114 protein-coding genes and 2 riboswitches (2 of these 116 cut by a window edge) are annotated in these 112,579 nt (G+C 68.6%); of the genes, 40 read left to right on the top strand and 74 right to left on the bottom strand.

The window, feature by feature from the left end; translation table 11 throughout:
* On the bottom strand, positions 1-506 hold the beginning of the coding sequence (locus tag HP445_RS17445; protein ID WP_128781212.1) for a hypothetical protein. 739 nt of this gene lie to the left of the window's left edge; 506 of the gene's 1,245 nt are visible here — the first part of the coding sequence; it begins with the start codon at positions 504-506; the stop codon falls past the left edge of the window.
* On the bottom strand, positions 491-1,573 hold the full coding sequence (gene dapE / locus HP445_RS17450; protein WP_071404160.1) for a succinyl-diaminopimelate desuccinylase: 1,083 nt from the start codon (positions 1,571-1,573) through the stop codon (positions 491-493). The genes HP445_RS17445 and dapE overlap by 16 nt, the downstream gene beginning before the upstream one ends.
* Positions 1,574-1,725: 152 nt before the next feature.
* On the opposite strand from dapE, the gene dapD reads away from it, so the two are divergent.
* Complete coding sequence (gene dapD, locus HP445_RS17455; RefSeq protein WP_128781211.1) at positions 1,726-2,691, top strand: 2,3,4,5-tetrahydropyridine-2,6-dicarboxylate N-succinyltransferase; 966 nt, start codon at positions 1,726-1,728, stop codon at positions 2,689-2,691.
* Between the two features lie 612 nt (positions 2,692-3,303).
* Here dapD and HP445_RS17460 read toward each other — a convergent pair.
* The 7 genes from HP445_RS17460 to typA all read right to left on the bottom strand — a co-directional run bounded on the left by HP445_RS17460 (position 3,304) and on the right by typA (position 11,338).
* The gene (locus HP445_RS17460) at positions 3,304-4,602 is read right to left on the bottom strand and encodes a citrate synthase (protein ID WP_128781409.1); all 1,299 of its coding nucleotides are present in this window, start codon (positions 4,600-4,602) and stop codon (positions 3,304-3,306) included.
* Positions 4,603-4,766: 164 nt separating this feature from the next.
* Entirely contained in the window at positions 4,767-5,885 is a 1,119-nt protein-coding gene (gene dapC / locus HP445_RS17465) for a succinyldiaminopimelate transaminase (RefSeq protein WP_128781210.1), read from the bottom strand.
* Between the two features lie 13 nt (positions 5,886-5,898).
* Positions 5,899-6,216 carry a ferredoxin gene (gene fdxA / locus HP445_RS17470; protein ID WP_017887060.1) on the bottom strand — a complete coding sequence of 106 codons (318 nt, stop codon included), beginning with the start codon at positions 6,214-6,216 and terminating at the stop codon, positions 5,899-5,901.
* Positions 6,217-6,251: 35 nt separating this feature from the next.
* A complete protein-coding gene (locus tag HP445_RS17475; RefSeq protein ID WP_128781209.1) occupies positions 6,252-7,436 on the bottom strand; it encodes a PIG-L deacetylase family protein in 1,185 nt (394 codons plus the stop codon).
* 19 nt (positions 7,437-7,455) lie between these two features.
* Entirely contained in the window at positions 7,456-8,004 is a 549-nt protein-coding gene (locus HP445_RS17480; protein WP_071404165.1) for a hypothetical protein, read from the bottom strand.
* Positions 8,005-8,121: 117 nt separating this feature from the next.
* Complete coding sequence (locus HP445_RS17485; RefSeq protein ID WP_164941235.1) at positions 8,122-9,315, bottom strand: amidohydrolase; 1,194 nt, start codon at positions 9,313-9,315, stop codon at positions 8,122-8,124.
* A gap of 100 nt (positions 9,316-9,415) precedes the next feature.
* A complete protein-coding gene (gene typA / locus HP445_RS17490) occupies positions 9,416-11,338 on the bottom strand; it encodes a translational GTPase TypA (protein ID WP_027464562.1) in 1,923 nt (640 codons plus the stop codon).
* A gap of 121 nt (positions 11,339-11,459) precedes the next feature.
* On the opposite strand from typA, the gene HP445_RS17495 reads away from it, so the two are divergent.
* From HP445_RS17495 to HP445_RS17505, 3 genes are all read left to right on the top strand, one after another.
* On the top strand, positions 11,460-12,209 hold the full coding sequence (locus HP445_RS17495; protein ID WP_071404166.1) for a CPBP family intramembrane glutamic endopeptidase: 750 nt from the start codon (positions 11,460-11,462) through the stop codon (positions 12,207-12,209).
* Positions 12,210-12,285: 76 nt separating this feature from the next.
* The gene (locus HP445_RS17500; RefSeq protein ID WP_071404167.1) at positions 12,286-12,765 is read left to right on the top strand and encodes a peroxiredoxin; all 480 of its coding nucleotides are present in this window, start codon (positions 12,286-12,288) and stop codon (positions 12,763-12,765) included.
* Between the two features lie 193 nt (positions 12,766-12,958).
* Positions 12,959-13,510: a PH domain-containing protein gene (locus HP445_RS17505; RefSeq protein ID WP_128781207.1), complete on the top strand. Its 552-nt coding sequence runs from the start codon at positions 12,959-12,961 to the stop codon at positions 13,508-13,510.
* An 87-nt stretch (positions 13,511-13,597) separates the two neighbouring features.
* Here the strand turns inward: HP445_RS17505 and HP445_RS17510 are convergent, their stop codons facing one another.
* A complete protein-coding gene (locus HP445_RS17510) occupies positions 13,598-15,316 on the bottom strand; it encodes an ABC transporter family substrate-binding protein (RefSeq protein WP_128781206.1) in 1,719 nt (572 codons plus the stop codon).
* Between the two features lie 255 nt (positions 15,317-15,571).
* Between HP445_RS17510 and HP445_RS17515 the strand changes: the two genes are divergently transcribed.
* Genes HP445_RS17515 through HP445_RS17525 form a run of 3 tightly spaced genes read left to right on the top strand, consistent with a single transcriptional unit; the run spans position 15,572 to position 19,631 of the window.
* On the top strand, positions 15,572-16,552 hold the full coding sequence (locus tag HP445_RS17515) for an ABC transporter permease (protein ID WP_110864437.1): 981 nt from the start codon (positions 15,572-15,574) through the stop codon (positions 16,550-16,552).
* A gap of 3 nt (positions 16,553-16,555) precedes the next feature.
* Positions 16,556-17,494 carry an ABC transporter permease gene (locus HP445_RS17520; protein WP_071404170.1) on the top strand — a complete coding sequence of 313 codons (939 nt, stop codon included), beginning with the start codon at positions 16,556-16,558 and terminating at the stop codon, positions 17,492-17,494.
* Positions 17,487-19,631: a dipeptide ABC transporter ATP-binding protein gene (locus tag HP445_RS17525; RefSeq protein ID WP_128781205.1), complete on the top strand. Its 2,145-nt coding sequence runs from the start codon at positions 17,487-17,489 to the stop codon at positions 19,629-19,631. Before HP445_RS17520 ends, HP445_RS17525 begins: the two co-directional genes overlap by 8 nt.
* Positions 19,632-19,735: 104 nt before the next feature.
* Here the strand turns inward: HP445_RS17525 and HP445_RS17530 are convergent, their stop codons facing one another.
* The 8 genes from HP445_RS17530 to gcvT form a co-directional block, all read right to left on the bottom strand.
* Positions 19,736-20,242, bottom strand: coding sequence for a PH domain-containing protein (locus HP445_RS17530; RefSeq protein WP_128781204.1), 507 nt, complete (start codon positions 20,240-20,242; stop codon positions 19,736-19,738).
* Between the two features lie 62 nt (positions 20,243-20,304).
* A complete protein-coding gene (locus HP445_RS17535; protein WP_071404173.1) occupies positions 20,305-22,047 on the bottom strand; it encodes a dipeptide ABC transporter ATP-binding protein in 1,743 nt (580 codons plus the stop codon).
* A complete protein-coding gene (locus HP445_RS17540) occupies positions 22,044-22,994 on the bottom strand; it encodes an ABC transporter permease (RefSeq protein ID WP_071404174.1) in 951 nt (316 codons plus the stop codon). Before HP445_RS17540 ends, HP445_RS17535 begins: the two co-directional genes overlap by 4 nt.
* Entirely contained in the window at positions 22,984-23,913 is a 930-nt protein-coding gene (locus tag HP445_RS17545) for an ABC transporter permease (RefSeq protein ID WP_110864435.1), read from the bottom strand. Before HP445_RS17545 ends, HP445_RS17540 begins: the two co-directional genes overlap by 11 nt.
* A 221-nt stretch (positions 23,914-24,134) precedes the next feature.
* Positions 24,135-25,760, bottom strand: coding sequence for a peptide ABC transporter substrate-binding protein (locus tag HP445_RS17550; RefSeq protein ID WP_110864434.1), 1,626 nt, complete (start codon positions 25,758-25,760; stop codon positions 24,135-24,137).
* A 510-nt stretch (positions 25,761-26,270) separates the two neighbouring features.
* Entirely contained in the window at positions 26,271-29,192 is a 2,922-nt protein-coding gene (gene gcvP / locus HP445_RS17555; protein WP_128781203.1) for an aminomethyl-transferring glycine dehydrogenase, read from the bottom strand.
* On the bottom strand, positions 29,189-29,566 hold the full coding sequence (gene gcvH / locus HP445_RS17560) for a glycine cleavage system protein GcvH (RefSeq protein ID WP_128781202.1): 378 nt from the start codon (positions 29,564-29,566) through the stop codon (positions 29,189-29,191). Before gcvH ends, gcvP begins: the two co-directional genes overlap by 4 nt.
* A gap of 4 nt (positions 29,567-29,570) precedes the next feature.
* On the bottom strand, positions 29,571-30,716 hold the full coding sequence (gcvT, locus tag HP445_RS17565) for a glycine cleavage system aminomethyltransferase GcvT (RefSeq protein WP_128781201.1): 1,146 nt from the start codon (positions 30,714-30,716) through the stop codon (positions 29,571-29,573).
* Between the two features lie 49 nt (positions 30,717-30,765).
* A riboswitch (glycine riboswitch) is annotated at positions 30,766-30,867 on the bottom strand.
* Positions 30,868-31,039, bottom strand: a riboswitch (glycine riboswitch).
* 96 nt (positions 31,040-31,135) lie between these two features.
* Between gcvT and HP445_RS17570 the strand changes: the two genes are divergently transcribed.
* The 4 genes from HP445_RS17570 to HP445_RS17585 are packed head-to-tail and all read left to right on the top strand — an operon-like array spanning position 31,136 to position 33,035.
* Positions 31,136-31,510: a BlaI/MecI/CopY family transcriptional regulator gene (locus tag HP445_RS17570; protein ID WP_027464548.1), complete on the top strand. Its 375-nt coding sequence runs from the start codon at positions 31,136-31,138 to the stop codon at positions 31,508-31,510.
* Between the two features lie 13 nt (positions 31,511-31,523).
* Entirely contained in the window at positions 31,524-32,261 is a 738-nt protein-coding gene (locus tag HP445_RS19240; protein WP_111033247.1) for a M48 family metalloprotease, read from the top strand.
* Positions 32,262-32,301: 40 nt separating this feature from the next.
* Positions 32,302-32,784, top strand: a complete 483-nt coding sequence (locus HP445_RS17580; RefSeq protein ID WP_027464546.1) for an FBP domain-containing protein — start codon at positions 32,302-32,304, stop codon at positions 32,782-32,784.
* Entirely contained in the window at positions 32,781-33,035 is a 255-nt protein-coding gene (locus HP445_RS17585) for a hypothetical protein (protein ID WP_128781199.1), read from the top strand. Before HP445_RS17580 ends, HP445_RS17585 begins: the two co-directional genes overlap by 4 nt.
* 54 nt (positions 33,036-33,089) lie before the next feature.
* On the opposite strand, the gene HP445_RS17590 is transcribed toward HP445_RS17585, so the two are convergent.
* Positions 33,090-33,974 (bottom strand): LysR substrate-binding domain-containing protein, encoded by an 885-nt coding sequence (locus HP445_RS17590; protein ID WP_128781198.1) that lies wholly within the window; start codon positions 33,972-33,974, stop codon positions 33,090-33,092.
* Positions 33,975-34,042: 68 nt separating this feature from the next.
* On the opposite strand from HP445_RS17590, the gene HP445_RS17595 reads away from it, so the two are divergent.
* Both HP445_RS17595 and HP445_RS17600 read left to right on the top strand, forming a co-directional pair.
* Positions 34,043-34,531, top strand: a complete 489-nt coding sequence (locus HP445_RS17595) for a GNAT family N-acetyltransferase (protein WP_128781197.1) — start codon at positions 34,043-34,045, stop codon at positions 34,529-34,531.
* A gap of 63 nt (positions 34,532-34,594) precedes the next feature.
* A complete protein-coding gene (locus tag HP445_RS17600; RefSeq protein ID WP_017887087.1) occupies positions 34,595-34,780 on the top strand; it encodes a hypothetical protein in 186 nt (61 codons plus the stop codon).
* Between the two features lie 28 nt (positions 34,781-34,808).
* On the opposite strand, the gene HP445_RS17605 is transcribed toward HP445_RS17600, so the two are convergent.
* Both HP445_RS17605 and HP445_RS17610 read right to left on the bottom strand, forming a co-directional pair.
* The gene (locus HP445_RS17605) at positions 34,809-35,189 is read right to left on the bottom strand and encodes a hypothetical protein (protein WP_111033251.1); all 381 of its coding nucleotides are present in this window, start codon (positions 35,187-35,189) and stop codon (positions 34,809-34,811) included.
* A gap of 393 nt (positions 35,190-35,582) precedes the next feature.
* The gene (locus HP445_RS17610) at positions 35,583-36,770 is read right to left on the bottom strand and encodes a MalY/PatB family protein (RefSeq protein WP_241660455.1); all 1,188 of its coding nucleotides are present in this window, start codon (positions 36,768-36,770) and stop codon (positions 35,583-35,585) included.
* Between the two features lie 161 nt (positions 36,771-36,931).
* Here HP445_RS17610 and HP445_RS17615 point away from each other — a divergent pair, with 161 nt between their 5' ends.
* Entirely contained in the window at positions 36,932-37,897 is a 966-nt protein-coding gene (locus tag HP445_RS17615; RefSeq protein WP_128781195.1) for a hypothetical protein, read from the top strand.
* Positions 37,898-37,916: 19 nt separating this feature from the next.
* On the top strand, positions 37,917-38,693 hold the full coding sequence (locus HP445_RS17620; RefSeq protein ID WP_128781194.1) for an isocitrate lyase/PEP mutase family protein: 777 nt from the start codon (positions 37,917-37,919) through the stop codon (positions 38,691-38,693).
* A gap of 82 nt (positions 38,694-38,775) precedes the next feature.
* Here HP445_RS17620 and HP445_RS17625 read toward each other — a convergent pair whose 3' ends face one another.
* Positions 38,776-40,662, bottom strand: a complete 1,887-nt coding sequence (locus HP445_RS17625; protein WP_128781193.1) for an amidase family protein — start codon at positions 40,660-40,662, stop codon at positions 38,776-38,778.
* Complete coding sequence (locus tag HP445_RS17630) at positions 40,659-41,468, bottom strand: hypothetical protein (protein WP_128781192.1); 810 nt, start codon at positions 41,466-41,468, stop codon at positions 40,659-40,661. The genes HP445_RS17625 and HP445_RS17630 overlap by 4 nt, the downstream gene beginning before the upstream one ends.
* Before the next feature lie 139 nt (positions 41,469-41,607).
* Here HP445_RS17630 and HP445_RS17635 point away from each other — a divergent pair, with 139 nt between their 5' ends.
* Both HP445_RS17635 and HP445_RS17640 read left to right on the top strand, forming a co-directional pair.
* A complete protein-coding gene (locus tag HP445_RS17635; RefSeq protein ID WP_128781191.1) occupies positions 41,608-42,219 on the top strand; it encodes an HD domain-containing protein in 612 nt (203 codons plus the stop codon).
* Positions 42,220-42,491: 272 nt separating this feature from the next.
* On the top strand, positions 42,492-42,779 hold the full coding sequence (locus tag HP445_RS17640) for a hypothetical protein (protein WP_017887091.1): 288 nt from the start codon (positions 42,492-42,494) through the stop codon (positions 42,777-42,779).
* Between the two features lie 78 nt (positions 42,780-42,857).
* Here the strand turns inward: HP445_RS17640 and HP445_RS17645 are convergent, their stop codons facing one another.
* Together HP445_RS17645 and HP445_RS17650 are read right to left on the bottom strand one after the other, a co-directional pair.
* A complete protein-coding gene (locus tag HP445_RS17645; protein WP_128781190.1) occupies positions 42,858-43,100 on the bottom strand; it encodes a hypothetical protein in 243 nt (80 codons plus the stop codon).
* A gap of 353 nt (positions 43,101-43,453) precedes the next feature.
* Entirely contained in the window at positions 43,454-43,918 is a 465-nt protein-coding gene (locus tag HP445_RS17650; protein ID WP_128781189.1) for a phage tail protein, read from the bottom strand.
* 86 nt (positions 43,919-44,004) lie between these two features.
* Between HP445_RS17650 and HP445_RS17655 the strand changes: the two genes are divergently transcribed.
* The gene (locus tag HP445_RS17655; protein WP_241660454.1) at positions 44,005-44,484 is read left to right on the top strand and encodes an XRE family transcriptional regulator; all 480 of its coding nucleotides are present in this window, start codon (positions 44,005-44,007) and stop codon (positions 44,482-44,484) included.
* A 30-nt stretch (positions 44,485-44,514) separates the two neighbouring features.
* Here HP445_RS17655 and HP445_RS17660 read toward each other — a convergent pair whose 3' ends face one another.
* From HP445_RS17660 to HP445_RS17670, 3 genes are all read right to left on the bottom strand, one after another.
* Positions 44,515-45,081 carry a DUF2510 domain-containing protein gene (locus HP445_RS17660; protein WP_241660453.1) on the bottom strand — a complete coding sequence of 189 codons (567 nt, stop codon included), beginning with the start codon at positions 45,079-45,081 and terminating at the stop codon, positions 44,515-44,517.
* 39 nt (positions 45,082-45,120) lie between these two features.
* Entirely contained in the window at positions 45,121-45,591 is a 471-nt protein-coding gene (locus tag HP445_RS17665; protein WP_128781188.1) for a hypothetical protein, read from the bottom strand.
* Between the two features lie 625 nt (positions 45,592-46,216).
* Complete coding sequence (locus HP445_RS17670; RefSeq protein ID WP_128781187.1) at positions 46,217-46,492, bottom strand: hypothetical protein; 276 nt, start codon at positions 46,490-46,492, stop codon at positions 46,217-46,219.
* Positions 46,493-46,607: 115 nt separating this feature from the next.
* Here HP445_RS17670 and HP445_RS17675 point away from each other — a divergent pair, with 115 nt between their 5' ends.
* Entirely contained in the window at positions 46,608-47,336 is a 729-nt protein-coding gene (locus HP445_RS17675) for a hypothetical protein (RefSeq protein WP_128781186.1), read from the top strand.
* Here the strand turns inward: HP445_RS17675 and HP445_RS17680 are convergent.
* Entirely contained in the window at positions 47,333-47,623 is a 291-nt protein-coding gene (locus HP445_RS17680; RefSeq protein WP_128781185.1) for a hypothetical protein, read from the bottom strand. The two genes, HP445_RS17675 and HP445_RS17680, sit on opposite strands and share 4 nt — an antisense overlap.
* 421 nt (positions 47,624-48,044) lie before the next feature.
* On the opposite strand from HP445_RS17680, the gene HP445_RS18780 reads away from it, so the two are divergent.
* Both HP445_RS18780 and HP445_RS17695 read left to right on the top strand, forming a co-directional pair.
* On the top strand, positions 48,045-48,365 hold the full coding sequence (locus HP445_RS18780; protein WP_241660470.1) for a tyrosine-type recombinase/integrase: 321 nt from the start codon (positions 48,045-48,047) through the stop codon (positions 48,363-48,365).
* Between the two features lie 615 nt (positions 48,366-48,980).
* Complete coding sequence (locus tag HP445_RS17695; RefSeq protein WP_128781183.1) at positions 48,981-49,202, top strand: MerR family transcriptional regulator; 222 nt, start codon at positions 48,981-48,983, stop codon at positions 49,200-49,202.
* 206 nt (positions 49,203-49,408) lie between these two features.
* On the opposite strand, the gene HP445_RS17700 is transcribed toward HP445_RS17695, so the two are convergent.
* Positions 49,409-50,185 carry a DUF3800 domain-containing protein gene (locus HP445_RS17700; RefSeq protein WP_128781182.1) on the bottom strand — a complete coding sequence of 259 codons (777 nt, stop codon included), beginning with the start codon at positions 50,183-50,185 and terminating at the stop codon, positions 49,409-49,411.
* A gap of 126 nt (positions 50,186-50,311) precedes the next feature.
* Between HP445_RS17700 and HP445_RS17705 the strand changes: the two genes are divergently transcribed.
* Positions 50,312-50,599: a hypothetical protein gene (locus HP445_RS17705; protein WP_128781181.1), complete on the top strand. Its 288-nt coding sequence runs from the start codon at positions 50,312-50,314 to the stop codon at positions 50,597-50,599.
* Positions 50,600-50,897: 298 nt separating this feature from the next.
* Entirely contained in the window at positions 50,898-51,506 is a 609-nt protein-coding gene (locus HP445_RS17710) for a hypothetical protein (RefSeq protein ID WP_128781180.1), read from the top strand.
* Positions 51,507-51,560: 54 nt separating this feature from the next.
* Here HP445_RS17710 and HP445_RS17715 read toward each other — a convergent pair whose 3' ends face one another.
* From HP445_RS17715 to HP445_RS17770, 12 genes are all read right to left on the bottom strand, one after another.
* Positions 51,561-52,706: an SGNH/GDSL hydrolase family protein gene (locus tag HP445_RS17715; protein ID WP_128781179.1), complete on the bottom strand. Its 1,146-nt coding sequence runs from the start codon at positions 52,704-52,706 to the stop codon at positions 51,561-51,563.
* Between the two features lie 118 nt (positions 52,707-52,824).
* Positions 52,825-56,664, bottom strand: a complete 3,840-nt coding sequence (locus HP445_RS17720) for a phage tail tape measure protein (protein ID WP_164941234.1) — start codon at positions 56,662-56,664, stop codon at positions 52,825-52,827.
* A 437-nt stretch (positions 56,665-57,101) separates the two neighbouring features.
* Positions 57,102-58,244: a hypothetical protein gene (locus HP445_RS17725; protein ID WP_128781177.1), complete on the bottom strand. Its 1,143-nt coding sequence runs from the start codon at positions 58,242-58,244 to the stop codon at positions 57,102-57,104.
* Complete coding sequence (locus tag HP445_RS17730) at positions 58,241-58,804, bottom strand: DUF4365 domain-containing protein (protein ID WP_128781176.1); 564 nt, start codon at positions 58,802-58,804, stop codon at positions 58,241-58,243. The genes HP445_RS17725 and HP445_RS17730 overlap by 4 nt, the downstream gene beginning before the upstream one ends.
* A gap of 57 nt (positions 58,805-58,861) precedes the next feature.
* Positions 58,862-59,686, bottom strand: coding sequence for an OmpH/Skp family outer membrane protein (locus HP445_RS17735; protein WP_128781175.1), 825 nt, complete (start codon positions 59,684-59,686; stop codon positions 58,862-58,864).
* 16 nt (positions 59,687-59,702) lie between these two features.
* A complete protein-coding gene (locus tag HP445_RS17740) occupies positions 59,703-59,840 on the bottom strand; it encodes a hypothetical protein (protein WP_164941233.1) in 138 nt (45 codons plus the stop codon).
* Positions 59,837-60,256 (bottom strand): hypothetical protein, encoded by a 420-nt coding sequence (locus HP445_RS17745; RefSeq protein WP_128781174.1) that lies wholly within the window; start codon positions 60,254-60,256, stop codon positions 59,837-59,839. The genes HP445_RS17740 and HP445_RS17745 overlap by 4 nt, the downstream gene beginning before the upstream one ends.
* Before the next feature lie 156 nt (positions 60,257-60,412).
* Entirely contained in the window at positions 60,413-61,471 is a 1,059-nt protein-coding gene (locus tag HP445_RS17750) for an AAA family ATPase (protein WP_128781173.1), read from the bottom strand.
* Positions 61,468-61,770, bottom strand: a complete 303-nt coding sequence (locus tag HP445_RS17755; protein ID WP_128781172.1) for a hypothetical protein — start codon at positions 61,768-61,770, stop codon at positions 61,468-61,470. Before HP445_RS17755 ends, HP445_RS17750 begins: the two co-directional genes overlap by 4 nt.
* Positions 61,771-62,050: 280 nt before the next feature.
* On the bottom strand, positions 62,051-62,275 hold the full coding sequence (locus tag HP445_RS17760) for a hypothetical protein (protein ID WP_128781171.1): 225 nt from the start codon (positions 62,273-62,275) through the stop codon (positions 62,051-62,053).
* Complete coding sequence (locus HP445_RS17765; protein ID WP_128781170.1) at positions 62,275-62,652, bottom strand: hypothetical protein; 378 nt, start codon at positions 62,650-62,652, stop codon at positions 62,275-62,277. The genes HP445_RS17760 and HP445_RS17765 overlap by 1 nt, the downstream gene beginning before the upstream one ends.
* 403 nt (positions 62,653-63,055) lie before the next feature.
* Complete coding sequence (locus HP445_RS17770; RefSeq protein WP_164941232.1) at positions 63,056-63,250, bottom strand: helix-turn-helix domain-containing protein; 195 nt, start codon at positions 63,248-63,250, stop codon at positions 63,056-63,058.
* A 108-nt stretch (positions 63,251-63,358) separates the two neighbouring features.
* On the opposite strand from HP445_RS17770, the gene HP445_RS17775 reads away from it, so the two are divergent.
* Both HP445_RS17775 and HP445_RS17780 read left to right on the top strand, forming a co-directional pair.
* The gene (locus tag HP445_RS17775; protein ID WP_128781168.1) at positions 63,359-64,000 is read left to right on the top strand and encodes a hypothetical protein; all 642 of its coding nucleotides are present in this window, start codon (positions 63,359-63,361) and stop codon (positions 63,998-64,000) included.
* Complete coding sequence (locus tag HP445_RS17780) at positions 63,993-65,117, top strand: tyrosine-type recombinase/integrase (protein WP_128781167.1); 1,125 nt, start codon at positions 63,993-63,995, stop codon at positions 65,115-65,117. The genes HP445_RS17775 and HP445_RS17780 overlap by 8 nt, the downstream gene beginning before the upstream one ends.
* A gap of 21 nt (positions 65,118-65,138) precedes the next feature.
* On the opposite strand, the gene ychF is transcribed toward HP445_RS17780, so the two are convergent.
* Complete coding sequence (gene ychF, locus HP445_RS17785; protein ID WP_111088238.1) at positions 65,139-66,212, bottom strand: redox-regulated ATPase YchF; 1,074 nt, start codon at positions 66,210-66,212, stop codon at positions 65,139-65,141.
* A 59-nt stretch (positions 66,213-66,271) separates the two neighbouring features.
* Positions 66,272-66,841 (bottom strand): hypothetical protein, encoded by a 570-nt coding sequence (locus HP445_RS17790; RefSeq protein WP_128781166.1) that lies wholly within the window; start codon positions 66,839-66,841, stop codon positions 66,272-66,274.
* A gap of 44 nt (positions 66,842-66,885) precedes the next feature.
* On the opposite strand from HP445_RS17790, the gene HP445_RS17795 reads away from it, so the two are divergent.
* Complete coding sequence (locus HP445_RS17795; protein WP_027464531.1) at positions 66,886-67,551, top strand: exonuclease domain-containing protein; 666 nt, start codon at positions 66,886-66,888, stop codon at positions 67,549-67,551.
* Positions 67,552-67,707: 156 nt separating this feature from the next.
* The gene (locus tag HP445_RS17800) at positions 67,708-68,466 is read left to right on the top strand and encodes a GntR family transcriptional regulator (protein ID WP_071405736.1); all 759 of its coding nucleotides are present in this window, start codon (positions 67,708-67,710) and stop codon (positions 68,464-68,466) included.
* Between the two features lie 149 nt (positions 68,467-68,615).
* Here HP445_RS17800 and HP445_RS17805 read toward each other — a convergent pair whose 3' ends face one another.
* The 11 genes from HP445_RS17805 to iolC all read right to left on the bottom strand — a co-directional run bounded on the left by HP445_RS17805 (position 68,616) and on the right by iolC (position 80,955).
* Entirely contained in the window at positions 68,616-69,023 is a 408-nt protein-coding gene (locus HP445_RS17805; RefSeq protein ID WP_128781165.1) for a tautomerase family protein, read from the bottom strand.
* A gap of 61 nt (positions 69,024-69,084) precedes the next feature.
* Positions 69,085-70,278, bottom strand: a complete 1,194-nt coding sequence (locus tag HP445_RS17810) for a Gfo/Idh/MocA family protein (protein WP_128781164.1) — start codon at positions 70,276-70,278, stop codon at positions 69,085-69,087.
* A gap of 220 nt (positions 70,279-70,498) precedes the next feature.
* A complete protein-coding gene (locus HP445_RS17815) occupies positions 70,499-71,611 on the bottom strand; it encodes a transaldolase family protein (RefSeq protein ID WP_128781163.1) in 1,113 nt (370 codons plus the stop codon).
* A complete protein-coding gene (locus tag HP445_RS17820; RefSeq protein ID WP_027464526.1) occupies positions 71,608-72,477 on the bottom strand; it encodes a sugar phosphate isomerase/epimerase family protein in 870 nt (289 codons plus the stop codon). Before HP445_RS17820 ends, HP445_RS17815 begins: the two co-directional genes overlap by 4 nt.
* 3 nt (positions 72,478-72,480) lie before the next feature.
* On the bottom strand, positions 72,481-73,554 hold the full coding sequence (locus tag HP445_RS17825; protein WP_017887102.1) for a Gfo/Idh/MocA family protein: 1,074 nt from the start codon (positions 73,552-73,554) through the stop codon (positions 72,481-72,483).
* 44 nt (positions 73,555-73,598) lie between these two features.
* On the bottom strand, positions 73,599-74,552 hold the full coding sequence (locus HP445_RS17830; RefSeq protein ID WP_042539399.1) for a sugar phosphate isomerase/epimerase family protein: 954 nt from the start codon (positions 74,550-74,552) through the stop codon (positions 73,599-73,601).
* Between the two features lie 33 nt (positions 74,553-74,585).
* Positions 74,586-76,475, bottom strand: coding sequence for a 3D-(3,5/4)-trihydroxycyclohexane-1,2-dione acylhydrolase (decyclizing) (gene iolD, locus HP445_RS17835; protein ID WP_128781406.1), 1,890 nt, complete (start codon positions 76,473-76,475; stop codon positions 74,586-74,588).
* 17 nt (positions 76,476-76,492) lie between these two features.
* The gene (iolB, locus tag HP445_RS17840; protein ID WP_128781162.1) at positions 76,493-77,416 is read right to left on the bottom strand and encodes a 5-deoxy-glucuronate isomerase; all 924 of its coding nucleotides are present in this window, start codon (positions 77,414-77,416) and stop codon (positions 76,493-76,495) included.
* Between the two features lie 8 nt (positions 77,417-77,424).
* Positions 77,425-78,936 carry a CoA-acylating methylmalonate-semialdehyde dehydrogenase gene (locus HP445_RS17845; protein WP_027464521.1) on the bottom strand — a complete coding sequence of 504 codons (1,512 nt, stop codon included), beginning with the start codon at positions 78,934-78,936 and terminating at the stop codon, positions 77,425-77,427.
* Complete coding sequence (locus HP445_RS17850; RefSeq protein WP_035807563.1) at positions 78,933-79,922, bottom strand: class I fructose-bisphosphate aldolase; 990 nt, start codon at positions 79,920-79,922, stop codon at positions 78,933-78,935. Before HP445_RS17850 ends, HP445_RS17845 begins: the two co-directional genes overlap by 4 nt.
* Complete coding sequence (gene iolC, locus HP445_RS17855) at positions 79,915-80,955, bottom strand: 5-dehydro-2-deoxygluconokinase (RefSeq protein ID WP_128781161.1); 1,041 nt, start codon at positions 80,953-80,955, stop codon at positions 79,915-79,917. Before iolC ends, HP445_RS17850 begins: the two co-directional genes overlap by 8 nt.
* Before the next feature lie 190 nt (positions 80,956-81,145).
* Between iolC and HP445_RS17860 the strand changes: the two genes are divergently transcribed.
* Both HP445_RS17860 and HP445_RS17865 read left to right on the top strand, forming a co-directional pair.
* Complete coding sequence (locus HP445_RS17860; protein ID WP_111029583.1) at positions 81,146-82,408, top strand: DNA recombination protein RmuC; 1,263 nt, start codon at positions 81,146-81,148, stop codon at positions 82,406-82,408.
* 23 nt (positions 82,409-82,431) lie between these two features.
* Positions 82,432-83,532 (top strand): DUF1266 domain-containing protein, encoded by a 1,101-nt coding sequence (locus tag HP445_RS17865; RefSeq protein WP_128781160.1) that lies wholly within the window; start codon positions 82,432-82,434, stop codon positions 83,530-83,532.
* Between the two features lie 306 nt (positions 83,533-83,838).
* Here HP445_RS17865 and HP445_RS17870 read toward each other — a convergent pair whose 3' ends face one another.
* The 10 genes from HP445_RS17870 to glpX form a co-directional block, all read right to left on the bottom strand.
* A complete protein-coding gene (locus HP445_RS17870; protein ID WP_338142455.1) occupies positions 83,839-84,405 on the bottom strand; it encodes a PoNe immunity protein domain-containing protein in 567 nt (188 codons plus the stop codon).
* A gap of 194 nt (positions 84,406-84,599) precedes the next feature.
* Positions 84,600-85,151, bottom strand: a complete 552-nt coding sequence (locus HP445_RS17875) for an RNA 2'-phosphotransferase (RefSeq protein WP_128781158.1) — start codon at positions 85,149-85,151, stop codon at positions 84,600-84,602.
* A gap of 3 nt (positions 85,152-85,154) precedes the next feature.
* Positions 85,155-85,610 (bottom strand): SMI1/KNR4 family protein, encoded by a 456-nt coding sequence (locus tag HP445_RS17880; RefSeq protein ID WP_128781157.1) that lies wholly within the window; start codon positions 85,608-85,610, stop codon positions 85,155-85,157.
* A gap of 344 nt (positions 85,611-85,954) precedes the next feature.
* Complete coding sequence (locus HP445_RS19325) at positions 85,955-86,236, bottom strand: YrhB domain-containing protein (protein WP_128781156.1); 282 nt, start codon at positions 86,234-86,236, stop codon at positions 85,955-85,957.
* A 161-nt stretch (positions 86,237-86,397) separates the two neighbouring features.
* Complete coding sequence (locus tag HP445_RS17890) at positions 86,398-87,129, bottom strand: PoNe immunity protein domain-containing protein (RefSeq protein ID WP_164941231.1); 732 nt, start codon at positions 87,127-87,129, stop codon at positions 86,398-86,400.
* Between the two features lie 104 nt (positions 87,130-87,233).
* Entirely contained in the window at positions 87,234-87,872 is a 639-nt protein-coding gene (locus HP445_RS17895) for a hypothetical protein (protein ID WP_128781154.1), read from the bottom strand.
* A complete protein-coding gene (locus HP445_RS17900; protein WP_128781153.1) occupies positions 87,829-88,404 on the bottom strand; it encodes a hypothetical protein in 576 nt (191 codons plus the stop codon). The genes HP445_RS17895 and HP445_RS17900 overlap by 44 nt, the downstream gene beginning before the upstream one ends.
* An 8-nt stretch (positions 88,405-88,412) precedes the next feature.
* Positions 88,413-89,921 carry a putative T7SS-secreted protein gene (locus HP445_RS19245; protein ID WP_128781152.1) on the bottom strand — a complete coding sequence of 503 codons (1,509 nt, stop codon included), beginning with the start codon at positions 89,919-89,921 and terminating at the stop codon, positions 88,413-88,415.
* Between the two features lie 62 nt (positions 89,922-89,983).
* Positions 89,984-90,880, bottom strand: coding sequence for a hypothetical protein (locus HP445_RS17910; protein WP_056072859.1), 897 nt, complete (start codon positions 90,878-90,880; stop codon positions 89,984-89,986).
* Between the two features lie 83 nt (positions 90,881-90,963).
* Positions 90,964-91,953 carry a class II fructose-bisphosphatase gene (gene glpX / locus HP445_RS17915; protein WP_017886722.1) on the bottom strand — a complete coding sequence of 330 codons (990 nt, stop codon included), beginning with the start codon at positions 91,951-91,953 and terminating at the stop codon, positions 90,964-90,966.
* 159 nt (positions 91,954-92,112) lie between these two features.
* Here glpX and fbaA point away from each other — a divergent pair, with 159 nt between their 5' ends.
* Positions 92,113-93,141: a class II fructose-bisphosphate aldolase gene (fbaA, locus tag HP445_RS17920; RefSeq protein WP_017886723.1), complete on the top strand. Its 1,029-nt coding sequence runs from the start codon at positions 92,113-92,115 to the stop codon at positions 93,139-93,141.
* 105 nt (positions 93,142-93,246) lie between these two features.
* Positions 93,247-94,506: a M18 family aminopeptidase gene (locus HP445_RS17925; protein ID WP_128781151.1), complete on the top strand. Its 1,260-nt coding sequence runs from the start codon at positions 93,247-93,249 to the stop codon at positions 94,504-94,506.
* Between the two features lie 401 nt (positions 94,507-94,907).
* On the opposite strand, the gene HP445_RS17930 is transcribed toward HP445_RS17925, so the two are convergent.
* On the bottom strand, positions 94,908-95,654 hold the full coding sequence (locus tag HP445_RS17930; protein WP_128781150.1) for a DUF6264 family protein: 747 nt from the start codon (positions 95,652-95,654) through the stop codon (positions 94,908-94,910).
* Positions 95,651-96,715 carry a 4-hydroxy-3-methylbut-2-enyl diphosphate reductase gene (locus tag HP445_RS17935; RefSeq protein WP_081827167.1) on the bottom strand — a complete coding sequence of 355 codons (1,065 nt, stop codon included), beginning with the start codon at positions 96,713-96,715 and terminating at the stop codon, positions 95,651-95,653. Before HP445_RS17935 ends, HP445_RS17930 begins: the two co-directional genes overlap by 4 nt.
* Before the next feature lie 127 nt (positions 96,716-96,842).
* On the opposite strand from HP445_RS17935, the gene xseA reads away from it, so the two are divergent.
* The 5 genes from xseA (at position 96,843) to HP445_RS17960 (ending at position 101,204) form a co-directional block, all read left to right on the top strand.
* Complete coding sequence (gene xseA, locus HP445_RS17940; protein WP_071405753.1) at positions 96,843-98,078, top strand: exodeoxyribonuclease VII large subunit; 1,236 nt, start codon at positions 96,843-96,845, stop codon at positions 98,076-98,078.
* 71 nt (positions 98,079-98,149) lie between these two features.
* Positions 98,150-98,395: an exodeoxyribonuclease VII small subunit gene (locus HP445_RS17945; protein WP_017886728.1), complete on the top strand. Its 246-nt coding sequence runs from the start codon at positions 98,150-98,152 to the stop codon at positions 98,393-98,395.
* On the top strand, positions 98,392-99,027 hold the full coding sequence (locus HP445_RS17950) for a DUF4245 domain-containing protein (protein ID WP_128781149.1): 636 nt from the start codon (positions 98,392-98,394) through the stop codon (positions 99,025-99,027). Before HP445_RS17945 ends, HP445_RS17950 begins: the two co-directional genes overlap by 4 nt.
* A gap of 59 nt (positions 99,028-99,086) precedes the next feature.
* Positions 99,087-99,701 carry a carbonic anhydrase gene (locus HP445_RS17955; RefSeq protein WP_027464510.1) on the top strand — a complete coding sequence of 205 codons (615 nt, stop codon included), beginning with the start codon at positions 99,087-99,089 and terminating at the stop codon, positions 99,699-99,701.
* Between the two features lie 99 nt (positions 99,702-99,800).
* Complete coding sequence (locus HP445_RS17960; protein WP_111034001.1) at positions 99,801-101,204, top strand: class II fumarate hydratase; 1,404 nt, start codon at positions 99,801-99,803, stop codon at positions 101,202-101,204.
* Between the two features lie 93 nt (positions 101,205-101,297).
* Here the strand turns inward: HP445_RS17960 and phoH2 are convergent, their stop codons facing one another.
* From phoH2 to HP445_RS17975, 3 genes are all read right to left on the bottom strand, one after another.
* The gene (gene phoH2, locus HP445_RS17965) at positions 101,298-102,659 is read right to left on the bottom strand and encodes an RNA 5'-3' helicase PhoH2 (RefSeq protein WP_175330838.1); all 1,362 of its coding nucleotides are present in this window, start codon (positions 102,657-102,659) and stop codon (positions 101,298-101,300) included.
* A gap of 521 nt (positions 102,660-103,180) precedes the next feature.
* On the bottom strand, positions 103,181-104,290 hold the full coding sequence (locus HP445_RS17970) for an aminotransferase class V-fold PLP-dependent enzyme (protein WP_110860697.1): 1,110 nt from the start codon (positions 104,288-104,290) through the stop codon (positions 103,181-103,183).
* 85 nt (positions 104,291-104,375) lie between these two features.
* The gene (locus HP445_RS17975) at positions 104,376-105,161 is read right to left on the bottom strand and encodes an isoprenyl transferase (protein ID WP_110864496.1); all 786 of its coding nucleotides are present in this window, start codon (positions 105,159-105,161) and stop codon (positions 104,376-104,378) included.
* A 96-nt stretch (positions 105,162-105,257) separates the two neighbouring features.
* Here HP445_RS17975 and trhA point away from each other — a divergent pair, with 96 nt between their 5' ends.
* A complete protein-coding gene (trhA, locus tag HP445_RS17980; protein WP_071406128.1) occupies positions 105,258-105,971 on the top strand; it encodes a PAQR family membrane homeostasis protein TrhA in 714 nt (237 codons plus the stop codon).
* 202 nt (positions 105,972-106,173) lie between these two features.
* Here trhA and HP445_RS17985 read toward each other — a convergent pair whose 3' ends face one another.
* Both HP445_RS17985 and mca read right to left on the bottom strand, forming a co-directional pair.
* Entirely contained in the window at positions 106,174-106,479 is a 306-nt protein-coding gene (locus HP445_RS17985) for a hypothetical protein (protein ID WP_017886736.1), read from the bottom strand.
* On the bottom strand, positions 106,476-107,366 hold the full coding sequence (gene mca / locus HP445_RS17990; protein ID WP_027464504.1) for a mycothiol conjugate amidase Mca: 891 nt from the start codon (positions 107,364-107,366) through the stop codon (positions 106,476-106,478). Before mca ends, HP445_RS17985 begins: the two co-directional genes overlap by 4 nt.
* Positions 107,367-107,385: 19 nt before the next feature.
* Here mca and HP445_RS17995 point away from each other — a divergent pair, with 19 nt between their 5' ends.
* Positions 107,386-107,877 (top strand): DUF4307 domain-containing protein, encoded by a 492-nt coding sequence (locus HP445_RS17995; protein WP_017886738.1) that lies wholly within the window; start codon positions 107,386-107,388, stop codon positions 107,875-107,877.
* A 71-nt stretch (positions 107,878-107,948) separates the two neighbouring features.
* Entirely contained in the window at positions 107,949-108,437 is a 489-nt protein-coding gene (gene greA / locus HP445_RS18000) for a transcription elongation factor GreA (protein ID WP_017886739.1), read from the top strand.
* 445 nt (positions 108,438-108,882) lie between these two features.
* Here greA and ilvA read toward each other — a convergent pair whose 3' ends face one another.
* Together ilvA and HP445_RS18010 are read right to left on the bottom strand one after the other, a co-directional pair.
* Positions 108,883-110,142, bottom strand: coding sequence for a threonine ammonia-lyase (gene ilvA, locus HP445_RS18005; RefSeq protein ID WP_128781148.1), 1,260 nt, complete (start codon positions 110,140-110,142; stop codon positions 108,883-108,885).
* A 48-nt stretch (positions 110,143-110,190) separates the two neighbouring features.
* On the bottom strand, positions 110,191-111,450 hold the full coding sequence (locus tag HP445_RS18010) for an AI-2E family transporter (protein WP_051596497.1): 1,260 nt from the start codon (positions 111,448-111,450) through the stop codon (positions 110,191-110,193).
* Between the two features lie 92 nt (positions 111,451-111,542).
* Between HP445_RS18010 and HP445_RS18015 the strand changes: the two genes are divergently transcribed.
* Positions 111,543-112,579, top strand: partial view of a winged helix-turn-helix domain-containing protein gene (locus tag HP445_RS18015; RefSeq protein ID WP_128781147.1) — the 5' portion only. It continues 247 nt past the right edge of the window; only the first 1,037 of its 1,284 coding nucleotides appear in the window; its start codon is at positions 111,543-111,545; its stop codon lies beyond the right edge, outside the window.

Raw genomic sequence — 112,579 nt, forward strand, 5'->3', positions numbered from 1 at the left:
ACCGGTGCAACGCAGAACAGGACCGTGGCGAACGTCGCTCGTGCGGGATCGAGGAACCGTCCCATGAGCCGGCGGAACACCAGCGCGGCCCCGAGTCCGGCGAGCAACGACACCGAGACCGCGACGAACTCGAACGACGCTCCGGTGAGCAGCGTGAGCGCGCGCACCAGGAACGGGTACGCGGGCATGAACGCCCACGCGTTCTCGGTCACGTGCCCGGCGGCGTCGACGGGCAGCGTCGACGGGTACCCGCCCGTGGCGATCACGCGGTACCAGGCGCCGTCCCAGATCGACGCGAACGACAGGTAGCCCGGGCTCTGCACGGTGAACGAGTTCGCCGCCTGCACGCGGGCGAAGGCGAGCATCATGGCGCCCGTGACGAGCCGCGCCAGCACGTAGACGACCGTGATGCGCACCCACCACGGGATGACCCGGTACCGGGCCCGCCAGCGGTTCCGAGCAGGGGTCCTCCGGGTGGCCCCCGCCGTCGTCAGGCCGTCAGCCACCGACGCAGCCCGGCCTCGACCGCGGTGATCTGCGCGACCGGGACCTGCTCGTCGTCGTGGTGGGCGAAGACCGGCTCGCCGGGGCCGTAGTTGACCGCGGGGACCCCGAGCGCCGAGAAGCGTGCGACGTCGGTCCAGCCGTACTTCGGACGGGGCTCCGGTCCGCCGACGGCCGCGACGAAGTCCTGCGCGAGCGGGGCGTCGAGACCGGGGCGGGCACCGGCGGCGAGGTCGACGATCGTGACCTCGTACCCGTCGAACAGCTCGCGGATGTGGGCGACGGCTTCGTCGGCCGAGCGCGAGGGGGCGAACCGGTAGTTCACGTGCACCATCGCCTCGTCGGGGATGATGTTGCCCGCGATGCCGCCGCTGATGCCGACCGCGTTCAGGCCCTCGCGGTACTCGAGCCCGTCGACCGTCACGGTCCGCGGTTCGTACGCGGCCAGGGTGGCCAGGATCGGGGCGGTCTTGTGGATCGCGTTGTCGCCGATCCAGCTCCGGGCGCTGTGCGAACGCTTGCCGAACGTACGGATCTCGGCGCGGAGGTTGCCGTTGCACCCGCCTTCGATCTGCGCCCCGGACGGCTCGCCCAGGATCGCGAAGTCGGCGGTGAGGAGTTCGGGTCGCGTCCGGGCCAGGCGGCCGAGGCCGTTCAGGGCGTCGCTGACCTCCTCGTGGTCGTACCAGACCCACGTGACGTCGACCGAGGGGTCGACGAGGTCGTACGCGAGCTTGAGCTGCACCGCGCAGCCGGCCTTCATGTCGACGGTGCCGCGGCCCCAGAGGATCTCGGTGCCGTCCTCGGTGGTCCGGAACTCGGTCGGCAGGTTGTCGTTGAGCGGCACCGTGTCGATGTGACCGGCGATGACGACGCGGCGGTCGCGGCCCAGGTTCGTCCGCGCCACGATCGCGTCGCCGTCGCGGATCACCTCGAGGTGCGGCAGCGGTGCGAGCACGGCCTCGATCGCGTCGGCGAGGGCCTGCTCGTTCCCGGACACCGACTCGATGTCGCAGATGGCACGGGTGATGTCGATGGACGAGGCGGTGAGGTCGAGGTGCTCCGGCATGCGGGCAGCCTACCGGCCGCCCCTCGCACCGCCCCGGCAGTCCGGACGGTCGGGAAGCCCACCGACCGGGCAGTCGGGACGGTCGGCGACCCCACCGCCCAGGCCGTCCGGCCGGACGGTGCCCGCAGACCGGCGCTCGGTACCCTGGAGCCGTGACCGACACGACTGCCTCCGACCGCCCGACCCACGCCTGGGGCCACGGCCTCGCGACGATCGCCGCCGACGGCACGACGCTCGACACCTGGTACCCGGAGACGCACCTCGGCGCGCTGCCCGCCGACGCCGTGTTCCCCGCCGAGCTGCAGGCGCACGTCGGTGACGACCCCCGCCGCGAGGTCCGGATCGAGGCCGTCACCACCGAGATCACGATCGACGCCGGCCCGACGAGCACCCCGGACGCGTACCTCCGCCTGCACCTGCTGAGCCACCTGCACGTCCGCCCGAACGAGGTCTCCCTCGACGGCGTCTTCGGCCACCTGCCGATCGTCGCGTGGACGAACGCCGGCCCGGTGCACCCCGAGTCCCTGACGCGCCTGCGACCGTCCCTGCAGCGCGCCGGCATCGCCGTGCACGCCATCGACAAGTTCCCGCGCCTGCTCGACTACGTCGTGCCGGACCGCGTCCGCATCGGTGACGCCAACCGCGTCCGCCTCGGCGCACACCTGGCGCCGGGCACCACCGTCATGCACGAGGGCTTCGTCAACTTCAACGCCGGCACCCTCGGTGACGCCATGATCGAGGGCCGCGTCTCGCAGGGCGTCGTCGTCGGCAACGGCACCGACATCGGCGGCGGCGCCTCGATCATGGGCACGCTGTCCGGCGGCGGCACGCGCCGCGTCTCGCTCGGGGAACGCGCGCTGCTCGGCGCGAACGCGGGGCTCGGCATCTCGCTCGGCGACGACTCGGTCATCGAGGCCGGGCTCTACGTCACGGCCGGCACGAAGGTGGTGCTGGTCGGCGCGGCACCGAACCCCGACGGCACCCCGAAGACCGTCAAGGCCGCGGAGCTCTCCGGCACCCCGAACATCCTGTTCCGCCGCAACAGCATCAGCGGCGCCGTCGAGGCACTGCAGCGCAAGGGCGAGGGCATCCAGCTGAACACCGCGCTGCACGCGTAGCGCTCGGCCAGCGGTCACGGCGCGCCGCCTGCGCGCGCCGAGGGCGCACGAACTGTCGCCCCGGCACCTGCCGGACGACAGTTCGCGACCGCTCGGCGAAAGTAAGCGGCGCGTCCCACGATCACGCACCGACAGACGCACCCGCCTGGAGACCCGGTACCGGCCCACGAGACCGGCACCGGGCCTCCAGGCCATCGCGTCCAGAGCCGCAACCCACCCCGCGAGTGGTCACAACACACCGTCCGCGGACGCCGAGGGCGCACGAACTGTCGGTTCGACGCCCTTCGGACGACAGTTCGCGACCACTCGGCGGAGGTGAGCGGCGCGTCCCACGATCGCGCACCCACCGACGCACCCGGCTGGAGGCCCGGTGCCGGTCCCCGAGACCGGCACCGGGCCTCCAGGCCGTCGTGTCCAGTGCCCCACTCCGCCCCGCGAGTGGTCACAACACACCGTCCGAGGGCGCACGAACCGTCGTTTCGACACCCGCCGGACGACCGTTCGCGACCACTCGGCGGAGGTGAGCGGCGCGTCCCGCCCGACGGCGGCACGCGGCGCACACGCACGAGCGCCCCGCGCCACGGAACCGTGGGGCGGGGCGCTCGGAGTCGATCAGCGCTCGGGGACGTCGCGCTCGGGTGCACCCACGTAGAGCTGCTGGGGGCGACCGATCTTGTTGAGCGGGTCGTTGTTCAGCTCGCGCCACTGGGCGATCCAGCCCGGCAGGCGACCGATGGCGAACAGGACGGTGAACATCCGCGGCGGGAAGCCCATCGCCTTGTAGATGATGCCGGTGTAGAAGTCGACGTTCGGGTAGAGCTTGCGGCTGACGAAGTACTCGTCCTCGAGCGCGATCTGCTCGAGTTCCATCGCGATGTCGAGCAGGTCGTCCTGCACGCCGAGGGACTCGAGGACCTCGTGCGCGGACTCCTTGACGAGCTTCGCGCGAGGGTCGTAGTTCTTGTAGACGCGGTGTCCGAAGCCCATGAGCTTGACGCCCTGCTCCTTGTTCTTCACCCGCTCGACGAAGCGCGTGACGGGCTCGCCCGAGTCCTTGATCTGCTGGAGCATCTCGAGCACGGCCTCGTTCGCACCGCCGTGCAGCGGACCGTACAGAGCGTTGATGCCGGCCGAGATCGAGGCGAACATGTTCGCCTTCGTCGAGCCGACCATGCGCACCGTCGAGGTCGAGGCGTTCTGCTCGTGGTCCTCGTGCAGGATGAGGAGCCGTTCGAGCGCCTTCGAGAGCACCGGGTTGGGCTTGTAGGTCTCGGCCATGGTGCCGAAGTTCAGCCGCAGGAAGTTGTCGACGAACGACAGCGAGTTGTCCGGGTACAGGAACGCCTGCCCGATGGCCTTCTTGTGGGCGTACGCCGCGATGACCGGGAGCTTGGCGAGGAGCCGGACGGTCTGCAGCTCGACCTTCTCGGGGTCGTCCACGTCCATGTCGTCCTCGTAGTACGTGGACAGGGCGCTCACGGCGCTCGACAGGACGGACATCGGGTGCGCCGAGTGCGGCAGGGCGTCGAACAGGCGGCGGAGGTCTTCGTGCAGCAGGGTGTGCCGACGGATGCGGGCGTCGAACTGCTTGAGCTCGGTGGGGGTCGGCAGCTCGCCGTAGATCAGGAGCCACGCGACCTCGAGGAAGGTGCAGTTGCCGGCGATCTGGTCGATCGGGTACCCGCGGTAGCGCAGGATGCCCTGGTCGCCGTCGATGTAGGTGATCGCGCTCTTCGTCGCACCGGTGTTCACGAACCCGTAGTCGAGCGTGTTCATCCCGGTCTGCTTCTTGAAGGTCGAGATGTCGATCGCGGACGCGCCGTCGACGCTCTGCAGGATCGGGAACTCCGCCGTGCCACCCGGGAACGTCAGCGTCGCGGTCGCGCCCTGCTGTTCGGCGGCGGGACTCACGGGGACGGGCGTGGTGGGCGGTGTGGCCGTCTTCTGAGCGTCATTGGCAGTGTCAGTCACGAGGACAGCCTAATCGCGGCACCTGTCGGTCGTGCACACATCCCAGGTGACGATTTGGTGGTTCCCACGGATTGCGGGCACCACCGGAACCACTCGGGTCCGTGCTACGCGGTGCCGAGGCGACGGCTGCTCGCCAGTCGCTGCGACGCTGCGGCGATGCGTTCGTCGGTCGCCGTGAGGGCCACGCGGACGTGCTCGCCCCCCGCTGCGCCGTAGAACGTGCCCGGTGCGACGAGGATCCCGCGGTCGGCGAGCCAGGCCACGGTGTCGAGTGCGGGTTCGCCACGGCTGGCCCAGAGGTACAGCCCGGCCTCGCTGTGGTCGATCCGGAACCCGGCATCCTCGAGTGCTCGCCGGAGCATGTTCCGGCGCGCCCGGTAGCGGGCCTTCTGCTGCTGCACGTGGGTCTCGTCCTGGAGCGCGACGACCATGGCCTGCTGCACGGGCAGCGGCGGCATGAGCCCGGCGTGCTTCCGGACGGCCAGGACATCGGCCAGGATCGCGGCGTCACCGGCGACGAAGGCCGCACGGTAGCCGGCGAGGTTCGACTGCTTCGACAGCGAGTACACGCTGAGCACGCCGTCGAGCGAGTCACCGACCACACGGGGGTCCAGGATCGTGGGCGTCGGGGTGGTGGCGTACTCCGGGTCCCACCCGAGCTCGGCGTAGCACTCGTCGCCGACGATGACGGCCCCCAGCTCGCGGGCGCGCACCACGGCGGCACGGAGCTCGTCGATCGTCAGCACGCGGCCGTCCGGGTTGCCCGGGGAGTTCAGCCACACGAGCTTCGTGGTGGACGGCCACGCCGCCGGGTCGTCCGACGCGAGGGCCTCGGCGCGGACCAGTGCGGCGCCGAGCTCGTACGTCGGGTACGCGGCGGCCGGGAACACCACGGTGTCACCGGGCCCGACGCCGAGCCAGAGCGCGAGGCCCGCGATGAACTCCTTCGAGCCGATCGTCGGCAGCGCGTTCGCCTCGGTCAGGGCGACGCCGTGCCGGCGGCCGTACCAGTCGGCGATGGCCTGCCGCAGCGCCGGGGTGCCGGCGACCTGCGGGTAGGCGTGCGCGTCGGTCGCGGTGGCCAGGGCGGTGCGGACGACCTCGGGCGTGGGGTCGACGGGCGATCCGACGCTGAGGTCGACGATGCCGCCCTCGTACGCCGCGGCGCGCTGCTTGAACGGGACGAGCTGGTCCCAGGGGAAGTCGGGGAGGTCGAGCGCCACGAGGGGGGTCCGGTCAGCCGCGGACGGGCTCGGCCGCGACGACAGGGTGGTCCTTGTGGATCACGCCGACCTTCGCAGCGCCGCCGGGCGACCCGACCTCGTCGAAGAACTCGACGTTGGCCTTGTAGTAGTCGGCCCACTGGTCGGGCAGGTCGTCCTCGTAGTAGATGGCCTCGACGGGGCAGACCGGCTCACACGCACCGCAGTCGACGCACTCGTCGGGGTGGATGTAGAGCGAGCGGTCACCCTCGTAGATGCAGTCGACCGGGCATTCGTCGATGCAGGCACGGTCCTTGACGTCGACACAGGGCTGGGCGATCACGTAGGTCACGGTTCGGGTGCTCCCTTCGACGAGCGGGTTCGAGTCTACTCGCGGCCCGGAGCCGTCCGGGACCGCAGCCCCGACAGGTCCGGCCACGCGAGGACCAGGGCGGCGATGACCGCGGGGGCGAAGGTCCACACGTACCCGGCCGCGTTGGCGAGGACGAGCGGCGAGCTCTCCCCGCCGACCGACACGAGCACCTGCGTCGCGACGAGGATCCCGATGCCGATCGCGGCGACCATCGCCCGCGAGCGGTAGACGAGCCGCACGCCCACGGTCAGGCCGAGCACGATGAGGGTGGTGACGACGAGTCCGACCGGGAACGCGCCGAGCGTCTGCTGGTGCGTGACCGTCCCGAGCCCGCCGGCGAGCAGCCCGAGCAGCAGCGAGACCACGACCGCCGCGGCCTTGCCCTGGCCGGACATCTCGGCGTAGGTCTGCGGGGCCGCCGGCTGCGGGGCTGCGTCGTGCCGGAACGCCTCGACCGCCGGGGCGTGGTGCCGGACGCCGTGCGGCATCACCCACGACAGAGCGCTCGGGTCGGCGGGGTCCACGGGGTCGACGTCGACCTGGGAGCGGTACTGCTCGACGGCCGCGCGCACCTTGGCGCGGACCGGCAGGACGTCGACCGTGACGTCGGCCTGACCGCTGGCGGGGTCGACGATCATCGAGAACGGGACCTCTTCGGCACGGGCCGCGTACTGCGCCGCGTGGTGCATCCGCACGTGGTCGGGGTGCCCGTAGCCGCCGTCGTCGGCGTAGCTGATCACGGCGTCGGCACCGGTGGAGCGGATCGCGGCGCGGACGTCGTCGACGACCTCGCCCAGATCCGCCGCCGTCAGCGAGTCGGCCGGGGCGTCGTCCGCGGCGGTCGCCCGCCCGTCCGGGCCCCACTGCATGCCGGAGTCGACGTAGCGACGTTCCGGCAGGTCGGTCGGTCGGGCACCGCGCCCGCCGAGCCACAGGTGCTGCGGCCCGCCGAGGGCGGCGAGGGCTGCGGCGATCTCGGTCTCCCGGTGCCGCGCCACCCGAGCGGGGTCGCCAGCCAGCGGGGCCAACTGGTCCGTGAGCATCTCGCCGCGCTCGCCCCGGGTCGCGGTGAGCACGGTCACCTCGGCGCCGCGCTCGAGCAGGGTCGCGATGGTCCCGCCCGACGAGAGCGTCTCGTCGTCGGGGTGGGCGTGCACGATCAGGACGCGCTCGGGGCGCGTGGCAGGGGCCTTCGACATCGTCCCCAAGGGTACGGGACTAGCGGGGCGTGACGATGTAGGTCGCCGTGACGCCGCCGCTGTCCTTGGTCTCCGAGAAGGTCAGGACGACGCGGTAGGCGTCGCTCCGGAACATGCCGAACGCGCTCGACGAGTCCGCACGCTTGGCCGACTCGGTGTACCCGGCGTCGGTGAGCTGCTGCACGGCGGCCTGGAAGTCGTCCACCGAGGCCGCCCGGACCTGCGCGACCCACCCGGAGCCGTTCGGTCCGGCTCCCCCGCCGAGCACGGTGCCGTCGACGAGCGGGACGTCGGCCGACGGGAACCCGTCCGGCACCTTGCCGTCGGAGGTCACGTCGGCACCCTTGAGCGCCGTGTCGAGCGCGCCGTCGATGCCGCCGGCGACCGAGGACATACCGTCCTGGATCGCCTTGCCGTCGATCCCCGCGACCCCGTCGGCGACGTTCGACGCGACGGAGGACCCGAGGTCGGTGGCCTGCTGCACGGCCTGGGTCGAGCAGCCGGTGAGTCCGGCCAGGGCGATGCCGGCAGCGACGGCGGCGATCAGCGGGGTACGGAGGGAACGCATGGCGCGACCGTAACGGACGAGCCGGGAGGCCCGGCGCGAGTTGGCTGTGAACGTGCCGTCCCCGGGGCGGTCACGTGCGCGGCGGGGCCGCCCCGGGCCTCCTTCCCGAAGAACGTGTCAGGCGACGTAGGCGCGCGTCGCCGCGACCAGGGCGTCGACGCCGACCGGGATCGCGGTCTCGGCCTGCGGCGCGTAGAACGGCGAGTGGTTGCTCGGGATCTCCTCGCCGCGGCGGAAGCGCTCCGGGTCGGTGATGCCCGTGAACCAGTACACGAGCGGCGCTCCGGCGGCGGTGGCGAGCTGGCCGACGTCCTCCGACGCCATGGCGAGCCCGATCTCCAGGTCGCGGGCTCCCGGCACCTCGGCGCGGATCGCGTCGAGCACGGTGGCGGCTGCCTCGGCGTCGTTCACGGTGACCTCGGCGCCCGGTGCACGCACGATCGTCGGCTCGGACAGGCCACCGGCCGTGCTCTCGGCACGGACGATGCGCTCGATCGAGGCGATGATGCGCTGGCGGGTCTCCTCGTTGCGGGCCCGGGTCGAGATCTCGATCACGGCCTCGTCGGGGATGATGTTCGCCCGCGTGCCGGCGTGGAAGCTGCCGACGGTGACGACCCCCGCGTCGCTCGGCGAGACCTCGCGGGCGACGACGGTCTGCAGCCGCACGACGGCCGAGGCCGCGGTGACGACCGGGTCGAGCGAGGCCTGCGGCGCCGAACCGTGCGCCCCACGGCCGTTGAAGGTCACCGTCAGCCGGTCGCTCGACGCCATCACGGGGCCGGTGCCCACCGCGACGATGCCGACCGGTGCGGGTGCGGAGTGCTGCCCGAGCACGACGTCCGGCTTCGGGAACCGCTCGACCAGGCCGTCCTCGACCATCGCGCGGGCGCCGGAGATGACCTCTTCAGCGGGCTGGAAGACGGCGACGACCGTGCCGCGCCAGTCACCCGTGGTCGCGACCAGACGCTCGAGCGTGCCGAGCAGCCACGTGACGTGGATGTCGTGGCCGCAGGCGTGCATGGTCGGGACCTCGCGGCCCTCGTCGTCGGTACCGACGTGCTCGCTGGCGTAGGACAGCCCGGTGCGTTCCTGCACGGGCAAGCCGTCCATGTCGGCGCGGAGCCAGACCACGGGGCCCTCGCCGTTCGACACGACACCGACGACGCCGGTGCCGCCGACGCCCGTCGTCACCTCGATCCCGCCGATCTCGGCGAGCTTCGCAGTGATGACACCGGCGGTGCGGTGCTCCTGGAAGCCGAGCTCCGGGTGGGCGTGCAGGTCCTGGTAGATCGAGAGCAGGTCGAGAGTCACGCTGACCACGGTACAACCGCGAACGGCCCGGCCACCTGTTGCAGGTGACCGGGCCGTCGGACGGAGGACGGGCCTCCGCGCGTGTTGCTCGTGCTGGTGCTTACGCGTCCTGGCGCTTGAGACGCGCGTAGGAGCGCTGGCGAGCCGACGCGTCCAGCTCGACCTTGCGGATGCGCACGGCGGCGGGGGTGACCTCGACGCACTCGTCCTCACGGGCGAACTCGAGGCACTCCTCCAACGAGAGCTGACGCGACGGCGTCATCGACTCGAACGTGTCGGCGTTGGCCGACCGCATGTTGGTGAGCTTCTTCTCCTTGGTGATGTTCACGTCCATGTCGTCGGCGCGCGAGTTCTCGCCGATGACCATGCCCTCGTAGACCTCTTCGGTCGGGTTGACGAAGAACGACATCCGCTCCTGGAGGTTCGTGATGGCGAACGGCGTCACCACACCGGAGCGGTCGGAGACGATCGAGCCGTTGATGCGGGTCTGGATCGCGCCGGCCCACTCGTCGTAGCCGTGGAAGATCGCGTTGGCGATGCCGGTGCCGCGGGTCTCCGTGAGGAACGACGTGCGGAAGCCGATCAGGCCGCGCGACGGGACGATGAACTCCATGCGCACCCAGCCGGTGCCGTGGTTCGTCATGTTCTCCATGCGGCCCTTGCGAGCGGCCATGAGCTGCGTGATCGCGCCGAGGTACTCCTCCGGCGTGTCGATCGTCATGTGCTCGTACGGCTCCTGCAGCTTGCCGTTCTCGTCACGCTTCGTGACCACCTGCGGCTTGCCGACGGTGAGCTCGAAGCCCTCGCGACGCATCTGCTCGACCAGGATGGCGAGTGCGAGCTCACCACGACCCTGGACCTCCCACGCGTCGGGGCGGCCGATGTCGAGGACCTTGAGCGAGACGTTGCCGACGAGCTCGCGGTCGAGGCGCTCCTTGACCATGCGCGCGGTCAGCTTGTGGCCCTTGACCTTGCCGACGAGCGGGCTGGTGTTCGTGCCGATCGTCATCGAGATCGCCGGGTCGTCGACCGTGATGGTCGGCAGCGGGCGGACGTCCTCGGGGTCGGTCAGGGTCTCGCCGATGGTGATCGTGTCGAAGCCGGCGACGGCGACGATGTCACCGGGGCCAGCCGACTCGGCCGGGTAGCGGTCGAGCGCCTTCGTGATGAGGAGCTCGGTGATGCGGGCGTTGACGACGGTGCCGTCGTGCTTGACCCACGCGACCGTCTGACCCTTCTTCATGGTGCCGTGGAAGATGCGCAGGAGCGCCAGGCGACCGAGGAACGGGGAGGCGTCGAGGTTCGTGACGTGCGCCTGCAGCGGGTGCTCGTCGTCGTACTTCGGGGCCGGGACGTGCTGGAGGATCGCTTCGAACAGCGGCTCGAGGTCGTCGTTGTCGGGCAGCTCGCCGTCGTTCGGCTTGTTGCGCGACGCGGCGCCGTTGCGACCCGAGGCGTAGACCACCGGGACGTCGAGGATCGCGTCGAGGTCGAGGTCGTCGACCTCGTCGGACAGGTCGGAGGCGAGGCCGAGGAGCAGGTCCTGGGACTCGGAGACGACCTCGTCGATGCGGGAGTCGGGCCGGTCCGTCTTGTTGACGAGCAGGATCACCGGGAGCTTCGCGGCGAGCGCCTTGCGCAGCACGAAGCGGGTCTGGGGCAGGGGACCTTCGGAAGCGTCGACGAGCAGCACGACACCGTCGACCATGGAGAGGCCGCGCTCGACCTCACCACCGAAGTCGGCGTGGCCGGGCGTGTCGATCACGTTGATGGTGATGGGGCCGTCCGCGCCGAACTCGGTCGCGTGCTTGCCGTTGTAGAGCACCGACGTGTTCTTCGCGAGGATCGTGATGCCCTTCTCGCGCTCGAGGTCGTTCGAGTCCATCATGCGGTCTTCGCCCTCGAAGTGGGCGTCGAACGAGTTGGTCTGCGTGAGCATCGCGTCGACGAGGGTGGTCTTGCCGTGGTCGACGTGTGCCACGATGGCGACGTTGCGCAGGTCGGACCGGGTGGCGAGCGCCATACAGGACATCCTTCAATTTCTGGGAGAGTGTCGGGCCAGTGTTTTCACAGCACCGCACCCGTGGGCAGAACGCCCGACACGCCAGTCTACCGGTAGTTCGCAAGCGACAGGAGTACAGCGCATGAGCCGTCGGCGAACGTGGGTCGAGATCACCATCGTCCTGCTGCTCTCGCTCGGCGCCAGCGCCCTCTACTCGATCCTGCAGATCATCGACGACCTGTCGCAGACGACCCCGCTCGGCGAGCAGTCGACGGCGCTGAACACCTCGTCGACGACGGTGCAGTACGTCGACCTCGCCCGGCAGCTCCTCGGCATCGCGGTGGACCTGGCCCCGGTGGCGCTCGTCTGTTACCTGCTGTGGAGCACGTCGCGACCGCACCTGGGCCGGCTCGGGATCGACCGGTTCCGGGCGAAGCCGGACCTGGGCGGCCCGGCGCTCATCGCCCTGTGCATCGGGATCCCAGGGCTCGCGCTGTACTTCGCGGGGCGGGCGCTCGGCATCACGGTCGCGGTCGACCCCGCCGCGCTGAACTCGTACTGGTGGACGGTCCCGGTCCTGCTGCTGTCCGCGATCCGCTCGGGCCTGCAGGAAGAGGTGATCGTGATCGGGTACCTCTACGCCCGTCTCGGCGACCTCGGGTGGGGCCGCTGGCAGATGATCCTGTCGACCGCTCTGCTGCGCGGCAGCTACCACCTGTACCAGGGGTTCGGGGCGTTCATCGGCAACGCGGTGATGGGCATCGTGTTCGGCTGGATCTACACGAGGTGGGGCCGGCTCCTGCCGCTCGTCATCACGCACGCCCTGCTCGACGCGGTGGTCTTCGTCGGGTACCCCTGGGTGGCGCACGCGTTCCCGCAGTTGTTCTCGTAGGCCGCGGAGCGCATCCACAGCCCCCGCTCAGCGCGCCGAGGGGCAACCACCGCCGGGCCGCCCTACCGTGAGACCCATGAGCATCCCCGCGATCGGCGAGTCCGCCCCGTCGTTCACCCTGCCGGGGATGGTCGTGCGCGGCGGCGTCCGCTCCGACGACGAGTACGACCTGTCCGCCGAGATCGGCCGGACCGTCGTGCTGGCCTTCTACCCGGGCGACGCGACGGCGGTCTGCACGGCCCAGCTCTGCAGCTACCAGGCCGAACTCGACGAGTTCACCGACCTCGGCGCGACCGTGTGGGGCATCAGCCCGCAGGCACTCGACTCGCACGAGGGGTTCGCCCGCGGGTCCTCGCTCGCGTTCCCGCTGCTCAGTGACACCGCCGGCTCGGTGATCCGCGCGTACGGGGTGCAGGCCCCGGGCATCGGCCTGCGTCGGTCGGTCTTCGTGATCGGCCCCGACGGCGTGGTCCGGTGGCGGCACGTCGGCCTGGTCGGTCTGCGGTTCCCGAAGGCCGAGACCATCCGCGAACAGATCGAACTGCTCGTTTCGTAGTCCTCGGCGTGGGATTCCCCTGAATGCGTCGCGATGGGGTATTGACACTCCAACTGGGGGCGACGACCATTGACGGCACGAGGGTCCGTCCAGGATCTGCCTCCCCGGGGAATCGGGTCGTCCGGAGATACGCGCCGGTGTGTCACACCCGCTCCCCGGGCGTCTCCGGGGAGGCATCTCGTACCCTCGTCCGGTGCCCACCACCATCGTCGCCCCCGGCCTGCGCGCCCTCGCCGTCGTCCTCTGGGTCGTGGCCGTCGTGCTCGTCCCACTGGCCCTGCTCGGCGGCGGCGCCCCCTGGCTCGTGCCGATCCCGAGCATCGCCGTCGCGTTCGTCGCCTGGGCAGCGCTCTGGCGTCCGCGGATCGAGCTGACGCCGGAGCACCTGCGCATCGTGGACGTCCGGCGGACCAGCACCTACACCTGGTCCCGCATCAGCGAGGTGCGTACGAAGTACGGCATCGAGGTGGTCACCAGCGAGGGCGTCCGCCGCGTCTGGATCGCGACCCGCCCGACGGCGCGTCTCGCCGCGCACAGCGGTGACCAGCCGGGAGGCCCGGATCGCCTGGACGTCGACGCTGCAGCCGCGCGGATGCTGGCCCACGTGCCCGCCCCGGCCGAGCAGGACGGCCCGCCCCCGTCGACCGTGACGGCTGCGCCGATCACGCACCGCACCCACGGCTGGACGATCCTGGCGATGGTCGTCCTCGGGGTCGCGGCGTCGCTGGCGGCGGCACGGTTCTGACGGTCACGACGCAGAACGACACCCCCGACGTCGTGCGACGTCGGGGGTGTCGTTCGTGAACGCGGTCGTTCGTGAACGAGGTCGCGACTACTTCGTGTAGCCGACGTCCTGCCACTTGACCGAGGACTGCTGGAACTGCGCCGGACCGTAGTTCACCAGGTCCTTGCGCACACCCCAGGCGTACGGCTCGGCGAACAGCGGGATGGTGCCTGCGACCGCGACGATCTTCTTGTCGATGGCCTGCGCGTCCTTGATGCGGGCATCCGGGTCGAGCTCGCCGTTCGCCTTGTCCCACGCGGCACCGAGCGAGTCGTCCGTCACGCCGGAGTAGTTCTGGCCGGCGTCGGCGGGGTAGTAGATCGACTTCAGCGATGAGATCGGGAACGGCGTGCCCTGCCACGCGAAGTACGTGGCGTCGAAGTCACGCGTCGTCGTGGTGATGTACTTCGTGAAGAAGTCGTCGGTGGGCACGGTGTCGATGGTCACCTTGAAGCCGGCGAGCTTGGTCTGCTGCTGCACGAGCTGCGCGACGTTCGCCGAGTTCGGGTTGTCCGACGGGATCACGAAGCGGACGTCGAGTTCCTTGCCGCCCTTGGTCGCGTAGCCGTCCGAGCCGATCTTCCAGCCGGCGTCCTCGAGCTTCGACTTCGCCTTGTCGGTGCTGTAGCCGTAGACGCTCGACGCGTCGTCCTCGTAGCCCTGCTGTCCGGGCAGGTAGACGAGGTTGTTGAGCACGTCGCCCGGGCTCTTCACCGGCGACAGGATCGCCTGGGCCACGACCTTGCGGTTGATGGCCTGCGCGAACGCCTGGCGCACGTCCTGGTCCTTGAAGACGTCCGAGGTGCCGTTCAGCGTGATCTGGCGCTGCGTGGTGCCGAGCGAGCGCTCGATCTTCGAGTCGGAGCGCGAGTTCGCCGTCTTGAGGTTGTCGGCGCTGCCGTTCAGGTTGAAGGCGTCGAGCTCCTTGTTGCCGTACGCCTGGGCGACGCCGTCACGCGAGACCGTCTTGAAGACGATCGTGTCGAGCTTGCCCGGGTCACCCCACCACTTGGAGTTCTTCTCGAAGGTCACGACGCCGCCGTTGGTGTCGAAGGACTTCAGGATGTACGGACCACCGGAGACGTAGGTCTTGCCGTCGGCGGCGTACGGCGCCTTGGCCCAGGCCTTGTTGAAGTGGTCCGGGGTGTCGACGGCCCAGTACGGGTAGATGGCGGTGAGGACGCTCGCCCAGTCGGCGTTGGTCTTCGAGAACGTCATGATGACGTCACGCTCGTCGGAGCCCTGCTTGACCGAGTCCACGTCCTCCCACACGTTGGTGGCGAGGGGCGCGAAGGCCTTGTTCGTGCCGTTCAGCGCCTTCCAGTTCGCGATGACGTCCTTCGCGCTGATCGGGGTGCCGTCCGACCACACGGCCTTCGGGTTGATCTTGATCTCGACGGTCTGGGGCGAGTCCTTGGTCAGCTCGACGGACGTCGCGTAGTCCTTGTTCGCCTCCCACTCGCCGTTCTCCTTGAACTGGATGAAGCTCGGCAGGTAGGTCTGCGAGATCGTCGTGTCGTCGACGGTCCCCGAGTCCAGGTTGAGCAGCTGCCAGTTCGCCGGAGCTGTGTCGATCGGCAGGGTGATCGACCCGCCGTCCTTGACGTCGGCGCGGTCCGCGACGGTCCAGCCGGTCGACTTCAGCGACGACTCGGCGACCGCGGAGTTGTCGCCGCCCGCTTCTCCGCCGCCGGAGCAGCCTGCCAGCACGACGGCAGCTGCCGCAGCGGTGGCCAGGACGGCGATGCCCTTGATCCTCTTTCGCATGGCGAGGATTCCCTTTCGTTGTGGTTCGCGCAGATCGCGCTGGACCGCGGCGGCCCCCGCCGTCGCGCCTGTTGGTTGAGAACCCTAGCCACATCCGAAGGCGGCACAAGGGTCTGTGCGATGAATCGAAACACGCTCGTAACGAATGTTGCATAGCGTCACTTCCGTTGTCCCACCCAGTCGCTCGAACGGCTAGCCTGTCGCCACCGACAACGCCGTCCGGTCGGACGGCCGCACCCAGAGGTCACGAACCACATGCTCGCCTTCATCGCAAAGCGGATCGTCAACTACATCGTCCTGACGATCGTGGCGACCACGCTCGGGTACATCCTCGCCAGCACGACGCTCAACCCGGCAGCCCGGTTCCTGGGGCGCAACCCGGCCGTGCCGCCGGGCACCATCCAGGCGTCGCTCCGCAAGCTCGGCGCCGATCCGGACACCCCGCTCCTCGTCCGCACCTGGGACTGGTGGGTCGGGCTGGTGACGCACGGCTCGCTGGGCATGAGCACCCGCGGCACCGAGGTGACGGCCGACATCATCGCCCGCTCCGGGACGAGCCTGCGGCTGCTCGTGATCGGCACACTGCTCGGCGCGATCCTCGGGGTGCTCCTCGGCGTCTGGAACGCGGTCCGGCAGTACCGCACCTCCGACCAGGTGTCGACGTACCTGTCGTTCGCGGTGCTCGCCACCCCGACCTTCGTCATCGCGGTCGTGCTGATGATCCTCGCGACCACGCTCAACCAGGGCGTCGGGACGCAGGTGATCCGGTTCACCGGCGAGTACACGCCGGGGGTGACCGGGTTCTTCCCGGTGCTCGGCGACCGGCTCGTGCACCTGTTGTTACCGACGATCTCGCTGACCATCGGCGCCGTCGCCACCTACTCGCGCTACCAGCGCTCGGCGATGCTCGACGTGCTGTCGAACGACTTCATCCGGACCGCACGGTCGAAGGGCCGCACCCGCGGCTCGGCGATCATGCGCCACGGTGTGCGGGTCGCCCTCATCCCGATGTCGACCTTCTTCGCGTACTCGTTCGGACTCATCCTGACCGGCGCGAGCATCACCGAGCTGGTCTTCAGCTGGCACGGCATGGGCGAGTACTTCGTCCAGAGCATCAGCAACAACGACATCAACGCGGCGTCGGGCACGATCCTCTTCACGGCGATCCTCGTGCTCATCGCAGGGACCCTCGCGGACCTGCTGTACGCCGCGCTCGACCCGCGAGTGAGGGTGTGACCCGTGTCTGTTCTCGACCCCACGACCACGACCACCGCCGGTGACCCCGGCGACGGCAACGCCGGGACGCCGGCGCACGTCATCGAGGTGAAGGGCGGCCGCACCCCGCTCTGGCGCAAGGTGTTCGGCACCTGGCGCGCACGCATCGGCGGCAGCGCCCTGCTCCTCATCATCCTCTGGGCGTTCCTCGGCCCGTACCTGTACCACTGGAACGCCGTCGACTCCGACGGGCTGGCGTTCGGCATGCCGCCGAGCGCTGCGCACTGGTTCGGCACGAACGACATCGGCCAGGACATCTACGCGCAGACCCTGGTCGGCCTGCAGAAGTCGCTGCTCATCGGCCTGATCGCCGGCCCGGCAGCGACCCTGATCGCCGGCATCGTCGGCGCGATCGCCGGGTACTTCGGCGGCCTCACCGACCGGCTGCTCGTGTGGGTCATCGACCTGCTGCTCGTGATCCCGTCGTTCTACGCGCTCGTGCTGCTCAGCCCGGTGTTCAAGAACCTGACATGGGTTGCCCTCATCGTCGGCCTCGCGGTGTTCAGCTGGATGGTGATGGCCAGGGTGATCCGCGGTCAGACGATGTCGCTCCGCGAACGCGACTACGTCAAGGCCGCCCGGTTCATGGGCGTCCCGGCGTTCACGATCATCCGTCGGCACATCCTGCCGAACGTGGCGTCGCTGCTCATCATCGACGCCACGCTCGGCGTCGGCGCCGCGATCCTGGCGGAGAGCTCGCTGAGCTTCTTCGGCTTCGGCATCCAGATCCCCGACGTGTCGCTCGGCACCCTGCTCGCCGCCGGCAGCCAGTCCGCCGTCACCCGCCCGTGGCTGTTCGTCCTGCCCGCCGCGACCCTCGTCGCGACCGTGCTCTCGACCAGCCTGCTCGGCGACGCCCTGCGCGACGCCATCGACCCCACCTCCGGAGCCAACCGTGACTGAGCCGCTGCTCACCGTGTCCGACCTGTCGGTCACGTTCAACCCGAAGACCAAGCCCGTCTACGCGGTCCGGGGTGTCGACTACTCGGTGGCCCCCGGTGAGTTCCTCGGCATCGTGGGCGAGTCGGGTTCCGGCAAGTCGGTGTCCTCGATGGCCGTGATGGGCCTGCTGCCGTCCTCCGCTCAGGTGCAGGGCAGCATCCGGTTCGACGGGCAGGAGCTCGTCGGCAGGAACGATCGCGAGATGTCGGCGCTGCGCGGCCGGGACATCGCGATGGTGTTCCAGGACCCGCTGTCCGCATTGACGCCGGTGTACACGATCGGCCAGCAGATCATCGAGGGCCTGCGCCTGCACGACCGCTCCCTCACCCAGCACGCCGCACGCACCCGCGCCGAGGAACTCCTGCGCATCGTCGGCATCCCGAACCCGGCGCGACGACTCGACGCGTTCCCGCACGAGTTCTCCGGCGGCATGCGCCAGCGCGCGATGATCGCCATCGCCATCGCGAACGACCCGAAGCTGATCATCGCGGACGAGCCGACCACGGCGCTCGACGTGACGATCCAGGCGCAGATCCTCGACGTGCTGCAGACCGCCAAGGACATGACCGGTGCGGCCGTCGTGCTCATCACGCACGACCTCGGCGTCGTCGCCGGCAACGCCGACCGTGTCGCCGTGATGTACGCCGGCCGGATCGTCGAGACGGCGCCGGTGCTCCCCCTGTTCCGTGAACCGGTGATGCCGTACACGATCGGGCTGCTCCGCTCGATGCCGAACATGACGTCCGCCCGCACCGAGCGGCTCGTCCCGCTCGACGGCCGCCCGCCCCTGCTCACGCAGAAGCCGACCGGCTGCCCGTTCGCCGACCGCTGCCCCGCCGTCATCGACGCGTGCCGCGACGGCGAACCCGCCCTCGTCGCACCGACGGTGCCGCAGAGCGCCGACAACCCGGTCCTGACCGGTGCCGTCCAGACGATCGGCAACGGCACCCTGCTCGACGACCACACCGCCGCGTGCATCCGTCGCGACGAGATCGCCGCGGGCACCCTCGAGCGCTCGGAGATCTTCCCCCGCCCCGAGGACGTCCCCGAGGCAGCGGTCGACCACGGCGACGAGGTCGTGCTCGAGCTGCAGGACGTCGTCAAGACGTTCCCGCTCACCAAGGGCGCGCTCTTCCGCCGGCAGATCGGCGAGGTGCACGCGGTGGACGGCATCTCCCTGACGCTCAAGCGCGGCCAGGTGCTCGGTCTGGTCGGCGAGTCCGGCTGCGGCAAGACGACCACCATCATGGAGATCCTCGAGCTCGCCGGGGCCCAGCACGGCACCATCCGGGTGAACGGCGTCGACACCGCCTCGCTGTCCAAGAAGGACCGTCTGGCACTGCGCCGCGACATCCAGGTCGTGTTCCAGGACCCGATGGCGTCGATCGACCCGCGCCTCGACATCGGCTCGGTGATCGGTGAACCCCTCACCGTGCACGGCGTCGCGAAGGACGAGATCCGCCGGCGGGTGCGCGAGGTCCTCGAGCTGGTCGGGCTCGAGCCGAGCTACATCGACCGGTACCCGCACGAGTTCTCCGGCGGCCAGCGGCAGCGCATCGGCATCGCCCGTGCGCTCGTCGTCGAGCCGAAGATCCTGGTGCTCGACGAGCCGGTCTCCGCGCTCGACGTCTCGGTGCAGGCCGGTGTGATCAACCTGCTCGAGGACCTCAAGCACCGCCTCGGGCTGTCCTACCTGTTCGTGGCGCACGACCTGTCCGTCGTCCGGCACATCGCCGACGACGTCGCGGTCATGTACCTCGGCCGCATCGTCGAGTACGGCGACGGCGACGCGGTGTTCTCGGACCCCCAGCACCCGTACACCCGGGCACTGCTGTCGGCCGTGCCGGTGCCGGACCCCATGGCCGAGGCCGCCCGCGGGCGCATCCTGCTCGACGGCGACCTGCCCTCCCCCACGGAGCGCATCGACGGCTGCCGGTTCCGCACGCGCTGCCCGCTCTACCAGCTCCTCGACGAGGGCCGGCAGGAGCAGTGCCGCACGATCGACCCGGGCCTCGAGCCCGTGCACGGCCGCGGTGTCGCCTGCATCCAGACCGACCAGGAGCACCTGCTCACCGAGCGGGTCGGCGCGGTCGTCTGACGACGCCGGTCACGCCGTGGACGTGACCAGCAGATGGACGGGAGGCCCGGTACCAGCTGGTACCGGGCCTCCCGTCCGTCGTGTGGTCGCGATCGCGAGCCGCGTCAGGCTCCCAGCCACAGGCTGAGCAGCGAAGCGGCGAGGAGCGCCAGCGCGGCTGCGCCGACCGCCAGGGCCGGCACGTCCCAGCCACGCACGGCGTCGCCGGCGGCCGTGCCGTCTCGGTGCTCGGACCAGCGGTCGAGCAGCACCGTCATCTCGTCGGGCTGTCGCAGGACGGCCCGCTCACCGCGCCGGGCCGGCTTCGGCCGCGGCAGCGACGGCCCGCCCCAGCACTGGACCTTCCGGCCGGCGACCGTCTCGATCACGATCTGCCAGCGGAGCCGGACGTCGGCGACGGCCCGCCACGGCACCACGGTGCGGCGGAGCGGGTTGAGCACGATGACCGCGCGCTCGTCGATGACGATGCACGGGCGGTAGGTCAGGACCCAGAGCGCCCAGACGAGCACGGCGATCGGGCCGGCGGCACGGAGGACGACGTCCCAGCTCCCCCGGAACGCCGCATCGCCGAGCAGGAACAGGCCCAGGACGGCGACGAGGCCGGACGCCACCGCGCCCCCGCGACCAGCGCGGAGGACGACGGGGCGTCCGGCCTCGTTCGTGTCCAGGTGGATCAGCGTCCGAACTCGAACCCGGCGCCGGGGATGGCGGCCAGGAGGTCCTTCGTGTACTGCTCCTTCGGGGCGGCGAAGACCTCGTCGGTCGTCGCCTTCTCGACGATCTGCCCACGGCGCATGACGCACACGTTGTCCGCGACGAGGCGGACGACCGCGAGGTCGTGCGTGATGAACAGGTACGTCAGGCCGAGCTCGGTCTGCAGCTCGGTGAGCAGGTCGAGGATCTGCCCCTGCACGAGCACATCGAGCGCGGAGACGGCCTCGTCGAGGACGATGACCTCCGGCTTGAGCGCCAGCGCGCGAGCGACGGCGATGCGCTGTCGCTGGCCACCGGACAGCTCGTTCGGGTAGCGGTTCACCATCGACTTCGGCAGCGCGACCTGGTCGAGCAGCTCGAGCACCCGGGCGCGACGCGATGCCTTGTCGCCCACCTTGTGCGTGGCGAGCGGCTCGGCGATCGTGTTCCCGACGTTGTACATCGGGTCCAGGGAGCCGTACGGGTCCTGGAACACCGGCTGCACGCGACGGCGGAAGTCGAAGAGGTCCTTGCCCTTCAGCGCGCCGATGTCGATGCCGTCGAACTGCACTGTGCCGCTCGTGATGCTCTCGAGCTGCAGGACGAGCTTCGCGACGGTCGACTTGCCCGAACCGGACTCGCCGACGAGCGCCGTGGTGGTGCCCTTCTGGATCGAGAACGACACGTCGTCGACGGCCTTGAGCTCGCGGGTGGCGAGGCTCTTGCCGCGCAGCTTGTAGACCTTCTCGAGGTTCTTCACCACGATGAGGTCCTCGGCCGGACGGTGTTCGCGCTCCTGGGCCCGGGCGATCAGCTCGGCGTCGTCGTTGCCGGCGTCGGCGATGTCGACGCGTGCGTGCTGCACCTTCGACTGGATGCGACGGCTGGCCAGCGACGGGGCCGCCGCGACGAGCCGCTGCGTGTACGGGTGCTGCGGGTTGGCGAGGATCTCCTTCGAGGGACCGGCCTCGACGACCTGGCCCTTGTACATCACGACGAGCTTCTCGGCGCGCTCGGCGGCGAGGCCGAGGTCGTGCGTGATGAACAGCACTGAGGTGCCGAAGTCGCGGGTCAGGCTCTCGAGGTGGTCGAGGATGACGCGCTGGACGGTCACGTCGAGCGCGCTCGTCGGCTCGTCGGCGATGAGCAGCTGCGGGCGGCTCGACAGACCGATGCCGATGAGCACGCGCTGGCGCATGCCGCCGGAGAACTCGTGCGGGTACTGCTTCAGGCGGGTCGAGGCGTCGCCGAGGCCAGCCTCCTGCAGGACCTCGACAGCACGGTCACGGACGGCCTTCTTGCCGGTCGCCATGCCGTTCGCACGGATCGCCTCTTCGACCTGGAAGCCGATCGACCACAGCGGGTTGAGGTTCGACATCGGGTCCTGGGGGACGTAGCCGATCTCCTTCCCGCGGATCTCCGACATCTCCTTGTCGCTCAGCCCGACGAGCTCACGCCCGTTGAACTTGATCGAACCGCCGGTGACCTCACCGGTGCCGGGGAGCAGCTTGATGATCGCCTGGGCACTCGTCGACTTGCCCGAACCGGACTCCCCGACGATGGCCAGCCGCTCGCCCTGCTCGAGGGTGAGGTTGACGCCGCGGACGGCCTGCACGAGGCCGCTCTGGGTCTTGAAGCCGACCTGCAGGTCGGTGATCTCGAGCAGCGGGGCGCCGGAACCGCCGGTGCGGCTGCTGTTCGTCTGGGTCAGTGTCTCGCTCATCGGCGGGCCCTCGCCTTCGGGTCGAGCGCGTCGCGCACCACGTCACCGAGGAGCAGGAACGCGAGCACGGTGATGGACAGGGCTGCCGACGGCCAGAAGATCGTCGACGGGTTCGTGCGGATCGACGTCTGGGCGGTGCCGATGTCGAGGCCCCAGCTCAGGGCCGACGGCGGCAGACCGATGCCGAGGAACGACAGCGTCGCCTCGGCGACGATGAACGTGCCGAGCGACACGGTCGCGACCACGATGACCGGAGCCAGCGAGTTCGGGATGACGTGACGCACGAGCGTCCGGAACCGGTTGACACCCAGGGCTGCCGACGCCATCACGTAGTCCGCCTGCTTGGCGCTCAGCACGGCGCCACGCATGATGCGGGCGATCTGCGGCCACGCGAACGCGGCGAGGACGAGCGCGACGGTGATCGCGTTCCGCGCGGGGATGACCGACATGATCACGATCGCACCGAGGACGGTGGGGATCGAGAAGAAGATGTCACCGATGCGGGACACGATCGTGTCGAGCCAGCCGCCGTAGAAGCCGGCCAGGGAACCGATCACGATGCCGACGATCGACACCAGGATCGTCGCGACGATGCCGACGATGAGCGAGTTCTGGGCACCCCAGATCACGCGGGCGTAGACGTCCGAGCCCTGACGCGTGAAGCCGAGGATGTGCCCGGCCTCGGGTCCGCCGTCGCTGTTGTCGAGGTTCGACGCGCGCGGGTCGACGTGGGCGAAGAGCCCCGGGAAGACCGCGACGACGATGATCAGCAGGATCAGGATCGAGGAGATCCAGAACGTCGGGCGGGTCCGCATGGACTCCCAGGCGTCGGTCCACAGGGAACGGGTCTTCTCGTCCTCGTTGACCTGGTCGACCGCCTGCAGGGGGGTTTCTTCGAGCGGGGCGACGTAGTGCGTCGCCGAGCGGGGTGCGGCGTTACTTGGCATAGCGGATCCTCGGGTCCAGGACGGCGTAGAGCAGGTCCACCAGGAGGTTGGCGAGCATGAAGATGATGACCATCACGGCGACGAAGGAGACCACCGTCGGGCCTTCGCCGAGCTTGACGGCGCGGAACACCGTGCCGCCGACACCGTTGATGTTGAAGATGCCCTCGGTCACGATCGCGCCGACCATCAGGTTGCCGATGTCGACACCCAGGTAGGTCACCACGGGGATGAGCGAGTTCCGGAAGATGTGCACGCCGACGACACGACGACGGGGCAGGCCCTTGGCCGTGGCGGTGCGCACGAAGTCGGCGCTCATGTTCTCGGCGACGCTGGCCCGGGTCAGACGCACGATGTACGCGAACGAGACCGAGGCGAGGACGATCGCCGGCAGGACGAGTTCACTCCACGGCGCCTCGCCGGACACCGTGACCCGGAACAGCCCGAGCTTGATGCCGAAGACGTACTGCAGCACGAACCCGACGACGAAGGTCGGCACCGAGATGAGCAGGAGCGACACGACGAGCGCGGTGGCGTCGAACAGCTTGCCCTTGCGCAGACCCGCGACGACGCCGACGACGATGCCGGCGACGGCCTCGAACACGAGCGCGAGGATCGCCAGGCGCGCGGTGATCGGGAAGGCCGATGCGAGCTGCTGGCTGACCGGCAGACCCGAGTAGGTCACGCCGAGGTCGCCGCGGAACACGCCGCCGATCCAGAGCAGGTACTGCACGATGAACGGCTTGTCGAGGTTGTACTGCTGACGCAGCGTCTCGATGACCTGCGGCGACGGCTGCCGGTCGCCGAACAGCGCGGCGATCGGGTCGCCGGGCAGCGAGAAGACCAGGAAGTAGATGAGGAACGTGGCCCCGAAGAACACGGGGATGAGTTGCAGGAGGCGCTTGCCGAGGTACCAGAGCATCAGATCACTGCCCGGTCCGGAGCGATGTCGATCAGGTTCATTGTGGTGAGGGGTGGACGGTCCGAGGGTCGGCACGGATGTCCGGTGCGGGAGGGCGCCCGCTGTGTGGGGGTGTTGCCACCGTGGTACGGGGGTTCGGGGACCTGTGCGGCCCCCGAACCCCCGTCCGGTGATCGCGAAGCAGGATACCTGCTCGCGCTTCGGTCTCTAGGAGACCTGGATCAGTTCTTGACCTCGATGTCGTAGTACAGCGGCACCGAGTTCCAGCCGAACTTGACGTTCGACACGTTGTCCGCGTTCCAGACACCGGTCACGTTGGAGTACCAGAGCGGGATCTCAGGCAGGTCCTCGAACAGGAGTTCCTGTGCCTGGTCGAAGGACTTGTTGCCCTCTTCGACGGTCGCAGCCGAACGGCCCTTGGCGAGCAGCTCGTTGTACTCCTTGGAGTCGTACCGCGAGTAGTTGTTCGACGAGCCCTCACCCATGGTCGGGCCGAGGAAGTTGTACAGCGACGGGTAGTCGGCCTGCCAACCGGTGCGGCTGCCGCCCGTGAGCTTGTCGTTCGTCTGGAGGTCCAGGGCTTCCTGGAACGTCGGGATCGCGTTGCCCTCGGCCTTGATGCCGAGCGTGTTCGAGATCGAGTTCGTGACCGCGGTCACCCAGGCCTCGTGGCCACCATCGGCGTTGTACGTGATGGTGAGCGTGTCGTCGTACTTCGAGATCTTGTCGGCCTCGGCCCAGAGCTTCTTGGCCTCGGACTCGTCGTAGTCCAGGACGTCCGAACCGTCGAGGTCGTCGTTCCAGCCGGCGATCACCGGGGAGGTGAAGTCCTTGGCCGGGGTACGGGTGCCGTCGAAGATCTTGTCGGTGATCTGCTTGCGGTTGATCGCCATCGAGACGGCCTCGCGACGCAGCTTGCCCTCTTCACCCTTCCAGTGGTCGAGGTAGTAGGGCAGGTAGATCGCCTGGAAGATCGCGGCGGGCTGGTTGACGTTCGAGTCCGGGAAGTCGGACTTGTAGGTCTTGAACGCGCTGTCCGGCACGGCGTCGAGGACGTCGAGGTTGCCGCCCTGGGCGTCGGAGTACGCGGTGTCCTGCGAGGCGTAGAACGTGATCGTGAGACCACCGTTCTTCGGCTTGCGCTTGCCCTCGTAGTCCTTGTTGGTGACGAGCTTGATGGACTGGTTGTGGGTCCAGGCCTTCTTGCCGTCGAGCTTGTACGGACCGTTGCCGATCGGGTTCTCACCGAAGGCCTTGGTGTCGTCGTAGAACGCCGACGGGAGCGGCACGAACGCCGAGTAGCCGAGCGACAGCGGGAAGTCGGACTGCGCCGACTTCAGCGTGACGGTGAACTCGTCGTCGTCCACGACCTTGAGGCCGGTGAGCTCGGAGTCCTTGTCGGCGTTGTAGCCCTCGATGTTCTCGAAGAAGTAGCTGGCGCCCTGGGCGTTCGACTTCTGGGCTGCCCAGTTCCACGCCTTGGTGAACGACTCGGCCGTGACCTTCTCGCCGTTGGTGAAGGTGTAGCCGGTGTTCAGCGTGATGTCGAACGTCTTCGAGTCATCGGTGTCGATGCTCTTGGCGACCTCGTTGACCGGCTTGCCGTCGGCGTCGTACGAGACGAGGCCCTCGAAGAGCGAGTCGATGATCTTGCCGCCACCGGTCTCGGTGGTGTTCGACGGGATCAGCGGGTTCTGGGGTTCGCTGCCGTTGGTGGTGACGATCCCGGACGCGTTCGCCGAGCCCGAGCCACCCCCGTCGGAGCTGTTGCTGGAGCAGGCGGTCAGGGCGAGTGCTGTGGCCCCGAGCACGGCGAGGGCGGAAAGCCCGGCGCGCTTCTTGATCAAGGTTCCTCCTGGTGCATGGGACGCGCAGGGCACAGCGGTGTCGCCCGGGCGCGTTTGACCTTTGCAGCGTAGGCAAGGTGAACAGCGGCGTCCAAACCCAGGGGCGAACGGTTACACGCCGGTAACCAACTTGCACGATCCTTGCGACAAGATGCAACATTTGCGCGCGTGCCGGTGAAGGGTGCGTTTTTGTTGCATCCGCATGAAATCCATTGCACTCCGTCACACTTCTGTGCAAGTCGGGGGACGGCCGAGCATCGCTCAGGGGTACGGCTCGGGGGCTGCGTGGAGCGGTCAGGACATGCCGTAGGTGGCGCGCCGAGTGGTCACGAACTGTCGGTGGGAGCGGGTCCGGACGACTGTGCGTGACCGCTCGGCGGAACTGGGCGGGGTGTCGTGACCAGCCGGGACACGACCGTGCCGCCCGCCGGACACGACCGTGCCCCGCCCGGAGGACCGGACGGGGCACGGGGCGCTCGGCGACGACGGGGGTGTCGGCGCCGGTCGGGATCAGGCGAACGCCTCGATCGGCGGGCACGCGCACACCAGGTTGCGGTCCCCGTACGCCTGGTCGATGCGACGCACCGGCGGCCAGTACTTCCGGCCGCTGATGCCCGGCAGCGGGTAGACGGCCTGCTCGCGGGTGTAGGCGTGTGCCCACTCCCCCGAGATCACCGACGAGGCGGTGTGCGGGGCATGCACGAGCGGGTTGTCGTCCGCCGGCCACTCCCCGCGCTCGACCGCTGCGGCTTCGGCCCGGATCGCGAGCATGGCGTCGACGAAGCGGTCGAGCTCGGCGAGGTCCTCGCTCTCGGTCGGTTCGACCATGAGCGTGCCCGCCACCGGGAACGACATCGTCGGCGCGTGGAACCCGTAGTCGACCAGGCGCTTCGCGACGTCGTCGACCGTGATGCCGGTGGTGTCACGCAGCGGGCGGAGGTCGAGGATGCACTCGTGCGCGACGAGTCCGTCGTCGCCCGTGTAGAGCACCGGGAACGCGTCGCGAAGACGAGCAGCGATGTAGTTCGCGCCGAGGACCGCGGCCTCGGTCGCACGGGTGAGGCCCTCGAGCCCCATCATCCGGACGTACGTCCACGTGATGGGCAGGATGCTCGGGCTGCCGTAGGGAGCAGCACTGACCGGGCCACCGGCGTGCGCCAGGCGGTCGTCCGCCTCGGCGGCGGTCGCACCGGAGCGCCGGTCGGCCTGCTGGGCGAACGGGTGACCGGGCAGGAACGGTGCCAGGTGTGCCTTCGCGGCGACGGGTCCCACGCCGGGGCCGCCACCGCCGTGCGGGATGCAGAAGGTCTTGTGCAGGTTGAGGTGCGACACGTCGCCGCCGAAGTCGCCGAAGCGGGCGTGGCCGAGCAGCGCGTTGAGGTTCGCGCCGTCGACGTAGACCTGGCCGCCTGCGTCGTGCACGGCGTCGCAGATCTCGCGGATGTCGTGCTCGTAGACGCCGTGGGTGGACGGGTACGTGATCATCAGGGCCGCGAGGGTGTCGGCGTGAGCGGCGACACGGGCCCGGAGGTCCTCGAGGTCGACGTTGCCGTTCTCGTCGCAGGCCACCACGACGACCTTCATGCCGGCGAGCACCGCGGACGCGGCGTTCGTGCCGTGCGCGCTCGACGGGATGAGGCAGACCGTCCGGTCCTCGTCGCCACGAGCCTGGTGGTACCCACGGATGGCCAGCAGGCCGGCGAGCTCACCCTGGCTGCCGGCGTTCGGCTGCAGGGACACGGTGTCGTAGCCGGTGACCTCGGCGAGCCACGACTCGAGGTCGCCGATCATGTCGAGGTACCCCTCGACGTCTTCGCGCGGTGCGAACGGGTGGATGTTCGCGAACTCCGGCCAGGTCACGGCGGCCATCTCGGTCGCCGCGTTGAGCTTCATCGTGCAGCTGCCGAGCGGGATCATGCCGCGGTCGAGCGCGTAGTCCTTGTCGGACAGGTGCTTGAGGTACCGCATCATGCGGGTCTCGCTGCGGTGTGCACTGAACACGGGGTGCGTCAGGTAGTCGCTCTCGCGCTGCAGGGCGGACGGGAGGCCCGTGGCCGCGTCGCGCACGGCGGCCTCGGTCGCGGGGACGGTCACGTCCACCGCCCCGAGCACGCCCGCCAGCGCCGCGACGTCGTCGGGCGTGGTCGTCTCGTCGACGGACAGCTGGAACGTGTCGGCGTCCACGACGTGCAGCAGGTAGCCCGCGTCCTGCGCTGCCGCGACGATCGCCTCGGCGCGACCGACGGCCCGCAGGGTGAGCGTGTCGAAGAAGGCGTCGTGCACGACCTCGACTCCGGCGTCACGCGCCACGGCGGCGAGTGCACCGGTGGTCCGGGCGACCCGGCCGGCGATGAACCGCAGGCCCTCGGGCCCGTGGTAGACCGCGTACATCGAGGCCATCACGGCGAGCAGGACCTGCGCGGTGCAGATGTTGCTCGTCGCCTTCTCGCGGCGGATGTGCTGCTCGCGGGTCTGCAGGCTGAGGCGGTAGGCCATCTGACCGTCGGCGTCGAAGGACACCCCGACCAGGCGACCGGGGAGCTGACGCTCGAGGCCGGCCCGCACCGCGAGGTAGCCGGCGTGCGGGCCACCGAAGCCGAGCGGGACGCCGAAGCGCTGGCTCGTCCCGACGGCCACGTCGGCACCCAGGTCGCCGGGGCTGGCGAGCAGGGTCATCGCGAGCAGGTCGGCTGCGACGACGGCGATGCCGCCGCCGGAGTGGACCCGCCCGATGACGGACGACGGGTCGATGATGCGGCCCGAGGCGCCCGGGTACTGCAGGATGACGCCGAACGCGCCGTCGAGCTGGTCGTCGCTCGGGCCGGCGGCAGCGTCGAACGCGCGCAGCGTGATGCCCACAGCGTCGGCACGGTGGTCGAGCAGTGCACGGGTCTGCGGCAGCAGGTCGGCGTCGACGAGGAACGCGTCGCCCTTGACCTTGGACGCGCGGCGGGCGAGGAGCATGCCCTCGACCACGGCGGTGCCCTCGTCGAGCATCGAGGCGCCGGCGGTGGCCATGCCGGTCAGGTCGGACACCATCGTCTGGAAGTTGATGAGTGCTTCGAGGCGGCCCTGCGAGATCTCCGGCTGGTAGGGCGTGTACGCCGTGTACCAGCTCGGGTTCTCGAGCACGTTGCGCTGGATCACCGCGGGCGTGTGGGTGCCGTGGTAGCCGAGGCCGATCATCGCGCGGCGCACGGTGTTGCGGCCGGCCTTCGCGCGGAGTTCGGCGAGCGCCTCGGTCTCGCCGACGGCGGCCGGGATCACCGAGTCGGCGACGGGGCCGACGTGGATGGACTCCGGGATCGCCGCACGGACCAGCGCGTCGAGCGACAGCTGTCCGACGACGTCGAGCATGGCCTGCTGGTCGGCCGGGGTGGTGCCGATGTGGCGGTCGGCGAAGGTCGTCTGGAGGTTCTCGAACGCGGTCATGCGATGGAGGCCCGGTACGCCTCGTGGTCCATCAGGTCCTCGGGGAACGAGGTGCCGTCGACCTTGATCTTCACGAGCCAGCCGGCACCGAACGGGTCCTGGTTGACGGTGTCGGGGGTGTCGACGACGGCGTCGTTGACCTCGACGACCTCGCCCTCGATCGGGGCGAAGAGCTCGCCGACGCTCTTGGTCGACTCGATCTCCCCGATCTGGTCGCCGGCGGTGGTGGCGGTGCCGACGGCGGGGAGCTCGACGTAGACGACGTCACCGAGCTGCTCGGCGGCGTGGTCGGTGATGCCGACGGTGACGGTGTCGCCCTCGACGAGCAGCCACTCGTGGTCGGCCGTGTACTGGAGTGCGGTCTGGTCGGTCATGGGGTCAGCCTTTCGAGGCGCGGCGGTAGAAGGGGAACGCGGAGACCGTGCTGGGGACGGCAGTCCCGCGGACGTCGATGTGGAGGACCTGTGCCCCGTCCGACACGGCGTCGAGCGCAGCCGGGTCGACGAAGGCCATCGCGACGGGGTGGCCGAGCGTCGGCGAGAGCGCGCCCGAGGTCACGGTGCCGACGACCGTGCCGTCGAGCACGACGTCGTAGCCCGCGCGGGGAGCACGGCGGCCCTCGGTCACCAGGCCGACGAGCACGCGGGCGTCCGCGGAGGGGGTGACGCCGGACGCACCGACGAAGTCGCCGTCCTTGGCGACGACGCGGCCGAGGCCGGCCTGGGCCGGACGGACGTCGGTGCCGAGCTCGTGCCCGTAGAGGGGCATGCCGGCCTCGAGTCGCAGGGTGTCGCGTGCGGCGAGCCCGGCGGGGACGACCCCGCGGTCGGCGCCGGCCTCGAGCAGGGCGTCCCAGAGCACCGGGGCGGTGTCCGGGTCCGTGTAGACCTCGAAGCCGTCCTCGCCGGTGTACCCGGTCCGCGCGACGAGCACGTCGGCACCGTCGAACAGCGCGTGCAGCACGCGGTAGTAGCCGAGTTCGTCGAACGGGGTCTCGGGCTGCAGGCGGTCGGCGACGACGAGCGTGTCGAGCGTGCCGGCAGCCGCGGGGCCCTGGATCGCGACGAGGGCCGTGGTGTCGGAGTCGTCGGAGACCTCGACGTCGAACCCGTCGGCCCGGGCGGTGAGCGCGGTGACGGCCACGTCGCGGTTGGACGCGTTCGCGACGACGAGGAAGACGTCGTCATCGGTCCGGTACACGACGAGGTCGTCGAGGATCCCGCCGTCCTCGGCGAGCAGCAGCGAGTACTTGGCGCGGCCGATCGGCATCGTGCCGAAGGACCCGGCGAGCGCGTGGTCGAGGAAGGCGACGGCATCGCTGCCGGTCACCCCGATCTCGGCCATGTGCGACAGGTCGAAGACCCCGGCGGCCTCGCGCACGGCGTGGTGCTCGGCGAGGTCCGACGAGTAGCGCACGGGCATGCGGTACCCGGCGAAGTCGGTGAAGGTCGCACCGGCGGCCTCGTGCACGGCTTCGAGCGGCGACGAACGCTGACCCGGCGTGGGCAGTGGGGACGGACTCATGGCGGAGTTCTCCTGGCATCGGCAGGGCCCGGCGACGATCGCCGGGTGGAACTCCCCCTCTGTCATGGGCCTGAGAGTTTCACCGCGGCCCGTGAGGTCCGGCGGCTTTCACCGTGGGCGAGACGACCGAGCGTCTGCTTTTCAGAGTGGCCTGTCCGCTGCGGTGTGGGACCTGAGAGATTGACGGGGGGATTGCTCCTTCGGTGCCGTGCGTGCGCCCGAGGGCACGGTGTACCCAGAGGCACGGTGTACCCAGAGGCACGATGTACCCAGAGGCACGACGTACCCGGAGGTACGTGCACGGCGTCTCCCGCGACGGATGAACGGCCGGTGTGTTCAGTTGTCCGCGACGAGCATACCGAGGCCGCGTTTCGAGCGTGTGTCGCGAGCGAGCCTTCGACATCTCGTAGAATGCGGGGATGGCCGGACAACGATCGCGCCCGCGCGGGCAGCTGGAGCAGGCGGTGCTCGACGCCCTCCGCTCCGCCGACGCCGGGCTCACCGCGCGCCAGGTGCTCGACGCGTTCCCGGAGCCCCGCCCCGCGCTGACGACCGTCCTCACCGTGCTCGACCGACTCGGCCGCAAGGGCCAGGTGGAACGGGAGCAGCACGACGACGCTCCCCTGACGTTCCGCGCCGTGCACAGTCGTGACGAGCAGACCGCGTCGCTGATGTCGAGCGCGCTGGCCGCGTCGTCCGACCGTGAGGCCGCACTGCTGCAGTTCACCGGCTCGCTCGCCTCGGACGACCTCGAGGCCCTGCGCCGCGCCCTCGACGCCCGCGCCCGCTCCTGACCGGCTGCGCACCGTGGTCGTCGCCGGCATCGCGCTCATCGTCCTCGCACTCGCGGTGGTGGTGTTCGCACCCCGGGTCCTGACCCGTTCCGCCTGGACGATCGACCTGCCCCGCACCGCGCTGGTCTGCTGGTCGGTCGCGGTCCTGCTCGGCGTCGTCGGCTTCGTGGTCGGCATCACCCTCGTGGTGCTCGCGGACCGTCCGGTCACCGAGCTGTTCGGCGGGGGCGGCTCCCCCACGCACGGCTTCAACGTCGGCGTCGCGCTGCTCGGGGTCGTCGCGTTCGTCGTCGCGGTCCGGGTGCGCCCCGGCCCGGAACACGAGGCCGTCCGGCAGGCGATGCGTTCCGGTGTCGCCCCACACCGCGAGATCGACGGCACCCCCGTCGCCGTCGTCGAGGCCGACCACGCACTGGCGTGCGCCGTGCCGGGTCGGAGCGGTGGTGTCCTCGTCAGCACCGGCTTGGCAGACCGGTTGCGCACCGACGAACTGGAGGCCGTGGTCGCCCACGAACGCGCCCACCTGACCCAGCACCACGCGGCTGCGGTCGCGGTCGCGGAATCGATCGAACGTGCGGTCCCGTGGGTGCCAGGTGCGCGCGCCATGGCGCGGTCGACGCGTGTGCTCGTGGAGTTCGCCGCGGACGACGCGGCGGCCCGTCGCGTCGGACGCGACGCCCTGCGCCGGGCGGTGCTGGTGGCGGACGGGAGCAGCGCGCTCGGCGCGATCCGCGCCTCCAGGCTGTCGTGACGCACCATGTGTCGGGGGCGAGGCATATGGTGATCGGACCGTGAAGCCACTGACCGAAGCCGACATCCGATCGTCGTTCGTGAACGCCACCCCCGACGAACTCGCACAGCTGCCCATCCCGGGCCTGCACGAGACACTCTGGGACGAACGCGAGTTCCTGGGCTGGCGCGACCCGCAGGCCGCCCGCCGCGGGTACATCGTGTCCTGGATCGACGAGCGCCCCGTGGGCATCGTCGTCCGGTCCGCCGGTGGCTCGCTGCGCCCCGGCATCGCCGCGATGTGCTCGTTCTGCCACTCGCCGCAGCCCGCGACCCAGGTCCGGCTGTTCTCCGCCGCGCGTGCCGGTGAGTCCGGGCGCAACGGCAACACGATCGGCACGTACATCTGCGAAGACCTCGGGTGCCCGATGCTGATCCGCACCGCGCCCCCGCACCTGAACCCGCCGGCGACCATCGCGATGCGTGGAGCCTCCCTGCTGCAGCGCGTGCAGAATTTCACCGCGGACATCACCAAGACGGCGTGAGCCGGTTCGGCACCGCCCGCTGGGCTGTGGTCGAGGAACTCGGCGACGGCCGGTGGCGGCTGACCCTGCGGGACGAGGCCGACGACGAACTCGGCGCGTTCGGCCTGCGCGTCGAGGGGCCGTGGGACCCCGACGTCGAGCCGCACGTCGGGTTCGTGCTCGTGCAGCTCGGCTTGACGCTGCGCGGGGCTCGGCCGTGGCGCATCGACGAACTCGGCGACCACCGGGCGCCCGTGCTGTCGCTGGGCTGAACGAGGACGCCCGGACGGCTTCCTTTCGTGCGGGCAGTCAGTCAGTCACCTCGGTCAGTCCGCGGCGACGAAGTTGCGCAGGATCTCGCGGTCGTCGTCGGCGCGCATCGCCCAGGCGAGCTCGCTGCGGTGGTCGCTGCCCTCGAGCGGCAGGAGCGCCACCGTGTCGGGTGCGGCGCGCGCGGCGCTCTCCGGCACCACCGTGACACCGAGGCCCACCCCGACCAGGTGCAGCACGGTCGCCCAGGTCGTGGCCTCCTGCACGATGACGGGTCGGCGGCCACCGGCGGTGACCGGTGCGAGGTTGCGCTCGGTCGCCAGCGCCCCAGCGACCGCCGGGAAGAACACGAACGGCTCGTCGACCAGCTCGGTGCCGCGGATGCGATCCCGATCTGCCAACCGGTGGCCGCGCGGCACGGCGGCGACGAAGGCCTCGGAACGGAACGGCAGCAGCCGCACGGCGGGGTCCGGGTCGGCATCGCGGACGACGGCGAGGTCGAGTTCGCCGCGCACGATCCGTGCCAACAGGGTCGACGAGTACCCCTCGGTCAGTTCGACCCGGACCAGGGGGTAGCGCTCCCGGAACGCCTGCACACGTTCGATCGGGCCGAGGGGCAGGGCGGAGACGACGAACCCGACGTCGAGCCGACCGACCTCGCCCCGCCCGACCCGCACCGTCTCGTCGAGGTCCCGTCGCACCTGCCCGAGCAGCGACCGCGCACGGCCCTGCAGCACCCGGCCGGCGGCAGTCAGGGCGACGCTGCGGCTGGTCCGGACGAACAGGTCGACCCCGAGCGCGCGTTCGGTCCGCCGGATCTGCTGGGACAGCGCGGGCTGCGCGATCCGCAGCTGCTCGGCCGCGCGGCCGAAGTGCAGCTCGTCGGCGACGGCGAGGAACGCCCGCAGCTGCCGGAGGTCGACGTCCGGTTCTCGATCCATGCACACAGGCTATCGATCAGCGCGAACGAGTATTGGACGTGACTGCATCGTCGATCGAGGATGGATGCATGCCCGAAGCGACCTCCACCGTCACCATCGCCGACCTCGCCACCCCCGCGGACGCCGAGGCGTTCCGCACGCTCAACGAGGCCTGGATCACCCGGTACTTCACCCTCGAGGACGAGGACCGCGTGTTCCTCTCCGATCCCGTCGGCCGGGTCGTGGAGCAGGGCGGCGCCGTCCTGGTCGCCCGGCTCGACGACCAGGTCATCGGGTGCATCGGCGTCGTGCCCACCACCCCCGGCGTGTTCGAACTCGTGAAGATGGCGGTCTCCCCCGACCACCAGGGGCACGGCACCGGGCGGAAGCTCATCACCGCGGCGCTCGACCGGGCACGCGAACTCGGCGCCCGCCGCATCGACCTGGAGAGCAACGCGCAGCTCACCAGCGCCGTGCACCTGTACGAGGCGTTCGGGTTCCGGCACCTGCGCGCGGACGAGATCGCCCCGAGCCCGTACGTGCGGGCCGACGTGCACATGACCCTCGACCTGCACTGACGTTCGACCTGCGCCGACGTTCGAACTGCACTGACGGCGGCCCGGTCCCGGTACGCTCGCGGCATGGCAACGTACGAGGTGCAGGCGGTCCGCGAGGCCGGCGCGTGGCAGGTCTTCATCGACGGCTTCATGGTGACCGAGGTGTCCCGGTGGCCGTCCGTCGGGTTCGTGGCCCGCGAGCTCCTCGCGATGGACCGTGACGACGACCTGCGCATCCGCGTCGTCGGCCGCAACCAGTACGTGGCCTGACCGCCGCGGAGCGCGTTGACCCGGACGGTCAGCGGGCAGCGGCGACCAGCTGTTGTGCTCGCTGGTGCGAGACGTGGAGCAGTGGTCCGATCTCACGCACGGTGAGCCCGGACTCGTGCAGGACCAACGCCGCGGCGGCCGTCTCCTTGGCTGCCTCGATGCGTGCGCGCTCGGACTCCTCGCGGAGCGCGACCGCACGGTCCAGGTGCGCCTGCGCCGCTTCGGGCATCGCCACCTCGACGACGAGTTCGAAGGACTCCGGATCGCGGTCGTCGTTCATCAGCGAGAGCCAGTCACGGGCCATCAGCTCGATCTCTCGTTCGCGCTTCGCCTGCGTCCGGATGACGCCGTCGATCCAGATCACCCAGTACTTCCCGTCGCGCTCCGCGCGCACCGTGTGTCGGCTCATTCCCGGCCTTCTCCCCGTCGTTGACAGTCTCGGATGATGGACAGCGCAGTCCGTTCCCGGACCTCACGGTGGCGTGGAACCGCCACGGCACTCTCCCCGAAGCGGAAGACGTCGTGGCGCCCGCCGTGGCGGTCGAACACGAACGTCACCCCTCGCTGCTCGGCCAATCGCGCAAGCCGGTCCAAGAGTTCCGCGCGCTTCACGCTACGCGTCCAATCGGGATTGGGCAAGATTGTCTACCCGAAGTAGACGCGTGGTGTCGGAGAAGGGCATGCACCGACCGTTGCGGTCCGAGGAGCACGATCCAGGACACCCAACGTGATCTGTGGACAGATTTCAGCAACGGCGAGTTGTGGAGGACGAGCCTCCCGGCACGCGTCAGTCAGGCGCAGGTCAGGCGACGTGCCAGACCAGCCCCTCCTGCGCGCTCGACGGGTACGCCGAGGCGATCCGGAACACGGCCTCGCGCAGGGTCTCCGGTGAGCACGCCAGGTTGAGCCGGACGAACCCGCGCCCCTCGGACCCGAACCCCAGCCCGGAGTTGAGCGCGACGTACGCGTTCTCACGCAGCGGCACCGCCGGGTCGTCGCCGAGGCCGATGCCCCGGAAGTCGAGCCACGCCAGGTACCCGGCGCGCGGCCGCGTGTAGACGACCCCGGGCAGGTGCTCGGCGAGGAGTTTCGCGAGCAGCCGGTCGTTCGCCACGATGCGCGCCACGACGTCGTCGAGCCAGTCCGTCGCCAGGGTGAACGCCGCCAGGTTCGCGTGCAGCCCGAGGATGCTCGTGCGGCAGGCGACCTCCTCCCACAGGGTGTCGAGGAGCGCGGCGGTCCGGGGATCGCCGGCGACGATGACCGAGCACTTCACACCGGCGAGGTTCCAGCCCTTGCTCGCCGAGGTCACGCACACGCTCCGGGCCCCGAGCGGTTCGGCGACGGCGGCGAACGGGGTGAACTGCACGCCGGGGTGGGTCAGGGGCGCGTGGATCTCGTCGCTGATGACGAGGACGTCGTACTTCGCAGCCAGTTCGGCGATCGCGACGAGGTCGGCCCGGTCGTGCACGAGCCCGACCGGGTTGTGCGGGTTGCAGAGCAGGAAGACGCCGACCCCGCCGGCGAACGCCCGCTCGAGGCCCTCGAGGTCGAGCCGGTACTGCCCCCACTGCTCGAGCAGCGGGACCTCCTCGACCTGACATCGAGCCTCTTCGACGAGCTCGAAGAACGGCGGGTACACCGGCGGCGTGATCGCGACGCGGCCGCCGTCGGGCAGCGCGAGCCGGAGCGACTCGACGATCCCGACGCTGACGTCGGCGGCCAGGTGGATGCGCGACGGATCGATCTCCCAGCCCCAGCGGTCCAGCGCAAACTGCGCGAACGCGGGAGCGAGCGGACCGGGGCCGTCGAGGTACCCGAGGTCGGACTGCGAGACCCGCTCGATCAGGGCCTGCCGGATCGCCGGCGCGACGTCGTGGTCCATCTCGGCGACGAACAGGGGCAGCACGTCGGGCGCGTACCGCGTCCACTTGATGCTCGTCCGGACCCCGCGGAGCGTGCCGACCGGGTCCTGCTCGTCGCTCGCCATGCGTCCCAGCATGCCCCTGCCGGGAGGCCCGGCGCGACTCCCGACGTCATCCCACGTCGTCTTCGGCGTCCTACTGGGAATTGGTTGAGCGTTGCGCTCAGTTGGCGGAATGTATGTCGTGCAGATCTCCGACCGTCGGGGGTAACGTGAGGGGCCGAGGTTTGGGGACGACGATCAAACGAATTTATTGGGTTACTGCCACTGCGGCGCTAGCGGGCGGTCTCGGCTATGGGATGGGTCTCGCGATAGCCGGACCACATGAATCGACTGCGGGCCAGTGGCTGCTCGACTTCTCGAAGACCGCGGGCGCGGCGGCTGTTGCAGCAGTGGTCGCGGCGACTATCGCCTTTGCTGGCATCTCCCGCCAAGTCAGCGCAAACAGGGAGCAACTCAAACATCAGCAAAAGGACGCCGCAAGCCAGCGATGGTGGGAAAGCTTTGAATGGGCCGCGGCGCGGGGCATCCCGGCGAAGAAGGAGGACATCGCACTTCCTTACGACACTTCAATGAACACTTTATTTGCGCTTCGTGATTCCGCCACCTCTGAGGTGCAGAGGGCAGCGTGCCTCGGCCTCATCGAAGAGCTGGCGAAACAGCTGAAGACTCTCGAGAACCACGGAACGCCGAGCACCGCCGAACAGAACGCGTGGTCCGCGCTTACCAAGTGGGCAACGGCCGATACCAGTGCCTCCCCTACCGTACGCGCGAGCATCGATGAGCATGAAACGCTGAGCGCGATACGCGCTCTGCTCGAGGATCGGCCGGACTTAGTCTCCTCGTTGAGCACCAATGTTCGGGTATCGACGAGTGCCGACGCACGTGGATCGACTGGGAAATTTCCTCATCTCGTGTTGGACGCAGTCGCGGAGGTCAAGGGTGTTCCCATCGTGATCGAGATCACCCACTCGAACGATCCTGCGCGGAAGATGCGCTTCCTCCGCGAACGCCTCAAGGGAACCGAATACGAGCGGGTGCCTATGCTCGCGATCACACGTGTTGAAGGACCGAATCTGTCTCCAGTGAGCAGAACTCCGGTTCGACTCCTTCGATGGACCCCTGATCAAGGCCCTGAGCCAATTGCAATGGCACTGTCACAGCTTGCCTCCGGGGCAACACGTCCGACGTGATCGGCCTACTGTCGGCAGCATGAGCACGAGCACCGCCGACAAGGCCGTCACCCTCAAGCAGCTGCACGAAGCCCCCGAGATCCTGCGCGTCGTGAACGTGTGGGACGCGATCACCGCGAAGGTCGTCAGCGACCTGCCCGGCACGAAGGCGATCGCCACCGCCGGGCACTCGATCGCCGCGTCGTACGGGTACGAGGACGGCGGCATGCCCCTCGACCTCGCCCTGTCCGGAGCCGCGATCGTCGCCGCCGCCACGGACCTGCCGGTCACCGCCGACCTGGACGACGGCTACGAGGACCCCGCCGAGACGATCCGCCGCGCCATCGGATCCGGCATCGTCGGCGCCAACGTCGAGGACCGTCTGCGTCCCTTCGACGAGGCGGTCGCCCGCGTCGCCGCGATCACCGCAGCGGCGCAGGCCGAGGGCGTCGACTTCCAGCTGAACGCCCGCACCGACGCGATCGTGCGCGGCGGCGAGCGCCCGGTCGACGAGAGCATCGAGGACGCGATCGCCCGCGGCAAGGCCTTCCTGGACAACGGCGCCGCCCTGGTCTTCGTGCCCGGTGCGGTCGAGCGTTCGGTGGTCGAGCGACTCGTGGCCGGTCTGGGCCGCGGCAAGCTCTCGGTCATCGGCCTGCCCGGCGCCCTGCCCGCCGCCGAGTACGAGGCGCTCGGCGTCGCCCGCATCTCCTACGGTCCGCTCACGCAGCGGGTCGCGCTGCGCGCGCTCCGCGACCTGGCGACCGACCTGTACGCCGACGGCGTCGTGCCGGAGGACACCCCGACCCTGAACTGAGCCCAGTGCAGACGGGAGGCCCGGTGCCAGCTGGCACCGGGCCTCCCGTCTGCATGTGGTCGCGTCACGCGACCCGCTCAGCTCAGCCGAGCGCCGGGTACAGCGCGGGCGTGGTGCGCGCGTGGGTCTCCTGCTCGAAGGCGTAGCCGAGGCCGATGACCGTGCTCTCGTCGAAGGAGCGGCCGAGGAACTCCAGGTTCACGCCGGCACCGGGGATGGTGTTGTCGGCAGCGGTCGCCTGGCCCATCGGGACGGTGATCGCCGGCATGCCGGCGTTCGGGCTGAGGCGCATGTTCGTCGACTGCGTGCCGTACGGCGTGCCCGACGGGTAGACGAGCGCGTCGAGGTCCTGGTCGTCGAGCATCTGCGTCACGAGCTGCTTGCCGGTGGCGAGCTGCGTCGTGTGCGACCCCGTCGGTCCGGCCCACGCCTGGTACTGCGTGTCGGTGATCAGGTCGCGCGACTGGTAGGTGCTCTTCCGGCTCGGCACGTACTCACCCGAGGCCAGGATGCCCTGCAGGGAACGCGCGGTGACGTCGGGGTCGAGGTGCTTCGCGACGTACTCGTCCAGGTCGTGCTTGAACTCGTTCGTGCTGCCGCTGCCCTCGGACAGGACCCGGTTGAAGGCCGTCGTCGCGGTGATCGGGACGACGGTGGCACCGGCGGCCTCGAGCTTCGCGACGGAGGCGTCGAACAGGCGCTTCGTCGTGGCGTTCGTGCCGACCATGCTCGTCACGTAGCCGATGCGGGCGCCCCGCAGGGAGTCGGCGTCGAGCGACGACGTGTACGACGTCGGCACCTTGCCGGCCTGCGCACTCGTCGCCGGGTCCGCCGCGTCCACGCCGGTGACGGCGTCGAGCGCGACCGCCGCGTCGGTGACCGAGCGGGTGATCGGGCCGCCGGTGTCCTGCGACAGGGCGAGGGGGATGATCCCGTCACGGCTGGTCAGACCGACCGTGGGTCGGATGCCGACGAGCTGGTTGTACGTCGACGGCACGCGGATCGAGCCGCCGGTGTCGGTGCCGAAGCCGATGCCCGCGAGGTTCGCGGAGATCGCCGCACCGGTGCCGCCGCTCGAGCCACCGGCCGTCTGCGCCGTGTTGTACGGGCTGGCGACCAGGAGCGACGAGCCGGCGGGCTGGTTCGACGAGAACTCGGAGACGAAGCCGAAGGCGAACTCGTCGAGGCTGGCCTTCGCCAGGATCACGGCGCCGGCGTCGCGCAGGCCGGTGACCATCGCGGCGTCGGTGTCGGTCTGGTTGTCGTCCCAGCAGCCGCAACCACCGGTGGTCGGCATGTCCTTCGTGTCGTAGTTGTCCTTCACCGCGATCGGCACGCCGAGCAGCATGCTCGTCATCCCGTGCTCGGCGCGCTCGGCGTCCGCGGTCTTCGCGGCGGCCAGGGCGTCGGCGTTGGTGGTGACGATCGAGTTGAGCGCGCGCCCGGTCGACGCGGTGTCGACCTTGGTGCGGTCGTACGCGGCGATGCGGTCGAGGTAGTCCTGCGTGATCGCGACCGACGTGGTGACCCCGGCGTTCATCGCGGCCTGCATGTCGATCGTCGACGCCTCGACGAGCTGGAACGGGCCGTCGTCGTAGATCATCCGCTGGGACAACCCGGCCAGGTCGGCGACGGTGATGGTGCCGTCGGCGTCGGTGTCCGCGGCACTGACCGTCGCCCAGTCGGTGCTCGCGGTCGTCGCACCGAGGTGGTCGGTGAGCACGGCGAGGTCGGCCTTCGTCACCTGGTCGTCGCCGGTCAGGTCGAGGTCCGTGTAGTAGGGCGCGAGCATGGCGGCGGGGCTGGCGTCGACGGCCGCGGGTGCTGCGGCGGCCGTGATCGCGGGGGTCGCGGCGAGGACGGTGCCGACGAGGGCGATGAGCGATGCGCCGGCGACGGTGGTGCGCTTCTTGCTGGAGGCCCGCTTCGTGGCGGCCTGCTTCGTGGCGGCCTGCTTCGTGGCGGTCATGCGGAGGCTCCGGTGCGGTCGCGGCGGGCACGACGGGCCCGCAGGGTGATCAGGGTGCCGCCGGCTGCGAGCAGGGCGATGGACGCGGCGATCCACGGCGCGACGTCGGCGCCGGTCCAGGCGAGGTCGCCCCCGGTCGGACGGTCGTCCCCGCCGGCTGCCGCCACGGCGGTGGCGCTGCTGGTCGGGTCGGTGCCCGGGGCAGTCGGGTCACCGGGGGCGCTGGGGCCACCCGTGCCGCCACCGGCGCCGGGCTGCGTGGTCGCACCCGGTGTCGGGGTGGCCGTCGGGGCGGTGGTCGCGGCCGCGGCGACCACGACGGTGGTGCTCGCCGGGTCGTCGAGGGTCGTCGACGTGCCGTCGGAGCCGACGAGGGTGATGCCCGTGACGTCGAGGTCGACGCTGCCGACCGCGGTCGGGGTCAGCGAGATCGAGGTGGTCAGGTCGCCGTCGAGTGCCGGCGAGGTGCCGAGGCGGGTGTGCACGATCATCAGGGCGTCACCGTCCTGCTCGACAGTGTCGAAGCCGCCGTCCGGGCCGGTGACGCTGTCGTCCCGGTACTGCACCGAGTCGGCATCGAGGGTGATCTCGTACGCGTAGACGTCGGCGGTGTCCGGGATCGTCAGCTCGACGTCGAACGCCGTGCCGACGGTCACGGTGGCCGGGGCGTCGATGGTGGCGGTGGTCGCGGTGGGCGCTGCCTGGGCCGGAGCGGCCGTCAGGACAGCGAGGCCGAACGCCCCGGCGGCGACGAGCGTCGAGGAGACGATCGTCGCGCGTGGGCGCAGCCGTGGTCGGTGCTGCATGGGCGCAGTTCCTTCGGGTGGGGTGGAGGGGTGCTGAGCGGGTACTCAGTGAACCGAAAGCTAACGGGGCGCTGTTTCCGGTTCTGGCCCGGCACGTTTCCGCCCCGTTACGGCTCGTCCCTGCCGCTACTGTCGTGCCATGTCGGTCGACGTCGAAGCCCTGCTCACCCCGCCCTCCCCCGTCGCTGCGCGCGCACTGGACGTCGTGCGGGCATGGTCCGAACCGGCCCTCGTCAACCACTGCCTGCGCTCGTGGGCCTGGGCCGTCCTGCTCGCCCCGACGGTCGACCTCGAACCGGACCCCGAGCTGCTCTTCGTCGCGACGATGCTCCACGACCTCGGCGTGACCCCGTCGTTCGACGCCCACGGCGTGCCCTTCGAGGACGCCGGCGGCGCCGTCGGTTCGGTCTTCGCGCTCGGTGCCGGGTGGGACGCCGTGCGAGCCCGTCGGGTCGGGGAGATCGTCGAGCGGCACATGTGGCGGTCCGTCGACCCGGAGCTCGACGCCGAGGGGCACCTGCTCGAGGTCGCGACCTCGCTCGACGTCTCCGGCGTGGGCTTCGACAGGTGGTCGTCGGACGACCTGCGGGACGTGACGGCCGCGGTGCCCCGTCTGGACTTCTCGGCGTCGTTCGACGGAGTGATCCACGAGCAGGCATCGCGCAAGCCGTCGTCCGCGGCCGCTCGCCTGGACGGGTCGGGCAACGTCGCCGCTGGCGGGGAACGCTGGGCAGCCTTCCTGGCGTCCTGACGCTCGGTCTGGTCGCTCGCTGGACTTCTCGGCGGGGTGGGCGTATAGTCTCTCGTTGGTGCACTGCAGCGAACCCATCTGACTCGCGCACACCAACCTCTCGACACCGACTCACCCGAGTCGCATTCCACTCGAGACACCGCTCGATCCGAACGGACGAGCTGCACGTTGAAACTCGACGTGCGCGCCCCGCACTCGATGCGTCGCGCTGGACTGAGACGTCCGCCGACACCGAGTCGCCCTGGCGCCGAATGACCAGGAAGTACAGCACCATGACCAGCAACGAACGAATCACCGTGTTCGGGACCGCACTCGCGGCCCCGACGATCACCCCCGACCGCATCGCCGAGTTCCCGGTGCGCGACGACCGCTCGCAGCGCGAGTACCTCGTCCGCATCGCGGCCGACGACCTGGGGACCTTCGTCACCCGGGGCACCCGGCTCGACGCCGTCGGCGAGGCCGGCTGGACCGTCCCGGGCCGCTCCTGGGCGGGCGAGGCCAGCCGAACCCTGCTGCAGGCACAGTCCGTGCAGGCGGGCGAGATGGCCCTCGCGGCCTAGGCTCCACCAGTACGAACGCGAAGCGCCGCCGGGATCCCCGGCGGCGCTTCGTCGTCCGTGGGGACGTCCGTGCGACGGTCACGCACCTCGACGGGCCGCAGCCACGACCTGTGACGCCGCCCCGAGTACCCCCGGCACGATCGCAGCGAACGCCCCGACCGTGTGACCGGCCGAGATGAGGATCGCTCCCGCGATGAGCGCTCCGACGGTGAGCACCTGCGCACCGATGACACCCGTCAGGACGGCGGCTGCCTCCGCTCTGCTCAGACGCTCGACGGCGTCGGCAGCGACCGCTTCGGAGCGGAGGTGGCAGCCGATCATCCGCTCGGCCGCTCCCGGAACGAGCCGCTCGTACTCGGCCAGGACGCGCGGAGACGCTACCGGTCCACTGAACATCTCCGTTGCAGCGATGTTGAGGACGTTGGCGTCCGCCTCTCCTCGGCTGCCGTTCGCCGTGCCGCTGACGCCCGCTTCTCGTTCAACAGCTCCCGCATCGCCCGCACTCGGGAGCTGTCCCCCGTGAACCCGACGTACAGGCCGTGCATCACCGCAGTCTTCACCAGAGTCGCCGTCATAGCCCATGCCCTGCCCTTCATCACCGGTTCGTGGTGACCAGGGTCGATCAGCGTTGCCTGCCGTACCAAACATTTTGCATGCATGGCTGCTTCGCGACGTCAGTAATCGCCCTTCACCACGAAGAACGAGCCGCGGATCGTGCCGGCGAGCTTCGACTTCTGCCGCGCGAACTTGAACTTGTCGGCGAGCTCCTCGGGGACCTCCATGCCGTCGGAGAGCTTGAAGCCGACCGCACGCTTGCCGCCGGGTTCGAGCGTGTACAGCACGTTGATCGCCAGACCGGACTCGTAGAACACGTACGTCCAGCGCACGCCCCCGACCAGGGCTTCCGTCGCTTCGAGCGGCGGCGACGCGATGACCAGCCCGCGTTCCTCTTCGAGGACCCGCCGCACGTAGGCGACCAGATCCGGCACGTCAGCTGCGGCGTGCGTGGTGAACACGTGGTCGTACTTGTTCGCGAAGTACCGCGCCTCGTTGGCCCGGAGCCCGGCGAGTGCGTCGGCGACCGGCGAGGACTCCAGACCCACCGTGGACACGTGCACGAAGTCGACGACGTACGACATGGGGCCTCCTCGGGCGCTCGGACGGTCTGAATCTAGCCCCTCGACTCCCTCCCGGAGGCGCCGCGGTCCCCCTACAGTCGATGATCATGGACGAAGCGATGACGCGAGTCGACCGCGCCGCGGATCTAATCCGTGCTGCGCGCGAGGACATCGGGTTCTCGCAGGCCGACCTCGCCGAAGCGGCGGGAGTTGAGTCCCCGGAGATTTCCGACTACGAGAGCGGACGGAGCCGTCCCCACCCAGAGTCTCTCGATCGCATCCTCACCGCTGCTCGCATCCGACCGAGCATCCCGATCGCGGTCTTCGCGGACACGATCCTCCACGAGGCGGAGCGCTTCCGCCTCGAGAACGTCTGTGTGTTCGGATCGGCTGTTCGCGGTCACGATACCGAGCACAGCGACATCGACCTCTTGGTCAGCCTGACGCCCGCGGCTTCGCTGTTCGACCTCGGCGCATTCGCCCATGTGGTCGAGCGCCTCACCGGGTTCGAGGTCGACGTCCTCACCGATGACATCGAAGACGACGAGTACTTCGCGCATGTCCTCACCGAAGCCGTGCCGCTCTGACGACGCACGCCGTCAGCCGAGCTCGGCTACTCAGTTGATCCGCTCGAACACCATGGTCGCCTGCAGTCTGTCTCCGCCACCGAAGCCAGTACTGCCCGAGGAAGCAGTCGTGATCGTGTGGAGCCGGTAGCCGAGCGCAGCCTGCACGTTGATCGCCTTCTCCAGCTCCGTGAGGTTGCCGGACCCCGTCCCGAAGAACTTCTCCCGCAGGACCACCTGGAGGACGACGTAGCTCATGCCGTTCTGCGCTGGACGCGGCTGTCCGCCCGCCGCGGCTTCCGCTTGGATATGGCCGATCACCCCATCGATACCAGGCGAGCCCGGCGCCTTCTGCTGCACCTGCTCCGTCCACGCCGAGCCGTCCCACCACCGCATGGTGCCGGAACCGTCGTCGTACCAACCTGCCTGTGGGTTCGTCATGCGCTCATCCTGGCGCACGCACGGCGAGATCAGTCGTTGCAGCGGGACGAATGACTGGCTATTCGTGGTGCAAGCATTGCCTGAGATCGACAGGTTGCAGCAGGCCACCGGTGATCGCAGGCGGGGACCGTAGAGACGAAACGTTCCAGAAACCCTGGATCCGGGGATCTTGCCCATCGGTCATCATTTGTTGAGGAGTTCCACGTGAATGAGAACCTACTCTTTAGCCCTCTCAGCTGCCGAATCGCGTCCCCCCATCGGGATGCGGAATGGCAAGAGGACGAACACGAAAACAGTGACTCCGGCGAACAACCATGACATGAGGATGTTGCTGATCTCAGGATCAACTGTCTCCTGCGCCGCAAGCGCGACGAACCCCAAAGTGCCGACTGCGAAAAGCTTGCCTACATAGTCCATGTTTCTTCGGTTGTCCCGGTTGTGCGCTAGCGCGAGGAACAGAGTGCTCAGGATTGCCAAGAGTGCCGCCACGAATGCCTGAATGCTGAACAACTGATCCGAGCGCACCTGATTATCGGCGTGCGGGTACTGCGCGTCGAACCAGCGAATCGAGACCGCTGCAGTGAGCCACGACAACGCAAGACCGGCGGCTAGTGCAAGACCGACCGCCCACAGGCTTCCTCGCCAAGATGCGACCTCTTCACCCGCGCGTTCTTGAGCTTCATTCATGCGCCACAAAGTAGCAGATTCAACCGAAGCATTCACACTCCCGATTGGAAGTGGGGATTTCTGACCCTCGCCTAACCGGCAACCGTGGGGCTGGACACGTTCACTCATCAGCGGCTCAATACCGAAGACCGCAGGCGGGCAGCAACTTCGCGCCAGAGACGACGGATGTCCGACGCGGATACGGCAAAAGGGCACGCTAAGCTGCTACATCCGTTCGAACTGGCCTGCTCGAGCGGTACACGCGCGAGTGACGGCGGCGGTGACGGACGGTCGCCGTCAGCAGCGTCGGATAGCCCGCGGTGTCGGAGGTGCCCCTCTCGTCACCGGGTGGCCAGGCGACGTCGTGACAGGTGGCCGCTCGGCCCGGCGCTGAGTTTGCCCGAGGCGGCCTACGGCAGCCCCGTCTGCGCCCTCGCAGAGCCGGACCCGGTCTTCGCCTGGGTGACCTTCCCTGACCGCTCTCTCGAGGTCGAGGCGCGCGTCATCGCGTACACGGAGCGGGCCGTGCTCGTCCGAGTGGGGGTTCTCGCAGGCGGCTGAGTGCGCGTGGGTGTGGCGGGACGCGGTTCGGCCGCGAGCACCACGGTGAACGCGAGGAACGCTGAGGGGCACCTGACGAGCGACGTCAGAAGTTCTTACGCAGCCAGGCCTCGGCCGAATCACTGAAGCTACCCCGCCAAGCGCGGGCTCGGCCCGAGACGTCAATGACGAGGACTCTGTCGTTGCTGTCGACGCGCTTCCTCACCTCGTCGCCAAGCTCCTTCGCGCTGAGTGTGGTCTTCAAGAGCCAGAAGCTGTCGAGGTTGTGCCAGTACGTGCCGAAGGTGTCCAGGTACGTCGTCAGCGACGTGTAGTCCTGGCCCGGGGCCTTCAGGTCGTAGGCGAGCATCAGAGTTGGCATGCGCGGAACCGTACGGCGGGTGACCCGCTCTGTTCCCGCCCCAGTTTGAGGGCTTCTCAAGCGGCGATGCCGGCCCTATGCTCAGGCAGTCCACCGCATCGACGAGGGGAACCCGATGGCCGACTGGGATGACGATCTGACTCGCATGCAGGGGCTGATGCTCATTCAGGAGACGTCCGGGGCGCAAAATCTCCTCGCGTACGGGACCAGAGCGCTGCGTCAGGCAGCGTTCCTCGAGACAACACGCGATCCCGTCATGACGATGCTCTCGATCGGCGTGGAGAAGGCGTTGAAGACTGCACTCGGCTTGGCCCACGTCGCCGAACACCGTGTCTGGCCCCCGAAGAGCACCTTCAAGAATCGTTGGCGTCACAACCTGGTCCTGATGAACGACGACCTGATGGCGACGCTGAACGAGCGTCTGCCTTTCGCTACTCATCGCGGGGTCGTCGAGCCGCTGCTCGAAAAGGTGCGCGCAAACGCAGCGTGGGGCCCAATCGTGGCCGCCCTCTCTCGCTACGGCCAGTCAGGCAGGTTCTACTACCTCGACGCACTCGCCGAGGACCCACAGTCGGACGATGAGCCGAGCGCCTACTGGAACGAGGCGGAAATCGCGCTCTTGAATTCGCGGCCAGATTTCCAGTCTCAGCTCTACGCCGCGGCGAACGATCAGGCTGAATGGGAGCGCCGTTCGGCGGAGCTCACTGGGTACATGGCCGAGGCGATCGAGGATTGGTGGGATCTCATCGCGACGGCGGGCAAGCATGCGATGCTCAGCGAACGAGGGAAGACGTGGGGCTTTGAGATCGATCGGAAGTCGGTCGGGAGGCAGATCCGCTCCTAGCCGAGCGTCAGGAAATTGCCGACGGTGCCGGCGGTGATGCCGATGATGAGGAGCCCAACGGCCACCCCCTGACGTTCCATCGCCTCGAGCAGGAATACCTCCGGCGAGTCGGAGGACTGGCGTGGTGGCCACACGTGGCTGTCGCTGGGGCCGCCGCCGTCGATGGTGTGTGGGACAGGCGTGTCGAGCTTCTTCTTGGCTCCTTGAATGCCGCGGACGATGAGGACCACGCCCCCGAGCTCTGCGGCGGCCGATGCGATGAAGAGAATTCCAGCGGCGATCTGCATAGGCGACAGGATGTCGGTACCGACCGACACGACCCCCTCGAGCTCCCGAAGGTGCTCTAGGGGGTCGTGCGTTCGCCTAATTTGAGCTGACCTGCACGATGCTTGCCCTGCTGGCCGTGTCGGTGATTCGTAGGCCGACTCGCGTCGCGGTCTGCTGGTGGGACCTCGTGAAAGTACAGACTGACGCGCTGCCCTGGTAGATGCGGGGCGTCGCCCCCTGCGTGTCGATCCGGAACGAGGGGCTCTCGGTAGTCGTCGCCGGGTAGGTGCCGACGACAGAGTAAGCGCCAGACGTCTTCTGGTAGACGGTGACGGTGCTCGAGTTGCGAGAGACGTTCAGCACGAAGCTGTCTTCGCCGTTCTCAGATGCCCGCCAGACCGGACCCGAGCCGTTGCCGCTAAGCGCGGCGACGAGCGGTGGCTGTTCGTCGGGTCGGGTGGCCAGCCACCCCACGGAAACACGACCTACTACCACTGGACGAAGACGATCGAGGCAGCGGGCGTCGAGCCGTTCAAGCTGCACGATTGTCGGCACTTCTTCGCATCGGGCCTGATCGCCGCTGGGTGCGACGTCGTCACGGTGCAGCGGGCCCTCGGTCATCGGTCCGCGTCGGTGACGCTGAACACCTACAGCCACCTGTGGCCGAATGCGGACGACCGGACCCGGTCCGCAACCGCGGGGCTCATGCGGCAGGTCGCGGGCGATTCTGCGGACTCAATGCGGACTGCGACGGCCGAATAGCCCCGGATAGGCATCGTTCAGGGCTTGCTAGTTGTTGAAGCGGAACGAGTGCCCCTGTTCACGTGAGTCCAAGCTAGTGCAGAGATCCCCAGAACGACGGGGCTTTGGGACTCGCCAGCTTCACGTGAGAGCACGCCATTTCAGGGGCGATTGCGGCACCAGTGCGACACGACGCCGGGCTGGTGCCGCACTTCCTGCGGACTAGGACCGCATCTGCCTAAGCTGCGACGGCCCGTCTCCGTCCCTCTTGCGCCGACGCCCAAGTGACTGCGGCGACTGCTTCCACGGATCCCGTGGCTGCTGAGTCCAGGCTTTGACCTCGGAGGGCCAGAAGCGGTGCTGGTTGCCGTTGCGGAAGGACGGGAACATGGGGTCCTTCCCCAGTTCCCGTGCCTTCCACTCGGAGATCCGCAGCCATGCTGCGAGCTCGGCGACCGTCAACGCTTGCTCGTCCATGCCGCGCAACCTACGTGACCGCTCGATCGCCGCTGCACACGTCAAGGGGGTCGGGGGTGTCTTTGACGTCGGGGAGGCTGCTTGTTATCCATCAGATCTGCGGCTGATACGTCAAATTTGACTATGGCGCTATGACTCGGTGCGGAGGACCATGGACAGATGCACGAGCTCGAGCCATCCTGCACCGATCGACTCGCCTACTCGATCCCCAACTTCGCCAAGGCCGTAGACCTGTCAGTGGACACCATCCGCAAAGCCATGGACAACGGGGAGCTCTTGCCTTCCTATCCAACACGCGCTGGCAGGAAGCCGATCATCACGCAGGAGGAAGGGTTGCGCTGGCTGCGGTCACTGCCGCAGGAGTCGCCCAGGTACGGCTGATCACCAGTCGCCCGGTCGATGGCCCGAGCAGCAGGCACACGGATGCACCCACCCCGTTGCCCGTCCAAAGCAAGCCTGGGCCGCTGAAGGAGGACCTGGTCTAGGAGGATGGCGCAAGCGGTGGTAGCGTAAGAGACAGCACTGCACCAGCGCTCTGTCGCTGCTAGGCGCTAGCCCGCCCCCTCTCGCCCAACGGCGGAGGGGGCTTACTTTTGTGTTACGACAGCGACGGGCAGGGTCGGGTCAATACTCCGGGCATAGCTATTGACGATGGCCAGTCGAGACGCGCCAGCGTGATTCCACATTGACGGTGGACAGATCCGCTTAGCTCTTGCGCCCCCTGGAATCATTGCCTTGGCAGCGGAGTATGCGACAAGGTCGGCGAGTTGAACCATGTACGATTCGTCAGAGACCCTCGAGACTGGATCGTCGACGAGATTCTGAAAGTTCATGCGAATTGCAGTCCCCGAAGGAGTGCCCGCATAGAGGAAGCGGCGAGCGCGACGCGCGTACTTACGAATAGTTGCCTCTTCACCCTCGTCGTGAATGATCAGGACCGGGTCGTTGGGGAAGGTCTTCTGTAGTCTCTGGAATAGGTTTCGCCAAACGGTTTCGCGCACGAGTCCGAGCTGGCCTCTTGCCGCAAAGGCACGCTTGTCTACCCAGGAACTGAAACACTGCATGCTTGCCGAGTTAAGAAGCTGCAGGTGCTTTCGGTAGATGTATTGCCTTTGGCTTGGCGACAGGCCGCGGCCCTTGAACCAGCCCTCGTTTCGGAGCAAATTGGACGCTTTGACTTCGGCTCGCATCGGCAGCCCAATAGTGCCTTTTGATAGCGCACGTCGGAGCGTAATCATCTGATCGAACGCGGCTGTCCACGCCGTATCGCTGACCAACACGGCTCCCAGTGCATACTCGCGAGAGCCGCCGTGGGACGGGTCGCCCGTGGGATCACCGGTTTCATCGATATAGACCATGAGCATCCCTCCATCCTCTCTGCGCGTCCACGCCGCGATGGCCCCCAGTTATGGGGTCAGGTCAGAGCCCCTGGGCCACCAGCTGCAGCTGACGGCTATCGAGATGTCGTTGGTCTCATGGACTATGCCGCCATGCCCGAGCACAAGTGGGCTCCCCCGGAGCATCCCGATGTCACCCTGCATCAACCCGTCACACTTGATGCAGAGGACGCTGGCCAGCTTCGGTCGTTGGATCCGGTCGCGCCTGTCTGGGCTGACATCGAGTTCGTGGGCGTAGGTCTTCTGCGCCTCAAGTGTTTTGCCGCCGCAGAGTCAGACAACGCGGTGCTGGTTCAGACGGCCTGGCAGGGGCGACTGCAGCAGGCGCTCGTGTCACGGGGCAAGGTGACGCGGCGTGCGCTCGACCCTAGGACGCGCTGATGGGGCGTCGACGACGCGACAGGTGGGCGCTGGGTCCGGCGTACACACTTCCCGAGGTCGCGCGCGGAGGCCCTGACTACGACGTCTCACCGCCCGACCCTGTGCTCGCGTGGTTGCAGTTTCCGGATCGCATCCTCGAGGTTGAAGCGCGTGCCATCGCGCACACCGAGCGGGCAGTGCTCGTCGAATGGGGATTTGGTCAAGCCGCAGATTGCGCGTGGGTATGGCGCGACGCGGTCAGATCCCCCGAATAGGCGTGGGCGGCTGGCCTCATCTCGGCCATAGAGTGATGCTCACTATGAAGACCATCACCCGAGCGGCTGTTGCAGCCGCCGTCCTCGCAGGTGCGATCGCTCTCGCTGGATGTTCATCCGAGTCCGGACCCGTTGCGGGCACACCAGCCCCGACGAAGACCACGGCAAGCACGCCCACGCCGACTCCTACTCCAAAGGCGAAGGTCGGCACTCGCGCGAATCCGTTCCCGGCGGGCGCTCCGGGCAAGCACTCGGAAGACTCCGTGTGGACGTTTACGTGGGATGCAACGAACCCTGACGGCTGGGCTGAGATCCAGAAGGCGAACGAGTACAACGAAGCGCCGGCAGCGGGACAGTCATTCGTGCTCTCGTCGGCCACCGTCGCTGCGGGCGAGGGAATCGGCTCGGAGGGCGGCGACCCTGTTGCCAGCTTCACCATCAGCTACGTCGGCTCCGACGGCAACACCTACCCGGCCATCGGCGACTGCGGAATCCTCCCTGGCAAGGCCGTCTACGAAATCGGCCGCATGTACGCGAATGCTTCCCAGAAGGGCTACGTCTGCTCGGCTGTGCCTACCGAGGCCGTGGCAGGCGGAACCTGGAACGTGCAGGCGCTAGTCGGATCAGGTACCGCGTTCTTCGCTGGCGCGTAGCTCGGCAAACGACGAAACGCCCCGCCCCTCATACCGAGGGGCGGGGCGTTCGGGCTACAGGTTCAGGCCAACTCGAGCGATCCGCGCAATTTCTTCGTTGCCGTACTCGTTGAAGTGGACGTACTGACTGTCGGTGGCGTAGTCCCAGCCACGCGCCTGGACGTTGCTCCAGGACCCGAGTTCCTTGTTGACGTCGACGAGTGGGACGGGAATGGCGTCGCTGATCGAGTAATCGAACCCAACGACCTGCGAGATCGGGCGGTTGCTGTTCCCACTTGGGGGCGGCGTCAACAGCGCAGTGTTGATGTTCGCTGCCTGGAACGCTCGGACGCCGAACGCGAGGGCGTTCTGGAAGTCCGTGAGCCCAGATCCAGCGGGGTTCTCATTGGCCCCGAACTCGATGAGCACGAGTGACGGATTGAGCAGCATGGCGATCTGCCTCGCTCGGTCGTTGCTCCCCGCGAGTGCCCCGGACGCGTTGTTGCCGCCGACGCCAAGGTTATGGACGACCACACCTGACGGCATCATGAACGAGACCCCGAGCAGGTGGAAGTAGGCCGACGACGATGTGCCCGAGCCCAGCGTGACGACCGCCGTGTGCACACCTTCGGGCACTGTGACGGTCAGCTTGCGGAGCTCTCCGGTGCCGGTGTTCGTCACGCTTGTCGGCGTGCCGCCATCCACCGTGAGCGTCCATGTCATGGTGAACCAGTCCATGTAGACGACAGTGATCTCCGTGCTGCGCTTCGTGTCGGCGAAAGTCGCCGTCGCACCCGCAGTGTCCCCGGTGATGAGGGTGCTTGCTGTGGGCGAGACAACCTTCCACCCGGCGCTGCGGGACACTCGGGGATCCGTGGTCGCGCTCGTGAGGTTGGAGGTTGCCGCGATGAATCCGCTTCCACCGTCCGCGCATCCCGACGCAACCAGCTGCGCCTGCAGGCGCGCTGGCCAAGCACCAATCCCCTTCGGCACAGACGAACCCTCGCCCGCGGTGATGCTGGTTCCGATTGCAACTATCTCAGCTCGGCCCGTTCCGATTTTCGCTCGAAGCTTCGCGCGTGACCAACTCTTCAGGGAGGTCGCGGTCAACTGATTGGTCTTGATCGCGGGAGTAGTGAATTGCGCAGCAAGCGCAGCCATAACGGCGGGTGGGAACAGTTTGGTGTCGGAGTCAATGGAAGGAAGCAGTGGAGTGCCCATGGTTTTTCTTTCTGTTTCGAAGTACAATTATGTTGTCAAGCAATGAGTGGCCTGGCAAAAAGCACCGCCCCTTCTTTGGAAGGGGCGGTGCTTTTGTCAGTGGCGATCAGTGATCGCGCTAGTTGACCATTCCAGCCAATTCGCGGGTGAGCTGACGGCCCAGCACCGTTGTGAGCGTGTTCGGGTCCAGGTTCGGCATCGGCTTGAAATGGTTGTGCTGCTCGACCGACGTACTAGACTTCGGTGCCGCCTGCACGACACGGCTCGAGTCCATGTAGCGGACGCTGCCGCCCTGATTCATCGCCTCGAGCAGCGGACGGTTCGCAGCAGTCGCCGAAGCGTTCACCACGAACTCGCGACCATGCACCAAGCCAGCAACCTGACCGGTGCCGTAATCGCCCGTGTAGCCGCCCACCGAATAACCAGGAACACCAAGCGCCTTCCCGATGACCCGCTGCAACTTCCGCGACTCGGAAGCAATCGCACGCGTAATCGACGTCGCGTTCCGGTTCGCCGACCGCAACTGCTTCTCAGCAGCATCGATCAGCTTCCCGAAGTTCGCATCCGCCACCTGATTGCCGATCTGCGCCGACGTCGACTGAATCGACTTGTACTGCGTGTTGATCGCGGCAATTTGCGCCTTCGACGAGGTAGCGAGCGACCGGGCCAGCGGGATGCCCTCATCGATGCCAAGCGAAGCGATCTCGTTCAACAGCGCCGGGGCGACACCGTTCTTCTGCAGCTTCGTGAGCAGCGACTGGAACTCTTTGAGCTTGCTCGCCCGTCCGGTCAGAGCCCGCTGCAGCGAGGATGACGAGCGGTAATCGCCGTACGAGAAATCAGACAGCTTCCCAGAAATCGACGACGACATCGACGACGCCGACGACTTCAGCCCATCGAGCTTGTCCGACGCCCTATCCACCGCCTTCGCCGCCTTGTCCGACTGCTTCTCCAGGCTCAGCAGGCGCTTCTCCGACGCCCCAGCAACGCGCGCCACAGACAGCCGGAACCGCTCCGGGTACTTGCTGTCCGTCGCGATCTGGAACGCCTGCGAGACGGCCGACTGGCCCGTCAGGCTGCCGGTGCGCACCCCGGTCCGGAAGCCGTAGATGTCGCTCAGACGAGAGAGGCGAGCGGCCTCCGCTTTCTGTCGTGCTTCCGCACGTTCCTTGGCAGCCTTCGCTCGAGCCTCAGCCGCCTTCTGGGCAGCTTCAGCCGAACCGCCGCCAGCAAGGTGAACAAGTCCACCGTTCGCGTACCGGCCGGCGTTCACCGCATCCAGGAACCCCGTCCCGTACTTGCTGACCGATCGTTCCCGAATGACGTACTCGCCGTTCGACAGCATCGCCGGGATGGAGTCCGACGTTCCCGTGCCGGGACCGGAGATGTAGCCGCCGTTTGCCTTCTTGTTCTTGAAGACGCCGTTGGTGTTCTCCGGAGTGCCGACGGTGACCCGGTTCGTCGTGATCGTGATCGTCTTCGACTGCACCAGACCCAGGGAGTTGAGCACCCCCTGGATTGCCGACTGCGCCTGAGCCGTCGCGGCGTTGACCTGGGTTCGCTTCTCCTTCGGCAGCGCGTTGAGGCGCTGCTGGTAGTCAGACGTCTTCGACGCAGCCTCGGGAGCGTTGTTCTGGAACGTCGTGGCCCAGTCGGTCGGGGTGCCGATGATCTTGTTCGCGTAGTCCTGCGCAGCCTGACCGGTGATGCCGTACTGACCCAGCGCCTTCACGAGCTCGCTGCGACCCTGCTCCATCGCCGCGGTGGCCGACTGCTGGTTCCCGGTCTGCTGGAAGATCGAGCCGGCCGCGTTCTGCGCGGCCTGTGCGATCCCGTCGAGAGCTGACTGGTTGTTGCGGCCCTTCTCCGTCGAGATGTCGAGAGTCGTTCCGTTCTCCTTCAAGGAGTCCGTGACGCCATCAACTGCCGCCTGGAACTGACGCTTCGCCTCGCGAGCGTCGAGCGTCGGAGACGTCAGCGCCCGCAGCGCGTTCGCCACCTCATCGATGCTCGGAGCCGCCTCACCAGCAGCGCCTTGCAGGGCGTTGAGAGCATCCGCGTTGTCCTGGGTCGGCTGCTTCGCCCCCTTCGCTGCATCCGCGTACTGACCCATCGCGAGCTTGACGAGGTTCGTGTCGTTCGCCGTGATCCCGAGCGCGTCGGCCTGCTGCACGAGCGCCGACCGGTAGTCCCCGCCGATCGCATCCACGAGACGGTGCAGTGACTTCTGTGATCCGTCGGTCTGTTCCGCCAGCAGCTCGAACGCACGGACTGCCTTCGACGGGTCAGTGTTGGCGAGCTGCCCCATCTCAGCGTTGATGTCCCTCAGGGCGTTGACGCCCTGGTTGAAGTCGGTGTTGGTGAATCGCGTGAGGATGGCCTGGAAGCCGTTTGCGCTGTTGTGGGATGCGAACGACTGCAGTGCAGCGTCCATGTCCTTCAGCTGATCCTTGACGCTGCCATCGATGCCCGCCGAGAGCTGACCCTTGCCGAGAGTCTTGTAGATCTCAGCCGCCGACGAAGCCGACTTGAGCGTGTGCGTGATCTCGGAGCTATCAGCCTTCAGCTTCTCGAGCTCCGTGTTCAGCAGGGCAACTGCCGTGACACCGAGGGCAACACCTCCGACCCACGGGCCGCCGAGGAAGCCAGACATGGAGCTCAACGCCGCACGCCCCGTGATGCCACTGGCCCGGAGCGATGCCATTGCAGACCGGAACTCGACGATCTTCGGGACAGCAAGGAGCAGCCCGCCGCCAAGCAACGTCGCAGCACCGACAACTCCCGTTGCGCCGAGCGCCGTGGCCTTCAGCGGTTCCGGAAGCTCCCGGACCTTCTGGATGAACGACGTGAGGTCTTGCACCATCGGGCGCAGGGCACTGCTCGCAGACGTCCCACTCTCAATCAGCCCCGCCTGGAACGCAGACTTGAGCTTGCTGAGGTCCCCGTTGAGGTTGTTGGACTTCTTGGCGGCCTGCTCGATCGCGTAGCCGGCGTCGTTGTTCTGGTCGATGTACTCCTGGATGCCATCGGCACCCTCCTTGTACAGAACCGTCGCAGCACGAACAGCGTCCGCACCGAAAATCTGCGACAAGGCCTGCTGACGCTGAGCATCCGTGAGGCCAGAAAGGCGCTCCTGCAGCACCTGAGCGATGTCAGCAGCCCCAAGGAACTGACCGTTCGCGTCCTCGACATTGATGCCGAGAGACTTCATCAGCTGCGCCGACTCCTTCGACGGGTTCGCCAGCATCTGCAACATGCTCTTCAGCGACGTACCAGCATCAGAACCCAACAGACCAGCGTCCGCAAACGACGACAGCACACCCGTCGTTTCCTCGATCGAGAAGCCGAAGTTAGACGCAACCAGCCCAGACTGGTTCAGCGCATCACCCAGCTCCTGCACCCCACCCAGCGCCTTACCGGCACCAGCAGCAAGCAGGTCAGCGATGTGGGGAACGTCGGAGCCCTCGAGGTTGAACTGCTTCATCGCGACCGCAGCGATCTGCGTCGCCTTACCGAGATCCACGTTGTCCGACGCCGCCAGCGCCAGAACACCCGTCAGTCCGCCACCCAGGATGTCGCGTGTCGCTAGGCCCGCCTTACCCAGCTCCACCTGCGCCTCAGTCACCTGAGTCGCCGTGTAACCGAACGCAGCACCAGCCGTCAGCGCCTGGTTGCGGAACTTGTCCATCTCGGAGGCGGACGCGTTCGTGGCCGCCTGGACTTTTGACATCTGGGCGTCGAAGTCGGCCGCCATCTTCGTGACGATCAGGACAGAGCCCGTCGCCGCCGCGCCCATGGTCAGCAGGGAGCCGCCAACGCGCTCCGCTGCCTGCCCAACCTTCTCGAGCTTGTCGGACTCCTTTGCCGTGTCAGCTGTCGCTTTACGAACCTTCTCCATGCCCTTGACGTAGTTGTCAATCGCGGCACGGATTGTGACTTGCACAACCCTCTCGGCCATCATCTCTCCTTCGGCCAGGAGAAATCGGCACGCAAAAGCCCGCCGGAACTGGCATGCCGAGATCTCTAATCTCGTTCATGCCCGGGTGTTCCGGCGGGCGTATATCTAGGTCAATTCTACCGCGAATGGGTGGGAATCAAGGCGTTTTGGGGTGCAAAAAGCCCCGCCATATCAGGAGAAGATATGACGGGGCCTTCATGAGGCACCCCGGAGGCCTGCGATGCGTTGCGTTACGGATAATCCGCGGAAACATGCGGATCAGCGAGGGTCACCTGAAGAGGCAGGAGCTGGCGGATCACACGCGAAATCAGGTAGAACAGCCGCTCATCTGGGGTTTTCGAAACGAAAAAAAACGGAGCAAGTACGCACGCTGGACCAGAGTTGCTATCCGGCGGTGACTTGTACTAGCACAAAGGAGGCACCCCCACCCCAAACGACTACCTAGTCGATTCGTCAAATATCTCGTCGAGAGGCTCCACGTTCGAAGCATTTAGCATGCGAAGTGGTTGCCCTGGCCGCCGCTCCAAGGTGCCACGAGTAGACACAATTCTACCCTTCCTCATCCAATCATGCGCTTCATGAATCACCGAGGTGCTGACGCGAACTTGCACTTCAACGAAACGACTGGAACGCAGGACTCGTAGGGTGATGGAGCCATAGGGATCGTCCGGAATATGGCGGATGTCGATCACCCTTCCAGAGATAAACACTTCGGGATCCGGTTGTGCTTGCCGAAGTACCTTGACCACATCCGAGAGCAGAGTCGATGCCTCCTCCGGAATCACCACCTGCGTGGGCATACGCTCCCCTCCAGTCACCGCAGGCGACCAGCGGAAGCTTGCGTCCAGCTTATGCACGCCGCTCTGCCGAGTGATGTTTCTAACGGCGCTCACAAGCTCCGCGCTGACTCCGACGTCGATCAGGTCGAGAACCTCATCCCGACTTGGGGCCCGATCAGGTTTCACGACAGCCTGATCTAGCCCGCGCAGCGCGGATGCGGCGGTTCTAGTCAGCACGCGCTCGGCTGTTTCAATTCCTCGCACCACGTCCGTGAAAAGATCCTGAGGCTCATCCATGGTAACGACTGGCATGATCACAGGCAGGACGAAGGACCCTTTCCTGGTGTGCGAAAGTCGCGCGTGGCCGGCGATCTCATCGCCGCTACGGCTGAAATTACCTCTAATGCTCGCGGTTGGACGACGGGAAGTGGTTCCGGCTGCTCGCAGGATGCGCTGAGCCGCGGTCAATACAGCACCCGCGGCCTCTAGGGGAGCTGCGTCATCAAGCAGAAAAGCATCGCCAATCTTATACGCTTGAAGGTCGAAAAACTCATGCCTAATGTCGTCGGCGACTGCTTCGGGTGCACGCTTTTCTTTCGCGGCGATTCGCTGGGCAGCGCCTTCGAATTCTAGAGAACCGTCGCGCACGTGGTTGGGAACTGCTGTCACATCCAGCTCGGCGCTAGGGTCAGTGGCCCAAAGTTCGCCACCTGATCCTCGCGATATGCGTTGCCACCCGGTCCGGTCAAGATAGCTAACCAGGCTCAAGTGCAGCGAAGCGTCGGTGCGCTCTTTGCTCATGTCAACCCCAGAGTGGCGAGTAAGTCATCATTCCATTGAGTCATTGTAGTACTTCCCAGTTCGTTCGAACGCGGGATCTCTATGCGAGTGGAAGAACTGAAGTCATGGTTATCAACGCGAGTCCAGTAGGCTCGAGTGTCGGCAAGGAGCGTTCCTGTCGCTGGGTACTCGATCCAGTCGGAGCTTTGCTGGCGCACGACTACTACTAGGTAGTAGACCGGAAGCGCGCTATCCCTCCAGGAATCGATCCAGTGCGGTTTGGCGTAATGCACGATATCGTCCGTGCCGAACATATCTTCAATGTAGGTGGTCTTCACTTGCACTCGAATTGGCGCAGCCCGCATTTGAATGTCGCAATCCACAGCAATAGCGTCTTCATCGGGATCGTTCTCCTTGAAGCCGCAGCCAGCCTGCGCCGCAATAGCTCGCAGGTAAACGACGCCGTAACGACCCTGACGAGTGGTCGCGGAGAGGATCGCTGCCTGAACATTGGGCGTCATCGGGTCCCCCTGGCCCGCACTGCAAGATGCATGCCATGAACCTATCGTGCCCGCCGTCATTGCCCGACTCCTACGGGCTGCACACCTGTGCTGTGTGGCTGACTGTCGTGCTGAGCGCTACGGGATGCGCGTTGCTGCGATCTCCGCCTGTCGCTCCTGCGCAGCAACGCGGAAGGCAATCAGCTGCTGCTCGGTCAGGTCCGGCTCGGGCAGTTCACCACTCGTGACCTCGGCGTGCCCGCTGTGCACCATACGAGCGAGCTGACTAGCCGCGTAGCCCTTCCGAGTGCTCAGCACGTCTCCAACTGATTTGCCTCCGATGGCCTTCGTGACCTGCACCTCGAGGTGGGTGCTGCTCTGTCGTCGGTCGAAGGCGTCGAGCGAGTCAGCCGCCAGTCGATCGGTACCGATCCGTGCCGGCAGCGCCCCGAGGATCAGTGCGTCCACTCCCCCGGTCAGGTTGACGGTGCGGTCACCGATGGTCACCTGTCCGTTGCGGGTGACCGCAACGTCGAGCCCGTCGACCGTGAGGCCAGTGTCCGGCACCCCGAGGTTGCGCAGGGTGCGCGTCCACGCCTTCACTGCTTCATCTCGTGCTGCCACTCGCGACTTGAAGTCATCGACGGCAGCAGCGATCGCAGCGAGCCCTTCGTGCAGTCCTTCCACTGAGATCTGGTCGTCAGCCAGGAAGTCATTGAGCGCCTTCGTCAGCTTGTCGTTGCTCCCGAGGGCGTCGCGCTCCTGGCGCGCAACTCGTTCGGCTGCTTCCGCTCGCATCTGAGCGAAGCGGCGTTCCCCTTCCAGCTCTGTGACTGCCGCTGGGGTCATGTGCCCGTCGAGTGCGAGGGCTTCGTACTCTTCCTTGCGGTCGGTGAGCTCCTGCAGGCGTGCCTTCAGCTCAGCTGCTCGCTGTGCGGCTTCGGTGTTCAGTTCGATGCTCATGGTCTCTCCTGGTTGGTCAGCGGCTGCCGAAGGCTCGGCGGGCGAAGTCGTCGAGGTCTGTGGTGGGGTCAGGTTTAGAACCGTCTCGTTGCTGCTCTTCGTCGTGCTTGATGTCGTCGAGGACTCGCTTGATGAGGTCGTCGTGGTCGGTCATGCGTTGCTCCCTTCGGGGTTCGCATCGATGGCGTCGGCGAAGGTTTGCCACCACTGCTGTGCAGCCCCTCGCAGGTCGACGTCGGTGGTGTCCGTGACGCGGTATGCCGGCTCGAGGTACAGGCACGCGAGGTGGAGAAGCGCGCCGAAGGCCACGTCGGGCCATGCGTCCGGGCCGAGCTTCTTCTCGGCGTGGGCGCGATGCTCCACGACGAGATTGACGAGCTCTTCGGTGTTGGCGGTCGTCACAGAGATTTGGGTAGCGAGCGCATAGCCAGCGAGGCCGATGGACCCGCCGCCCACCACCGTGCTTGGGATGCCGTTCGCGTCTTCGTAGATCTGAGTGAGCAGCTTGTTGCCGGCTGTCTCGAGCTCGGCGAGGTAGGCCTTCAACCACTCGCGGCTTGCGTCGGTCATGCGTTTGGTCCTAACGGTCGTGGTGCAGCCCGAAGGCTGGGTGGTTGAGTCGCGGGCACGTGGAGTCGTGCTCGAGGACGGCGTGGGTGATGCCTGGGCCTGAGATGTCGATGACTGCTGCGGCTGAGCAGTCAGGGCAGGCGACGGTGATCGGGTTCATGCCACGCCCTCGAACACGTCTCTCTCGTAGGGGGTGTTAGAAGCGTTAGGAGTGTTAGAACCGTCTTCGGAACTAACAGATCTAACGGAACTAACAGCAGGGCCATAGAGGCCCCGTGATGGCTTCAAGATGCGCTTCGCGTCGACCGCGCGCTTGAGGTACACGTCGAGCTGAGCAACCGGGATCGTCGGCAGCAGGTGCTGAATCTCTTGGCGGGAGACGGGAGCATCGGCCTGGTAGACGACGCCGATGATGTCGGCCATCCGATCCCCCACTCCTGCGGACACTTTGATCGCGTCAGCAGCGGCACGGGCGGCTTCCAGCCCTCCCCCGTGAAGTGCCCAGGCACCCGAGTCGGACAGCAGCAGTGCGTACTCGCCCTCTTTTGCATCGCGGGAGGTGACGTGCAGCGTCGCGCTCTGCTCCTGTCGCTCACGGCGCAGCACGAGCACGGTGTCGGCAGCTCCTGCGATGCCCTGGGTGCCGCTCACAGCGTCCAGGAAGTCCTCACCGCCGCTCTTCCGGGTGTGGTGGACGATGATGAGGGACGAGCCCGGTTCCTCGTCCGTAGTGGCCTTGAGCGCGCCAAGGAACTCGTAGTCCGCGGCGTACTGCGACTTCGTTGCCGCGGTACTTGGAAGTACCTTCCCGAGGGTGTCGAGGATGACGACGGGGTTCTGGTCGATGTTCCGGGAGATGAACTCCTTGATCGCAGGGATCACTTGACCACCTTCGAGCGCAGTGACGAACTCGAGCCGAGGGGTGACCACCTCAGGGTTTAGCGTGCGAATGCGCTGCTGCAGGCGACGGGGACCGTCTTCGAGTGCGAGATACAAGACAGGGCGGGGCGCGCCCGTAGGTACACCTCCAAGCGCTTTCTCGCCAACGTGGAGCGAGAGCGCCAGTCCGAGCACTAGCCAGCTCTTGCCGATCTTCGGCGCTGCGACGAGCAGGGTCATGCCTTCGGGGATGATGCCGGGGACGACGTACTGAGTGGGTGGAAATTCTTGCGCCATCAGCCAGCGGGCATCGAAGGTGGTTGGGGGTCGGGTCATTGGGTCTCCTGTCCGGAGTAGATCTGGGCGCGGATTGCGGCCGCTCGTTTGGCTGCGGCTTCAGCGCCGCGATGCTTCTGCGCCTCGAGGAAGGCGTTTGTGGTCTCGTGGTCACGCGATGGCTGGCGTCGGCACACTTCGGCGTAGAGCCGGTCTGCGTCGTCGTTGGCGTGGTCGACTTCGGGTTGCCGTGACGCACTGCCCTGCTCGAACGCGAAGACGTAGAACTGCCGAAACGAGGGCGGCAGCTGCCTGAGCTCGACGACGCCAGCGGTGAGGTCGATCGCCAGCTGGTGCATGTACCGCTCTGCGGCTGGCGAGAGCTCGATGGTGTCCGGGTACGAGAAAGCCCCCTCGTCCTCGTAGTGAGGATCTGGGGGCTTCCTGGTGCCGGACTGGCCTACGGCCACTCAGGCGGCTCCGGACGTTCGGCGTCTTGCGCAGCTTCGAGCAGGCAGATAGCCAAGCGTCGCGCCTGGTCCCCAGCTAGCTCCGTCAGGGGTCGTTCGGCACGCACTCCCACCACGCCGTTGATGGCGAGCACCGCGAACCCGTCGACCGTCGTCTTACCCGCCGGCATCAGGCAGCCACCCGCAGAGTCGGGACCAGCATGGGGACGGCGAGCGGCTGAGTCCGCACGTCGGAGACGCGAGCGACGATGGCGTGTGCCAATCGCAGCGCTTCGGATGTCGTCAGGATGAGCGAGTAGCCGTCGCTGAACTGGCTCGGCTGAGCGTCGATGATCACTTCGGCGCGTCCGGTCGGAGTCGTCTCGACGTCGACGAGCTTGATCACGTCGTCCATCAGGCGTCCCCGTTGAGCTCAGCGGCGAGAGCGATGGCGCTGTTGTAGTGCGCGTTGAAGAACTGCACGCGCTCCGGGGTGAGACGCGCATCGTCGTCGCAGAGGAAGCCGGCCACATACCAGTAGGACTCGGCTTCGGGGATCTCTTCGGACGCGGCGTACTTGATGACCTCGACACGGGTGTCCTGCTCAGCCACCTCGAACGCCACGTGCTGAAGCATGTCGCCCCAGCCAAGGAGGTGTGGGGTCCCGTACAGCATGCAGCCGCGCTCGTGGCACTGAACGAGAACGACCACCGTGTGGTCGATGTCGTGCCAGTGAATGTCGGTCGCTTCTGCGATACTGAGGACTGCGGGCGTGATGTTCGTCTGAGACACTGTCTTGTCCTTCGGTTTGGTAGTGCTTACTGGTTGGACTGGGGCCCGGTTGCCGCCGGGCCCTTCTTCATGCCGTACGTCGTGGTCTTGCCGGACCGAGACGGGCGACGTTCTGCTATTCGATTGAGGTAACGCAGCACCTCGGCTGCCACATCAGGTTCGAGGTTCAGCTGGAGCGGCTTGTCCGATACGGACGGCATTCGCAACCATTCCCGGCCCCGATCGAGGCCTCCGCGCGATGCGGGGTCCGGATCATGCCGACGAACCATCAAGGGGCCAGTGAGCTTCCAGTCGACCGGCTGTCCCCCACCTTCGATTGCGCGCACAACTGCATCGAAGGTCGGATCCCGGTGTGGGAGAACCCCGCGACCTTGGTCCAGCGAGGTGGCTGCCAGGTCGCGGGTCATCCGGCCTTCCGCAGCGAGGCCGTCGAGTTGCCCTCAATGAGAGCTGCCACGTCCTCGCGCCGGACGTACACACGGCGACCGATCCTGACGACCTTGATCGGGCAGTCCCTCGTACGCAGCCACATCCGGGCCGCACCTTCTGTCTTCCGAAGCAGCGGTGCCGCTTCTGGGACGGTGAGCAGAGTGCTCATCGACATCTCCTTCGACTCGAACTTGCGCCGCCCTGACAAGGCGACACCTCAAGTATGCGCACCCTGCGGAGGTTTGTCAAACGGGCGCAACTACGGCAAGATCAGAGCATGGCCCTACTGCACGTAAGCGTCGGCGATCACCCCCCATCCATGGCGGACGCGACGATCGAGCCCTTCCCAGGCTTCCGAGTTGTTCCGTGGATGTCCATGCGCATCGAGGGCGAGGCGAACACTGACTACGAACCCGAGATCGAAGTGACCTTCGATGTGTCCGAGAGCCGGTATCGACCGACGTTCATCGGCGTCCGCGCGGATGAAGTCAACGGAACCATGCTGCGCACAGTGCGGGTGACGGACTACCTGCGCGGTGCGGCTCGGTTGGGGATCTACTCCGCCCTCGATGCCTCAGATGGCGAGGCTGAACCTCTTGCGGCTCTCTTCGACTTCGCTGGCCCGGAATCGATCTTCGGTGACGAGTTTGCCGACCTCCTCAAGAACGAAGGGCCGACCCCGTTTTCCATCTCGCACGTGGGATTCAGTTACGTGTTCGCTCAGCTTGCTGCTGAGCCTCCTGCGAAGGCGGTGCAGCGCGACCTCCATCTGACCGCGCGGACTGCGGACAACTGGATTGCGAAAGCCAAAGCGAACGGACTTCTCGTGCCGTCAACCGTCGATCACGACGTAAGTACCCAGCTCTCCGCGTGGCAAGCCGTTATGGGTCGGCACGAAGGGATGACAAGCGATGAGTGACGTATACAAGCGCGCAGACGGGAGCTACCGAGCCCGCTTTGAGTGGCGGGACGACGAGGATCGTCGTCGCGAGAAGACGAAAGTGTTCCGGCTGAAGGGCGACGCGCAGCGTTGGCTCGACGACCAGCGGATTGCCTGGAAGGCAGGCGGCTGGGTCGACCCAAATCACGGGGTCACCACACTGCAGGAATACTTTGACCAGTGGGCACCGCGGCAGGTGTGGGAGCCGACGACCGTGACGGCGATGACGCTAGCCGTGGACAAGTGCTCGTTCCGCAACGTTCGGCTCGACAAACTGCGCCGGTCGCACGTCGAACAGTGGGTTAAGACGATGACCGCGGACCTGGCCGCGTCGACCACCCACACGCGAGTGAACAACGTCCGCAGCGTGCTGCGGGCCGCGGTGCGCGACAAGTATCTCGGAGCCGACCCTTCAGAGGGCGTCGTTCTTCCCCGACGCCGACGCGCTGCGCAGGCGATGCGGATCCCCACACCTGCCGAGCTGGCGTCCGTAATTGATGCCGCGGACGATTGGTTCAAGACGTACATCCGCCTGTGCGCGTTCGCTGGGCTCCGACTCGGAGAGGCCTCTGCGGTTCAGGCCGGCGACATTGCGTTCCTCGAGAGGAGGCTGCAGGTCCGCCGTCAGGTGCAGCGTGCTGGCGGACAGGAGGTTCGAATCTCGCCGCCGAAATATGGCTCGGAACGAGACGTGTACGTGCCGGACGAACTCACCGCGGCTCTCTCCTGGCACATGTCGGAAGTGGGAGTCCGAGGAGATGAGCGGTGGCTGTTCGTCGGGTCAGGCGGCAACCCTCCGCATGGGAACACCATCTACTACTGGTGGGCGAAGACCATCGCTGCCGCGGGCGTTGAGCCCTTCAAACTTCACGACTGCCGCCACTTCTTCGCGTCTGGCCTGATCGCCGCCGGCTGCGACGTCGTGACCGTTCAGCGCGCCTTGGGGCACCACTCCGCCACCGTCACGCTGAACACCTACGCGCACCTATGGCCGGACGCGGAGGACCGGACTCGTGCGGCAACCGCAGACCTCATCCGCCAGGTTTCCGCGACGAATGCGGCACTGGTGCGGCACGAAGTGGCCGATACGGTCTAGATCCGCGTAGTTCCGGGCAGGTCAGTTGTTGAAGCGGAACTCCACCACGTCGCCGTCCTGCATGACGTAGTCCTTGCCCTCGATGCGGGCCTTGCCGGCAGCGCGGGCCTCGGCGATCGAGCCGGTCTCGACCAGGTCGTCGAACGAGATGACTTCGGCCTTGATGAAGCCCTTCTCGAAGTCGGTGTGGATGACGCCGGCAGCCTGGGGAGCCTTCCACCCCTTGCCGATCGTCCACGCACGGGCTTCCTTCGGACCGGCCGTCAGGTATGTCTGCAGCCCGAGGGTGTCGAACCCGATGCGTGCGAGCTGGTCGAGGCCCGACTCGGTCTGCCCGGTCGACTCGAGCAGTTCGGCGGCGTCGGCCGGGTCGAGGTCGATGAGCTCCGACTCGACCTGGGCGTCGAGGAACACGGCCTGCGCCGGGGCGACGAGCGCAGCCAGTTCGGCCTTGCGGGACTCGTCGGTCAGGATCGCCTCGTCCACGTTGAAGACGAAGATGAAGGGCTTGGCGCTGAGCAGGCCGAGTTCGGCGATCGGCGACAGGTCGATCTTGGTGGCGGACAGCAGCGTGCCCTGCTCGAGCGCGGCACGGGCCTCGCGAGCGGTCTCGAGCACGACCGGCTCGGCCTGCTTGAGCTTGAGCATCTTCTCGTACCGCGGGAGCGCCTTGTCGATGGTCTCCATGTCGGCGAGGATCAGCTCGGTGTTGATGACCTCGAGGTCGTCCTTCGGGGAGACCTTGTTCGCGACGTGCACGACGTCGTCGTCGGTGAAGCCGCGGACGACCTGCGCGATGGCGTCGGCTTCGCGGATGTTGGCGAGGAACTTGTTGCCCAGGCCTTCACCCTCGCTCGCGCCCTTGACGATGCCCGCGATGTCGACGAACGACACCGGCGCCGGCACGGTCTTCTCTGAGTGGAAGAGCTCGGCGAGCTGGTCGAGCCGCGAGTCGGGCAGGTTCACCACCCCGACGTTCGGCTCGATCGTCGCGAAGGGGTAGTTCGCGGCGAGGACCTGGTTCTTGGTCAGGGCGTTGAACAGGGTCGACTTGCCGACGTTCGGGAGACCGACGATTCCGATGGTGAGAGCCACGGAAGAAGAGCCTACCGGCGGCGGCCTGTCGGAGCCGACCCGGGCCTCCAGTCCGTCCGTCAGATCAGCAGACGCGGCCCGTCCGTCGGGGGCCGCAGGGCCGTGATGCGGCGCTCGACGACGTCGAAGACGTGGGCCTGCAGCCGCTGCGATCGCCGCCAGTCCCCCGGCACCTGCAGCGAGTGGTCGGCATGGTCGACGGTCTGGAGGCGCGCAGCCGTCCCCGGGACCCGCTCGGGCCGCCACATGGCGTCGTCTCCACCCCCGATCGCGACGTGCGCGTCGGTGGCAGCGGCGAGCGCTGCCGCGACGTCGTCGTGGGTGAGGACCGGCGTCAGCCAGACCCCGGGCACCTCGTGGCGGATCGCCCACGGCAGGGCGAAGCAGCCGAACGACTTCGCGACGACGAGGTCCGGTAGCCGGTCCCCCAGGGCGGCGGCGACAGCGGTCTCGACGAACCCGACCGGATCGGCACCGGCGGCGTCGTCGACGTGCCATCGAGGCGCGACGACCTCCCACCCCGACGCGAGAGCGATCTCGTTCGTCCACCAGAGCAGCGGCGCCTGTTGCCCGTAGCCGGCGCCGGCGAGCACCAGGACGAGCGGACGTCGGTCGGCCTCGTTCCCCATGCGCCGACAGTAGCCACACGCAACGCCGACGGGAACGGAGGGCGATGTCGGCACCCCGTGCGACGATCGGGACCGTGCCGTTGAACTTCACCGCGATCGACTTCGAGACTGCCAACAGCTCGCCCGCGAGCGCCTGCTCCGTCGGGCTCGTGAAGGTCCGCGCCGGCCGGGTTGTCGATCGGGCGTCGTGGTTCATCCGCCCGCCGTTCGGGCACGACGCGTTCCTGGAGTGGAACACGCGGATCCACGGCATCGTCGCCGAGGACGTCACGCACGCCAAGACGTGGGAGCAGCAGTACCCCGACCTGGTGGCCTTCGCCGAGGGCGACGTCCTGGTGGCCCACAACGCCCGCTTCGACATGGGTGTCATCGCCGGTGGCTGCTCCGCGACGGGGATCGACCTGGCCGAGCACCACTCGCTGTGCTCCCTGGCGGTCGCGCGCAAGACCTACACGCTCGACTCGTACCGCCTGCCGGTCGCCGCGATGGCCGCCGGGTTCGAGGGCTTCCAGCACCACGACGCCGCCGCCGACGCCGAGGCCTGCGCCGCGATCGTCGTGCACGCAGCCGGGCACCACGGGGTCGAGACGGTCGAGGCGCTCGGGGCGGTGACCCGGGTGACGATCGCCCCGGTCCGTGCGCGTGCCGAGAAGCCGAAGGCCGCGAACCAGCCGCGGCTGTCGAACCGGCCGATGGTGTTCGCCGACTGAGGGTCTTCGCTGACTGACGGTCTGCGCTGGCTGGCGGTGTTTGCAGACTGACGCAACGCCCGCTGCGCGCGGCCGGGGTGTCACATCCCCGGTGGTATTGTCACGACAATGCCGTCGGCACCGTCGCCGGCATCTCCGCACGTGTGAAGGACCGCGATGACCAACGAAGGCCAGCTGCCGTCCGACCTGTTCATGGACCTGGACCGGTCGGGTCCCATGCCCCTCTACTTCCAGGTCGCCTCGCGCATCGAGGAGTCGATCCGCTCCGGCGCGATGCCACCAGGGGCCCGGCTCGAGAACGAGATCGCCCTCGGAGAGCGTCTCGGCCTGTCGCGGCCGACGATCCGTCGCGCGATCCAGGACCTCGTCGACAAGGGTCTGCTGGTGCGCCGCCGCGGCATCGGGACCCAGGTCGTGCACGGGCCGGTGACCCGCAAGGTCGAGTTGACGAGCCTGTACGACGACCTGGCGCAGGGTGCGCAGGCTCCGGCGACGAAGCTCCTGCAGCGCAACGACGTCCCCGCGTCCGACGAGGTCGCCGCGGCACTGAGCATCGAGCCCGGCACGACCGTCGCGCACATCCGGCGGGTGCGGTTCGCCGAGGACGTCCCGATGGCGATCCTCGAGAACTACCTGCCGCCGGAGTTCCTCGACCTGACCGACGAGGACCTGCAGGCGTACGGGCTGTACCAGCTGCTGCGCGGCCGAGGTGTCACGATGCGGGTGGCCAAGCAGCGGATCGGGGCCCGGGCGGTCACCGACGAAGAGGCCGGCCTGCTCGAGATCGAGGACGGCGACCCGGTGCTCACGATGAGCCGCACCGCGTACGACGCCTCGGGCCGTGCGGTCGAGTACGGCGTGCACTGCTACCGCCCCGACCGGTACTCGTTCGAGGTCACGCTCGTCGACAAGTAGGTCGCTCGGCGAGTGGTCACGACACGCTGTCGGTGATGCGCCGAGTGGTCACGAACTGTCGCCCGGACGCCCGGCAACTGATACTTCGTGACCACTCGGCGGAACTGAGCGGGGTGTCGTGACCGCCCCGCCTGCGGCCCTGCACGGCCTCAACCGAGCGCGGGCACCCCGAGCTCACCGGTGACGTACTGGGCCCGTCCGAATCCGAACGACCAGTCCTGCGGCCCGTTCTCGACGTAGCCGATGAAGACGTCCTCGGACGCGACACCGAGCGCCGCGAGGGCGTCGTGGATCGCCCGGTACAGCGCAGCCTTCGCCTCGTCGGTCCGCCCGCGCTGCGTGAACACCTGGATGACGATGACGCCCTCGGTGCGCTCGAACCCTAGGCCGGCGTCCTCGGCGATGATCTGCTGCGCCGGGTGCTCGGTGATCACCTGGAACCGGTCACGCACCGGGATCCCGTACACGTCGACGATGGCCTGGTGGATGGCGTCGGCGATGCCACGGACGGCCTCCGGCGTGCGGCCGGTGGCGAGGTCGATACGGACGAGCGGCATGGTGCCTCCTGGTTGCTCAGACTTTGTCCTTACATACTAACAAGCAGACGCCGCCACGTGTCTAGAACCTCGGCGTCGGTGCCCCGTACGTCAGCGGCCCGTCGACACGAGCGACGTCGTGCCACGAGCCGTCGACCAGCGAAGCCTCCGCCGCCTCGACGATCGACGCGGCAGCCAGCCCGTCGGCGACCGAGGGTGCGAGCTGCTCCCCGCGCTGCACGCTCGCGATGAACTGCGCCGCCTCGATCGTCTTCAGGTCGTCGTAGCCCATCGCGGTCCCGGCGCCGGGCTGGAAGCGACCGAAGTCGCCGTCCCCGGGTGCGACGTAGTGCGTCGCGTACCCGTCGACCTCCTGCCCGTCCAGGTACACCTCGAGCTCGTTGAGGCGCTGGAAGTCCCACCGGACCGAACCGCGGGTGCCGTAGATCTCGAGCGTGTACTCGGCGTGCGGCCCACGCATGACCCGACTCGAGTCCATCGTGCCGACCGCACCGTCCTCGAACCGGAACAGCAGGGCGGCGTAGTCCTCGTTCTCGACGGCACCGAGCTCGCCGGTGGCCGCCGCACTGCGGTCGACGATGCCGGCACCCGGACGGGGGCGCGACTCGATGAACGTCTCGGCGAGCGCACTGACCGAGGCGATCCGGCCGACCACGTACTGCGCCAGGTCGAGTCCGTGCGACAACAGGTCGCCGAGCACACCCGATCCGGCACGCTCACGCTCGAAGCGCCAGGTCAGCGGTGCAGCAGGGTCGGACGAGTAGTCGGCGAGCAACGATCCGCGCACGTTCGTGATGCGTCCGAGCCGCCCGCTGCGGACGAGTTCGCGGGCGCGCTCGATCGCCGGGGCGTGCCGGTAGTTGAAGCCGACGCTCGTGATGACGCCGGCCCGCTGCACCGCCTGGTGGATGGAGCGCGAGTCGCTGGCGTACCGGCCCATCGGCTTCTCGATCCAGAACGGCTTGCCCGCCTCGGCCGCGGCGACGGCCATCTCGCGGTGCAGGAAGTTCGGCGAACAGATCGACACGACGTCGACTGCCGGGTCGGCGAGGACCCTGTGGTAGTCAGCGACGGCCCGCTCGTACCCGAGCCGCGTCACCGCCTGGTCGCGTGCCGCCTCGATCGGGTCGGCCGCGACGACGAGCCGCGGCTGGACGCCGAGCTCCGGGAAGTGGTCCGGCAACGCTCGGTAGGCACGCGAGTGCAACCGCCCCATCCAGCCGACCGAGATCAGCCCGACGCCGATGCTGTCCATGGAGAACTCCTTCGTTCAGGTGACGCGCATTGGAGCGCGACAACGAGCGTAGCCGATGCGGTGGACTTTGTCAGCACATGACGCAACCGCCTGGAGGCCCGGTGCCGGTCTCAGGGACCGGCACCGGGCCTCCAGGCTGGTGCGTCAGCGCGCGGGGCGCGACCCGTGGTTGCGACCGCGGATGGCACCGCGCATCAGACCGCGACTCAGATCGCGCGTTTCAGAGCGCAGGGACGATGATGTCGCGGACCAGGGCGTCGAGCTTCGCGTCGGCGTCCAGGAACTGCCGGAGCGTCGTCACGGTCGCACCGAAGCGGTCGAACTCGTCGATCGTCATGCCGTCCACGTCGTAGCCGCGGGCGAACTCCGGCGTCGCGGCCCGGAGCGCCTCGATGACGTGCACGGGGACCTCGTCGTCGATGGCGTGCGGACGGAACGGGAACGCGTTGTCGTTGATGTCCTTCGTCCACTGGAACGGCGGCGACACCACCAGGTCCCCACCCTGGAACTCCGACCACTGCAGTGCGTTGCGGAACGCGGCGACCAGCACACGCGAGCGGAACCCACGCTCCTGGAAGACGCGGTAGGCGTTCTTCACCGCGGCGACACCGGCCCACTCGAGGATGCCCGGGTCCACCATCACGTGGTCACGCTTGACGACGGCCTTCAGCCAGTCGTCGAAGCGGCCGGCCATCAGGGTGACGACGTGGCCGAACTCCTGCTCCGGCAGGCCCTCGGCGGCGCGGCGGTCGAGTGCCCGCTCGATGGCCTCGCCCACGGCGACGACCTGCGGCACGGTGAAGGACACCGTGGCGTTGATCGAGACCCCGCGGTAGGCGGCTTCCTCGATCGCGGCGATGCCGACCTTGGTGGCGGGGATCTTCACGATGATGTTCGGCGCGAGCTGCGAGAACCGGACGGCCTGCTCGACGAGCGCATCGGCGTCGCGGTGGAACCGGGGGTCGGTCTGCATGGACAGTCGACCGTTCCGGCCGCCGGACGCCTCGAACGCGGGCAGCAGCTGCGCCGCGGCGGCGATGGAGAGCTCCTCGACGGCCTTCCAGCCGATCCAGGACTCCCCCGCCGTCGGGTGCTCCTCGGCGATCTCGCGGATGCGCGGGACCCAGGTCTCCGGGTCCTGCTGGATGCAGGTGTACGCGATCACCGGGTTGCAGGTCGCACCGACGGCACCGTACTCGTGGATGGCGGTCGACAGTTCGCGCGGGTCGGCGGAGTCGTTCCACAGGGCGGTGGGGGTCTGCTCCGCGGCCTGCAGGGTGACGGGACGGGAATCGGCGTCGGTGGACGCCTGCGTCTCGAGGGTGGTGGTCATCGGTGGAGTCCCTTCGTGATCGTGTCGAGCTGGAACCGCGACACCGCGTCGGCGTTCTCGTCCTCGGCGAAGACGCTCGAGACCGCGACGGTGTCCTCGCGCGCCGAGAAACCGACCCGGTCGAGTGCTGCCCAGAAGGCGTCGAAGTCGACGTCCGCCTGGCCGACCGGCAGGTGCTGGTGCACCCGGACGGGGTTGCCGGGCGGGTTCGTGATGTAGCGCAGGCCGTGCGAGCGACGGTGGTCGTACGCGTCGGCGACGTGGACCAGCTGCAGCGAGTCGCCGGCTGCGTCGATGATCTCGTCCATGTTGCCGCCGTAGTGGAACGTGTGGCAGGCGACGTACACGAAGCCGACGTGCCTCGAGTTCAGGCCGCGGATCACCCGGAGCGCCTCGAGCCCGTCCTCGACGAAGTCGTCGGGGTGGGGATCGATGAGCACACGGATGCCGGCGTCCTCGATGATCGGCAGCAGTTCCTCCATCGACCGGTAGAACTGGTCCTCGGACTCCTCGGCACGCTCGGGGCGGCCGGAGAACTCCGTGTTGATGGTGTCCACGCCGAGGCGCTTCGTGATCTCGATGACCCGCTTCCACTTCCGCACCGCAGCCTGTCGGGCGTCCTCGTCCGGGCCCGACCAGCGCAGCACCGGCAGCACGCTCGCCACCTGGACCCCGGCGTCACGGCAGGCCGCGGCGAACGCGTCGACCAGGTCGTCGTCGGCCTTGGGGTGCCGGTAGAAGGGAATGAAGTCCTTGTGCGGGGTGAGCTGCAGGTACTCGTAGCCGAGCTCCGCGACCTTGCGCGGGAACTCGAGCAGCGACAGGTCGTGGTGGAACGGGGTCGGGTCGAGCGCGATCTTCGGCATCGATCAGGCCCCGGCGAGCGCGGCGGTCGCATCGCTCGTCGCGTCGCTCGTCTCGTCGTAGAACGCCGGCTTCGTGACCGCGTACTCGACCACTTCGTGCGCGCCGGACTGCTGGGCCCGGACCGCGACCTCGGCGACGACGGAGGCGGTGTAGCCGTCCCAGGCACTCGGCCCGTCGATGCCACCGGTCCGGGCAGCGTCGACCCAGCGCTGGACCTCTTCGTCGTAGGCGGCACCGAAGCGCTCCTTGAAGGACGGCGTGACGCCCTGCGAGGTCGCCCCGGCTGCGACGAGCGAGAGCGACGTGTCGCGGCCGATGTACGCGACACCGGACTCGAACACGGCGTCGGTGGTGACCTGGTAGCCGAACTGGGCGTTGACGTTGATCTCGACGATCGCCATCGTGCCGGACTCGGTGGTGAACAGGACGAACTGCGGCTCGGGCAGGTCGGCCGGCGCGAGGGAGTTCTTGCGCGGCTTCTTCACCTCGACGCTCGTGATCGCTTCACCGGTGAGGAACGGGATGATGTCGATCTCGTGGATCACCGAGTCGTGGATGAGCATCGACTCGCTGAAGTTCGGCGGCGTCGTCGGGTTGCGGTGCGCGTGGTGCAGGGCGAGCAGGGCGCCGTTCGCCCCCGACTCGCGCAGGGCCTTGAGCTCCTGGTACCCGGCGTCGAACCGGCGCATGAAGCCGACCTGGATGACCGGTCGGGCGGCGTGCTGCTGCTCGAGCTCGACGATGCGCAGCGAGTCCTCGGCGCTGGTCGTCAGCGGCTTCTCGCACAGGACGGTGAGCCCGCGCTCGAGCGCGGTCACCAGGATCGGCTCGTGCAGGAAACCGGGCGTCGCGATGATGACGGCGTCGATCTCGGTCTGCTCGAGCGCCTCGTCGAAGGACGCGGCGGTGATCGCGCCGGGTGCCAGGGCGGCTGCCGCAGCGGCACGGGCCTGGTCGGGCTCGACGACGGCGACGACGTCGGCGTTCGAGATCTTGGCGGTGATGCGGCGGACGTGGTCGGCGCCCATCATGCCGGCGCCGACGACGGCGACGCGGAGGTTCTGCGTGGTGGTCATGGTGGTGTTCTCCTGGTGGTTGTTGACGCTGCGTGGACGGCGCGTCAGGAGGCGCGGGCGGCCGAGGTCGAGCCGAAGATGTGCTGGAAGGTGCGCTCGGCAATCGGGCCGGGGGCGTCGACGGAGCAGCCGTACATGTCCTGCTCGACGATGCCGAAGATGTCCGGGTTGATCGCGGCGACGGCCTCGATGATCGGGGCGAGCTCGGGGGTGCCGTGCGGCGGCTCGGTCATGATGCCCTGCGACACGGCGGTCGCGAACGGCACGTCGTTCTTGAGCACGTCGAACAGCAGGTCGGTGTCGACCTGCTTGAGGTGCAGGTAGCCGATGCGCTCCGGGTGGGCGGCGATGAGCTTGAGGTTGTCGCCGCCGTAGTAGGCGAAGTGGCCGGTGTCGAGGCAGAGGTTGGTGTACTCGGGGTTCGTGACCTCGAGGAACCGCACGGTCTCCTTGTAGGTGCCGACGTGGCTGTCCGCGTGGGTGTGGAACTGCTGGTGGACGCCGTACTCCTCGAGCAGCGCCTTGCCGAGCTGGTCGTGTCCCTTGCCGAGCCGCTCCCACTGCTCGTCGGTGAGCGTGCGCGCCTCGAGCACCTCTTCGGTGGCGTCCGAGCGCCACAGGTCGGGGATCGTCACCAGGTGCTCGGCGCCGAGCTTCGCGGCCAGACCGGCGACCGCGACGGCCTGGTCCCACGCACGCTGGAACTGGTCCTCGCCCTTGTGGAACCCGGTGAAGACCGTGCCGGCCGACAGCTTGAGCCCGCGGGACTCGAGCTCGTCGGACAGCTGCGACGGGTCGGTCGGCAGGTACCCGTACGGCCCGAGCTCGATCCACTCGTACCCGGCGGCGGACGCCTCGTCGAGGAAGCGCTGCCACGGCACCTGCTTGGGGTCGTCCGGGAACCAGACGCCCCACGAGTCAGGTGCGGTGCCGATGCGGATCGAGGCGGGTGCCGCGTCGGTGGCGGGGCTGCCGATGGGGGTGGCGGTGTCGGTCATGACGTCGCTGTCGCTTTCTGTCTCGTGAACGGTTCAGCCGAGCAGCGGACGCTGCGTGGCGACCTGCTGCTCGTACTCGGCGCGGGCGGCCTGGGTGCTGGGGAGGGTGGAGGTCTGCGCGACCGGAACGTCCCACCAGCCGTCGCCCTCGGGGGCGTAGACCAGCGGGTCGGAGTTGATGTGCACCAGGGTGGTGTGGTCGTTCGCCTTCGCCTGACGCAGTGCGGCCTTCAGGTCTTCGATGCTGTCCGGGCCGGGCTGCACCTCGATGACGTCGACGCCGTACGAGCGGGCGTTGGCGGCGAGGTCGACGGGCAGGGGCTCGCCGTTCTCGAACGACTCGGTCTCGTCGAGGTACCGGTACTTCGTGCCGAAGCGCTCGGAGCCGACGGTCTCGGACAGGTGCCCGATCGACGCGTACCCGTGGTTCTGGATGAGCACGACGATGATCTTGATGCCCTCGGCAACGGCGGTGACGAGCTCGGTGTGCAGCATGAGGTAGCTGCCGTCACCGACCATCACGATCGCGTCGCGGTCCGGAGCCCCGCGTCGGACGCCGATGCCGCCGGCGATCTCGTAGCCCATGCACGAGAACGCGTACTCGACGTGGTACCCGAGCTCGTCGCGCACCCGCCAGAGCTTGTGCAGGTCGCCGGGCAGCGAGCCCGCGGCCTGGATCACGACGTCGCGCGGGTCGGAGACCGACTGCACGGCGCCGATGATCTCGGGCTGGCCGGGCAGGTCCGCGCCGGACGGCGCGAACGCGCCGTCGACGGCGGCGTCCCACGCCGCCTTCAGCGAGGCGATCTCGGAGGCGTAGCCGGGCTCGACGACGTACGCCGTGTCCGAGGTGAGCGACTCGGCCAGGGCGACCAGGGCCTCCCGGGCGTCCGCGATCAGCGGCAGCTGCGAACCGTGCTTGTAGGCGTCGAACGCGGCCACGTTGACGTTGACGAACGTGACGTCCGGGTTCTGGAACGCCGTGCGCGACGCCGTGGTGAAGTCGCTGTAGCGGGTGCCGATCCCGATGACGACGTCGGCCTGGGCGGCGATCGCGTTGGCGGCCGCGGTGCCGGTCGCGCCGATCCCGCCGAGGTACTGCGGGTGGTCCCAGACCAGGGACCCGCCGCCGGCCTGCGACGTGCCGACCGGGATGCCGGTGGCCTCGACGAAGGCGCGGAGCTCGTCGGCGGCGTCGGAGTACAGCACCCCGCCGCCGGCCACGATGACCGGACGCCGACCGGCACGGATCGCGGCCACGGCACGCTCGAGCGGGCCACGCTCCGGCAACGGACGGCGGATGTGCCACTCGCGCGGCTGCAGGAACGCGACGGGCACGTCGAACTCCTCGGCCTGGACGTCCTCGGGCAGGGCGATCGTCACCGCACCGGTCTCGGCCGGGTCGGTGAGGACCCGCATCGCGGCGAGGGCGATCGAGAACAGCTGCTCCGGACGCTCCACACGGTCGAAGTAGCGCGACAGCGGACGGAAGGCGTCGGTGACCTGCAACGACGTGTCGTGCGGCAGCTCGATCTGCTGGAGCACCGGGTCGGTGGTGCGCGTGGCGAAGGTGTCCGACGGCAGCAGCAGGGCCGGCAGCCGGTTCGTGGTGGCGAGTGCCGCAGCGGTCAGCATGTTGGCGGCACCCGGGCCCACCGACGCGGTCGACGCGTAGGTCGCACGGCGGCGGTGCATGCGGGCGAAGCCGACGGCCTCGTGCACCATCGCCTGCTCGTTGCGGGCCTGGTGGTACGGCAGCAAACCGGGCTGCTCGACGTGGAGCTGCTTGATGGCCTGACCGACCCCGGCGACGTTGCCGTGCCCGAAGATGCCGAAGATCCCCGGGATGGTGCGTTCGCGGACGTCGCCGTCGACGGTCCACTGATTGGCCAGGAACTCGACGAGTGCCTGGCCGACGGTCATCTTCCGCGTGGTGGTGGTCACGCCTGCTTCCTTTCGTAGGGCAGTCGTGGGTCGATCGATTCCGATGCCCACGCCTGCCGGACCCACCCGTGGGCGGGGTCGTCGGTGATGTTCCAGACGCGCTCCGGGTCGGGCCCGGCCATCACGTTCAGGTAGTACATGTCGTAACCCGGAGCGGCGACCGCCGGACCGTGCCAGCCGTACGGCACCAGGGCGACGTCGCCGGTCCGGACCTGCCGGAACTCGTCGATGGCACGGTCGTCCGAGGCGTACGTGCGGTGCAGGGCGAACGGGTCGGCGGCCTCGGGTGCGATCGACTCGAGCCCACGGGACACCGCTGCCTCGTAGTAGTAGATCTCCTCGAGGTTCGACTCCGAACCGGGCACGTTCGTGTCGTGCTTGTGGGGCGGGTACGACGACCAGTTGCCGGCCGGCGTGATCACTTCGCACACGATGAACTTGACAGCGTCGAGCGCGGCCGGCGTGCCGAAGTTGTGCACCTGTCGGCTCGACTGCCCGGCGCCGCGGAGTTCCACGGGCACGTCCGGCCGGGCCACGTACGTGGTCGGCTTGACGGTGTCGGTGGGGGCTTCCGCGACGGCGAACCGGCCGCTGCCGGTGATGGTGGCCGCGGAGCCCGATCCCAGGTACAGGACGTCGGTGGGGCCGTCGAAGACGCTCCCCCGCCCATGCAGGGTCTGCTCGCCGTCGCCGGCAGCGCCCGAGTGGGTCACGTGGAACGACCCGGCGAGCGGCACGACGATGCGCTCGACGGCGTCGGCCGGGAGGCGCAGCTCGCCCCCGTCGGTCAGCGCGCCGGTCCGGAGCCCGGTGTGCGCCCACCCCTCGATGCGACCGTCGACCACGTCGGTCCAGCCCGCCTCGGGCCGGGAGCCCGCCGGGATGAACCACTGGTCGTGCTGGTGCTGTTCGTTCGCCATGCTGCGGGTCAGTTGTTCGACGGGAAGCCGAGGTTGATGCCGCCGTGCGACGGGTCGAGCCAGCGGCTCGTGATCGCCTTCTGGCGGGTGAAGAAGCTCACGCCGTCGGCCCCGTACGCCTTGTGGTCACCGAACAGCGAGTTCTTCCAGCCGCCGAACGAGTAGTAGGCGACGGGCACCGGGATCGGGACGTTGATGCCGATCATGCCGACCTGCACGTCGCGCTGGAACCGTCGGGCGGCGCCACCGTCGTTCGTGAAGATGGCGGTGCCGTTGCCGTACGCGCCGGAGTTGATGAGTTCGAGGCCCTCTTCGTAGGTGGCGACCCGCACGACGCTCAGCACCGGACCGAAGATCTCCTCGGTGTAGACGCGGCTGGTGGTGGGCACCTGGTCGATCAGCGTCGGGCCCAGCCAGAAGCCGTTCTCGTCGCCGTCGGGTCGGACGGTGCGGCCGTCCACCACAACCACCGCACCGTCCTGCTCTGCGACCTCGATGTACGAGGCGACCTTGTCACGGTGCTGCTTCGTGACGAGCGGGCCCATGTCGCACCCGCGACGACCGTCGCCGATGCGCAGGGTCGCCGCGCGGTCCTTGATCTTCTGGATGAGCTCGTCGGCCACCGGCTCGACGGCGACGACGACCGAGATCGCCATGCAGCGTTCACCGGCCGAACCGAAGCCGGCGTTGATCGCGTTGTCGGCGACCAGGTCGAGGTCGGCGTCGGGCAGGACGAGCATGTGGTTCTTCGCGCCGCCGAGGGCCTGCACGCGCTTGCCGTGCTTCGTGCCGGTCTCGTAGACGTACTGCGCGATGGGCGTGGAGCCGACGAACGAGATCGACTCGACGTCGTCGCTGGTGAGCAGGCCGTCGACGGACAGCTTGTCGCCGTTGAGCACGTTGAAGACGCCGTCGGGCAGCCCGGCCTCCTTGAACTTCTCGGCGAGCCAGATGGCGGCCGACGGGTCCTTCTCGCTCGGCTTCAGCACGACGGTGTTGCCCGCGGCGATCGCGATCGGCAGGAACCAGAGCGGCACCATCGCCGGGAAGTTGAAGGGGCTGATGATGCCCACGACGCCGAGCGGCTGGCGGATCGAGTAGACGTCGATCCCGGTCGAGACCTGGTCGGAGAACTCGCCCTTCATCAGGCTCGGGATGTTGGTGGCGAGCTCCACGACCTCTTGCCCACGGGCGATCTCACCCAGGGCGTCGTCGATGACCTTGCCGTGCTCGCTCGTGATGATCTCGGCCAGCTCGGCCTTGTCGCGGTTCAGGATCTCGCGGAACGAGAACAGGATCGCCTGGCGCTTGGCCAGTGACAGGTTGCTCCAGCCGGGGAACGCCGCCTTGGCGCTGCCGATGGCCGCCTGGATCTCGGACTCGTCGGCCAGCGCGACCTGCTTGGTCGCGACGCCGAGCGCCGGGTCGTACACGGGGGCGGTGTTGCCCGACGCGGATTCGACGCGCTTGCCGTCGATCCAGTGCCCGACGGTGGTGGTGGTCGTGTCGGTGAGCGTCATGCGTTGCTTCCTTCCGAGATGGACGAGTCCATGGTGGTGGCGCCCGCGAGCCGAGCGGCTGGGTCGTGGGCATCTGTGGAGAACCCGCCCCGGGCCTCCTGGCTGTGGACGAGACCGGCGGCCACGTCCACGGCGGCGGCGACGTCGCCGTCCGAGGGGTAGAGCAGGGTGCGTCCGACGACCAGGCCGCGGACGCCGGGCAGGGCCAGGGCGTCAGCCCACTTGGCGTACGTCTCCAGCGGGCGCGAAGCCGGGTCACCGCCGAGCAGCAGCGTCGGCAGCGTCGTCGCGGCCATCACGCGCTCCATGTCGTCGACGACGGGGATCTTGAGCCAGCTGTAGGCGCTGGACTCGCCGAGGCCGGCAGCGATCGCCATCGAGGTGATCACGGCGTCGGCCGACAGGTCGTTGACGACCCGGCCGTCCCGCCACTCGGACATGAACGGCTCGAGCATGATCGGCAGCTGGAGCGCCGCGGCCTCGCTGACGGCGCGGGCCGTGGCCTCGAGCGTCGGCGCGGTGCCCGAGTCCTCCAGGGCGATGCGCACCAGCAGCTTGGCGAAGTCGAGCCCGGAGTCCTTGATCGCCTGCGCCGAGTACGCCGTGTACCGGTCGTCCATCTCGAACGTGGCGCCGCGGAGTCCGCCGCGGTTCATCGACCCGACGACGACCTTGCCGTCGAGGGCGCCGAGCAGCGCGAGGTCCTCGAGGATGTCGGGGGTGCCGAGCACGCCGTCGACCCCCGGCCGGCCGAGGGCCGTGACGAGCCGCTCGAGCAGGTCGTAGCGGTCCGCCATCGCGGACTCGTCGTCGCGCACCGCCAGCGCACCGCGTGCGGGGTGGTCGGCGGCGACGATGAAGAGCTTGCCGTCGTCGGCGAGCAGGGAGCGCTTGCGACGGGCGTCGAGCGTGGCACGCACCAGGTCCGGCTGGCCGGCACGGATGTCGCGGAGGCGCTGGAAGTCAGCGGGGCTGAGCTCAGGCATGGGTCTTCTCCTCGGTGTGCGTCTCACCCGTGTGCGTCGCACCCGTGTGCGTCGTGCCCTCGGCCGGGTTGTCGGTCAGGAACTGCTCGATCTCGTCGCTCGTCGGCATCGCCGTCGAGCACTCGAACCGCGTCGCGACGATCGCGCCGGCGGCGTTGCAGAACGCCAGGATCCGCTCGAGACTCCAGCCCTGCAGCAGCCCGTGGGTCAGCGCGCCGCCGAAGCCGTCGCCCGAGCCGAGCCCGTTCACGACGTCGATGTGGTGCGGACGGAACTCGACGAACTCGTCGCGGGTCTTCGCCAGCACGCCCTTCGGCCCCTGCTTGACGATCGCGATCTCGACACCGCGGTCGAGCAGGGCGTCGGCGGCGCGGACCGGGTCGGTCTCACCGACCGCGACCTCGCACTCCTCGCGGTTGCCGACGGCGACGGTGGCGTGCTCGAGGGCGATCGCGACCTCGCGCGTCGCAGCCTCGGGGCTCGACCAGAACATCGACCGGTAGTCCAGGTCCAAGACGGTGTGGGTCTTCGTGCTGTTCTGCGCGGCGGACCGGGCTTCGTAAGCGACGTGATGCGCCTGTCGGCTCGGCTCCTCGCTGAGGCCGGTCACCGTGGTCCAGAAGATCCTCGCGCGCTCGATCTCGTGCAGCGGCAGGGACTTCGCCGTGATCATCAGGTCCGGCGCCTTCGGGGCCCGGTAGAAGTAGAGCGGGAAGTCGTCCGGCGGGAAGATTTCGCAGAAGGCGACGGGGGTGTTCAGCCCCTCCACCGTCTCGACGAAGGCGTTCGCGACCCCGTACTCGGGCAGCGTGCGGGCGATGTACCGGCCGAAGGGGTCGTTGCCCGTCCGGGTGATGACCGCGGCGTCCGCGCCGTGTCGAGCAGCGGCGATGGCGACGTTCGTGGCGCTGCCGCCGACGGACTTCGAGAAGGTCGAGACGTCCTCGAGCGGGCCGGTCTGCTGCGGGTAGATGTCGACGCTGACGCGTCCCATCGTGATCACGTCGTAGGCGTGGGGAGCTTGGTTCGTCATGCGACGCGGTGGACCTTCCGTGCGGCTTCATCGGCGGACGATCACGACTGTACACCCTGTTTGCCCTAATGTCATGACATGGATTCCGTGGTCCGTCGCGTTGGTCCCGTGGCGCCGGTCACGCTGGTTCTGCGGGGCGCGCCGGAGTGCCGGGAGGCGCGGTGTCGGTGGGTTCTGCCAGGGTCGCGACATGCAGATCCTCGCCCTGGTCATCGGTCTCGTGATCGGCATCGCCGTCGGTGCGGTCGTCGCCTGGTCGCTCGCCCGCTCGCGCGCGGGCGTCGACGCCGCGTCGTCCCGTGCGACGGCCGAGGCGCTCCGCGGCCAGCTCGAGGCGGCCCGACGCGACGCCGAGGAACGCCTCGACGCCCAGGACACGCAGTACCGTCGCCAGGTCGACTCGCTCGAGCGGCGCTCCGCCGAGCTCGAGCACCTGGTGCAGCGCATGCACGGCGTCGACGCGGCACGGAACCAGAACGAGTCCAAGGTGCTCTCCGCGCTCAGCCCCGTGGCGCAGACGCTCGACGTGATGCGCACGAAGATCGCCGAGCTCGAGCAGTCGCGGAGCGAGCAGTACGGCGCACTGTCGGCGCAGCTCCGGTCGGCCGCCGAGTCGGAAGAGCGCCTGCGCGCCACGGCCGACACCCTGGCCAGCGCCCTCTCGTCGAACAGCACGCGCGGCGTCTGGGGCGAGACGCAGCTGCGCAACGTGGTCGAGGCCGCCGGGCTGCTCGAACGCGTCGACTTCGACGTGCAGTCCTCCGTCACCACCGCCGTCGGCTCCGCCCGGCCGGACATGGTCGTGCACCTGCCCGGCGGCAAGACCATCGCCGTCGACGCCAAGGTGCCGTTCAGCGCCTACCTGCAGGCCGCCGAGATCCCGGCGACCGCCACCGGTGCCGAGGCAGCTCGACGCGACCAGCTCATCGCCCAGCACGTGAAGGCGCTCCGAGCGCACGTCGACGCCCTTGCCGCACGGGAGTACTGGACCGGCTACGACGCCTCCCCCGAGCTCACCGTCGCCTTCATCCCGTCCGAGTCGCTCATCTCGAGCGCCCTCGCCGCCGACCCCGGCCTGCTCGACCACGCCTTCCGCAAGCGCATCGCACTCGCTTCACCCGTGACCCTGTGGTCCGTGCTCAAGACCGTGGCGTTCTCGTGGCAGCAGGACGTCGTCTCGCAAGAGGCGCACGAGCTCTTCAAGGTGTCCCGCGAGCTCTACGGCCGGCTGTCCACGATGGCCGGGCACGTCGACAAGCTCGGCCGCTCGATCCGGGGCTCGGTCGTCGACTACAACCGCTTCGTCGGGTCCCTCGAACGCCAGGTGCTGCCGAGCGCCCGTCGGCTGTCGCTGCTCGACGAGTCGAAGGTCATCGCGGACCCGTCCTCGATCGAGGACGAGCCGCGGCTGCTCACGGCGCCGGAGCTCGTCGGCGCCGTCGACGAGGACTGAGCCGCTCGCTACGATCGATCGTCATGGGGGAAGCACTGCAGAACCATCCCGGCGACCGCGAGTTCCCGGTCCGTCCACGCTGGCGACACCGGGCGATGGTCGCCAAGGCGCGGAAGCAGACCGGGCGACGACGGGACCGCGCCGCAGCGTGGATCACCATGGCGATCGCGATCGTGGCGTTCTTCGTCGCCCTCGTCGCCGCCACAGCCGGTCCGTACGACGTCCGGGCGCACTTCGGGTACGGCATCCACGCGGTGTGGCGCTGCTTCCTGATCGCCGTCGTCGTGTGGTTCGTGCTGACCTTCATCACCTCGCTCCGTGACATCGGGCTGCCGGTGCGGGAACAGCGGCGGTACCGGGAGCGCACCGGCGCCCGCGAGCTGCCCGTCCGCCGACTGCAGCAGCTGGCCCTCGCCTCGTTCGGCGACTTCCACGACGGATGGTGGCCGGCGTCGCTCGCCCCGTACGGTTCGCGGGTGGAGCTCGGCGGCGAGTACCTGCAGGACACCACGCCGTCGCCCTTCGTGACCATCCCCCTGCCCCCGCTGACGTTCCTGCGCCGCGAACTCGACGAGACCTACAAGATCGCCAGCGGGCGGGACGCACAGGCCTTCGCCGTCGACCTGCTCGGTCCGAAGAGCGTGTCGTGGCAGTTCCTCGCGTTGAGCCGATCCGCCGAGGGTGAGACCCGCCTCACCCGGCTGTCCTCACTGCTCGGCACCGACCCATGGGCAGGGTCGAGCCTGCTCGAACGCCGAGCGGACCGCCCGCCGAAGCTGCTCTGGTCGATGGACGTCAAGAACGCGGTCACCGCCGTCCGAGGTGCGTACGCCGCCGGGCTCCTGAGCGAGGACGACGCGTGGTCGTCGATCCACCTGGTCTCCGATGTCGCCTTCACCCTGTTCGACTCGTGGGACGACTACTTCGACAACCTGCGGGCCGCGTACGCCCTGGTCTACGACGAGCTCAAGACGGTGCAGGAGTTCGATGCCGGGCGGCGTGAGCTCTTCGCCTCGAACTGGCCGGTCACACGGCTGCCGTGGCCGGGGTCGCCGGGGGTGCTGCTGCCCCGGACCGTCAGCGACCCGCTATGGGCGGACGAGGACGACGCGTCGGTCTCCTGACCGCGACCGGACCTTCCTCGGGGCGACGGCTCATGCGTCGGAGTACCCGGGGAGCGCGCGGACGGCCTCGGCGTTGCGGTCCCACTCCGCTGCGATCCGCCTGCGGAGCACTTCGACGTCGATCACCTTGAACCACCTGCGTACGTGTAGCGACCAGGAGCCTTCGCAGCGACCGGGCGCTGCTCGATCGCCAGCTGAGCGCCTTCACCGAGAGTTTCGCTGGGAGGAGCGCACGCGATTGCCCCCGTCGACACTCGTTCGCCTCGTTGCCCCACCTGGGCTGCCCGACCAGAGATCTCTCGAACATCACAAGAGATCCGCTGGGAGGAAGGGCGACACAACGTCATCGAGGTGCGCATCGATGGCACTGGCCACCGCAGGCAGTTCCATCGCCCAGTACCCGATGAAGCCTTGACCGTACGAGTCACCGGGTCTGACCCGTTCCAGGGACCCCATCCAGCTCATCGACTTCATACGCGTTGGCCAGTCCGTCAGATAGGTCTGGATCGTGCGGTCCGCTTCTTCGGGCCGTTGAAGAACCGCCAGCAGAGGCCGCGCAACCCTGGGCGTCGAAGCCGCAGGGGATCCGCTGGGAAGGGCCAGCCGGTGTGCAGAAGCAAGAGCCGAGAACAACGGATCCGCGCCCTGCCTGATCACGGACTCGAGTATCGTCCGCGCGCTGTCGTCCCGACCACAGCCCGTCGCGATCCCGAGAAGTTGCAAGATGCTGATGTAGTACTCGTTCCCGTCGCTGAGGCGGGGCGAAGGACCGGCATGGGAGAGCGCGGAAGTGACCCAAACACGGTACGAGGCCGCGACGGACTCGGCTGCATCGCCGATCTCATCGACGCTGACACCTGCGGAGTACTGCACGACCAGATGCTTGAGGCCCATGTGCCATTCGCCGCGCAACGCCCTCAGTCGCTTCTCCGCATCCGTTGCTCGGTGCGCCGCTGCCCTGCGCCCCTCCCAGTTGGTTGAGGTGACTTGGATGGCACTCCGCCAGTAGCGACCGTTGAACTCACTCGCCCGTTGGCGCAGCCCAGCATTCCGTCGGAACAGCGGCATCAGGATCGGGAGGTTTCCGCCGAGATGTACTGCGCGGGAACGAACAAGGCCAGGGTCACCCGGTCGTGCCCCTCCGAGAACTCCACGCCCTCCAGGTGGGCGCGAGCTGCATCGATTCGCAACAGGACGGGAGCGGTGGACTTGCGCCGCCCAGCCTGCAGAGCCAGCTCGCGATCGGTCGTCAGATGCGCGTACTGGCGCCCCATCGGCAAGAGCCCGTCGCGCATGATCGCCTCAGCCGCAGCGGGGGAAGTTGCATGCCAGAGTGCCGGTTGCGGAACGATCGACGGCTTCACGATGCGCTCGTCCGTCGAGTGCCCGTACTGGGCACGGATCCGGTCGCCTTCGACGGCGAAGCGCTGCTTGTCGGATTCGACCACCACACGGTGAACATCGTCCTCGGACGCTGCCACGCCCGCCCGCTTCAAGGCGTCCACGAGGTCTGCGAGCGGGACGCTCCCGTCGGCGTCGAGTTCCAGCCCGTACGCACCCGGTTCGTGCCGCAACGCGTGCGACATCGCCTTGCTGATCGACGTGTCCCTACGAGGCATGTCTCAATCCTCTTCCTGATCCGCGAGCCACGCTGCTCGATGCTCCTCCATCTCCTCCCACCAGACGTCGAAGGACGTCCACTGCCCCCGGTACTCCGTCCCGGGCGAAGCGAACGTGTGGATGATCAGCACGGGAGGGTCGCCCGAATGGTCGCCACCGTCAAAGCAGAACACATCGTCAGTGTCCTGGTGCTTTGCGAAGGGTACGAGGGAACGGGCCGGATACTGCTCCCCAACGATGTCAACCCAGTTCGTTGTCTGGTTCTCGTACTCAGACGTCCACATGAAGGGATCGATGTCGGGAAGCGGGTCTTGTGCAAGGGCGCGTTGGAAGCGCTCGGGGTACTGAAATCCCTCGGGCGCAATCAAGCGCGCCTCGACTTGCCGTTCCTCGACGGTTGTTAGTCGATGTTCCCCCACTGTGGTCCTCCGGTGAGCTTCGGGGGTCGTGAGACCCATCTGGATTCGCTTTCAACCAATTCGCGCCTTGCGACTTCATCCGAACCTCAGCGCCCCCAGCGTTCTGGGCTCGGCGTGGCCACGCTTCGTGAAGCGTTCAACCTCTTTTGCCGTCAACGGTTGATGAGGTTCGTGTGCTCGGCCCCTGCACCGGAGAATCAGTGTGAGACTTGGCAGATCGTCGGATCAATTCAGATTGGCGCTTGATCAGTTCCTGCCTTGCCCTGCTACCCGACCAACGGTCAACGGAACCCCGAGCAATCGCAAAGAGTTCCAGCTAAGAACTCTGCGTGTGCGACCCTCGACCGTCACCTCGTTCTTCTCCGCTCGAGCCGGAACTGGCTTCACCGAGACCGACTGATGACCCGCTGACCCCGTTCCTCTATTTGTGATTCAACCGATGCATACGTTTGAAGAGTGAAACAGGCACTGCCGTCTTTTGGTACAACAAAGGGGCCATTTCCAGCTAGGCTAAACAAGGGGTTTTGTGCCTCGTAATATTCTCGGCTGTTGTACAGAACGATCCACCAATCGTTGGTCTCGATCCATCCCCTATCCCAAATAAGGCCTTCATCAGCGCGCACTTCCTTCGCAAATTCATCCTGAGCATCTTTGAGAGTTCGCATGCAACATCACCGTGTCTCGAGTAGGAAGAGTTGATCGAAGTCGCCCCTGTCCCGCGGACGGATCGGATGCGCGCAGCGTCTGCCTTCAAGATGGCCGCCCGGTATATCTTTGAATCAGCCGCGGCCCCTCCCCGAGGTCCTCGCTCGAGAAGGTAGGCAACTCATCTGTCCCGCTGGACGTCGACGAAGCCGACTGGATAGTACGGCGACGACCGCAACACGGAGTCGTCGAGCCCGCGCGCCACGACGAGCCCCGCCGCCTCCCAAGCCCAGTACCCGAAGTACGTTTCAAAGTTATCCCCCTGCACTGCCTTCAGGGCTGGGGCCCACCAGATGAACGAGATGCTCTTCGGCCAGGCTTGCACGTACCTGTTCAGCGCAGAAATGGCGCGATCCGGCGTCCCGGTCGCGGCCGTATCGAGGTTCTGGAACGGCCGCTTGTGCCATACGGTGTCCCGCACCGGTTCCACCCCCAACAGCGTCCCGAGCACTGGGTCAGCGCCTCCAGCAGTAGCAACGATCTCGATCAACCGATCCGTCAACGCCGAATTGACGCCGATGCACCGCGCCACCGACGCCAACCACAGTGCGTAGTAGTACGGCGGCTTGTCGTTGAACGTCAGCGCTTCTAGCGGAAAGCCACCGTCGGGCACGGCAGCGTAGCGGTTCCAGTTCTCCCAGATAGTGACGACCGACTCGAGATCATCCGCGAGGAGTGACGTCGGAAAGCCCGCCGAGTACCGCGCACCCAACAGAAAGAGCGCGTTGTCGAAGTTCGCGGTCGTTCGGATAATCCCAGCTCGCACGTCGTCGGCCCGGAACACATGACTGAACGGGCGAAACCCCTCGATGCCGCGCGTCAAGACTTCTATCGCATCGGTCCAGTAGGCCACACTCACTCGGCTGTCGCGTGGAGTCATGATGTTCCGGTTTTGCGGAACCGCTTCACCTCGTCCACGGTCGACGCCTCGTTGTGCTCGTGCGCGAGTGGACCAGCTCATTCTGATGCGCGGAAGCCCCTAAAGGCGCCTCCATCTTTTCCCTCTCGAATCAATTGGGCATTGAGACCCCAATACACAGACACGTCTTGTATTTCCGTGTTAGTCGGCACGTCCTCCCCCCCGAAGAACATCGGCTTCCGCACTGCGACGACCTCGTCGAAGCGCAACGAATCCCTGCCGTGATAAATGAGCGCTTGCTCGAAACGCTGTGATTGAAGGACAGCGGTCACCTCGGGCACTTGAAGGAGAAGAAGGAATTCATCGATGTCGGCAACCTCCTCAATCAGTCCGGTCGCCGGGTCGGCGCCATAAATGGCGTGGGCCTGACCTTCCACGCCCCCCGCTCCTTCATCGACTACAAATTGTCGGCCCGCCCAGTCGAAAGCGACCACATCCACTGATGAGCTCACTTCGCCCGCAAATGCAAGCGCGACAGACTCGGCAGCTTCAGGCCCCGACACTGAATCATGAATGCGAAGGAGGCCGCGATTGAAAGAAGCACCACACCAATTTGCGTCAGCCAGTACAGGGGGAAAGTTTCTGGGCACATATCGAGCGCCGACGCCACCCACGCTCTCGTCGAGCTGAAGTTCAGTCAATTGAATACCCCGGGAGTTCACGAATAGCAGAAGCATTACGCTCCCACTCATCCTCTATGCGTGGGATCGGCCAAGCGTCCGATCCCCCGAAAAGCCACATGGTGGACAAGATGGTCAGGTCAACCGAGTACAGGTCCAAATGCCCGGAAACCGGCATGAATTCATCCATCTCCCGTTCCTCGGGCGACCTGTCGATGTGATGGCGAAGAGCCTTCCCCTCGAGCAGGGGTGATTTGACCGTCCATCCGAAGGTCCGCTGCGCGACCGACGGCGCGACCGAATCTCGATAGGACGCGTAAAACGCCGTCGCGTACGCGGCTCGCTGCCGGGTTCTCTGGATGTGCGGAAGCGTTGAATCAGGTACTTGCAACGATCGCGCGAGTAGCATATTACGGCTCTTATCACCATATATCGCCAGCAGCGCCGAACCACGAAGCAGCGCAGCGCCTCCGGGGTCGGTACCGAACGACCTGATCTTCTTAACTTTGTCCAGCTCCGCTCGCACGGGCTTTGTAATGTTCAGGGAGGAAGGTTCTACTGCCTCACGCAGCGTCTTGACATCGATCAAAGAGAGTTCTACTTCCGCATAGATATAGTTACGCGATGAACGAGATCACCTGGATCCAACTGTAGCCGCTCGACCTCATGCCGGACCTGAGAGCCGATCGATCTGTTGACACTCCGATCAAGCCATTGGAAGTTCGACACAATGTTCTGTCCGCCGAGCTGAAGGTCTTGAACGTGGTCAGCATCCATGCCCTTCGGGTCAAGACCAGTGTGCTTCTTCAATGCGTCTCGCACGCGGAATTTCCGGTCGGCCTCCGAAACCTCCGTGTAACGGAGTTCACCCTTGCGAGCGAGGTCATCGAGTTGCGCAACCTTCTGATCAGCGGCCGCCCGGCGGCCAGCGCCCCACGTCTTCTTGTACTTCAATGTCATCTCGACACCTTGCACCGCCGACCGCCTGCCGTCGACGACGACCTTCGTGATCCCGGCGACGACCTCTGATCCGTTCCTGAGGTTGGCCGCACCGTTCGCGGCAGTTCCCACAAGACGCTCGGCTGACGCTGCCTTACTCACGGATCGAGCGATGCCCGCTGCCCGTCCCAGGACACCAGCACCGGGGACGCAGTCGAGCAGGGAGAACGCGAGGTCCCACCCGTCGGCTTCGCCCTTGCTCATCTTGTACAACGTGTCCGCCAACACCACGAGCGCGATCGCCGCGATGATCAACGTCCACGGCCCCGGGATGATCATCGCGATGATCCCACCCACCGCGACGACGACCTTCGCCACCGACACGATGGTCTCCCACGCCTCGGACCCGAAGATCTTGTCCCACGTGGACTGCTTCCCGAGGCCCGCGTCTGCAGCTTCACCGATCTTCGTCGCGGTCCGCTGCTCCGCGTCCTGCCAATCACCCTTCGCATCCGCCACGAGCCGCTTGGCTGCATCGATCCGCGACTGCGCCGCCGAGATGTCCCCCTGCGCCGACGACACGGACCCCTGCGCGACGGACGCGTTGTCGGACGCTGCCCGCAACTGCGCCGGCGAGGGAACATCCACCCCGTCCGGCACGTCGGAACCCGCCGGGTACTCGTCCGCGACCTTCGACAGGTCCTTCGACGCCGACTCGTAGTGCGACAACGTCGACTGCGCATCCGCCAACCGGTCCTGCGCTGCGGCGAGGTCCCCGGTGGCGTCCTTCGCGTCCGCCAACGCACCATCAGCCCGGTACTGGGTGTCATCGACCGTGTCAGCCCACCCCGACAACGCCGTCGCGGCGAGTTCGTACGAATCGACGAGCTTGGTCAGGTCCGACGGGGTGTCCTCGATCGCGTCGACGAACACATCCGCGGCCTCACCCTCCCAGTCGGTCAGCCACCCGGAGCCCTTCACCGACTTCAGCCGCGTCGAGGCGTCAGCGGCCGCGTCGGAGATGCGCTGGTACTCCCGCGCCATCATCCGCAACGTCGACGGATCCCCCTTGACCGGGTCATCACCCTGATCGACAACGTCCCACCCCGACGGTCGCCCCATCATTCCTCCCCAGGTCCGATCTCTCGCGCCGTTGTCCACAAGCACGCGAGTGTGACCATATCAGGGGGCAGCGACCGGGACGAGTGCCACCGACCGGGGTCGACCCGTCAGAGGGCCGCGCGGACCGACTCGAGATCCGGGAACCCGCGGAGCCGGTAGCGCGTCGGGCGGACCTGGAGTTCCTCGATCCATCCGGACGCCAGCTCACGCAGCCGACCGAACGGCACGGGCTGCGTCTGTCCGTCGAGGGTCACGAGCACGATCGTGTCGACCGCGGCGACGACGGTCTCGACGTCCTCGGTCCACGACGAGTACGAGAAGGCCGGGTCGTCCTCGGCGAGCCGGGCGACCGAGACCGCACCGACGTGGACGTCCTCGCCCCGCCGGTCGAACGACTCCTGCAGGGCGTCCTGCTGCAGGTTGGCGGCGGTCGCGGTCCAGAGCGCGCGGATCGTCCGGAGCTCGCCGTCGAGCGACGGGTGCTCGAACCGGACCCACCCGTCACCGCGCAGCACCATGGGCGGTCCGCTCAGGACCTCGCCCTCGTCGTCGGCCAGGATCTGCTGGGCGACACCGGCCGCGACCTGGAGCCCGTCCTCGTCCTGGTCGCCGGTGACGATGAACGTCGTCGGCGCAACCGGGAAGACCACTGCGCTGCCGCGGAACTCGATGCCCTGGAACGCCTGCGGTGCGAGCACGAGCACCACGGCGAGGTCGGGGTCCTGGATGACGATCGTGCCGGGCTGGATCACCGCGACGTCGCCTCCGGCCTGCTCCTGTGCGGCGGCGACGGCTGCGCGCAGGACGTCGTCGTCCGCCCAGCCCATCTCGGCAAGGGCCGGCGCGGTGAGGATCGCGCCGTCCTCGTCCGCCAGGATCACGCCGAGGTCGGGTGCCACCGGCACGACGTGCGGCAGCCGGTCGGCCGTGCCGTCCGCCTCCGCGTGCAGGGTGCGGATGCCCGCGGTGTCCAGTCCGACGATCCGTGCCGTTGTCGCAGTCATGCGTCGAGCCTACGCAAGGCCTTGCACAACGGGGCGCCGCCGGAAGACCGGCGACGCCCCGAAGCGGCGGACGATCGTCCGGCCTAGAACCACTTCTCCGCACGGTGGTCCGCCTGGATGCGGCGGATCGTGTTCGAGCGCGAGCGGAGCACGAGCGAGTCGGTGTGGATGACGCCGCGCGAACGACGGACACCGTCGACCAGGACGCCGTCGGTGACGCCGGTGGCGACGAAGAACGTGTTGTCGCCGGTGACCAGGTCGTCCTGGTCGAGGACCTTGTCCAGGTCGTGGCCGGCGGCGATGGCGCGCTCGCGCTCCTCGTCGTCCTTCGGCTGGAGCTTGCCGAGGATCACGCCGCCGAGCGCCTTGATCGCGCACGCCGTGATGATGCCCTCGGGGGTGCCGCCGACACCGACGCACATGTCGATGGTCGAGCCGGGCAGCGCGGCGGCGATGCCACCGGCGACGTCACCGTCGAGCAGCAGTCGCGTGCCGGCACCGGTCGCGCGGATGGCGCGGATCAGCTCGTCGTGGCGCGGGCGGTCGAGCACGGCGACGACCATGTCCTCGAGGTCCTTGCCCTTGGCCTTCGCCAGCGCGCGGATGTTGTCACCGATCGGCTTCTCGAGGTCCAGGACACCGCGGCCCTCGGGGCCGGCGGCGATCTTGTCCATGTAGAAGACGGCGGAGGGGTCGTACATCGAGCCGCGGTCCGAGACGGCCATGACGGAGATGGCGTTCTGGCGGCCTGCGGCGGTGAGCGAGGTGCCGTCGATCGGGTCGACCGCGATGTCGCAGGCCGGGCCGTGACCGTTGCCGACGTGCTCGCCGTTGTAGAGCATCGGGGCGTTGTCCTTCTCGCCCTCGCCGATGACGACGACACCGTCGAAGTTCACGGTGCCGAGGAACTTGCGCATCGCGTCGACCGCGGCGCCGTCGGCGAGGTTCTTCTCGCCACGCCCGACCCACGGCTGCGCACGGATCGCGGCGGCCTCCGTCGCACGCACGAGCTCGAGCGCGAGGTTGCGGTCGGGCTGGAGGAACAGGGAGCCGGTCTCAGTCGTGGGAGTCACGACCCGAGCCTACCGACCGGCGGCCGGCCGACGGTCCGGACACCGGGCCCGTGCACGCATGTGCACGCCGGACGTGAGCCGACCGCGTAACCCGGACCGCGCCTCCAGAGCTTCTGACTACGATCGGCGGGGACATCACCGAAGTCGAAGGAGATCCACGTGCCCATCGCAACGCCGGAACAGTACGCCGAGATGATCGAACGCGCGAAGGCGGGCAAGTTCGCGTACCCCGCGGTCAACGTCTCCTCCTCGCAGACCATCAACGCGGTCCTCCAGGGCCTGCAGGAAGCCGGTTCCGACGGCATCCTCCAGGTCACGACGGGCGGTGCCGACTACTTCGCCGGCCACACCATCAAGAACCGCGCAGCTGGTGCCCTCGCGATGGCGAAGTTCGCCCACGAGGTCGCCAAGAACTACGACATCACGGTCGCGCTGCACACCGACCACTGCCCGAAGGACGCCCTCGACGGCTTCGTCCTGCCGCTCATCGCGGCGAGCGAGGAAGAGGTCCGGCAGGGTCGCAACCCGATCTTCCAGTCGCACATGTGGGACGGTTCGGCCGTGCCGCTCGACGAGAACATCGAGATCGCGAAGACCATGATCGAGAAGACGCGGAACATCAACGCGATCCTCGAGGTCGAGATCGGCGTCGTCGGCGGCGAAGAGGACGGCGTCCAGCACGAGGGCACGAACGACGCGCTCTACACGACCCCGAACGACGTCGAAAAGGTCGTCGACGCGCTCGGCCTGGGCGACAAGGGTCGCTGGATCGCGGCGCTCACCTTCGGCAACGTGCACGGCGTCTACAAGCCGGGCAACGTCAAGCTCCGTCCCGAGCTCCTCGGCGAGATCCAGGCGTCCGTCGCGGCGAAGCACGGCACCGGCGAGAACCCCCTCGACCTCGTCTTCCACGGCGGCTCCGGCTCGACCGACGACGAGATCCACGAGGCAGTCCGCAACGGCGTCATCAAGATGAACATCGACACGGACACCCAGTACGCGTTCACCCGCTCGATCGCGGACTCGATGTTCCGCAACTACGAGGGTGTCCTGAAGATCGACGGCGAGGTCGGCAACAAGAAGCAGTACGACCCCCGCGCCTGGGGCAAGGTCGCCGAGACCGCCATGGCGGCTCGCGTCGTCGAGGCCGCGAAGGTCCTCGGCTCGGCAGGCCACGCCAAGGGCTGAGCAGGTCCGTCCGGTCGGGTCCACCGGCCTGGAGGAACGGGGTGCGTCCGACGGACGCGCCCCGTTCTGCGTCGGGTCGCCCCCACCCCGTGCCACGATGGGCGGGTGACCGTCGACGCCATCGCCTCCGAGTTCGCCCAGTTCGTCACCGAGTCGCCCACCGCGTTCCACGCGGCGGCGGCGACCCGTGACCGTCTCGTCGCAGCCGGGTTCACCGAGCTGTCCGAGCTCGACGCCTGGCCGACCGAACCCGGTGCGTACGTGGTGGTCCGCGACGGTGCCGTGATCGCGTGGCGTCTGCCCGACGGTGCCGTCCCGACGACGCCGTTCCGGATCCTCGGCGCCCACACCGACTCCCCCGGCTTCCGCGTGAAGCCGAACCCCGGCGTGCGCACCGGGGGCTGGGAGCAGCTCAACGTCGAGGTCTACGGCGGGGCGCTCCTGTCGACCTGGTTCGACCGTGACCTGCGGATCGCCGGCCGGGTCGTCGACGCCGACGGCAGCGTGCGGCTCGTCAGCACCGACGCCGTCGCCCGCATCCCGAACCTCGCGATCCACCTCGACCGCGGGGTCAACGACGGCAAGGAGATCGACCGCCAGCGCCACACGCTGCCGATCGTCGGGGTCGACGGCGACGCCGGTGGGACCTCCGTCGTGGAGTGGCTGCTCGCCCGGCTCGGCGAGGGTGCCGTGTCGTGGGACCTGTTCCTCGCGGACACCCAGGCGCCAGCCCGGATCGGCATCGAGCGAGAGTTCCTGGCGTCCGGCCGGATGGACAACCTGACGAGCGTGCACGCCGGACTCCGGGGCATCGTGGACGCTCCGACCGATGGTGACCACATCCCGGTGTTCGCGGCGTTCGACCACGAGGAGATCGGGTCGTCGACGCCGTCCGGTGCCGGTGGTCCGTTCCTCGAGGACGTCCTCGGCCGTGTGCAGGAGGGCCTCGGCGCCACCCGCTCCGAAGCCGCCCGGGCGTTCCGTGCATCGTGGCTGCTGTCGAGCGACGCCGGGCACCTGGTGCACCCGAACCAGCCGGAGAAGCACGACCCGACGAACCGCCCGCGCCCCGGGGCAGGACCGCTGCTGAAGATCAGCGCGAACCAGCGCTACATGACCGAGGCGAAGGGCGAGTCCGTCTGGGCCGCCGCCTGCGAGACCGCCGGTGTGCCGTGGCAGCCGTTCGTCAACGTGAACACGATCCCCGGCGGCTCGACCATCGGCCCGATCGCGGCGACCCGGCTCGGGATCCCGACGATCGACATCGGCGTCGGGCTGCTGTCGATGCACTCGATCCGGGAGCTCGTGCACGTCGACGACCTGGCTGCCCTGCACGGAGCGGTCGCGGCGTTCATGGCCGGCTGACCTCCGGCTGCTGGCTGGGGTGGTCGCGACTCCCCGCGCGCGCAGGGCCGAGGGGTCACGAAGTGTCGGCTGAGCCGGTGCCAGACGACACTTCGTGACCACTCGACGGCGGGGCCGCGGCGTGTTGCGACCACTCGGCGGTGGCTGCTGCGCTCGCCCGCGAGGCTGACGACGCCCGCCGGACGCACACCGGCACCGCGGCTGGCCGAGGGAGGGGCTGCCGAGAGGTCGCGACTCCCCGCACGCGCAGGGCCGAGGGGTCACGAACTGTCGCTCGCGCCAGTGCCAGACGACACTTCGTGACCGCTCGACGGCGGGGCCGCGGCGTGTTGCGACCCCTCGGCGCGCGGAGGCCGGCGCCGCGAGCAGCCCGACGGTCAGGCGGTCAGGCGGTCAGGCGGTCAGGCGCCGGACTGTCGCAGCATGAAGTCGACGAAGGCCTGGTCCTGCATGACCACGACGACGAACGCGATCGTGCTGATCGCCGTGGCGACGACCGCGCCGACCAGCGGCACCCAGAACGTCCGCTTCCGTGCGCGGAGCCGACGGATGGACCACCAGGCGACCAGGGCGAAGACGACCACGTTGGTGATCGCGGCGATGGCGGCCGCCGTGCTCAGGGCGCTCGGGTCGTTCAGCGCCGTGTACTGGGTCTCGAGGGTGCGCCGCACGGTGGAGGCGACCTCGCCCACGGACAGGGACTGCACCACGGAGACCAGCCCGAAGGCGAGCAGCCCGACGGTGAGCACGAAGTCGGCCGGTGTGCGACCGAACCGGCTGCGGGCCATCGACCGCTGCGCTCCAGCAGGGACTGCACCGGAGCGAGCGTCCGCACCGGCACGTTCGCCGCGGACGCCGTCGCTCGGAGCAGCGTCGCGCGTGCCGTTGGCGGGGGCCTGGTCCTGCCGCTCCCGTGCCTGACGCTCCCGCTCCTGGCGTTCCTGCTCGACGAGGACCGGGTTCACCCAGCCCTCCGGGGCGTACTCGCCGTACCCTGGGGCCGGACGGCCCTGGGGCCGGCCGTTCGCAGGGCCGGCGGCCGGCGTCGCGGACGCACCCCGGGCCTCCTGACCGGTACCAGCGCCGGCGTCGCCGTGGTTCGCCGGGTCGCGACGCGGGACCGAGGACCAGCCGTCCGAGCCGCTCATGCCCGACGCCCGCCGAGCGCGCGCGTCGGGTTGCCCGACGCGTCGGTGCGGAGCTCCTTGGGGAGCGAGAACATCAGGTCCTCGTGTGCGGTGACGACCTCTTCGACGGCGGCGTAGCCGGCGTCGGCGAGCTGCTCGAGCACCTCGGCCACGAGTTCTTCCGGCACGGACGCGCCGCTCGTCACGCCGACCGTCTCGACACCGTCCAGCCACTCCTGCTGGATCTCCTCCGCGTAGTCGACGCGGTGGGCGGCCCGCGCACCGTGCTCGAGCGCGACCTCGACCAGGCGGACGCTGTTCGACGAGTTCGCGGAGCCGACCACGATCACCAGGTCAGCACCGGGCGCGACCTTCTTGATCGCGACCTGGCGGTTCTGGGTGGCGTAGCAGATGTCGTCCGACGGGGGGTCCTGGATGGCCGGGAACTTCTCGCGCAGCAGCCGCACGGTCTCCATCGTCTCGTCGACGCTGAGCGTGGTCTGCGACAGCCAGACGAGGTTGTCCGGGTCGGGGACCGACAGCGCGGCGACGTCGTCGGGGCCGTTCACGAGGATCGTGCGGTCCGGGGCGTGCCCCATCGTGCCCTCGACCTCTTCGTGGCCGGCGTGGCCGATCAGGATGATGGTGCGCTCGGCCTTGGCGAACCGGGTGGCTTCGCGGTGGACCTTGGTGACGAGGGGGCAGGTGGCGTCGATGGCGTGCAGGTCGCGCTCGGCGGCACCCGCGACGACGGCCGGCGACACACCGTGCGCGCTGAAGACGACGTGCGAGCCCCGGGGGACCTCGGCCACGTCGTCGACGAAGACGGCACCGCGCTGCTCGAGCGTCGAGACCACGTGCACGTTGTGGACGATCTGCTTGCGGACGTAGACGGGCTCGCCGTACTGCTCCAACGCCTTCTCGACCGCGACGACCGCACGGTCCACCCCAGCGCAGTAACCACGGGGGGCCGCGAGCAGCACCTTCTTGGGGCCGGCGACCGGTTCGTCACGCAGTCGGCCCCGTGCCGCGTGCACACGCGGCGGGGCGAGCGGGACCGTGTGGCCGTTGGTGATCGTCACGTCCCCGATGATAGGTGAGCGGCACGCACGCGACCTGGGCGCGCGGGGGTGCCTGTGGAGAACACGACGTCCGTCCCCTGTCACCGGTCTCGGGCACGATGGACGTCCCAGCAGGACGAGGAGCGACATGGCGATCGAACAGGGCCCACCGACGGCCGACAACCCGTGGCCGGTGGCGCTCCTCGGCGCGAAGCTCCGCGACTGGATCGACCGACTCGGCACCGCGTGGGTCGAGGGCGAGATCACGCAGTGGAACGTCGCCGGCGGCAACGTGTACGGCAAGCTCAAGGACGTCGAGGTCGACGCCACCGTGTCGTTCTCCATCTGGTCGAGCGTGCGCTCCCGGGTGCCGGCGGACATCAAGCAGGGCGACCGGGTCGTCGCGGCACTCAAGCCGAACTACTGGGTCAAGGGCGGCTCGCTGACGATGCAGGTCGTCGAGATGAAGCACGTCGGGCTCGGTGACCTGCTCGAACGCCTCGAGCGCCTCCGCCGCACCCTCGCCGAGGAAGGGCTGTTCGACCCGTCCCGCAAGCGGCGCCTGCCGTTCCTGCCGCACCGCATCGGCCTCATCACCGGCAAGGACTCCGACGCCGAGAAGGACGTCAAGCGGAACGCGCAGCTGCGGTGGCCCCAGGTGGAGTTCCGCACCGTGCACACCGCCGTGCAGGGCGAACGGACCGTGGGCGAGGTCACGGCGGCGATCCTCGAGCTCGACGCCGACCCCGAGGTCGACGTCATCATCATCGCGCGCGGCGGCGGCGACTTCCAGAACCTGCTCGGCTTCAGCGACGAAGGGCTCGTCCGCGCGGCGGCCGCGGCGTCGACCCCGATCGTCTCGGCGATCGGCCACGAGGCCGACCGACCGATCCTCGACGAGGTCGCCGACCTGCGCGCCTCGACCCCGACGGACGCCGCCAAGCGGGTCGTGCCCGACGTCGCCGAGGAGCTGGCCAACGTGCGGGCAGCCCGCGCCCGGCTCGGGCTCCGGCTCTCGCACACGCTGTCGGTCGAGGCCGACCGGCTCGCCGCGCTGCGGTCGCGCCCGGCCCTGGCGTCGACCGCGTGGCTCGTCGACACCCGTGCGGAAGAGGTCGCCCGCGACCTGTCCCGCGCCCGCGAACTGCTCGACCGCCGGCTGGAGCGCGGGCACTCCGAGGTCGGGCACCTGACCGCCCGGCTCCGGGCACTCTCGCCGCGGGACACCCTGCGCCGCGGGTACGCCATCGTGCAGCGAGCCGACGGGGGTGTCGTCCGCGGCACCGACGACCTGTCCGGAGCGACGCCGGTGCACGTCACGCTCGGTGCCGGCACGGCCACGGGCACGCTGGAGCCGGACGGCCCCGGCCCGGACGGCTCCTGACCACCACGGGTGTTCTCCACAGCCTGGGTCCGGGCGACGGATCGTCGGTGGACGCTCGGTAGGATCGACCCGTGCCATCCCAGCAGGAACCCGAGCAGACCGACGTCCAGTCGCTGAGCTACGAAGCGGCCCGCGACGAACTCGTGCGTGTCGTGAGCGAGCTCGAACAGGGCTCCGCGACCCTCGAGCGTTCGCTGGCGCTCTGGGAGCGGGGCGAAGCCCTCGCCGCCCGGTGCGAAGAGTGGCTCGTCGGCGCCCGCGCTCGGCTCGACGCGGCCCGTGCCGCCAGCGACGCCCAGGACGGCTCCGGCCGATGACCGACGCCGACGGCCGCCCGATCGTCGCCGAGCTCGGTCGCCCCGAGACGGCAGAGGAGACCTGGGCCCGCAAGGACGCCGCCCGGACCGCCCGCCGGCAGCACCAGACCGCGTTCAACCTGGTCATCGCGCTCATCGCCTCGCTCGGCATCGTGCTGTTCCTGGTGGCGGTCGTCGTCCGGCCCGACACCACGGTGGACCGCACCGTCGACTACCAGCAGATCGCGGCGAAGGCGAACGTCGACGACGTCGCCCTGGTGGCGCCGCCGCTGCCCGACGGCTACAGCGCCAACCGCGCGGACTTCGCCAGCAAGACCACCGACGGCGTGGACGTCTGGACCGTCGGTTTCGTGACACCGGACAAGCAGTACCTCGGTCTGCAGCAGGGCATCGACGCCAACGCCTCGTGGGTGTCGAACCAGCTCGACCAGCGCCCGTCCACCGGTGACCGCACCATCGGCGACACGGAGTGGACCGTCTACGACCGTCGCGCCGAGGGCACCGATGCCGGCAACCACGCGTACTCGCTCGTCTCGACGTTCGGCAAGAACACGATCGTGCTCTCCGGCACCGCCGACGACAAGGCGTTCCGGACCGTCGCGACCGCCGTCTCCCGAGAACTGACCGAGTAGACGACGACGGGCACCGCCCCGCGAGTCACCACCCCGTCCCACCCGAACCGAGGAGCCCCATGCCCGACCGCGCCGCCTCCACCCCGTCCGACGCCCTGCGCCTGCTGGTCGACGGCAACGCCCGCTTCGCCGCCGACAAGCGCCGGATGGGCCGCGTGGACCCGGACCGCCGCACCGAGCTCGAAGGATCGCAGTCGCCGTTCGCGACCGTCCTCGGCTGCTCGGACTCGCGGGTGCCGTTCGAGCACGTCTTCGACGCCGGCATCGGTGACCTGTTCGCCATCCGCAACGCCGGCCAGATCGTCGACGACGTCGTGCTCGGCTCGATCGAGTTCGCGGTCGTCGCCCTGGGCACGCCCCTGGTCGTCGTGCTCCGGCACACCCGGTGCGGTGCCGTCGCGGCAGCGCGCTCCGGTGAGCCCGTCCCCGCCCCGCACCTGCAGGCCCTCGTCGACGCGATCGCCCCGAGCGTCGAGAAGGTCCGACTCACCGACGCCGAGCTCCCGCAGGAAGCCGTCGGCGCCGCACACCTCGAAGCCACCCTCCGCCAGGTGATCGAGCGCTCCGGCGCGGTCTCCGACGCCGTGGCCGAGGGTAGATTGGCCGTCGTCGGGGCGACGTACGACCTCGCCACCGGAGAAGTCACCATCGACACCGTCGTCGGCCAGGTCTGATCGACCCGACCCCGACGACGACCGCCCCGGCGACCCCGGGGCGCAGGCACGGGCCGGCGCGACCGCGACCGGCGAGCACCCAGGAAGGACCACGACGACGTGACCGACACCACCCCGACCGAGTTCCGCATCGAGCACGACACCATGGGCGAGGTGCGGGTGCCGAAGTCGGCGCTCTACCGTGCCCAGACCCAGCGCGCCGTCGAGAACTTCCCCATCTCGGGCACCGGGCTCGAGTCGGCGCAGATCGTGGCGCTCGCACGGATCAAGCGTGCGGCGGCCATCGTGAACGGTGAACTCGGCATCGTCGAGCCCGCCGTCGCCGACGCCATCGCCGGCGCGGCCGACCTGATCATCGGCGGCCAGCACCACGACCAGTTCCCGGTCGACGTCTACCAGACCGGCAGCGGCACGTCGTCGAACATGAACATGAACGAGGTGCTCGCGACACTGGCGTCCGACATCGCGGGTTCGGCGGTGCACCCGAACGACCACGTCAACGCCTCGCAGTCGTCGAACGACGTCTTCCCCACCTCCGTGCACGTCGCCGTGACCGAGGCGCTCCTCCGCACCCTCGTGCCTGCCCTCGAGCACCTCGCCGAGTCCCTCGAGGCGAAGGCCACGCTCTGGGCCGACGCGGTGAAGTCCGGCCGGACGCACCTGATGGACGCCACGCCCGTCACCCTCGGGCAGGAGTTCGGTGGCTACGCCCGCCAGATCCGCCTGGGCGTCGAGCGGGTGCAGGCGACGCTCCCCCGCGTCGCCGAGGTCCCGCTCGGCGGCACCGCGGTCGGCACCGGCATCAACACCCCCAAGGGCTTCCCGCAGCGGGTCATCGCCCAGCTCGCGAGCGACACCGACCTGCCGATCACCGAGGCCGTCGACCACTTCGAGGCGCAGGGTGCGCGTGACGCCCTGGTCGAGGCCTCCGGTGCGCTCAAAGTGCTCGCCGTCAGCCTGACGAAGATCAACAACGACCTGCGCTGGATGGGCTCCGGTCCGAACACCGGCCTGGGCGAGCTGCACATCCCCGACCTGCAGCCCGGCTCCTCGATCATGCCGGGCAAGGTGAACCCGGTGATCCCCGAGGCCACCCTGATGGTCGGCGCCCGGGTCATCGGCAACGACGCCACCATCGCCTGGGCCGGCGCCTCGGGTGCGTTCGAGCTCAACGTCGCCATCCCGGTGATGGGCACGGCGCTGCTCGAGTCGATCCGCCTGCTGGCGAACAGCTCGCGGGTGCTCGCGGACAAGACCATCGACGGCCTGCAGGCGAACCTCGAGCGTGCCCGCGCCTTCGCGGAGTCCTCGCCGTCGATCGTCACCCCGCTCAACCGGGTCATCGGCTACGAGGCTGCCGCCAAGGTCGCGAAGTACGCCGTCGCCGAGGGCATGACCGTGCGCGAAGCCGTCGTGGCCCTCGGCCACGTCGAGCGCGGCGAGGTCACCGAGGCGCAGCTCGACGAGGCGCTCGACGTCCTGAGCATGACCCACCCGAAGTAGCGCGACGCTCCTGACGCACCCCCAGGACGGACGGGAGGCCCGGTGCCAGCTGGCACCGGGCCTCCCGTCCGTCAGGTGGCGGCTCGACGCGCGCTACACCAGATCCGGCGAGTCCAGCAGGTCGGTGACCAGGGCCGCGATCGCGGAGCGCTCGGACCGCGTCAGCGTGACGTGCGCGAAGAGCGGGTGCCCCTTGAGCCGCTCGATGACCGACGCGATCCCGTCGTGCCGACCGACCCGCAGGTTGTCGCGCTGCGCGACGTCGTGGGTGAGCACGACCCGCGAGTTCTGACCGATGCGCGAGAGCATGGTGAGCAGCACGTTCCGTTCGAGCGACTGCGCCTCGTCGACGATCACGAAGGCGTCGTGCAGGGAGCGGCCGCGGATGTGGGTCAGGGGCAGCACCTCGATCAGGCCACGCTCGACGACCTCGTCGAGGACGTTGTCCGACACCACTGAACCGAGGGTGTCGTAGACGGCCTGCGCCCACGGGTTCATCTTCTCGCCGGCGTCGCCGGGCAGGAAGCCGAGGTCCTGCCCGCCCACGGCGTACAGCGGCCGGAACACCATGATCTTCTTGTGCTGCTGCCGTTCGAGCACGGCTTCGAGTCCGGCGCACAGGGCGAGCGCCGACTTGCCCGTTCCGGCGCTGCCGCCGAGCGAGACGATGCCGATCTCGGAGTCGAGCAGCGCGTCGATGGCGAGCCGCTGCTCGGCCGAGCGCCCGCGGAGGCCGAAGACCTCGCGGTCGCCGCGTACCAGTGCGACGGCGCCGGCGACGTGCACGCGGCCGAGGGCCGATCCGCGTTCGGAGTGGATGACGACGCCGGTGTTCACCGGGACGCCGTCGAGCTTCGAGGACCGGATCTCCTCCTTCTCGTACAGGTCGGACATCTGCTCGCCGGAGACCTGCAGGTCGGCGATGCCGGTGTAGCCCGAGTCGACCGCGAGTTCGGCGCGGTACTCCTCCGCCGCCATGCCGATCGACGACGCCTTGACCCGGAGCGGCAGGTCCTTCGACACGACCACGACGTCGAGTCCGTCGTTCTTGAGGTTCGACGCGACGGCGAGGATGCGGGAGTCGTTGTCGCCGAGCTGCAGACCCGACGGCAGGACGGACTGGTTGGAGTGGTTCAGTTCGACGCGGAACGAGCCGCCGTCGCCGATCGCGATCGGGAAGTCGAGCCGCTCGTGCTCGATGCGCAGTTCGTCGAGCAGCCGGAGGGCCTGCCGGGCGAAGTACCCGATCTCCGGGTCGTTCCGCTTCGCCTCGAGTTCGCTGACGACCACCACGGGCAGGACCACGGCGTGCTCGGCGAAGCGGAACAAGGCCCGCGGATCGCTGAGGAGCACCGATGTGTCGAGCACGTACGTGCGCTGGGCGACCGATGTGGACGAGTCCGCGGTGTGCTGCTGCTGTGCTCCGCGAGAGACGTTCTGAGAGGTCACGACCACTCCATCCCCGGGCCGCGACGGGCCCGGTCCTGTCCTCGAACGCGGCCACGGAGCGGGTCCCGAAGCACCGACTGTGGCCGCTTCGATCGGGCGCGGTGCCCGATGGGGACAACGTACGTCCGGCCCCCGACACCCCGACAGCGACACGCGGTTTCCGGAGTTACGGTCGCGTGAACAACGCGAGCGTGGCTCGCGACGCCGCTCGCGGCGGTGGCGTCGAATGGTCACGAACCGACAGTTGCGGCGGCGCCGGCCGACAGATGGTGACCACTCGGCGGACGTGAGCGGGGTGTCCTGACCGCTCGCGGGACGCGGACGGGAGGCCCGTGGCGGCCTGGCACCGCGCCTCCAGGCCGTCCGACTGGTCGCGACTCGTCGCGCGCGCAGCGCCGAGTGGTCACGGACCGTCGGCTGCGACGGCGCCAGCCGACAGATGGTGACCACTCGGCGGACGTGAACGGGGTGCCGTGACCGCTCGCGGGCCGCGGACGGGAGGCAGCAAGCGCAGCAGCCAGCCGTTGCTACTGCATCGTGGCGTACGAGACGCAGGCGTCGCGGAACATGTCCAGGGTCTCGTCGGTGGTCGACGGGAACACGGACACCCGCGCGACGCCGAGCCGCGTGGTCGCGGTGACGCCGTGGTTGTGCATCGCGGCGGACAGGGCCGTCACGCGACCCTGCGTCGGCCGGAGCACCACGATGCCGGCGCGCTCGGCCGGGTCGCGGCTGGACTCGACCTCGAGCCCGAACTCGTCGGCGATCGCGAACACGCGCTCGACGCGGTCGGTGACCCGCTCCTGCACGGCGGCGACGCCGACCGCGGTGAGGCGCTCGAGCGACACCGCGAGCCGGGCCTGCGCGACCGGGTCGATGCGGGACATCTGGAAGCCGGCGGCCCCCGGACGCACCGCGGGGACCTCGGTGGGCCATCCGGACGTGCCGTGCGGGCCGGACAGCGCCGGACGGATCCGGTTCAGGGCGCGGTCGCTGAACGCCACGAACCCGGTGCCCCACCCGGCGTGCAACCACTTCTGCCCGCCGGTGGCGACGACGTCGGCGACCTCGTACGGGGCGTCGACGACGCCGAAGCCCTGGATCGCGTCGACGATGAGCAGGCGGTCGCCGATGACCTCCCGGATGGCGGCGAGGTCGGTCAGGTAGCCGGTGCGCCAGTCGACCAGGGACACCGCGACGGCGGTCACCTCGTCGGTCAGGCGCTCACGGATCAGCTCGGGGGTCACCCAACCGGCACCCGACTCGATGACGACGGGCTGCACCCGTCCGCCGGTGGCCGAGGCGGCGCTGGCCAGTGCGAGCGGCAGCGACGGGTACTCGTCGGCGGACACGAGCACGCCACCGGTCAGACCGAAGGCGGTGTGCAGCAGGCCAGGGGTCGTCGCGGCCTGCGAGACGACCTGGTCCTCGCGGCGGCCGACCAGGCGGGCGGCGACGGTGCGGACGCGGGCGTCCTGCTCGTCGAGGGTCTCCATGGCGCCGAAGCGCATGTGTGCCTGGATGGTGCCGAGCACACGCTGCTCCTCGAGCACGGCGGTCTGCACGGGGCCGAACGCAGCGTGGTCGAGGTAACCGGGGTCTTCGGAGAAGCCGGCGGCGTACTCGTCGATGTTCACAGGTGGTGCACCTTTCACAGGGTTGAACCCTGAGAGCCTACTGGGACGCGGCTCCGCCGACGAACCCGGTGCGGGAGGTGGCTGGTCAGCCGCCGAAGCGACGCGACCGGAGGCCGAAGTCGCGGACCGCCCGGAGGAAGTCGACCTCGCGCAGGTCCGGGTAGAAGGCCTCGACGAAGTAGAACTCGCTGTGCGCGCTCTGCCACAGCATGAAGTCGGACAGCCGCTGCTCGCCCGAGGTCCGGATCACCAGGTCGGGGTCTGGCTGGCCCTGCGTGTACAGGTGGTCGCCGATGAGCTCCGGCGTCAGGACCTCGGCCAGGGTGTCGATGGTGCCGCCACCCGCGCCGTGCGCCTGCACGATGCTGCGCATGGCGTCCGCGATCTCACGACGGCCGCCGTACCCGACGGCCAGGTTGACGTGGAGGCCGGTGCGTCCGGCGGTGCGCTGCTCGGCCTGTTCGAGCGCGGTCACCAGGTTGTCCGGCAGCCCCTCGTTCGACCCGACGTGCTGCACGCGCCAGTCACGGTTGTCGGCCAGGACCCCGGCGAGGTCGGCGATGATGCCGACGAGTTCCTCGAGCTCCTCGCCGCCGCGACCCGTCAGGTTGTCGGCGGACAGCAGGTACAGCGTCACGACCTCGATGCCGAGGTCGTCGCACCACGTCAGGAACTCCGGGATCTTCGCGGCGCCGGCGCGGTGGCCGTGTGCGGCGGACTCGAGCCCGAGCTGCTTCGCCCAGCGGCGGTTGCCGTCCACGATCATGGCGACGTGCTTGGGCTTCGCTGCACCCTCGAGCTGGCGGCGGATCCGGCGCTGGTAGGCGCGGTAGAGGATCCCTCGCCCTGTCCATCCCGCCGTCCCGGTCACGCACCGAGCGTAGTGCACCACCAACGCCGGATCCCTGAGGCTCCCGCTCTGCGGACACGTGGCTGTCGTTCGGGGTCAGGCCCTATGGTCGGGACCATGCAGGACGAGCACGAGACCGGAACACTCCCCCACGTCCCGTTCACGGAAGAGGCGTCGGCGACCGCGACCGCCGCCGAACCCCGTCCGGCCTGGCGCGGCTGGATCCACCTCGGCGCGTTCCCGTTCGCGATCGCGATGGGGATCGTCCTGATCACCCTCGCCGACAGCACCGCGGCGAAGGTCGGCAGCGCGGTGTTCATGGCGACGTCGTTGGCGATGTTCGGCGTCTCGGCGACCTACCACCGGTTCCCGTGGGGGCCGAAGGTGAAGGCCGTGCTGAAGCGCATCGACCACACCAACATCCTGCTGCTCATCGCCGGCACCTACACGCCCGTCGCGATCTGCGCCCTGCCGCACACGCTCATGGTCGTCGTGCTCTGGGTGATGTGGTCCGGCGCGGCGCTCGGCATCGCGTTCCGGGTGCTCTGGATCAACGCGCCCCGCTGGCTGTACGTCCCGATCTACCTGGTGCTCGGGTGCGCTGCCCTCGGGCTGCTGCCGCAGTTCTTCGCGGCGAGCGTCCCGATGACCGTGCTCATCCTGTCCGGCGGCGTCGCGTACATCATCGGCGCCCTGGTCTACGGCTTCAAGCGGCCGAACCCGGTGCCGACGCAGTTCGGGTTCCACGAGGTGTTCCACGCCCTGACCGTGGTGGCGTTCGGTGCGCAGTGGGTCGGCGTGCTCATCGTGGCGCTGGACCCGGTGCGCTGACCGTCGCACGTTCCTTCCCAGAACGGGTGCGATGCCTGGTGGTTCCGGGCGTACTCACCCGGAAGTTCCGACCAGGTACGCCCGGTTCGACCAGGTACGCCCGGTTCGACCAGGTACGCCCGGTTCCGGTAGACGCACGCACAAGGCGGACGGGAGGCCCGTGGCGATGCCGCCACGGGCCTCCCGTCCCTACCCGCTCGCGTCAGCCGCGCTCGGTGTCGTCGCCGACGTCGGCCCGGCCGTCCTCGGCCGCCCGCCGCTCCGGCTCGTCCGTCGCGGTGCCGTCGCCCGCGGTGCCGTTCGCCTCGGCCTCGAGCCGCTCACGCACCTCGGCACGGTATCGGGTCCGACGGATGCGTCGGGTCATGTCCACCACGAGCAGGATCGTCACGATCGCGACGAGTGCGATCGCGATGAACCCGACGACACCCGGGGTGACGTCGACGTCGGGGACGACCGAGGGGCTGGGGCTGGGGGTGGCGGCGAGTGCCGCCGCGATGGTGCTCACGAGGTCGGTTCCTTGTCGGCTGGGATCCCGGCGAACAGGTCGGTCTCCGGGAGCTCGGTCGGCACGCGTGCCTCCACGAGCTGGTAGTCCTCGGTCGGCCACACCGTCGCGAGGAGGTCGTTCGGCCAGTAGAAGAAGGCACTGTCCGGTGCGACCTGGCTGGCGTGCGCGCGGAGTGCGGCGTCACGCTGGTCGAAGTACTCGTGCACGTCGACGTGGGTGGTGGCGAGGTCGGGCCGGTCGGCGAACCGCTCGACCCACTCGCGCAGCTGCTCGATCGCGGGGCTGTCCGGGTCGCGCTCCTGCAGGGCTTCGAAGATCGTGCTGAAGCGGCGCGGGTTCATCGTGCGCTCGTAGTAGAGCTTCGCGATCGACCACGGGGCACCGGCGGACGGGTACGCCGACGGGTCGGCGGCGGCGGACCACGCGGCCATCGACACCTCGTGCGTGCGGATGTGGTCGGGGTGCGGGTAGCCACCGTTCTCGTCGTAGGTGACGAGCACGTGCGGGCGGAACCGGCGGATCACGCGGACGAGGGCCTCGGTGCTGTACTCGAGCGGCACCGTGGAGAACGTGCCCGGCCGGACCGTCTCGCCCTTCTCGGCGTCGGGCAGCCCCGAGTCGTGGTAGCCGAGCCACACGTGGTCGATGCCGAGCGCCTGCTGCGCCGCGGCCATCTCGGTGCGGCGGTACCCGGCCATGTCACGGTGGGCACGGCTCGTGGCCGGCTCGCCGAGCTGGTCGTTCAGGATGTCGCCGGCCTCGCCACCGGTGCAGGACACGACGAGCACCTGGTGCCCGTCGGCCACGTACTTCGCGGCGGTCGCGGCACCCTTGCTCGACTCGTCGTCGGGGTGGGCGTGGACGGCCAGCAGACGGTAGGGCACGTGGGGTTCCTCACTGCGGGTGAGCGGCGTCGGACGCGGGCAGCGCACAGCATCGCGTGAACTACCCTGGGATCAGGATATCCACCCCGGGAGCCCCGAACTGTCCGAACAGCACCAGACCGCCACCCTCGACGAGCGCTACGGCCGTACCCCGGCCCGCAAGCGCCGCAGCCGCCTCTTCGCCATCGTCGCGGCCATCGCGGTCGTCGTGGTCTTCGGTGCGTGGGTGATCTGGGCCGGGCTCGACCAGTCCGACCGCGGCCTCGACCAGGACGTCATCGGGTACGAGGTGCTGTCCGAGCACAGCACCGTCGTCCACTCGCAGGTGTCCGTCGACCCGGGCGTCGAGGCGAAGTGCGCCGTGCAGGTCCTCGACAAGAGCTACTCGATCGTGGGCTGGAAGGAGATCACCGTCCCGGCGTCCGAACAGCGCAGCCGGAGCATCTCCACACAGGTCACCACGACGACGCGGGGCGTGACCGGCTTGATCCACGACTGCTGGATTCCCTAGACTGTCCTGATTCGCCTCTCGAGACCGACCACTCGGCCGGTCTCGTTTTTTCATGGTCGAAGGGACAGAACATGAGCAACGACACGCAGGTCACCTGGCTGACCCAGGAGGCGCACGACCGTCTCAAGGCGGAGCTCGACGAGCTGAGCGGCGAGGGCCGTGCCGAGATCGCGCGCCGCATCGAGGCCGCTCGCGAAGAAGGCGACCTCAAGGAGAACGGCGGCTACCACGCCGCGAAGGACGAGCAGGGCAAGATCGAGGCCCGCATCCGCGTCCTCACCGAGCTCCTGAAGCACGCCACCGTCAGCGAAGCGGAGTTCGACGGCACCGTCGAGCCGGGCACCGTCGTCACGGCGGTCATCGCCGGCGACGAGTCCACCTTCCTGGTCGGCAGCCGCGAGATCGTCGCCGAGGGCTCGGACCTGACGGTCTACAGCCCCGTCAGCCCCGTCGGCGCAGCCATCGTCGGCCTCAAGGCCGGCGACAAGGCCACGTACACGGCGCCGAACGGCAAGGAGATCGCCGTCGAGGTCGTCAAGATCGAGCGCTACGAGCCGTAGACCCGGCCCACTGCAGACGGGAGGCCCGTGGCGACACCGCCACGGGCCTCCTGTCTGTCCACTGCTCGCGCCGCCGCGCGGCGGACGCAGAACGACATGGTCGACGTCGTACGACAACGACGGAGTCGCTTCCACGCGGCCGCAACAACTGCACGCGCGCACCAGCGACAGGAACGCCTACGGACGACAGCGACATCGTCGCGTCAGCCGTAGGCCCGGCCCGGCCCACTGCGGACAGGAGGCCCGTGGCGACACCGCCACGGGCCTCCTGTCTGTCTGCCGGTCGCGCCGCCGCGCCGCCGCGCGGCGGACGCAGGACGACACCGTCGACGTCGTACGACAACGACGAAGTCGCTTGCACGCGGCCGCAACAATTGCACGCGCGCACCAGCGACAGGAACGCTGTCGGACGACAGCGACATCGTCGCCTCAGAGCCGTCGCGGACTAGTGCTCCAGGAGTTCCGGGCGGAACCCGACCTCGTGCAGGCGCTGGATGACCTCCTGCGCGTGCTCGGGGCCGCGCGCCTCGATCGACAGGTCCAGCGCGACCTCGTTGATGACCAGGCCCTGCCCGTGGCGGGTGTGCAGCACCTCGACCACGTTCGCGCCGGCGTCGGAGATGACCTGGGCGACGCGGGCGAGCTGACCCGGGCGGTCCGGCAGCATGATGCGGATGCCGATGTAGCGCGAGGCGGCGACGAGCCCGCGGGTGATCACGCGCTCCATCATGAGCGGGTCGATGTTGCCGCCGCTCAGCAGCACCACGGTGCGGCCGGTGTCGCGGACGGCACCGGACATGATCGCGGCGACGCCGACGGCCCCCGCTGCCTCGACCACGAGCTTGGCGCGCTCAAGCAGGACGAGCAGGGCGCGGGCGGTGTCGTCGTCCGAGACGGTGACGATGTCGTCGACCAGGTCGCGGATGATCGGGAAGTTCAGGTCGCCGGGGCGCGCCACCGCGATGCCGTCGGAGATGGTCGGCTTCGTGGTGATGGTGACGGGTTCGCCGGCGGTGATCGACGACGGGTAGGCAGCGGCGTTCTCGGCCTGCACGCCGATGACCCGGATCGGCCGCCCGAGCCGCTCGGCCATGCCTTTCACCGCGAGTGCGATGCCGGAGATGACGCCGCCGCCACCGATCGGCACGACGACGGTGTCGACATCGGGCACCTGGTCGATGATCTCGAGGCCGAGCGTGCCCTGCCCGGCGATCACGGCCGGGTGGTCGAACGGCGGGATGAACACGGCGCCGGTGCGGGCGGCGAAGTCCTTCGCGGCGCTCAGCGCCTCTTCGACGGAGTGGCCGCGCAGCACGACGTCGGCGCCGTAGTGGCGCGTGGCCTGCAGCTTGGGCAGAGCGACCCCGACCGGCGTGAAGATCGTCGCGGGGATGCCGAGCTCGCGGGCGGCGAGGGCGACACCCTGCGCGTGGTTGCCGGCACTCGCGGCGACGACGCCCTTGGCGCGCTGCTCGGCAGACAGGGTCGAGAGCCGGTTGTAGGCACCGCGCACCTTGTAGGCACCGGTGCGCTGCAGGTTCTCGCACTTCAGGTGCACCGGGGACCCGAGCAGCTCCGCGAGGAACTGCGACGTCTCCATCGGGGTGACGCGTGCGACGCCCTTGATGGTCTCGCGCGCCGCCTCGATGTCCGCGAGGGTCGGGATCGCGGCGAGCGTGTGCGGGGAGGCGCTGGTGTCGGTCACTCCCCCATCATCGTCGTTCCGGGGCCCCGCGGCGAACTCGTGTGACGCTCAGTTGGTGCTGGCGGTGTCTTCTTCGGCCGACGGACCGGAGTCGACGCCCGGCGCCGGGACGTCGTCCCCGACCTTGTGCCGACGGCGTCGGAGCAACTGGATCTGCCCGTGCTGCCCGCGCTTCGGCGTCGCTTCGAGGACGTGGTCGGAGTCGAGCCGCCGCCAGCGTCCGCTCGCGATGGTGGTGACCATGGCGTTCAGCGTCGCGATCAGCGGCACGGCGAAGAAGGCTCCGGCGATGCCGGCGAGCCCGGAGGCCGCGGTGACTCCGAGGACGACCGCCAGCGGGTGGACCTTGACCGCGTTGCCCATGACGAGCGGCTGCAGGATGTGGCCCTCGATCTGCTGGACCAGCAGGACGACGCCGAGCACCAGGACCGCCGCGAGGGGGCCGTTGAAGATCAGCGCGACGAACACCGCCAGGAAGCCCGTGACGATGGCACCGACGACCGGGATGAACGCACCGAGGAACACGAACGCGGCGATCGGGATCACCAGCGGCATGCCGCCGAAGAAGAGCCCGACGATGAAGGAGCCCAGGCCGATGCCGACCGCGTCGACGAAGGCGACGAAGATCTGCACGCGGATGAAGCTCGTCAGGGTGATCCAGCCGGCGACACCGGCACCGTCCACCGCTGCGCGCGCCTTCTTCGGGAACAGCCGCACGGACCAGCGCCAGACGTTCTTGCCGTCGATCAGCAGGAAGATCGTGGTGAACAGGATGATGAAGAGCGCCTCGAACGCGTGCGTGGCACCCGAACCCGCGCTGGCGACCCCGGACAGGATCGACGCGGAGTTGTCCTGCAGCCACTTCGTGCCGTCGTCGAGCCAGCCGTTCACGTCGGACTGGCTGATGCCGAACCCGGAGCTCAGGACGAAGTCCTTGATGTTCGCGTACTGGTCCACCGTCCGGTCACGCAGGGACGGGTACGACGCGATGATCTGGTCGACGACGAGCCAGATCAGTCCACCGAGCGCCGCGATGCCGCCGAGCAGGCTCATCACGACGGCGAGCCACTTGGGCACGTGGTGCCGCTGCAGCCAGTTCGAGATGGGGACGAGGAGCGCCGAGACCACGATGCCGACCAGGAACGGGATGAGGATCTCGCTGAAGACGGTGACGAGCCAGATGAAGACGGCGATCACGCCCACGACGACGAGCGCCCGCCACGACCACGCGCCGGCGATGCGCACGCCGACCGGGACGGATTCCTCGACCACGGGGTCGGGGTGTGTCTGCTTGCTTCCCCATGCCATGGCCCGAGTGTATCGATGTGCTTCCCGTCAGGTGCCAGATACGGCATACGTTCGTGGACGCTCATGTCGGCGGGGTTCGGTAGCGTCGCGGCATGCCCAGGTCGACGCTCTCCGCCGCCGAGGCCCGCCGGGTCGCACTCGCCGCGCAGGGGTTCGGACGGCCACCCGCCGAGTCGGTCTCGACGCGCGCGCTGAACGCCGCGTTCGGCCGGCTCGGGCTGCTGCAGATCGACTCCGTCAACGTGTTCGAGCGCAGTCACTACCTGCCGCTCTTCGCCCGGCTCGGTGCGTACGACCGGTCGACGCTCGACCGGCTGACGCTCGGCCGATCCGGCCCGTACACCGAGTACTGGGCGCACGAGGCGGCGTTCATCCCCCGCGACGACCTGCGACTGTTCCGGTGGCGGATGGACGCCCTGCGGGAGCGTGACGCCGGCCCGACCCGGGTCGACGGCGTCACCCGGACCGCTGCCGTCCGGCGCGAACTGCACGCCCTGCTCCGGGCCGAGGGGCCGATGCGGGCGAGCGCGGTGGAGCACGAGTCGAACGTGCGACGCGGCCCCTGGTGGGGATGGAGCGACGTGAAGCTCGGGCTCGAGCAGATGTTCCGCTGGGGCGAGGCGGTGAGTGCCGGACGAGCCGGGTTCGAGCGGGTGTACGCCCTGCCGGAGCAGGTGCTGCCCGCGGGCTTCCTCGAGACCGCCCCGCCGCGTGCCGACGCCGTGCTCGAACTCGTGCGCCAGGCCACACGGGCGCTCGGCATCGGCACCCGAGCGGACATCGCGGACTACTACCGGCTGCGCTCCGACGACACGGCCACCGCGATCGCCGACCTCACCGACGCCGGCGAGCTCCTGCCGGTGCGGGTCGAGGGCTGGGGCGAGCGGGCCTGGCTGCACGCGGGGGCTCGGGTCCCCCGGCAGCTGACGGCGGACGCGGTGCTGAGCCCCTTCGACCCGATCGTCTGGTTCCGGCGGCGGGCCGAGCGCATGTACGGCTTCCACTACCGGATCGAGATCTACACGCCGGCGCCGAAGCGGGTCTTCGGCTACTACGTGCTGCCGGTGCTGCAGGACGACCGGCTCGTCGGGCGGATCGACCTGAAGAGCGACCGGCAACGCGGGGTGCT

It is taken from the genome of Curtobacterium flaccumfaciens (assembly GCF_013359815.1).
GTDB classification, from domain to species: Bacteria; Actinomycetota; Actinomycetes; order Actinomycetales; family Microbacteriaceae; genus Curtobacterium; species Curtobacterium flaccumfaciens.

Excerpts from the sequence above, each read along its gene's own strand:
- dapE (WP_071404160.1), bottom strand. The coding sequence starts at position 1,573 with ATGCCGGAGCACCTCGACCTCACCGCCTCGTCCATCGACATCACCCGT.
- HP445_RS17475 (WP_128781209.1), bottom strand. The coding sequence starts at position 7,436 with ATGTCGAAGGCCCCTGCCACGCGCCCCGAGCGCGTCCTGATCGTGCAC.
- HP445_RS17480 (WP_071404165.1), bottom strand. The coding sequence starts at position 8,004 with ATGCGTTCCCTCCGTACCCCGCTGATCGCCGCCGTCGCTGCCGGCATC.
- typA (WP_027464562.1), bottom strand. The coding sequence starts at position 11,338 with ATGGCGCTCGCCACCCGGTCCGACCTGCGCAACGTCGCCATCGTGGCA.
- HP445_RS17495 (WP_071404166.1), top strand. The coding sequence starts at position 11,460 with ATGAGCCGTCGGCGAACGTGGGTCGAGATCACCATCGTCCTGCTGCTC.
- HP445_RS17500 (WP_071404167.1), top strand. The coding sequence starts at position 12,286 with ATGAGCATCCCCGCGATCGGCGAGTCCGCCCCGTCGTTCACCCTGCCG.
- HP445_RS17510 (WP_128781206.1), bottom strand. The coding sequence starts at position 15,316 with ATGCGAAAGAGGATCAAGGGCATCGCCGTCCTGGCCACCGCTGCGGCA.
- HP445_RS17515 (WP_110864437.1), top strand. The coding sequence starts at position 15,572 with ATGCTCGCCTTCATCGCAAAGCGGATCGTCAACTACATCGTCCTGACG.
- HP445_RS17535 (WP_071404173.1), bottom strand. The coding sequence starts at position 22,047 with ATGAGCGAGACACTGACCCAGACGAACAGCAGCCGCACCGGCGGTTCC.
- HP445_RS17540 (WP_071404174.1), bottom strand. The coding sequence starts at position 22,994 with ATGCCAAGTAACGCCGCACCCCGCTCGGCGACGCACTACGTCGCCCCG.
- HP445_RS17545 (WP_110864435.1), bottom strand. The coding sequence starts at position 23,913 with ATGCTCTGGTACCTCGGCAAGCGCCTCCTGCAACTCATCCCCGTGTTC.
- gcvP (WP_128781203.1), bottom strand. The coding sequence starts at position 29,192 with ATGACCGCGTTCGAGAACCTCCAGACGACCTTCGCCGACCGCCACATC.
- gcvH (WP_128781202.1), bottom strand. The coding sequence starts at position 29,566 with ATGACCGACCAGACCGCACTCCAGTACACGGCCGACCACGAGTGGCTG.
- gcvT (WP_128781201.1), bottom strand. The coding sequence starts at position 30,716 with ATGAGTCCGTCCCCACTGCCCACGCCGGGTCAGCGTTCGTCGCCGCTC.
- HP445_RS17570 (WP_027464548.1), top strand. The coding sequence starts at position 31,136 with ATGGCCGGACAACGATCGCGCCCGCGCGGGCAGCTGGAGCAGGCGGTG.
- HP445_RS17590 (WP_128781198.1), bottom strand. The coding sequence starts at position 33,974 with ATGGATCGAGAACCGGACGTCGACCTCCGGCAGCTGCGGGCGTTCCTC.
- HP445_RS17595 (WP_128781197.1), top strand. The coding sequence starts at position 34,043 with ATGCCCGAAGCGACCTCCACCGTCACCATCGCCGACCTCGCCACCCCC.
- HP445_RS17600 (WP_017887087.1), top strand. The coding sequence starts at position 34,595 with ATGGCAACGTACGAGGTGCAGGCGGTCCGCGAGGCCGGCGCGTGGCAG.
- HP445_RS17605 (WP_111033251.1), bottom strand. The coding sequence starts at position 35,189 with ATGAGCCGACACACGGTGCGCGCGGAGCGCGACGGGAAGTACTGGGTG.
- HP445_RS17610 (WP_241660455.1), bottom strand. The coding sequence starts at position 36,770 with ATGGCGAGCGACGAGCAGGACCCGGTCGGCACGCTCCGCGGGGTCCGG.
- HP445_RS17620 (WP_128781194.1), top strand. The coding sequence starts at position 37,917 with ATGAGCACGAGCACCGCCGACAAGGCCGTCACCCTCAAGCAGCTGCAC.
- HP445_RS17625 (WP_128781193.1), bottom strand. The coding sequence starts at position 40,662 with ATGACCGCCACGAAGCAGGCCGCCACGAAGCAGGCCGCCACGAAGCGG.
- HP445_RS17630 (WP_128781192.1), bottom strand. The coding sequence starts at position 41,468 with ATGCAGCACCGACCACGGCTGCGCCCACGCGCGACGATCGTCTCCTCG.
- HP445_RS17635 (WP_128781191.1), top strand. The coding sequence starts at position 41,608 with ATGTCGGTCGACGTCGAAGCCCTGCTCACCCCGCCCTCCCCCGTCGCT.
- HP445_RS17640 (WP_017887091.1), top strand. The coding sequence starts at position 42,492 with ATGACCAGCAACGAACGAATCACCGTGTTCGGGACCGCACTCGCGGCC.
- HP445_RS17645 (WP_128781190.1), bottom strand. The coding sequence starts at position 43,100 with ATGATCGGCTGCCACCTCCGCTCCGAAGCGGTCGCTGCCGACGCCGTC.
- HP445_RS17650 (WP_128781189.1), bottom strand. The coding sequence starts at position 43,918 with ATGTCGTACGTCGTCGACTTCGTGCACGTGTCCACGGTGGGTCTGGAG.
- HP445_RS17655 (WP_241660454.1), top strand. The coding sequence starts at position 44,005 with ATGGACGAAGCGATGACGCGAGTCGACCGCGCCGCGGATCTAATCCGT.
- HP445_RS17660 (WP_241660453.1), bottom strand. The coding sequence starts at position 45,081 with ATGGGCAAGATCCCCGGATCCAGGGTTTCTGGAACGTTTCGTCTCTAC.
- HP445_RS17665 (WP_128781188.1), bottom strand. The coding sequence starts at position 45,591 with ATGAATGAAGCTCAAGAACGCGCGGGTGAAGAGGTCGCATCTTGGCGA.
- HP445_RS17670 (WP_128781187.1), bottom strand. The coding sequence starts at position 46,492 with ATGCCAACTCTGATGCTCGCCTACGACCTGAAGGCCCCGGGCCAGGAC.
- HP445_RS17675 (WP_128781186.1), top strand. The coding sequence starts at position 46,608 with ATGGCCGACTGGGATGACGATCTGACTCGCATGCAGGGGCTGATGCTC.
- HP445_RS17680 (WP_128781185.1), bottom strand. The coding sequence starts at position 47,623 with ATGCAGATCGCCGCTGGAATTCTCTTCATCGCATCGGCCGCCGCAGAG.
- HP445_RS17695 (WP_128781183.1), top strand. The coding sequence starts at position 48,981 with ATGCACGAGCTCGAGCCATCCTGCACCGATCGACTCGCCTACTCGATC.
- HP445_RS17700 (WP_128781182.1), bottom strand. The coding sequence starts at position 50,185 with ATGCTCATGGTCTATATCGATGAAACCGGTGATCCCACGGGCGACCCG.
- HP445_RS17705 (WP_128781181.1), top strand. The coding sequence starts at position 50,312 with ATGCCCGAGCACAAGTGGGCTCCCCCGGAGCATCCCGATGTCACCCTG.
- HP445_RS17710 (WP_128781180.1), top strand. The coding sequence starts at position 50,898 with ATGAAGACCATCACCCGAGCGGCTGTTGCAGCCGCCGTCCTCGCAGGT.
- HP445_RS17715 (WP_128781179.1), bottom strand. The coding sequence starts at position 52,706 with ATGGGCACTCCACTGCTTCCTTCCATTGACTCCGACACCAAACTGTTC.
- HP445_RS17720 (WP_164941234.1), bottom strand. The coding sequence starts at position 56,664 with ATGGCCGAGAGGGTTGTGCAAGTCACAATCCGTGCCGCGATTGACAAC.
- HP445_RS17725 (WP_128781177.1), bottom strand. The coding sequence starts at position 58,244 with ATGAGCAAAGAGCGCACCGACGCTTCGCTGCACTTGAGCCTGGTTAGC.
- HP445_RS17730 (WP_128781176.1), bottom strand. The coding sequence starts at position 58,804 with ATGACGGCGGGCACGATAGGTTCATGGCATGCATCTTGCAGTGCGGGC.
- HP445_RS17735 (WP_128781175.1), bottom strand. The coding sequence starts at position 59,686 with ATGAGCATCGAACTGAACACCGAAGCCGCACAGCGAGCAGCTGAGCTG.
- HP445_RS17740 (WP_164941233.1), bottom strand. The coding sequence starts at position 59,840 with ATGACCGACCACGACGACCTCATCAAGCGAGTCCTCGACGACATCAAG.
- HP445_RS17745 (WP_128781174.1), bottom strand. The coding sequence starts at position 60,256 with ATGACCGACGCAAGCCGCGAGTGGTTGAAGGCCTACCTCGCCGAGCTC.
- HP445_RS17750 (WP_128781173.1), bottom strand. The coding sequence starts at position 61,471 with ATGACCCGACCCCCAACCACCTTCGATGCCCGCTGGCTGATGGCGCAA.
- HP445_RS17755 (WP_128781172.1), bottom strand. The coding sequence starts at position 61,770 with ATGCACCAGCTGGCGATCGACCTCACCGCTGGCGTCGTCGAGCTCAGG.
- HP445_RS17760 (WP_128781171.1), bottom strand. The coding sequence starts at position 62,275 with ATGGACGACGTGATCAAGCTCGTCGACGTCGAGACGACTCCGACCGGA.
- HP445_RS17770 (WP_164941232.1), bottom strand. The coding sequence starts at position 63,250 with ATGAGCACTCTGCTCACCGTCCCAGAAGCGGCACCGCTGCTTCGGAAG.
- HP445_RS17775 (WP_128781168.1), top strand. The coding sequence starts at position 63,359 with ATGGCCCTACTGCACGTAAGCGTCGGCGATCACCCCCCATCCATGGCG.
- HP445_RS17780 (WP_128781167.1), top strand. The coding sequence starts at position 63,993 with ATGAGTGACGTATACAAGCGCGCAGACGGGAGCTACCGAGCCCGCTTT.
- HP445_RS17790 (WP_128781166.1), bottom strand. The coding sequence starts at position 66,841 with ATGGGGAACGAGGCCGACCGACGTCCGCTCGTCCTGGTGCTCGCCGGC.
- HP445_RS17795 (WP_027464531.1), top strand. The coding sequence starts at position 66,886 with ATGTCGGCACCCCGTGCGACGATCGGGACCGTGCCGTTGAACTTCACC.
- HP445_RS17800 (WP_071405736.1), top strand. The coding sequence starts at position 67,708 with ATGACCAACGAAGGCCAGCTGCCGTCCGACCTGTTCATGGACCTGGAC.
- HP445_RS17805 (WP_128781165.1), bottom strand. The coding sequence starts at position 69,023 with ATGCCGCTCGTCCGTATCGACCTCGCCACCGGCCGCACGCCGGAGGCC.
- HP445_RS17810 (WP_128781164.1), bottom strand. The coding sequence starts at position 70,278 with ATGGACAGCATCGGCGTCGGGCTGATCTCGGTCGGCTGGATGGGGCGG.
- HP445_RS17815 (WP_128781163.1), bottom strand. The coding sequence starts at position 71,611 with ATGACCACCACCCTCGAGACGCAGGCGTCCACCGACGCCGATTCCCGT.
- HP445_RS17820 (WP_027464526.1), bottom strand. The coding sequence starts at position 72,477 with ATGCCGAAGATCGCGCTCGACCCGACCCCGTTCCACCACGACCTGTCG.
- HP445_RS17825 (WP_017887102.1), bottom strand. The coding sequence starts at position 73,554 with ATGACCACCACGCAGAACCTCCGCGTCGCCGTCGTCGGCGCCGGCATG.
- HP445_RS17830 (WP_042539399.1), bottom strand. The coding sequence starts at position 74,552 with ATGACCGACACCGCCACCCCCATCGGCAGCCCCGCCACCGACGCGGCA.
- iolD (WP_128781406.1), bottom strand. The coding sequence starts at position 76,475 with ATGACCGTCGGCCAGGCACTCGTCGAGTTCCTGGCCAATCAGTGGACC.
- iolB (WP_128781162.1), bottom strand. The coding sequence starts at position 77,416 with ATGGCGAACGAACAGCACCAGCACGACCAGTGGTTCATCCCGGCGGGC.
- HP445_RS17845 (WP_027464521.1), bottom strand. The coding sequence starts at position 78,936 with ATGACGCTCACCGACACGACCACCACCACCGTCGGGCACTGGATCGAC.
- HP445_RS17850 (WP_035807563.1), bottom strand. The coding sequence starts at position 79,922 with ATGCCTGAGCTCAGCCCCGCTGACTTCCAGCGCCTCCGCGACATCCGT.
- iolC (WP_128781161.1), bottom strand. The coding sequence starts at position 80,955 with ATGACGAACCAAGCTCCCCACGCCTACGACGTGATCACGATGGGACGC.
- HP445_RS17860 (WP_111029583.1), top strand. The coding sequence starts at position 81,146 with ATGCAGATCCTCGCCCTGGTCATCGGTCTCGTGATCGGCATCGCCGTC.
- HP445_RS17865 (WP_128781160.1), top strand. The coding sequence starts at position 82,432 with ATGGGGGAAGCACTGCAGAACCATCCCGGCGACCGCGAGTTCCCGGTC.
- HP445_RS17875 (WP_128781158.1), bottom strand. The coding sequence starts at position 85,151 with ATGCCTCGTAGGGACACGTCGATCAGCAAGGCGATGTCGCACGCGTTG.
- HP445_RS17880 (WP_128781157.1), bottom strand. The coding sequence starts at position 85,610 with ATGGGTCTCACGACCCCCGAAGCTCACCGGAGGACCACAGTGGGGGAA.
- HP445_RS19325 (WP_128781156.1), bottom strand. The coding sequence starts at position 86,236 with ATGCGAACTCTCAAAGATGCTCAGGATGAATTTGCGAAGGAAGTGCGC.
- HP445_RS17895 (WP_128781154.1), bottom strand. The coding sequence starts at position 87,872 with ATGCTTCTGCTATTCGTGAACTCCCGGGGTATTCAATTGACTGAACTT.
- HP445_RS17910 (WP_056072859.1), bottom strand. The coding sequence starts at position 90,880 with ATGACTGCGACAACGGCACGGATCGTCGGACTGGACACCGCGGGCATC.
- HP445_RS17930 (WP_128781150.1), bottom strand. The coding sequence starts at position 95,654 with ATGAGCGGCTCGGACGGCTGGTCCTCGGTCCCGCGTCGCGACCCGGCG.
- xseA (WP_071405753.1), top strand. The coding sequence starts at position 96,843 with ATGGCGATCGAACAGGGCCCACCGACGGCCGACAACCCGTGGCCGGTG.
- HP445_RS17950 (WP_128781149.1), top strand. The coding sequence starts at position 98,392 with ATGACCGACGCCGACGGCCGCCCGATCGTCGCCGAGCTCGGTCGCCCC.
- HP445_RS17955 (WP_027464510.1), top strand. The coding sequence starts at position 99,087 with ATGCCCGACCGCGCCGCCTCCACCCCGTCCGACGCCCTGCGCCTGCTG.
- trhA (WP_071406128.1), top strand. The coding sequence starts at position 105,258 with ATGCAGGACGAGCACGAGACCGGAACACTCCCCCACGTCCCGTTCACG.
- greA (WP_017886739.1), top strand. The coding sequence starts at position 107,949 with ATGAGCAACGACACGCAGGTCACCTGGCTGACCCAGGAGGCGCACGAC.
- HP445_RS18010 (WP_051596497.1), bottom strand. The coding sequence starts at position 111,450 with ATGGCATGGGGAAGCAAGCAGACACACCCCGACCCCGTGGTCGAGGAA.